Origin of the sequence: Serratia sp. CY27727 (assembly GCF_052169275.1) — a bacterium.
In the GTDB taxonomy this organism is placed as follows: Bacteria; Pseudomonadota; Gammaproteobacteria; order Enterobacterales; family Enterobacteriaceae; genus Serratia; species Serratia sarumanii.
Genome location: NZ_JBJNLB010000001.1, coordinates 442,667 through 557,171, shown reverse-complemented (window position 1 = coordinate 557,171; position 114,505 = coordinate 442,667). Strand labels below are relative to the sequence as shown.

Here is a 114,505-nt window from a genome sequence, read left to right as displayed (position 1 = left end):
GCCGACCCAGCTCAGCTGCTGGCGCCAGTTTTCTGCGGACAGGTCACGCAGCTCGACGCCGTTGACGGTCAGCGATCCGCGATAGGGCAGGAAGCCGAGCAGCAGATTGAGCAGTGAACTTTTGCCGGCGCCGCTCAGCCCAACCAGCGCCACGCGCTGCTGCGGTTGCAGGGTGAAACTCAGTGGCCCGGCCAACAGCACGCCGTTCGGCGACAGGATTTCCAACGCGTTAGCCTGCAGCGTCAGCGGTTGATCGGCGGCCAGTTGCCGCGTGCCGTTGCCCATCTGCTCGCCTTCGGCGCTGAGGAAGGTTTCCAGCGCTTCCGCCGCGCCGACCGCCTGCGCCTTGGCATGGTAGAAGGTGCCGAGATCGCGCAGCGGTTGGAAAAACTCCGGCGCCAGAATCAGCACCAGAAAACCGGAAAACAGCGTTACGCCGAGGCCGTAGCTGCCGAAGTTGAGTTCGCCGAGGTAGGAAAAGCCGAAGTACACCGCCACCACGGCGATGGAGATCGAAGCGAAAAACTCCAGCACGCCGGAAGAGAGGAAGGCCATGCGCAGCACTTCCATGGTGCGGCTGCGGAAGTCTTCGGAAGATTTGGCGATCTGCGCGGTTTCGGCCTGCGCGCGGTCAAACAGCCGCAGGGTGTCCAGGCCGCGCAGGCGGTCGAGGAAGTTGCCGCTCAATCGCGCCAGCGCCACGAAGTTGCGGCGGTTGGCGTCGGCGGCCCCCATGCCGACCAGCACCATGAACAGCGGGATCAGCGGCGCGGTCGCCAGCAGAATGATGCCTGCGGCCCAATTGATCGGGAAGACGGCGATCAGGATCAGCAGCGGGATGAAGACCGCCAGATACATCTGCGGCAGATAGCGCGAGTAATAGTCCTGCATATCCTCGATCTGCTCGACGATGATGCTGGCCCAGCTGCCCGCCGGTTTGCCCTGGATCCAGGCTGGCCCGAGTTGCTGCAGCTTATCCAGCACCTGTTGGCGCATGCGCTGGCGGATCACCTGGCCACACCGGAAACCGACCCGTTCCCGCAGCCAGCTCAACAGCGCCCGCAGCGCGAACGCGGCGGCCAGCCAGATAAACGAAGGGATCAGCTGTTCGCGAGGGGTATGCTCGATGATCAGGGCGTGCAGCAGGCTGGCCAACAGCCACGCCTGCGCCACGATCAGCAGGCCGCTGAACAGCCCCAACAACATGGAAAGGCGCAACCAACGCTGCGCTAACGAACTCTGGGTTTTAAGCCAACGGGTTAACTGTTGCTGTCTGGTTTTTTTCATCAGATATGCGTCTGCGTCGCCGGCGCCCGTTTGTTACGGGCTGGGTTAACGTACTGTTAAATAATAGTGTTTGGCGCAATCGGCGGCAAACAAGCGAGGCCCCATGTTACCTCGTCACCCGGCAGACTGAAAATAATAAAGCGGCCAAATGTGGCTATAACAGACGCGAGAAGGGGAGTGCGGAGGGGGGAAACAAAAAAAGCGGCTCGAGAGCCGCTTTTTGCTGATGAAGAGAACGTTTTAGCAGACTTCTGCGCCGGCGATGCCGTCCAGGTAACGCTCCGCGTCCAGCGCCGCCATACAGCCGGTGCCGGCGGAGGTGATCGCCTGGCGGTAGATGTGATCCATCACGTCGCCCGCGGCGAACACGCCGGGGATGGTGGTTTGGGTCGCATTGCCGTGAATGCCGGACTGCACTTTGATGTAGCCGTTTTCCAGCTCCAGCTGGCCGCCGAAGATGCCGGTGTTCGGGCTGTGGCCGATGGCGATGAACACGCCGGCCAGTTCCAGTTCACGGGTTTCGTTTTCCGCTTTGGTGCTGCGGATACGCACGCCGGTCACGCCCATTTCATCGCCCAGCACTTCGTCCAGCGTATGGTCGGTGTGCAGCACGATGTTGCCGCTTTTCACTTTTTCCATCAGCCGGTCGATCAGGATCTTCTCCGAGCGGAAGCTGTCGCGGCGGTGGATCAGGTGAACCTCGGCGGCGATGTTGGACAGGTACAGCGCTTCTTCAACGGCGGTGTTGCCGCCGCCGACCACTGCGACTTTCTGGTTGCGGTAGAAGAAGCCGTCGCAGGTCGCACAGGCGGAAACGCCTTTGCCCTTGAAGGCCTCTTCGGAAGGCAGGCCAAGATAGCGGGCGGAGGCGCCGGTCGCGATGATCAGCGCGTCGCAGCTGTATTCGCCGCTGTCGCCGAACAGGCGGAACGGACGCTGCTGCAGATCGACGCTGTTGATGTGATCGAAGACGATTTCGGTCTGGAACTTCTCCGCATGCTCGCGCATGCGCTCCATCAGCGCCGGACCGGTCAGGCCTTCGGCGTCGCCCGGCCAGTTTTCCACTTCAGTGGTGGTGGTCAGCTGGCCGCCTTGTTCCATACCGGTGATCAGCACCGGGCTCAGGTTGGCGCGCGCCGCGTAAACGGCGGCAGTGTAACCGGCCGGGCCGGAGCCCAGAATCAGTAATTTGCTATGTTTAGCCGTGCCCATGAATAACCTCTTTATTCCACAATGGCGGACAATGAAGCCGATTGTAGGGAAAATGACGCAGTAAAAAAAGCGCCGGGCGACGTTGTTAACGATTTGTATGATAGTTGTCGCCTATTAATGCACCCGCTGTCGGCAAATCGTACGCCGAACGCAGAAATTTACCTTATCAAAGCCGCATTAGGCCGCTGAATCGCCAAGCGCGCAAAAACGGCGCATTCTGCGACTTAGGCCGCTCCCTGCCGGGGTTTATCTGCCAGCGATTCATAACTAAAAATGGGATGCAGACTTTTCGTGACGGTACGTTGTTCTGATTTTGCTTCTTTTACTTTGACAATCCGCTGCGCATTTGCGAAAACATCATAGGAAGAAGAAATTATCCCCGTAACACCAGCAAATCGTACGTATTTGCGCCGCGAGGCGGCAATGCGCGGTGGATGTGCGGAGCAGGGCGCGCAAGCGTTTGCTGATTTTTTCTCGACCTTAACGTCGTTACCGGCGCCGCGCGGGGTTGGACAGACAGGCTGCGCGGCGTGGAATGATGGTAGTGAAGAAGCATATGACAGGCATCGGGTCTTCGCTTGGAACGAACCCTTACACATTGACGTTGGCTAGGGTGTGGCAAGTGCACGGAAGAAAATAAGAGAGACAATAATAATGGCAGACAACAAGAAACGCCCGGGTAAAGATCTTGACCGTATCGACCGCAACATCCTGAATGAGCTGCAGAAGGATGGGCGTATTTCGAACGTCGAGCTTTCGAAGCGCGTGGGGTTATCCCCGACACCATGTTTGGAACGCGTGCGCCGTCTCGAGCGCCAGGGTTTCATTCATGGCTATACCGCATTGCTTAACCCGCATTATCTGGATGCGTCCCTGCTGGTTTTCGTGGAGATCACGCTGAACCGCGGCGCGCCGGATGTGTTTGAGCAATTCAACTCGGCAGTGCAGAAGCTTGAAGAGATTCAGGAGTGTCATCTGGTTTCCGGTGATTTCGACTACCTGTTGAAAACCCGCGTACCGGACATGTCGGCTTACCGTAAACTGCTGGGCGAAACCTTGCTGCGTTTGCCGGGGGTCAACGACACCCGTACCTACGTAGTGATGGAAGAAGTGAAACAGAGTAACCGTCTGGTTATCAAAACACGGTAAGGTGCAGGTGCAAAACCTGATTAAATTGGTTACACTCCTGTTTATTCATACAGTTTCGGCGCCGGGGAAGCTTCTCGGCGCTGTTGCTATGTCAGCTAACAGGAACCTGGAGAGCCTTTCTTGAGCCAGGAATATACAGAAGATAAAGAAGTTACCCTGAAAAGACTCAGCAGTGGCCGGCGTTTGCTGGAGGCTGTGCTTATCGTGGTAGCGATTTTTGCCGTTTACCTCATGGCTGCGCTGGTCAGTTTCAACCCGTCTGACCCAAGCTGGTCGCAGACCGCGTGGCATGAGCCGATTCACAACTTGGGCGGCGGTGTTGGGGCCTGGTTGGCCGACACGCTGTTCTTCACCTTCGGGGTGCTCGCCTACGCGATACCGCCGATCATGCTGGTTCTGTGCTGGGCGGCCTATCGCCAACGGGCCAACAGAGACTACGTCGACTATTTCGCGCTCTCCCTGCGCCTGATCGGCACCCTGGCGTTAGTGCTCACCTCCTGTGGGCTGGCGGCGCTGAACGTTGACGATCTCTATTACTTCGCTTCCGGCGGCGTGATCGGCAGCCTGCTGAGCAACGCCATGTTGCCATGGTTCAACGGCATCGGCGCCACGCTGGCGCTGCTGTGCGTGTGGGCGGCGGGGCTGACGCTGTTTACCGGCTGGTCCTGGCTGGTGATCGCCGAGAAGATCGGCGGGGCGGTGCTGGGCGTCGCGACCTTCATGACCAACCGTTCGCGTCGCGAAGCGCGTTATTTCGAGGATGACGAGCGTTACGTTGACGACGAGCCTGAGCAGGCAGGGAAGGGCGCCGCCGCAGCGGTTGCCGCCGCCGGAGCCGCGGCCGCCGATGACGACGTGTTGTTCTCCGCGCCTTCGGTCACCGAAAGCGCCAAAGAGGCGGCGGAAGACGCCGCCGATCCGTTGCTCAGTGGCCTGCGAGCCGACGATGGTGAGGTTGAAGCCGACGCCGCGCCAATCGCGCCGGCGGCTTCGCCTGCACCGGCGGTGAAGGCAGAGATCCACGAGCCCGTTGCAGCGCCGATCGCCGCTCAGGCGCCGTCGGTAACGGTGGCGCCGGCCGCGCCAGCTTCGGTCAATCAGCACCCGGTGAGCGCCCCGGCGCAAGACGCCACGCCGCCGCTATACTCCTTCGAAATTCCGGAAGAAACGCCTGCACCTAAGGCGACGCGTCCTGTCGATCCTTATCAGGATGACGATGAGCCGCGTCTCGGCAATTGGCAAGAGCCGGCTGCGCCCCAGCCGCCGGCGCGCTCTCCCTTTGATTTTACCGCCGCGCAGCGCAACAGCGCCGACGTCAGCGGAGCGGGTGGTTTCAGCGCTACCGGCGCCAAACCACAGCTGGATACGGCAGCCGCTGCCGCTGCGGGCGCCGCAGCGGCGACCTTTATGCCGGCCTTCACGGCCACCAGCGACGGCAATCCGCAGGTTAAGCAGGGCATCGGCCCTGAGCTGCCGCGGCCGAACCCGGTGCGCATCCCGACCCGTCGCGAGCTGGCTTCTTACGGCATCAAGCTGCCTTCGCAGCGTGCGGCCGAGCAGGAACAGCGCCAGGCGGATCCTCAGCAGCCGACGGCGGTGAGCCCGCAGGAAGAAGAGGCGCTGCAGGAAGCCGCGCTGCGTCAGGCGTTTGCCGAGCAGCAAAGCCAACGCTACGGCGAAAGCTACGCGCCGGAGCAACAAGATGACGAGAGCGCCCTGCAGGAAGCCGAGCTGAGCAAGGCGTTTGCCGAGCAGCAGAACCAACGCTACGGCGAAGGCTATCAACAGGACGACGAAGAGGCGCTGCAAGAGGCCGCGCTGCGCCAGGCGTTCGCCGAGCAGCAGCAGGCGCGCTACGGCCAGCAAGCGGCTGCTCCGCAAGCGCCGGCCGCCAGCCCGGTCGATACCCGCAATGCTTTCAGCTTCTCGCCGATGGCGGATCTGGTGGATGATGGCCCGAGCGAGCCGATGTTCACGCTGTCTCCGCAGCTTGAAGAGCGCATTGAACAGCAAAGCGAGCAACAGGACGACGTGCCGTTCGGCCAGTTTGAGCCTGCGGCGCCGGTTGCCCAACCTCAGCAACCGCACTCGCAGCCTCAGCAATACCAGCAGCCGCAGCAACAGCAGTATCAACAGCCGTCGCAGCCATATCAGCAGCCACAGCAACCGGTGCAGCAGCAGCCTCAGCAAACTCAGGCCGAGCAGCATCCGGCGATGGACAGCTTGATTCACCCGTTCCTGATGCGCAACGATCAGCCGCTGCAGAAGCCGACCACGCCGCTGCCGACGCTGGATCTGCTGACCGAGGCCCCGAAAGAGGTAGAACCGGTCGACTCCTTCGCGCTGGAACAGAAGGCGCGTCTGGTGGAGGCCAGTCTGGCCGATTACCGCGTGAAAGCCGACGTGGTGGACATCCTGCCGGGGCCGGTCATCACCCGCTTCGAGCTGGATCTGGCGCCGGGCGTTAAAGCGGCGCGCATTTCCAACCTGTCACGCGATCTGGCGCGCTCGCTGTCGACGTCGGCGGTGCGCGTGGTAGAAGTGATCCCTGGCAAGCCTTACGTCGGTCTGGAGCTGCCGAACGCCAAGCGGCAAACGGTGTATCTGCGCGAAGTGCTGGATTGCCCGGCCTTCCGTGACAACCCGTCGCCGCTGTCCATCGTATTGGGTAAGGACATCTCCGGCGAGCCGGTGGTGGCCGATCTGGGCAAAATGCCGCACTTGCTGGTTGCCGGTACCACCGGTTCCGGTAAGTCGGTCGGGGTCAACGCCATGATCCTGAGCATCCTGTATAAAGCCACGCCGAAAGAAGTGCGCTTTATCATGATCGACCCGAAAATGCTGGAGCTGTCGGTTTACGAAGGCATTCCTCACCTGTTGACCGATGTGGTCACCGACATGAAAGACGCCGCCAACGCGCTGCGTTGGTGCGTGGGGGAAATGGAACGCCGCTACAAGCTGATGTCTGCCCTGGGTGTGCGTAACCTGGCCGGCTACAACGAGCGCGTCGATCAGGCCGAAGCGATGGGGCGTCCGATCCCGGATCCGTTCTGGAAGCCGACCGACAGCATGGACATCACGCCGCCGGTGTTGGAGAAAGAGCCGTACATCGTGGTGATGGTCGACGAATTCGCCGATCTGATCATGACGGTCGGCAAGAAGGTCGAAGAGTTGATCGCTCGCCTGGCGCAGAAAGCGCGTGCGGCGGGTATCCATCTGGTGCTGGCGACCCAGCGTCCGTCGGTGGATGTGATCACGGGTCTTATCAAGGCCAACATCCCGACGCGTATCGCCTTTACCGTGTCGAGCAAGATCGACTCCCGCACCATCCTCGATCAGGGGGGCGCCGAGTCCTTGCTGGGTATGGGCGACATGCTCTATCTGGCGCCGAACTCCTCGATTCCGGTGCGCGTGCATGGCGCATTCGTGCGCGATCAGGAAGTGCACGCGGTGGTCAAGGATTGGAAAGCGCGCGAGCGGCCCCAATATAAAGAGGGCATTCTCAGCGGCGGCGAAGACGGCGAGGGCGGTGCCGGCGGCGGTATGGACGGCGACGAAGAGCTGGATCCGCTGTTTGACCAGGCGGTGGATTTCGTGGTGGATAAACGCCGCGCCTCCATCTCCGGCGTGCAGCGCCAGTTCCGTATCGGCTATAACCGCGCGGCGCGCATCATCGAACAGATGGAAGCGCAGGGCATCGTCAGCGAGCAGGGGCACAACGGCAACCGCGAGGTGCTGGCGCCGCCGCGGCACGATTGATGGTCGTTTAGCCATTGCAATTCAATAAGAAAGGGCCGCTTAAGCGGCCCTTGTGCAAAGAAGCGTAAACCCGTTTCTTCTCGGAACATTGGCCTACCGGCCGATCGCCGGCTTCGGGTAAAGTAACGGGGTAAAGGGTTGATTTGACCCGCACGGCGTCGCCCTGCGGTTAACGCATTTCATAAGGTATCTGGAATAATGAAAAAACTGTTAGTTGCCTGCTGTCTGCTTTCGGGATTCGCTTCTACCTCCGTGCTGGCCGACGCCGCACAGGATCTGCAAAGTCGCCTGGCGAAGGTGAACAGTTTCCACGCCAGCTTCTCGCAAACCGTGACCAGCGCCGACGGTGCCGCGGTGCAACAGGGGGAAGGCGAGCTGTGGGTGAAGCGGCCGAACCTGTTCAACTGGCACATGACGTCACCCGATGAGAGCGTGCTGGTCTCCGATGGCCAAACCCTGTGGTTCTATAACCCGTTCGTCGAGCAGGTGACGGCGACCTGGCTGAAGAACGCCACCGGCAATACGCCGTTTATGCTGATCACCCGCAATAATGCCAGCGACTGGAAACAGTACAACGTGAAGCAAAAGGGCGATGATTTCGAGCTGACGCCGAAGTCCGCCAGCGGCAACCTGAAGCAGTTCGCCATCAGCGTGACCAACAGCGGCACCATCCGCAGCTTCGCCGCGGTGGAGCAGGACGGCCAGCGCAGTTCCTACACGCTGAAAAGCCAGCAGAACGTCGCCGCCGATCCGGCCAAATTCAAATTTACCCCGCCGAAGGGGGTGACGCTGGACGACCAGCGCCAGTGAGGTGCAAGTGAGTAATAATCTGTCGCTCGATTTTTCCCAGAACGAGTTCCAGCCGTTGGCCGCGCGTATGCGGCCGACCACGCTGGCGCAGTATATCGGCCAGCAGCACCTGCTGGCCGCCGGCAAGCCGCTGCCGCGCGCCATTGAGGCCGGGCAACTGCACTCGATGATTTTATGGGGGCCGCCGGGCACCGGGAAGACGACGCTGGCAGAACTGATCGGCCGTTACGGCCAGGCGGATGTCGAACGGATCTCCGCCGTGACCTCCGGTATCAAGGAAATCCGCGAGGCAATCGAGCGGGCGCGGCAAAATCGCGACGCCGGCCGCCGCACCATCCTGTTCGTCGACGAAGTGCACCGCTTCAATAAGAGCCAGCAGGACGCTTTCCTGCCGCACATCGAAGACGGCACCATCACCTTTATCGGCGCCACCACCGAAAACCCGTCGTTCGAACTGAACTCGGCGCTGTTGTCCCGCGCCCGCGTTTACCTGCTGAAGGCGCTGACCGCCGAAGATATCGGCCAGGTGCTGGATCAGGCGATGGGCGACAAGGCGCGCGGCTTTGGCGGCCAGAATATCGAGCTGCCGGCGGAAACGCGCCGCCTGCTGTCGGAGCTGGTGGGCGGCGACGCACGCCGGGCGCTGAACAGCCTGGAAATGATGGCGGACATGGCGGAGTTGGACGCCAAAGGCGTGCGGGTGCTGACGCCGGAGCTGCTGAAAGAAGTGTCGGGCGAGCGCAGCGCGCGCTTCGACAATAAGGGCGACCGTTATTACGATCTGATTTCCGCGCTGCATAAATCGGTGCGCGGCTCGGCGCCGGACGCCGCGCTGTATTGGTATGCGCGCATCATTACCGCCGGCGGCGATCCGCTCTACGTGGCGCGCCGTCTGTTGGCGATTGCCTCTGAAGACGTGGGCAACGCCGATCCGCGCGGCATGCAGGTGGCGATCGCCGCCTGGGATTGCTTCACCCGCGTGGGGCCGGCGGAGGGCGAGCGCGCCATCGCGCAGGCGATCGTCTACCTGGCCTGCGCGCCGAAGAGCAATGCGGTCTACACCGCGTTCAAGGCCGCCATGCGCGACGCCAAAGAGCAGGCCGATTATGACGTGCCGGAGCACCTGCGCAACGCGCCGACCAAGCTGATGAAGGAAATGGGGCTGGGGGCGGAGTACCGCTACGCCCACGACGAACCCAACGCCTACGCCGCCGGCGAGAACTATTTCCCGCCCGAAATGGCCCATACGCGCTACTATCAACCGACCTCGCGCGGGCTGGAAGGGAAAATCGGCGAAAAGTTGGCATGGCTGGCTGAGCAGGATCAAAATAGCCCGACAAAACGCTACCGCTAGCGAGGCCGTTGCGGTAAGGTTAGCGGGTATCACTCTTCTTTTATGCGGCTATAAATCAGCCGCATAGAACAACAACACTTCTTTCAATAACAACAAGCACAGGATTAGCATGCTCGATCCCAATCTGCTGCGTAATGAGCTAGACGCAGTCGCCGTCAAACTGGCTCGCCGAGGCTTTAAACTCGATCTGGATCTGCTGCGTTCGCAGGAAGAACGCCGCAAAGTTCTGCAGGTAGAAACTGAAACGCTGCAAGCGGAACGCAACTCCCGATCGAAATCCATCGGCGCGGCCAAAGCGCGTGGGGAAGACATCGAGCCGCTGCGTCGCGAAGTGAACGAGCTGGGTGACAAGCTGGATGCCGCCAAGGCGGCGCTGGATGCGTTGCAGAGCGAGATCCGCGATTACGCCCTGACGCTGCCTAACCTGCCGGACGACGCCGTGCCGGATGGTAAAGACGACAGCGAAAACCTGGAAGTTGCCCGCTGGGGCGAACCGCGCCAGTACGACTTCGCGGTGCGCGATCACGTCGATCTGGGCGAAATGGCCGGCGGGCTGGATTTTGCCGCCGCGGTTAAGCTGACCGGTTCGCGCTTCGTGGTGATGAAAGGGCAAATCGCCCGCATGCACCGCGCGCTGTCCCAGTTCATGCTGGATCTGCACACCGAGCAGCACGGCTACCTGGAGGCCTACGTGCCTTACCTGGTTAACCACGCCACGCTGTACGGTACCGGCCAGCTGCCGAAGTTCGGCGAAGACCTGTTCCATACCCGTCCGCTGGAAGAAGAAGCCGACAGCAGCAACTACGCGCTGATCCCAACGGCGGAAGTGCCGCTGACCAACCTGGTGCGCGACGAGATCGTGGAAGAGGAAACTCTGCCGCTGAAAATGACCGCACACACGCCATGCTTCCGCGCGGAAGCCGGTTCTTACGGCCGCGACACCCGCGGTTTGATCCGCATGCACCAGTTCGACAAGGTCGAGATGGTGCAGATCGTTCGTCCGGAAGATTCGATGGATGCCCTGGAAGAGCTGACCGGCCACGCGGAAAAAGTGCTGCAGCTGCTGAACCTGCCTTACCGCAAGGTGCTGCTGTGCACCGGCGACATGGGCTTCGGCGCGTGCAAAACCTACGATCTGGAAGTGTGGCTGCCGGCGCAGGATACCTACCGCGAGATCTCGTCCTGTTCCAACATGTGGGACTTCCAGGCGCGTCGCATGCAGGCGCGCTGCCGCAGCAAAGCCGACAAGAAACCGCGTCTGGTTCACACCCTGAACGGCTCCGGCCTGGCGGTTGGCCGTACGCTGGTGGCGGTGCTGGAAAACTACCAGCAGGCCGACGGCCGTATTCAGGTGCCTGAAGTGCTGCGTCCTTATATGGGCGGCCTGGAATATATCGGCTAAACGGCAAACCACGAAAAAAGCGCCTGCGGGCGCTTTTTTATGTCGAGAATTCAGTCTGTCGCCAGCGTATAAGCCTGTTGAAGGTAGTCCGCCAGATGCTTGCTCTTCACCTCGGCAGGCGAGTGGAGCTTGATGTGTCGCCGATACTGGCCGCTGCCTTCGAGCTGGTGATAACGATCTTCCAATCGGTAGCCGTGGCCGAACTCCACCGTGACGTGGTGGCGATAGGCGAAAACGCCGCAGAAAAATTGGCTATGCGAGAACATGATGCCGCCGTATTTGACCGATTCGGTGACGCCGTTGCCGCTCGCCGCAGCGATTCGCCGCACCTGCTGCACAATGGCCAGCAGGTCACCTTGCGTGCTGCCGATGTCCGCCAGCAGGGCCTCTACCGCCGCATCATTTGCCTGACTCATCTTGCCTCTCCATCGTCAAATTCGCTCTGCGCTGAGCATAGCGCTTTTTCAGCCGGTTAGCCGGAAACAAATCGTGCGGTGCAATGATAAGAGGCGATTGACTTTTTTATCGCCAGTGGCATGATGCGCGCACTCTCATTGCGCGTTCGGTCACAATTTCACTATGTCCGCATACTCCCGCCCAGTGCTCTTATTGCTCTGCGGCCTTTTGCTGCTCACGGTATCCATTGCCGTTTTGAATACGTTAGTGCCCCTTTGGTTAACCCATGCTCAGCTGTCGACCTGGCAGGTGGGAATGGTCAGCTCTTCTTACTTCAGCGGCAACCTGTTGGGCACGCTGGTGGCGGGCAAACTGATCCAGCGCGTCGGTTTTACCCGCAGCTATCATCTTTCTTGTCTGGTGTTCGCCGCCGCGACTGCCGGCATGGTGCTGTCGATCGATTTTTGGAGTTGGCTGGGCTGGCGCTTCTTCGCCGGCGTCGGTTGCGCCTGGATCTGGGTGATCGTGGAGAGCGCGCTGTTGCGCAGCGGCAACCTGAGCAACCGCGGCCAGCTGCTGGCGGCCTATATGATCGTTTATTACCTTGGTACGGTGACCGGCCAATTGCTGTTGAGCATGACCTCGACCGAGTTGCTGCACGTGGTGCCGTGGGTGACCGCCATTGTGATCAGCGCCATGCTGCCGATGCTGTTCGCGCGGGTCAACCGCCATGAAGACGAGCCGCAGCAGGCGGCGGTATGGACCATGCTGAGACGCCGCAGCGCGCGCCTCGGCATCAACGGTTGCATCATTTCCGGCATTGTGCTCGGTTCGCTATACGGCCTGATGCCGTTGTACCTCTCCCATCAGGGCATGAGCGACGCCAACGTCGGTTACTGGATGGCGCTGCTGGTCAGCTCCGGCATCGTCGGCCAATGGCCGGTCGGGCGCCTGGCCGATCGTTACGGGCGCCTGCTGGTGCTGCGCATTCAGGTGTTCGTGGTGATCCTCGCCAGCGTGGCGATGCTCGGCAACTACGCCATGGCGCCTTCGCTGTTCATCCTCGGCTGCGCCGGCTTTACCCTGTATCCGGTGGCGATGTCCTGGGCCTGCGAGAAGGCGCTGCCGCACGAGTTGGTGGCGATGAACCAGGCGCTGTTGATGAGTTACACCATCGGCAGCCTGCTGGGGCCGTCGATGACGGCGTTGCTGATGCAAAACTATTCCGACCGCGTGCTGTTCGTGATGATCGCCGCCGTGGCGCTGGTTTACCTGCTGATGCTGCTGAGGAAACAGAAGCCGGATCACCATCACACGCCGTTCGCCACCGCCTGAGCATGAAAAAACCGGCCATGAGCCGGTTTTTTCTTTTGGCGTGCGCCAATCAGTAAATCACTTTGTGGCCGTAGCTTTCCAGGATGCCTTTGACGCGATCCATGGTCTCGGCTTTAGGCGGGTGCACGCCGTCCAGCTTGTACTCTTCCCCCATCGCTATCCATTTGTGCTTGCCCAGCTCGTGGTAGGGCAGCAGCTCGATTTTCTCGATGTTGGTCATGTCTTTGGTGAACTCGCCCAGCAGGTGCGCCGACTTATCGTCGTCTGACCAGCCCGGCACCACCACGTAGCGGATCCAGGTGCGCTGGTTGCGTTTCGCCAGGTAGCGGGCGAATTCCAGCGTACGGTGATTGGAGACGCCGACCAGGTTCTGGTGGATCTCGTCGTTCATCTGTTTCAGATCCAGCATCACCAGATCGGTGGTGTCCAGCAGCTCGTCGATCACCGGATCGTAGCGGCGCACGAAGCCATTGGTGTCCAGGCAGGTATTGATGCCTTCGGCGTGGCAGGCGCGGAACCAGTCGCGCACGAATTCAGCCTGCAGGATCGCCTCGCCGCCGGACGCGGTTACGCCGCCGCCGGAGGCGTTCATGAAGTGGCGGTAGGCCACCGCGTCTTTCATCAGCTCTTCGACGGTCACTTCCTTGCCGCCGTGGGTGTCCCAGGTGTCGCGGTTATGGCAATAGAGGCAGCGCATCAGGCAGCCCTGGAAGAAGACGATAAAGCGGATCCCGGGCCCATCGACGGTGCCGCAGGATTCGAAGGAGTGGATGCGACCAATTGCTGACATTGCGGGGTTTTCTCCAATATTGACTGTCAAACGCAGTCTAAAAATAGGCGCGTGGCCGCCGGCCAGGTATCTGCGATGCAGCAGCGGGTGGAACCGCCACCGGGGTAATGATGCCTGTCGGCCGGTCAGTTGCCGGATAACTGTTTTGCCGGCTATCCATTCAGTATAGATGTCCGGCAAAACAGACTCGTACAGAGTCAGGGGAGAGCGGTGGGAGAAAAGGGCCGGCAAAACCGGCCCCTGCGTTGGTGCCGAGCGGTTTCCCGCCCGGCCGGCGTATTACATCGTTTGAGTGAAGGTACGAGTAATCACGTCCTGCTGTTGCTCTTTGGTCAGCGAGTTGAAGCGCACGGCGTAACCGGAAACGCGGATGGTCAGCTGAGGGTATTTCTCAGGGTTTTCCATCGCGTCCAGCAGCATTTCGCGGTTCATCACGTTGACGTTCAGGTGCTGGCCGCCTTCGATGGAGGCTTCATGGTGGAAGTAACCATCCATCAGGCCCGCCAGGTTGGCTTTACGCACGTCGTCGTCTTTACCCAGCGCGTTAGGCACGATGGAGAAGGTGTAGGAGATCCCGTCTTTCGCGTAGGCAAACGGCAGTTTGGCTACCGAGGTCAGGGAGGCTACTGCGCCTTTCTGGTCGCGGCCATGCATCGGGTTGGCGCCAGGGCCGAACGGTGCGCCTGCGCGGCGGCCATCCGGGGTGTTACCGGTTTTCTTACCGTACACCACGTTGGAGGTGATGGTCAGTACGGACTGGGTCGGTACCGCGTTGCGGTAGGTGCGCAGTTTCTGAATTTTCTTCATGAAACGTTCCACCAGGTCGCAGGCGATATCATCGACGCGGGCGTCGTTGTTACCGAACTGCGGATACTCGCCTTCCACTTTGAAGTCGATGGCCAGGCCGTCTTCGTCGCGAATGGTGGTGACTTTCGCGTACTTGATGGCAGACAGGGAGTCGGCCGCCACGGACAGACCGGCGATGCCGCAAGCCATGGTGCGATAAACGTCACGGTCATGCAGCGCCATCAGTGCAGCTTCGTAGCTGTACTTGTCGTGCATGTAGTGAATGATGTTCAGTGCGGTCACGTACTGCTTGGCCAGCCAATCCATAAAGTGGTCCATGCGCGCCATGACTTTGTCATAGTCCAGCACTTCGTCCATCATCGGCGCTTCTTTAGGGCCGACCTGCATTTTCAGTTTTTCGTCAACGCCGCCGTTGATGGCGTACAGCATGGTTTTCGCCAGGTTGGCGCGGGCGCCGAAGAACTGCATTTGTTTGCCGACGATCATCGGGCTGACGCAGCAAGCGATGGCGTAGTCATCGTTGTTGAAGTCAGGGCGCATCAGGTCGTCGTTTTCGTACTGAACGGAAGAGGTGTCGATGGACACTTTCGCTGCGAATTTCTTGAAGTTCAGCGGCAGCTTCTCAGACCACAGGATGGTCATGTTTGGCTCCGGAGACGGCCCCATGGTGTACAGGGTGTTCAGGAAGCGGAAGCTGTTTTTGGTGACCAGGGTGCGGCCGTCAACGCCCATACCGGCCAGGGATTCTGTCGCCCAGATTGGGTCGCCGGAGAACAGCTCATCGTACTCAGGGGTACGCAGGAAGCGCACCATACGCAGTTTCATCACCAGGTGGTCGATCAGTTCCTGCGCTTGTTCTTCGGTCAGTTTGCCCGCCTTGATGTCGCGCTCGATGAACACATCGAGGAAGGTGGACACGCGGCCGAAGGACATGGCGGCGCCGTTCTGGGATTTCACCGCGGCCAGGTAGCCGAAGTAGGTCCACTGCACCGCTTCTTGCGCGCTGGTGGCCGGGCCGGAGATGTCGTAGCCGTATTTGGCGGCCATCTCTTTGATCTGAGCCAGAGCGCGGTGCTGTTCAGCAATCTCTTCGCGCAGCTGGATGGTCATTTCCAGATCTTCGCCGTTTTCCAGTTTTTCCTGCAGCGATTTGAACTGGTTCAGCTTGTCGGCCATCAGGAAGTCGATGCCGTACAGCGCCACGCGGCGGTAGTCGCCGATGATGCGGCCGCGGCCGTAGGCGTCCGGCAGGCCGGTCAGCACGCCGGATTTACGGCAGTTCAGGATGTCTTTGGTGTAAACGTCGAATACGCCCTGGTTGTGGGTTTTACGGTATTCGGTGAACACTTTTTTCAGCTGCGGATCCAGCTCGCGGCCGTACACTTTGCACGAACCTTCGACCATTTTGATGCCGCCGAACGGGATCAGCGCGCGTTTCAGAGGGGCGTCGGTCTGCAGACCTACGATGGTTTCCAGCTCTTTGGCGATGTAACCCGCGTCGTGAGAAACGATGGTTGAAGCAACGTTGGTGTCGAAATCAACCGGCGCGTGAGTGCGGTTTTCCAGTTTGATCCCTTCCATAACCTTGTCCCACAAGGTGGTGGTGGCCTGAGTTGCCCCAGCCAGGAAGGACTCGTCACCTTCATAAGGCGTGTAGTTTTTCTGGATGAAGTCACGAACGTTGACTTCATTCTGCCAGTCACCCTTGCTGAAACCTTCCCAAGCGTTGGCTAATTTCTCGTTAAGTTCGGTCATTGTACACCTACCTTTGATTGTGGATTTCTAACTCTGCGCGCGGTAACTCACAGCTTAGTGCTGTTCGCGACCCCCGCGCAGATAAATTACCCAGTAAGTCAACCCAACCAGCAGACCGCCACCGATGATGTTGCCGATGGTGACCGGAATCAGGTTGTCGATGATGAAGTTGCTTACTGTCAGATGAGCGAATTGCTCAGGTACCGCCCCTACGGCTTGCCAGAATTCCGGCGTGGCGAAGTGTTTGACCACGATGCCCATAGGGATCATAAACATGTTGGCGATGCTGTGCTCGAAGCCGCTGGCGACAAACATCCCGACCGGCAGCACCATGGCGAGCATCTTGTCGGTCAGGGTGCGGCCGGAGTAGCTCATCCAGACCGCCAGGCAGACCATCAGGTTAGCCAGAATGCCGAGGCACACGGCTTCGATAAAGGTGTGATGCAGCTTGTGGTCTGCGGTTTGCAGGACATTCAGCCCCCACTGGCCGTTGGCGACCATATACTCGCCGGAGAACCAGATCAGCGCCACGAAGAACAGCGCGCCGACCAGATTGCCGAGATAAACGTTCAGCCAGTTGGCGCCCAGCTGGCCCCAGCTGATGCGGCCGCTGGCCTTGGCGATGACGATGAGCACGGTAGAGGTGAACAGGTCGGCGCCCGACACCACCACCAGCATTAACCCGAGAGAGAAGCAGATGCCGCCGACCAGTTTCGCCAGCCCGAAAGGCACGCCGGCGGTGCCGGTGGTCGCCGTGATGTAGAAGACGAAGGCGATGGAAATGAAGACACCAGCAGTGATCGCCAAATAAAACGTTTTCAGCGGATGTTTGGTGGCTTTATACACGCCGGCATCTTCAGCGATTTTCGCCGTTGCCGCAGGTAAAATCAGATCGAAGGGGCTGTCAGTTTTCAAACTAACTCTCGCTCTTAAGGGTTAAAACAACGCAATGAGATACTAGCAAAGCAGTATAGGGGAAAATTTGATTTGGATCATAAGGCGGGGAAGTAGAGCGGCAAAATGACGTGTTTTTTGTGTGGTTTTTGTGGTTAATTTATTGATTTTTAAGGTAAAACAATTTTTTAATGTTTGCAAATTTTTTTGAATGTGCAGGGTGGGCCGCAGGCGCTAAAGTTAAATTTTTAGGCGTTTTGTCGCTTCGCAGCGCTGAAAGTTTAATTATCGGTTAATTATTATTTCACCGTCCGGCAACAATTGACGGTTTATTTATTTTTATGGTCGTTTAACCGCCTATTTTCCGGCGAAAAAATAAAACCGCATGCGTTGAAATAAACCGCAAAAATGAAAACGCCGCAACTGAGTGCGGCGTTTGGCAACAGGGGTACTCCCAAAGTGGCAGTACCCCTGATGACGCTTAGGCTTTGGCCCAGTGGCGGCGTTTGGCCGCCTGCAGCTTCTCGTAGGCCGCCAGCAGCGCCTGATGGGCCAGTAGCGCCTTCAGATCGGCATCGACGGCGAACAGCCCGTTGAAGCGTTCTTCACCGCTGATGGCGGCGGAGGCGGCGTCGACCGCTTCCTGACCATACATCTTCACGAACGCGGTATAGTATTGCGCCGCTTCGCGTTCAGGCTCCTGCGCCAGCAGCAGCAGCGTTTGCAGGCAGCGGTAGTAGTTGCTGCGCGCTGGGCTCAGCACCGAGGCGTTGAAGTCCTGCGTCCATTCGGTCCAGATCAGTGCCTGATCCAGATCGCCGCCCGCCAGCGCCAGCATCGCCTTCAGCTCGCCCACGCGCAGGGTATGCCAGGCGTTGTCTTTGCCGCTGGCAATGCCCAGCAGTTCGCGTACGCGGGTGAAATCGTCCAGCCCTTCGTCGTCCAACTGCTCGATCAGCGCCAGGTACTCTTCCGGTTCCCACTCGCTGCCCGGCAGCGCCAGCAGCGTGTCGCGCAGGTGCGCGCCCATGCTGTTGTTGGCCAGCAGCAGGTCTTCCGCCGGATAAATGTCGGACATGCCCGGCACGATGATGCGGCAAGCGTAGACGCCCAGGTGCTCGTAGTCGGCGATGTACACTTCCGCGTCTTCCTTGGCGAAGATGCTCATCAGGGTGGCGAACTCTTCCTGCGTGCTGCCGCTGAAGTTCCAGTCAACGAACGGGTAATCGGCGTCCTGTTTGAACAGATCCCAGGAGATCAGGCCGCTGGAGTCGATGAAGTGCGTTTCCAGGTTGGTGTGTTCCGCCACTTCTTCGTCATCGAAGGTCGGCGCGGTGAACACGTCGAGATCTTTCAGGCTGCGGCCTTGCAGCAGTTCGGTCACCGTGCGCTCCAGCGCCACGCCGAAGTCCGGGTGTGCGCCGAACGAGGCGAAGCAGGTGCCGTTGGTCGGGTTGAACAGCACCACGCAGATCACCGGGTAGTTGCCGCCCAGCGAGGCGTCATAGGAGAGGATCGGGAAACCTTCCTCTTCCAGTTTGGCGATGGCTTCCACCACGCCCGGGTAGCGGTTCAGCACTTCGTCCGGGATCGCCGGCAGGCTGATGGATTCGGCGATGATGCGGTTTTTCACATAGCGCTCGAACACTTCCGACAGGCCCTGCACGCGCGCTTCGTTGGCGGTGTTGCCGGCGGACATGCCGTTGGAAACATACAGGTTGCCGATGATGTTCATCGGGATGTACACGGTTTGCTGGTCGGACTGACGGGTAAACGGCAGCGCGCACACGCCGCGATCGGCGTTGCCGGATTGCAGATCGACCAGATCGCTAGCGCTCAGCTCTTGCTGCGGATCGTAGAAGGCGTGCAGGCGTTCGTCGAGGATGCCGGCCGGCAGCGCGTCGTCTTCAGGGATCGGGAACCATTTCTCATTCGGGTAGTGCACGAAGTCGCCTTCGGCGATCTGCCGGCCCAGATAGAAATCGGCGAAGAAGTAGTTGGTGGACAGGCGCTCGAAATATTCACCCAGCGCGGAGGCCAGCGCGGCTTTTTTGCTGGCGCCTTTGCCGTTGGTGAAGCACAGCGGGCAATCGCGATCGCGAATGTGTACTGACCATACGTGCGGGACCGGGTTCAGCCAGGAGGCTTCTTCGATGTTGAAACCGAGATCGCTCAGTTTCTGCTGGAAACGGGCGATGGAGTCTTCCAGGGCGGCGTCTTTACCGGGGATAAAAGTTTGCGTCATTGTCTTCATTTCATGTTTTCATGTTGACAGGTGTTTTTGTTTTACCTTTAATTTTCAAATTGTTGATTGAAAATTCGGCTGTATATTGTTCCGGTGTTTTTTGACGTTTTCTCATTCTTGCAGCAAAACGCGGGGTACGTGGTGGGGCCGAACTGAACACCAAAACAGCCTGCCATGAAGATGGCGTTACCCTGAGGGTTACCTCAACCTTGAGGGATATCTTCTCACACGTGAGAGAAAAAAGGGTAGGTTCAGTCGGTTCAGTCGGTTCAATATTTATATATAAATGATTTATATGGCTATCCTCTGTTTTTGAACCGACCTCACAGCAACGAGATGCAGAAACATCAAGCGAGAGGCTGCGCATCGTCTTGGTGGCGTGACACCATGAATCCATAGGTTAAAAGCTCTTGACATTCACTGTAAAAATGAGAATGATAATCAAACTCATTTGCCTGGGTTGTAAAACTGCCGCTCCCTCAGAACCATAAATATAGCTTTAGTCATGGGCGAATGGGAAATACAGATTAAATGATTTGCATTTTTAGTTTTCTCATTAATTATCATGGTTAGGGGAGATGACAGTTATAGAGGTATAAAATGAAATTTTCATTAGATAGTGCTTTTTATAAACGATGGTTAAGAAATTCGTTATATATATTTTCAATATTCAGTGTTGTAAATTATATTAGTGAAGGTGTTCATGATGGAAGTTATTTCTTTATCGTGATTTTTGGTATTTGTTTTATTGTGGGCTTTGTTTTTTCATTGTTTAACTTAAATTTACAGGAACGTAAAGATGAAAGAACTTAATTTGAGTGAAATTAATCTAGTTACAGGTGCGGGCGGTGAACAAATAGCTCAACTGGCCGGCACTGATGCCGGTACTTGGCTCGGTGGCGGTAATCCCTATGCTGGGGCCCTCGGCGGGTATGCGGCCGGAGAAATTTACAATGGAATTCAGAACGGCTATCAAACGGCTCCAAATATAGATGTTGGTATCGGATCTTACAATGCTAACTTTAATTCTGACTTAGGCACTAGCGGTAGTTTTTCTGTTGCAGATGTGCAAGCCATGGGGTGGTGTAATTTTAATATGACTTATTTCTCTAGCTCTAGCGGTTGTTAAATGTCAATCGTTATGCAGGCATTTTTCAATGCCTGTAATTCTATTTTTCGATTGATAATATTTTTGTGTGTTCTGGTTGACTAACGTATAGCAATTAAATCAATCCACTCTACAATTTCTTATTCAGCGATTGAGGGTAGAACTCAGTGTATACCTGCCAAAGCAGATTCAAGTTGCGATGGCCGGTGGTCTGGGCGACACCTTCTCAATGCTAAACCCCGCCTCAAATAGCCTGCTGCCCGCATCACGGCACAGATACGGGGGTTTTGCGTCATTCCTAAAGCGCGGCAAAGTCACAGTTTTTTTATGGATAGGCGCCATAATTCAGCGAGTTATCTGTCACGGAGAAATCTAATGAAATCAGTGAAACTCAGCGCGTTAACCCTCTTGTTGACCGGCGTCAGCGCCTCGGCGCTGGCGCTGCCCAACATCACCCTGCTGGCGACCGGCGGCACTATCGCCGGCGGCGGTGAGTCGGCGACGAAATCCAACTATACCGCGGGCAAGCTGGGCGTCGAGGCGCTGGTCGATGCGGTGCCGGAGCTGAAGAACGTCGCCAACGTGCAGGGGGAGCAGGTGGTGAACATCGGCTCGCAGGACATGAACGATCAGGTCTGGCTGACGCTGGCGAAGAAAATTGACGCCGACTGCGGCAAGACCGACGGCTTCGTCATCACCCACGGCACCGATACGCTGGAGGAGACGGCCTATTTCCTCGATTTGACGGTGAAATGCGACAAGCCGGTGGTGCTGGTGGGGGCGATGCGGCCGGCGACGGCGATGAGCGCCGACGGCCCGTTCAATCTATACAACGCGGTGGTGACAGCGGCGGATCCGCAATCGGCCAACCGCGGGGTGCTGGTGGCGATGAACGACACCGTGCTGGATGCGCGCGACGTCACCAAGACCAACACCACCGCCGTGCAGACCTTCCAGTCGCCGAACTTCGGCCCGCTGGGGTATATCCACAACGGCAAGATCGATTACCAGCGCTCGCCGCAGCGTAAGCATACCCGGGATACGCCGTTCGACGTCAGCAAGCTGAACGAATTGCCGAAGGTCGGCATCATCTACAACTACGCCAATGCTTCCGATGCGCCGGCCAAGGCGCTGATCGCCGAAGGGTACCAGGGCATCGTCAGCGCCGGGGTCGGCAACGGCAACCTGTATAAAACCGTGTTCGACACCCTGGCGACGGCGGCGCACAATGGTGTGGCGGTGGTGCGCTCATCGCGCGTGCCGACCGGCGCCACCACCGAAGATGCGGAAGTGGACGACGCCAAGTACGGCTTTGTGGCCGCCGGCACGCTGAATCCGCAAAAAGCGCGCATACTGCTGCAGCTGGCGCTGATGCAAACCAAAGACGCGAAGCAGATCCAGCAGATGTTCAATCAGTACTGATCGTTTTCTCTCCTGCGGGGGCCGGCCGGGCTCTCGCAGCCATCTTGGCTGAATACAGCATAAAACACCGCGTTAACCCGCTGAATTTCCCCATGTCACAGGGTTTTATCGTCCAAACAATCGCGACGGCCGCAGAGCCTGTCATCACCCGGCGCGGCCGTTTGCCGCCGACGGGCGAATAAGCGTTGCAGCCATGGGGCGTGAGTGATAAAACCGATGGGTTGGTTAACGCGAGCGTTAACTTCGGGCGTCTTTTCGACAGGTCGCTTTTCTGCGGCGAACAGTGAATGTGGTGAGGGGAAATGACTCAGGTTTATAATTTTAGCTCTGGCCCGGCGATGCTGCCGGTGGAAGTGTTGCGTCGTGCGGAACAGGAACTGTGCAACTGGCATGGGCTGGGCACGTCAGTGATGGAGATCAGTCACCGCAGCAAAGAATTCATCGCCGTTGCCGAGCAGGCGGAACAGGATCTGCGCGATCTGCTGAAAGTCCCCTCCAACTATAAAGTGCTGTTTTGCCACGGCGGCGCCCGCGCGCAGTTCGCGGCGCTGCCGCTGAACCTGCTGGGCGACAAGGCCACCGCCGACTATATCGACGGCGGCTATTGGGCGCACAGCGCCATCAAGGAAGCGGAAAAGTATTGCGCCCCGAACGTCATCGACGTGAAAACCCGCATCGACGGCCTGAGCGGCATCAAGCCGATGAAAGAGTGGCAGCTCAGCGACGACGCGGCTTACGTGCACTATTGCCCGAATGAGACCATCGACGGCGTGGCCATCGATGAAACGCCGGACTTCGGCGACAAGGTGGTGATCGGCGATTACTCCTCGACCATCCTGTCCCGCCCGCTCGACGTCAGCCGTTTCGGCGTGATTTACGCCGGCGCGCAGAAAAACATCGGCCCGGCCGGCCTGACGCTGGTGATCGTGCGCGACGATCTGCTGGGCAAGGCGCGCAAAGAAGTGCCGTCGATCCTCGATTACACCGTGCTGGCCGAGAACGACTCGATGTTCAACACCCCGCCGACCTTCGCCTGGTACCTGTCCGGGCTGGTGTTCAAATGGCTGAAAGAGCAGGGCGGCCTGGTGGAGATGCAAAAACGCAATCAGGCCAAGGCCGAGCTGCTGTACGCGACCATCGATAAATCCGACTTCTACCGCAGCCAGGTGGCGATCGCCAACCGTTCGTGGATGAACGTGCCGTTCCAACTGGTCGATGCGGCGCTGGACAAGGTGTTCCTCAGCGAAGCCGAGGCCATCGGCCTGCAGGCGCTGAAAGGCCACCGGGTAGTTGGCGGCATGCGCGCTTCTATTTACAATGCCATGCCACTGGCCGGCGTGCAGGCGCTGACCGATTTCATGGCCGACTTCGAACGTCGTCACGGTTGATTCCGTCAGCCCGCCAGGCGCGGGCTGCCTCAGGCTGTTGTCCTTTTGCATTAAAGCGGCTCCGGCATTATTCCGGAGCCGTTTCGTTTATCAGAATTGGAGAGTTTTGTTCACATGGTGGATTCCCTGACGTTACAACCGGTCGCCCTGGTCAATGGCACCGTCAACTTACCCGGCTCGAAGAGCGTTTCTAACCGCGCTCTGCTGCTGGCGGCGCTGGCGAAAGGCACGACCCGGCTGACCAACCTGCTGGACAGCGACGACGTGCGTCATATGCTGAACGCGCTGCAGGCGTTGGGCGTGAACTACCAGCTTTCCGCCGATCGCACCCTGTGCGAAGTGACCGGCGTGGCCGGCCCGTTGGTGGCCGAACGGCCGCTGGAACTGTTCCTCGGCAATGCCGGGACGGCGATGCGCCCATTGGCGGCGGCGCTGTGCCTCGGCGAAGGCGACGTGGTGCTGACCGGCGAACCGCGCATGAAAGAGCGCCCGATCGGCCATCTGGTGGACGCGCTGCGCCAGGGCGGGGCGCAGATTGATTACCTCGAGCAGACCGATTACCCGCCGATCCGCCTGCGTGGCGGCTTCCAGGGCGGCGACGTCACCGTTGACGGCAGCGTCTCCAGCCAGTTCCTGACCGCGTTGCTGATGACTGCGCCGCTGGCGCCGCAGGATACGCAGATCCACATCAAGGGCGAGCTGGTTTCCAAGCCGTACATCGACATCACGCTGCATCTGATGCGCACCTTCGGCGTATCGGTGAGCCACGACAACTATCGGGTGTTCCATATCCAAGGGCGCCAGACGTATATCGCGCCGGGCGATTACCTGGTTGAGGGCGACGCGTCTTCCGCTTCTTACTTCCTGGCGGCGGCGGCTATCAAGGGCGGCACCGTGCGCGTGACCGGCATCGGCCGCAAAAGCGTGCAGGGCGACACCAGGTTTGCCGACGTGCTGGAGAAAATGGGCGCGCGTATTACCTGGGGCGACGATTTCATCGAGTGCAGCCGCGGTGAACTGCGCGGCATCGACATGGACATGAACCACATTCCGGACGCGGCGATGACCATCGCCACCGCGGCGCTGTTCGCCGAGGGGCCGACCACCATCCGCAATATCTACAACTGGCGGGTGAAGGAGACCGACCGTTTGGCGGCGATGGCCACCGAGCTGCGTAAAGTGGGGGCGGAAGTGGACGAAGGGGAAGACTACATTCACGTCGTGCCGCCGGCCAAACTGCAGTTCGCCGAGATCGGCACCTACAACGATCACCGCATGGCGATGTGTTTCTCGCTGGTGGCGCTGTCGGATACACCGGTTACCATTCTCGATCCGAAATGCACCGCGAAAACCTTCCCGGACTATTTCGAACAGTTGGCCCGCATCAGCCAGCCGGCGTAACCCGTCAAATCGTTTATTTTAAGGCCCCTTTGTGGGCCTTTATCGTTTTTAACCTTTGGCGGCCGGCATTTCTTCTATACTTTTTCGCGGTTGTGCGCTTATTTTCAACAACCGGACAGTTCCAGGGTAACAGATCGCCGTAGGGCAGCGTATAATACGCCACCGTATTTGCCCCTGATTGGGCAGGTGACAGAGCGCACGGGCTTCGAGTCGAAGCACGCCGTGTCTCTGTGAAGTTTTCTACCTGAAGGAGAGAGAAATGACGGCTACAGCCCCGGTGATAACCGTTGATGGACCAAGTGGCGCAGGCAAAGGCACGCTGTGTAAAGCGTTGGCCGAGTCTCTGGGTTGGCGTTTGCTGGACTCCGGCGCGATCTATCGCGTGCTGGCGCTGGCAGCGTTGCATCATCAGGTGGATATCACTTCTGAGGAAGCGCTGGTTCCGCTGGCCGCACATCTCGATGTTCGCTTCGTTGCCCAGGACGGCAAGCTGCAGGTGATTTTGGAAGGTGAGGACGTCAGCAATGAGATCCGCACCGAAACCGTCGGCAACACCGCGTCGCAAGCAGCGGCGTTTCCGCGCGTGCGCGAGGCGCTGCTGCGCCGCCAGCGCGCATTCCGCGAGGCGCCCGGCCTGATTGCCGATGGCCGCGACATGGGCACGGTGGTGTTTCCGGACGCGCCGGTCAAGATTTTCCTCGACGCCAGCTCGGAGGAGCGCGCGCACCGCCGCATGCTGCAGTTGCAGGAGAAGGGCTTTAATGTTAACTTTGAACGTCTTTTAGCCGAGATAAAGGAACGGGACGACCGTGACCGTAATCGGCCTATCGCGCCTCTGGTGCCCGCTTCTGACGCCCTCGTGCTGGATTCTACCAGCATGTCGATCGAAGAAGTGATCAGGCAGGCGTTGACGTATGCACAGAAAGTGTTGGCGTTGCCGCAGCAATAAGCGCGGCGGCGCTATTGGCTTTTTGTCATATTTGTCATAGCGGTATCGCAATATATCGGGTAAAATTTTACCCCTGTAACCTTAAACCCTGTCGGCATGGAGCCAATGGCGGGGTATGTGAAACAACCCCATTCGGCGGGACGCTAAATGGACGTTAAACTAAAGAACCCTGAAGATTAACAACATGACTGAATCTTTCGCTCAACTCTTTGAAGAATCCTTAAAAGAAATCGAAACCCGCCCGGGTTCCATCGTTCGTGGCGTCGTTGTTGCTATCGACAAAGATATCGTACTGGTTGACGCCGGTCTGAAATCTGAGTCTGCCATCCCGGCTGAGCAATTCAAAAACGCCCAGGGCGAGCTGGAAATCCAGGTTGGTGACGAAGTTGACGTTGCTCTGGATGCTGTTGAAGACGGCTTCGGTGAAACCCTGCTGTCCCGTGAGAAAGCTAAGCGTCACGAAGCTTGGATCACGCTGGAAAAAGCTTACGAAGAAGCTGAGACTGTAACCGGTGTTATCAACGGCAAAGTGAAGGGTGGCTTCACCGTCGAGCTGAACGGCATCCGCGCGTTCCTGCCAGGTTCCCTGGTTGACGTGCGTCCGGTACGTGACACTCTGCACCTGGAAGGCAAAGAGCTTGAGTTCAAAGTCATCAAGCTGGATCAGAAGCGCAACAACGTTGTCGTTTCTCGCCGTGCGGTTATCGAATCCGAGAACAGCGCTGAGCGCGATCAGCTGCTGGAAAACCTGCAGGAAGGCATGGAAGTTAAAGGTATCGTTAAGAACCTCACTGACTACGGTGCATTCGTTGATCTGGGCGGCGTAGACGGCCTGCTGCACATCACTGACATGGCTTGGAAACGCGTTAAGCACCCAAGCGAAATCGTCAACGTTGGCGATGAAATCACTGTTAAAGTGCTGAAGTTCGACCGCGAGCGTACTCGTGTATCCCTGGGCCTGAAACAGCTGGGCGAAGATCCATGGGTTGCTATCGCGAAACGTTACCCAGAAGGCACCAAGCTGACTGGTCGTGTAACCAACCTGACTGATTACGGCTGCTTCGTAGAAATCGAAGAAGGCGTTGAAGGTCTGGTACACGTTTCTGAAATGGATTGGACCAACAAAAACATCCATCCGTCCAAAGTTGTTAACGTGGGCGACGTAGTGGAAGTGATGGTTCTGGACATCGATGAAGAACGTCGTCGTATCTCCCTGGGCCTGAAGCAGTGCAAATCCAACCCATGGCAGCAGTTCGCAGAAACCCACAACAAGGGCGACCGCGTTGAAGGTAAAATCAAGTCTATCACTGACTTCGGTATCTTCATCGGCCTGGACGGCGGCATCGACGGCCTGGTTCACCTGTCTGACATCTCCTGGAACGTTGCAGGCGAAGAAGCAGTTCGTGAATACAAGAAAGGCGACGAAATCGCAGCGGTTGTTCTGCAAGTTGACGCAGAGCGCGAGCGTATCTCCCTGGGCGTGAAGCAGCTGGCTGAAGACCCGTTCAATAACTACCTGTCTATGAACAAGAAAGGTGCTATTGTTACTGGTAAAGTCACTGCAGTTGACGCCAAAGGTGCTACAGTTGAATTGGCAGGCGGCGTAGAAGGTTACCTGCGTGCATCTGAAGCCTCTCGCGACCGCATTGAAGATGCAACTCTGGTTCTGAACGTAGGTGACGAAGTTGAAGCCAAATTCACCGGCGTTGACCGTAAGAACCGCGTTGTAAGCCTGTCCGTACGTGCTAAGGACGAAGCTGACGAGAAAGACGCCATCGCAACTGTTAACAACAAACAGGAAGAAGGCAACTTCTCTAACGCAATGGCTGAAGCTTTCAAAGCGGCTAAAGGCGAGTAATGACGGGGGGCGGTCTCTGACCGCCCCGATACGGTAGTTTAGCTGCAAAGCTTGGAGGTACTATGACCAAGTCTGAACTTATTGAAAGACTTGCTGGCCAGCAATCTCATATTCCGGCGAAGGCCGTTGAGGATGCAGTGAAAGAGATGCTTGAGCACATGGCCGCAACGCTGGCCGAGGGCGAACGCATTGAGATCCGCGGATTCGGCAGTTTTTCTCTTCACTACCGTGCCCCGCGTGTAGGCCGCAACCCTAAAACCGGCGACAAAGTCGAGCTGGACGGCAAGTACGTTCCTCACTTCAAACCAGGCAAAGAGTTGCGTGACCGCGCCAATATCTATGGCTAGTCGCTGACTGCCCATAGCGTTGTTGCTTGTAAAGAATATAAAACGGTGCCTTTAAGGCGCCGTTTTTTTTTCGCCTGCAATTCCCCGAGCTCTGCTTGTGAATTGCGTACCGTGCCGCATTTGCGGTGTGGCTGCTGCATATGCCTCTCTTATCCTGCCGTGCTCGCCGCATCCTCACTAAAGCCCGCTGGCGGCGACATGTCGCTTGAATAATCCTGCTTGCTCTTCGTGACGCGTTTTTGCTCATGGTGAAGCCGATGGGAGAAGAGCGATCAAAATTTCGCTGGATCTGGCGATATTCGCCGTTATCTGCGGCATCTTGCCGCTGCTGCTTTTACCGCAGTTGCCAGAGCAATGGTTGCTGTGGCCGATGCTGCTGGTCGCCGGTTTACTGCTGCGCACCCGTTGGCCGTTCTGCCGTTATTTGGCCTGTCTGTGTTTGGGATTCATATGGGCGGTTTTCAACGCAGGAAGCCTGCTCGGGCAAATGGAGCGCTTAAGCCGCATACCGGACGTGACGGCGGTGGTACAGGTGAGCAGCGTCGCACTGGAGCCTGCCGCCAGTAAGCAGACCCTGATGCGCATCGAGCGGGTCAACGGCCATTGGTTGGTGCCTGCACTGGCGTTTACCACGACATGGGCTCCGAAAGAGCAACGGCTGTGTGCCGGGCAGCGTTGGCAATTGAAACTGCGCATGCGGCCGGTGCATGGCAAGCTCAATGAAGGAGGCTTCGACAGCCAACGTTGGGCGATCGCACAGCGCCAGCCGTTGACCGCTCAGGTCAGGCAGGCGCGCTTGCTGGAGGGGAATTGCGGCCTGCGCCAGCGCATTATCAGCCATGCTGAAGCCAACATTGGTGAATTGCGTTACAAGGCGGTGTTGCTGGCGTTGGCGTTTGGGGAAAGAACCGCGCTCGAACAGGCTTTGCGCACGCTGATGTTGAAAACCGGTATCGCTCATCTGATGGCCATATCGGGGTTACATGTTGCGATGGTCGCCATTTTGTTCTGGGCAGTGCTGCGCGCGCTGCAGTTTTTCCTCCCCGCCCATCTGATTGGTTATCGCTTTCCGTTGATCGCGGGCTGGGTGGCGACGCTGATCTATGTTTGGTTGGTGGGCGCCCAGCCGCCGGCGGTGCGTACCGCGTTGGCGATGACGCTGTGGATGCTGCTGCGTTTGCGCGGCGTGCATTGCTCTTCATGGCAAGTGTGGCTGTGGTGCATCGGGCTTATTTTGCTGTGCGATCCGTTGGCGGTCTTGTCAGACAGTTTCTGGTTGTCGGTACTGGCGGTGGGGTGCCTGATTTTTTGGTTCGAGTGGGCACCGCTCGGCGAGCGATTTCGTTCGGCGTGGTATTGGGCTCCGGTGCGCTGGCTGCATATTCAGCTAGGCATGACGTTGCTGCTGGTGCCGATGCAGGCCGCGCTGTTTCTGGGCCTGACGTTGACCTCGCTGCCGGCCAATCTCTGGGCGGTGCCCATCGTCTCATTGGTGACGGTGCCGTTGATTTTGCTGGCGTTGATTTGCGGCATCTTCCCCTCGCTAAGTTACGGGCTTTGGTGGTTGGCGGATTTCACGTTGGGATGGGTGTTTGTGCCGTTAAATTATCTGCAGCGCGGTTGGGTGGATTTGGGGGCCGCCTCGTTGCTTGCCAGCGCGTCGGGATGGCTTCTCGTTATCTGTTGGCGCTTTCATTGGTGGTGGCGCTATGCGCCTGGACTGGCAGCGATAGCCATATGCTGCGTGTTATGGCGAGGTAAAGCACCGGATTACCATTGGCGCGTCGACATGCTCGATGTCGGGCACGGCCTGGCAGTGGTGATCGAGCAAAACGGCAAGGGGATACTGTACGACACCGGCGATCGTTGGGCGACAGGCAGTGCCGCAGAACGGCATATATTGCCGATGCTGAACTGGCGGGGCATTGAGCTGGAGCAGATCATTATCAGCCATATTCATCTCGATCATATCGGCGGGCTCCCGACGATGCGGCGAGCGTTCCCGCAAGCTACCGTGCGGAGCCCGATACGCGGGGAAGGGCATTTACCCTGCATCGCCGGCGAGCGTTGGCGCTGGCAGTCGTTGCAATTCGAGGTGCTGTGGCCGCCGAAAATGCTCAAAAGGCCGGTTAATGACGACTCTTGTGTGATCCGTATCGACGACGGGAAATACAGTCTGCTGCTCACCGGCGATGCGGAAAAGAGGGCGGAGGCGCAGCTGCTCCGATTGCGGCGCGACCGCTTAACGGCCACGGTATTGCAGGTGGGGCACCATGGCAGCAAAACTTCCTCAACACCGCCTTTTTTGCGCGCGGTTAATCCCGAAGCTGCGCTGGCGTCCGCATCTCGTTACGGTAAATGGCGTTTGCCGGCGCGTAAAGTGGTCGCCCGATATCGGGCAAATGGCATTACATGGCACGATACGACGCGCTCCGGCCAGTTGTCGGTGCTTTTTTTCGACAACGATTGGCAAATTAAAGGCTTTCGCGAACAATTAATGCCCCGTTGGTACCATCAGCGGTTTGGCGTAGAGGGCGATAATGAGTAAAATAGGCCGCTATTTCTTCCGATGCTGGTATTTGCATGATGAATGATAAAGATCTCTCGACCTGGCAGACGTTCCGTCGACTCTGGCCGATGATCACTCCTTTTAAGACCGGGCTGATTGTGGCCGCCATTGCGTTGATTATGAACGCAGCGGGGGACACGCTGATGCTGTCTCTGCTTAAACCGTTATTGGACGATGGGTTTGGAAAAACCGACAGCAGCGTGCTGGTGTGGATGCCGCTGGCGGTGATTGCGCTGATGCTGATGCGCGGCGTGACCAGCTTTGTTTCAAGCTACTGCATTTCCTGGGTTTCCGGCATGGTGGTGATGCAGATGCGCCGCCGCCTGTTTGGCCACATGATGAGAATGCCGGTGGCCTTCTTCGATCAGCAATCCACCGGGACGTTGCTGTCGCGCATTACCTATGATTCCGAGCAGGTGGCGTCTTCTTCTTCCAGCGCGCTGGTGACCGTGGTGCGCGAAGGGGCCTCGATCATTGGCCTGTTCATCATGATGTTCTACTACAGCTGGCAGCTGTCGGTGATCCTGATCGTGCTAGCGCCGATCGTCTCCATCGCCATTCGCCTGGTGTCCAAGCGTTTTCGCAACATCAGCAAGAACATGCAGAACACCATGGGGCAGGTGACCACCAGCGCCGAACAGATGCTGAAAGGCCATAAAGAAGTGCTGATCTTCGGTGGCCAGCAGGTGGAAACCGAGCGCTTTAACTCGGTGAGCAACCGCATGCGTCAACAGGGCATGAAACTGGTCTCTGCGTCTTCCATTTCCGATCCGATCATTCAGCTGATCGCTTCGCTGGCCCTGGCGTTCGTGCTGTTTGCCGCCAGCTTCCCGAGCGTGATGGAAACACTGACCGCCGGCACCATTACCGTGGTGTTCTCGTCAATGATCGCGCTGATGCGTCCGCTGAAGTCGCTGACCAACGTCAATGCCCAGTTCCAGCGTGGGATGGCGGCCTGCCAGACGCTGTTCTCCATCTTGGATATGGAACAGGAAAAAGACACCGGCACCCGCGAAGTGAAGCGCGCGAAAGGCGACATCGAATTCCGCAACGTCACCTTCTACTATCCGGCTAAAGAAACGCCGGCGCTACGTGATATCAACCTGAAAATCGCCGAAGGCAAGACTGTGGCGTTGGTGGGCCGCTCGGGTTCGGGTAAATCCACCATCGCCAACCTGCTGACGCGCTTCTACGATATTCAGGAAGGCGAAATCCTGATGGATGGCCACGATCTGCGTGAATATACCCTGGCCTCACTGCGTAATCAGGTGGCTCTGGTCTCGCAAAACGTGCACCTATTCAACGATACCATCGCCAACAACATCGCCTATGCGCGCGAGAGCGAATACAGCCGCGAGCAGATTGAGAAAGCGGCCGAAATGGCGTACGCGATGGACTTCATCAACAAGATGGAAAACGGCCTGGATACGGTGATCGGTGAAAACGGCGTGATGCTGTCCGGCGGCCAACGTCAGCGCATCGCCATCGCGCGTGCTTTGCTGCGCGATTGCCCGATCCTGATCCTGGATGAGGCGACTTCTGCGCTGGATACCGAATCCGAGCGTGCCATTCAGGCCGCACTGGACGAGCTGCAGAAAGACCGTACTTCGCTGGTGATCGCACACCGTCTGTCGACGATTGAGAAGGCGGACGAGATCCTGGTGGTGGAGGACGGTCGCATCGTCGAACGCGGCGAGCACGCCGAGTTGCTTGAACGGCAGGGCGCCTATGCACAACTGCACCGCATGCAGTTTGGTCAATAATGATTGAGCGCATTTGGTCCGGCGGTTCGCTGCTTTATCTGGCGCTGTTGCCGCTCTCCTGGCTGTATGGCCTGTTCAGCTGGCTGATCCGCCTCAGCTACCGCTGTGGCCTGCGCAAAAGCTGGCGTTCGCCGGTGCCGGTGGTGGTGGTGGGCAACCTCACCGCCGGCGGCAACGGCAAAACGCCGATGGTGATCTGGCTGGTGGAACACCTGCAGCAGCGGGGCTATCGCGTTGGTGTGGTGTCACGCGGTTACGGCGGTAAGTCGGCGGTCTATCCCCTGGTGCTCAATCAGAATACCTCGACCCGCGAGGCGGGCGATGAGCCGGTGCTGATTTATCAGCGGACCGGTGCGCCTGTGGCGATCGCGCCCAAGCGAGCAGAGGCGGTGCAGGCCTTGCTGCAACAACAGCCGCTGGATGCGATCGTCACCGACGATGGCTTGCAGCACTATGCTTTACAGCGTGACTTCGAGCTGGTGGTCATCGACGGCGTGCGTCGCTTCGGCAACGGCTGGTGGTTGCCGGCCGGGCCGATGCGCGAGCGTGCTGCGCGGCTTGGCAGTGTCAATGCGCGCGTCGCCAATGGCGGCGTGGCGCAGGTCGGGGAAATTGCCATGCGCCTGCAGGCGCGTGATGCGGTGAACCTGCTGAGCGGTGAACGCCGCCCGGCGGCCGAGCTGCCGCGCGTGGTAGCGATGGCGGGCATCGGCCATCCGCCGCGTTTCTTCGCGACGTTGGAAAAACTGAACGTCGAGGTGGTGCAGGAAGTGGCGTTTGCCGATCATCAGGAATATCAGCAGGCGCAGCTGGCGGCGCTGGTTGCTGCCGATCAAACGCTGTTGATGACGGAGAAGGACGCGGTGAAATGTCTCGCCTTTGCCCAGCCCAATTGGTGGTATTTGCCGGTTGATGCGGTGCTACCGTCCGCTCAGGCTGAGCAATTGCTGCAGGATATCGAATCTCTGCTGACCAAGTAACCTCAGGATGTCAGCGTGGCAAGCCCCAGGGCTTGCGCGCAGGCTTCCAGCGAACGCTGCTGGGTTTGCTGATACAGCGCCAGCTCGTCGATCACCTCACTGCCCAACGCTTGTTCAAACGCTGCCCGGCTGGAAGCGGCGTTGTACTGCGCGTGGCGGCTGTCCCCCAGATTCGACTGGAAAATCCCCGCGGCGCTGACCGGCAGAAAATCTTCATACACCAGCGGCTGGAAGCGAACGTGTTCTTTCTCGATCAGTTGCTCCAGAGTGCTGTGCTTATCCAGCGACTCTTTGGCCGCCAGGCCGCATTCGGTCGGGAAATAGCGGAACCAGGCCAGCTGTTGCTCGCGCAGCGTGGCGTAATCATCCGGAAACGCCCGGAAGTTTTCCTCCAGCAGTTGATAGTAGCGCTCGGCATTTTTCTCGCTCGGCGGCCCCTGCAGCGCATCGTTGGTGGCCTGCAGCAGACGGTCGTAGAGTTCTCGTCCTTTCGTCGTCAGCGCAACACCGCGCTGTTCGATCTCGCCGAAGCGCGCGGTATGGTGGCCGGCGACGGCACGGCCGTCATGCTCAACGAAATCGACGCGTTCTTCCAACGCCTTGAAGCTGGTTTGGCGCAGCAGGATCGCGCGACGACGGCGCGGCGGGCCCTCGATGACCGCCTTGGGCGTAATGCCGCGGCCGGGCATCGCCTGCTGAACGCGATCGATATCCAGCGTGCGCGGTGTCAGATGGTTGATATGCGGCCCTTTAAACGCCACCACGTCGGCGATCAGGCGATGCTGATCGTGCAGCTGCCGGTATTCTTCGGCGCTGACCGTCGCCTGGTTGTGCCAGCGGAAGGTTTCCAGCGCTTGTTCGACAAATTCTTGCGCCTGCACTTCATTCAGCCCGCCTTGCGCTTCCTGCAGCGCGATCAGCTCCAGCGCGCGATCGGTAAAGATGCGGCGGCGCGCCAGCAAGCGCTCGGCCAGTGCACGCAGCGCGGGATCTTCTATCAGTTCCAGGCGCAGCAGGGAGGTGAATACGCGGAAAGGGCTGATCTGCAGCGCGTCTTCGTGTACGGCGCGAAAAGCGGTGGAGTGCACCGGAACGCCCGCCACCGACAGGTCATAGTAACCGACCGGCGCCATGCCCATCACCCGGAACAGGCGGCGCAGGGTGGCCAGCTCGTCCGCGGTGCCGACCCGGATGGCGCCGTGGCGCTCCATCGCCAGGCGTTCTATCTCGCCGGTAATTTGCAGTTGATGAGCCAGTGCGGCATCTTCGCGCAGAACCTGTCGGTTGGTTTCCGCCACCAGCTCCAGCAGATCGCCGTACAGCGGCACCTCCTTTTGATACATGTCCGACATCGCGTGAGAGAATCTGGCGCGGATTTCATTAGGTGAAACGAACTGCTGGGCGGTCATGCGCATAGCTCCTTGATTCAGCATAATCTGAAAAATCGTGTTTTTAGCGGCAAAAGTGCTGGCGAAAAAGCCGTCTGCCTTGTTTTCCCCTCAAGTTTAGCTATCTGGTTTGGGATTTGTTATAGACGTGGCAAGCATATTAGAGTTTTATGCGTCAGCTCTCATTTGCAGCGCACAGACGGGCAAAAGATGCCCTGGCGAGCGGAGAGACGCGGTGGTTCGGCCGCGGCGACCATTAAATTAAGTCATGCATATTCAGGGAGATAAAAATAAATTCGGCTTATTTATGAATTTAAGGCAATAAACCTCTTGTGCATTCACCAGTTTTATGAGTAAATGCAAGTCGGCCTGTAATCCAGACCTATTTATGTTCGAGTTTAGAGTTAAGCAGTTCCTCCAAAAACGTTATCATCCGATTCCGCTTCAAAGACGAACCTTCTAAGTACCTCCCATAAGTAATGTTTCTGAAACGGCCCCAATTGCCTCTTATGGCAGGTTTTGTAAATATATTTAAAGGTAAATGTAATGTCTAAGAAGACTGGTCAGGTTAAGTGGTTCAACGAAAGCAAAGGTTTTGGTTTCATTGAGCAGAACGACGGCGGCAAAGATGTATTCGTACACTTCTCCGCAATCATGACCGACGGTTTCAAGACCCTGGCTGAAGGCCAGCGCGTCGAGTACACCATTCAGGACAGCCCGCGCGGGCCGGCTGCCGCCAACGTAGTTGCTCTGTAAGAATACAGGGAACGCGTATAAGAGATCTTAATACACCCATGGTGATGCGTCAGCGCTGAGTCATGCGGAAGATATTAAGTTCAACAAGCCCGCCTTAGTGCGGGTTTTTTATTTTTTGCTCACGAGAGGTTTGTTACGAAAAACTTTAGGATGGGCTGGTAGCGTCCAGACAATATAAAAAATGACGTTGTCAAGGATGCTCAAGTAAAAGGATATAAGTTATGTTTAAAAATACTGTGTTAAAAATGGGCCGCGTGAAATGGTTTAATCAGGCCGAAGGCTATGGTTTTATTTCACCGGTAGATGGCAGCGACGAAATCTATGTCAATCGCAACGCTATCGCCAACACCAAAAATAAGTCGTTGAACGAAGGTCAGAACGTCGAGTTCTCGATCTATCGCAGCTCACATGGGCTGTCCGCGGCAGACGTTATCGCGTTCTGATCGCATCCACCTTCCTCGCCAGTGCCGGTGTCGCCACCCGCATGCACTGGCGAAGATAAATCCCTCGATATCCACTATTATCAGGCCATTGCCTACTTGCCACGGATATCAGGATGACCACCCCGATAATTTCCCTTACCGCCGCTCGCGCGCTGCACCTTGCCGCCCAGGGGCTGCTTTCTCCGCTTAAACGCCAGGCTCGGCCCGACGACGTCGTGAACGCGATCCAGCGCATGGGGCTGTTACAAATCGATACCATTAGCGTCGTCGCCCGCAGCCCGTATCTGGTGCTGTTCAGCCGTTTGGGGGCCTATCAACCGGAATGGCTGGAGCAGGCGCTCGCCGGCCGCAAGCTGTTCGAGTATTGGGCGCACGAAGCCTGTTTCCTGCCGATCGAGGATTTTGGTCTGCTGCGGCATCGCATGCTGGCGCCGCATGATATGGGCTGGAAATATTCCGCCGACTGGGTGCAGCAGCACCAGGCGGCGATGGACAACCTGCTGCGGCACATCGAACAACAGGGGCCGGTGCGCTCCGCCGATTTCAGCGCCGAGAAGAAAGGCAACAGCGGATGGTGGGACTGGAAACCGGAGAAACGGCATCTGGAGATCCTGTTTACCGCCGGCAAGCTGATGGTGGCCGAGCGTCGCAACTTCCACCGGGTTTACGATCTGACCGAAAGGCTGCTGCCGGCCTGGGACGATGCGCGTCATGCGCTGCCTGCGGAGCGGGCGCGCCGGCAAATGTTGCATCGCACCTGCCGCTATCTGGGCATTTTCCGCGCCGAATGGTTGGCGGATTACTATCGGCTGAAACGCGTGGCGCCAAAAACTTTGCTGGCAGAGCTGCAGGATCAGGGGGAGATTTCGCCGGTGCGGGTAGAGGGGCTGGAAGGGCAGTTCTATGTGCATGGCTCACTGACGGAACTGCTGCCGCTGGCGGAACAGGGCAAGCTGAAATCGACGGTCACCAGCCTGCTGTCGCCGTTTGATCCGGTGGTTTGGGATCGCCGCCGGGCGCTCGAGCTGTTCAACTTTGACTATCGGCTGGAGTGCTATACGCCGAAAGAAAAACGCCGCTATGGCTACTTCACCTTGCCGGTGCTGCATCGGGGTGAACTGGTGGGGCGCATTGACGCCAAGGCGCACCGCCGCCAGGGGGTGTTCGAGATCATCAGCTTTCATGCGGAGCCGCGGGTGCGCTTCGGCAAACGGCGGGCCCAGGATATTCGGCAGGCCATCGCGCGTACGGCCAAATGGCACGGTGCGCAACGCGTCGCGCTGGGCGACATTCCGGCGGCGTTGGCCGCTGAATGGGGTACCGGCTGGGAAGTGGGATAACGAGCGACGCCGTCGGTGGGGTAAAACGAAGTTCAGCGCCGCTCGTTATAAAGGGGCTCAGTGGCTGAAGTTAGCGAACAGAGCGATGATTTTATGCAGACGTTTGATCACGTATCACGGCCTTTTTGTGATTTGTATCACAAAATTCTACGCCGGGATGCGCCGCAGTTCAAGCTGTTGCGCCGGCGCGCTGAGGAAATATCGGTGGGTTGGCGCCGCCGGTGATTAACCTGAGGCCGGGCGTTATGCTATCCTCACTGCCTTTCCCAGATGACCAATCCCCTAGCGGAGGATGCATGGACCACCGTTTACTCGAAATCGTTGCCTGCCCGGTATGCAACGGCAAACTCTATTTCAATAAAGAAAACCAGGAACTGGTGTGCAAAGCGGACGGGTTGGCTTACCCGCTGCGCGACGGCATTCCGGTGCTGTTGGAAAATGAAGCGCGTGCGCTGTCGCTGGATGAGAAGCACGCATGAGTTTTATCGCTATTATTCCCGCCCGCTACGCCTCAACCCGTTTGCCGGGCAAACCGCTGGCCGATATTCACGGCAAGCCGATGGTGGTGCACGTGATGGAGCGCGCCCGCGAGTCCGGCGCCAGCCGCGTCATCGTGGCGACCGATCACCCTGAAGTCGCCAAAGCGGTGGAAGCCGCCGGCGGCGAAGTGTGCATGACCAGCCCGGATCACCATTCTGGCACCGAGCGTCTGGCGGAAGTGATCGCGCACTACGGCTTTGCCGACGATCAGATCATCGTTAACGTGCAGGGCGACGAACCGCTGATCCCGCCGGTGATCGTGCGTCAGGTGGCGGAGAACCTGGCGGGCAGCCAGGCCGGCATGGCGACGCTGGCAGTGCCGATCGAGAGCGCCGAAGAGGCTTTCAACCCCAACGCGGTGAAGGTCGTGATGGACGCGCAGGGCTACGCGCTCTATTTCTCTCGCGCCACCATTCCGTGGGATCGCGAGCGTTTCGCCGCGTCGAAAGAGAGCATCGGCGACAGCCTGCTGCGTCATATCGGCATCTACGCCTATCGCGCCGGCTTCGTGCGCCGCTACGTCAGCTGGGCGCCGAGCCAACTGGAGCAGATCGAGCTGTTGGAACAGCTGCGGGTGCTGTGGTACGGTGAAAAAATCCACGTGGCGGTCGCGAAAGCGATCCCGAGCGTGGGGGTCGATACGCCGGAAGATCTCCAGCGCGTGCGCGACAGCATTCAACCCTGAGCCTGAGTTCGTCGGCGCGGCGCGCAACGCGCCGACGATGTAATACCCTCCATTATTGATCCCCGTTTTGTTGATCTGCGTTGAAGAATTTTTCCGCTCACCGTTCGATGATGTTACGCATTCCCCCTATTAGCCTGAGGTGAATGCCTTATGGAGCAGTTACGCGCCGAACTGAGCATTGTGCTGGGTGAGTCCATCAGCCGGCTGGAGCGGGTGAGCGAGCAGCCTTATGCGCATATGTATTCGCTGTACGATCGGCAGGGCAACGCGATCCCGCTGATGGCGAAAAGCTTTATCTGTCAGGGTATCGCCCAGCAGGAGGCGTACAAGCTGTCAATGCTGGCGCGCGACGGGGATATTCGCCTGCCTACGGTGTACGGCGTGGTGTGTACCCACCAGGCGCCGTACAAGGAAATCCTGCTGATCGAGCGCCTGCGCGGCGTGTCGGCTGAAGCGCCGACGCGTTCGCCGGATCGCTGGAATATGCTGATGGAGCAGATCGTTGACGGGATATTGGCCTGGCACCGCATCGACAGCCACGGCAGCGTCGGCAGCGTTGACAGCACGCAGGATAACGACTGGTTTTGCTGGTATCAACAGCGGGTCGAAGTGCTGTGGGCGACGGTGGTCAATCTCACCACCCCGCAGCTGACCATGGCGGATCGCCGTTTGCTGTACCGCACGCGCGAAGCGCTGACCCATTTTTTCGTCGGCTTCGACGATCCTTGCGTTCTGGTGCACGGCAACCTGTCGCTGCGCAGCATGCTGAAAGATCCCAAAAGCGATCAACTGCTGGCGATGCTCAATCCCGGCGTGGTGCTGTGGGCGCCACGCGAATACGATCTTTTCCGCCTGTGCGAGGCGGGTATGCCCAGCCAACTGCTGTTCAGCTATCTGCGGCGGGCGCCGGTCGCCGACGCTTTTCTGGCGCGGCGCTGGCTGTACGTGGTGTGGGAAGCGGTGGGGCGTTTGATCCATACCGGCAAGCTGGAGCGGCGGCCGTTCGACTATGCGTCGCAACAGCTGCTGCCCTGGCTGGCCGGTTGAACGGGCCTTACTCGGCGCCAGCGCGGTCCGCGCCTTTCAGCCATTGCCACAGGCTGCCCAGCGTTTCATACCAGGCGCGCTCGGTATGGCCGAGGAACATTGACGACGGCGTGGCGCGATCCCAGATATTCAGCGGCGAGTCGATCGCCAACTGGTTGGCCGGCGCCGGGATCGGGTGCAGGCCCTTGGCCTTGAAGAAACGCATGGCGCGCGGCAGATGGTTGGCGGAGGTGACCAGAATGAAGGGTTGCTTGCCGACCAACTTGGCGACCTGAGCGGCCTCTTGCTCGGTATCGCGCGGTTCCCCCAGGATCACCATATCACTGCGTGGCACGCCCAGGCTTTCGGCCACCAGCGCCGCCGTGGCGGCGTTGCTTTGCATGCGTCCGGCGGACGCGCCGGTAAACACCATCCTGGCACCGGGATGCGCAAGATAAAGCCGCACGCCTTCCGTCACGCGCGGCAGACTGTTGCCGAGCAGGTTCGAGCTGGGCGCCCAATCGGGATTGTAGGTATAGCCCCCGCCCAATACCACGATATAGCTGACCGGATCGTTGCCGCGATAAGTCTGGTATTCGGCTTCGATCGGCCGCAGCAGCCGGTCGGCCACCGGTTGCAGGCTGAAAAGCAGTAAAAACAGCCAGCTCAGCGTGAAAATCGTCTTACCGCTTTTTTGCCAGCGGGTGAACCACAGCAGCAGCAGCGCCAGCCCCATCAGCAGCATCAACAGCGGCAGCGGCATCAGCAGGGCGCCAAAGAACTTTTTCAGGTTGAACAGCATCGAAAATCAGATCCTTTTGGGTGAAAAAGCGGCATCCAGGCATAAACGGGCCGCAAGAAGATACATTCTAAGCCAGTCTGTGCCAAAATAGCAGGTTTGAATGGGCGTGCGCTTTGCCGCCGACAAGAATGAGATCAGCGGAGCCGTTGTCCATGCAGGATCGCAATTTTGACGATATTGCTGAAAAATTTGCGCGTAATATTTACGGCACCACGAAAGGAAAAATCCGCCAGGCGGTGGTTTGGCAGGATCTGACCGGGCTGCTGGCGCAGTTGCCGCAGCGGCCGCTGCGCATCCTCGACGCCGGGGGCGGTGAAGGCCATATGGCCTGCCAGCTGGCAGAATTAGGACATCAGGTGTTGTTGTGCGATCTTTCTGGTGAGATGATCCAGCGCGCCGCGCAGCTGGCGGAGCAGAAAGGTGTGAGCCAGAACATGCAATTCGTACAAAGTTCTGCGCAGGATATCGCTCAACATTTGGAACAGCCGGTTGATCTGATATTGTTTCATGCAGTGCTTGAATGGATCGCCGAGCCCGAAGCGGCGCTGCAGGCGTTGTATGACTGCCTGACGCCGGGCGGCGCGCTGTCGCTGATGTTCTTCAACGCCAACGGCCTCTTGATGCGCAACGTGGTGTTGGGTAATTTCCAACTGGTGGATCCCGAGGTCAGGCGGCGCCGCAAGCGTTCGCTGTCGCCGCAATATCCGCACGATCCGCTATTGGTCTACGGTTGGCTGGAACAGCTGGGCATGCGCATCAGCGGCAAAACCGGGGTGCGGGTGTTCCACGACTATCTGCAGAGCAGACAGCTGCAAACACAAAAATTTGAAGAGTTACTGGCGCTTGAACAGCACTATTGCCGGCAGGAGCCGTACGTGAGTTTGGGGCGCTATATTCACGTCATGGCGCATAAACCAAACCTGAAGGACGAACTATGAGTGAATTTTCCCAGACAGTACCCGAACTGGTCGCCTGGGCACGGAAAAATGATTTCTCTATTTCGCTCCCTACTGAGCGTCTCGCATTTTTGCTCGCCATCGCCACCCTGAACGGCGAACGGCTGGACGGCGAGATGAGCGAAGGTGAGCTGGTTGATGCATTTCGCCATGTCAGCAAGGGTTTTGAACAGACGCATGAAACGGTGGCGATGCGCGCCAACAATGCGATCAACGACATGGTGCGCCAGCGCCTGTTGAACCGCTTTACCAGCGAACTGGCGGACGGTAACGCGATTTACCGCCTCACGCCGCTGGGCATCGGCATTACCGATTACTATATTCGCCAACGCGAATTCTCCACGCTGCGTCTGTCGATGCAGCTGTCGATCGTGGCGCAGGAGCTCAAGCGTGCCGCCGACGCCGCCGAAGAGGGCGGTGACGATTTCCATTGGCACCGCAACGTGTTCGCGCCGTTGAAATATTCGGTGGCGGAAATCTTCGACAGCATCGACATGACCCAACGCGTGATGGACGAGCAGCAGCAGAGCGTGAAAAACGACATCGCGGCGCTGCTGAGCAAAGACTGGCGGGCGGCGATCTCCAGCTGCGAGATGCTGCTGTCGGAAACCTCGGGCACCCTGCGCGAGCTGCAGGATACGCTGGATGCGGCGGGCGACAAGCTGCAGGCCAACCTGCTGCGCATCCAGGACGCCACCCTCGGCAACGTGGAGCTGGGCTTCGTCGACAAGCTGGTGTTCGATCTGCAAAGCAAGCTGGATCGCATCATCAGCTGGGGCCAGCAGGCGATTGACCTGTGGATCGGCTACGATCGCCACGTGCATAAATTTATCCGTACCGCTATCGATATGGATAAAAACCGCGTGTTCGCCCAACGCCTGCGCCAGTCGGTGCAAACCTATTTCGACCACCCGTGGGCGCTGACCCATGCCAATGCCGATCGTCTGCTGGACATGCGCGACGAAGAACTGGCGCTGCGCAGCGAGGAAGTGACCGGGGAACTGCCGCCGGATCTGGAGTTCGAAGAGTTCAGCGAAATTCGCGAACAGCTGGCGGCGATGATCGAAGAGGCGCTGAAGGTGTATCAGGAACAGCAGATGCCGCTCAACCTTGCAGCGGTGATGCGCGATTATCTGGCGCAATATCCGCGTGCGCGTCATTTCGACGTGGCACGTTTAGTGGTCGACCAGGCAGTGCGCCTCGGTGTGGCTGAAGCAGATTTCTCAGGGTTGCCGGCGGAATGGCAGGCAATCAATGATTACGGAGCCAAGGTCCAGGCCCATGTCATCGACAAATATTGAACAAGTAATGCCAGTCAAGCTGGCCAAGGCACTGTCCAACTCGCTGTTCCCGGCGCTGGACAGCCAACTGCGCGCGGGTCGTCACATCGGTATCGATGAGCTGGACAACCATGCCTTTTTAATGGATTTCCAGGATGAGCTGGAAGAATTTTACACCCGTTACAGCGTCGAGCTGATTCGGGCGCCGGAAGGTTTCTTCTATTTGCGCCCGCGCTCTACCACGCTGATCCCGCGCTCGGTGCTGTCCGAGCTGGATATGATGGTGGGTAAGATCTTGTGCTACCTGTACCTCAGCCCCGAGCGCCTGGCGCACGAAGGCATTTTCAGCCATCAGGAGCTGTACGACGAGCTGCTGAGCCTGGCCGATGAGAACAAGCTGCTGAAGTTCGTCAATCAGCGCTCCACCGGTTCGGATCTCGATCGGCAGAAGCTGCACGAAAAGGTGCGCACCTCGCTGAACCGCCTGCGCCGCCTTGGCATGGTCTACTTCATGGGCAATGACAGCAGCAAGTTCCGCATTACCGAGGCGGTGTTCCGCTTCGGCGCCGACGTGCGCAGCGGCGACGATCCGCGTGAAGCGCAGCTGCGCATGATTCGCGACGGCGAGGCGATGCCGGTTGAAACCAGCCTGTCGCTGAACGATGAGAATGAGGCTGAGGATCAGCAGGTTGATAACGCTCCTGACGGTGCAGAGGATGAACAGGAATGATTGAACGCGGTAAATTTCGCTCGCTGACGCTGGTTAACTGGAACGGCTTCTTCGCCCGCACCTTTGATCTGGATGAGCTGGTGACCACGCTGTCCGGCGGTAACGGGGCAGGGAAATCCACCACCATGGCGGCTTTCGTCACCGCACTGATCCCCGATCTGACGCTGCTGCACTTCCGTAACACCACCGAAGCGGGCGCCACCAGCGGTTCGCGCGATAAAGGCCTGCACGGCAAGCTGCGCGCCGGCGTGTGCTACTCCACCCTCGACGTCGTCAACTCGCGCCACCAGCGCGTGGTGGTCGGCGTGCGTCTGCAGCAGGTGGCGGGGCGCGATCGCAAGGTCGACATCAAACCCTTCACCATCCAGGGCCTGCCGACCGCGGTACAGCCGACCGAGCTGCTGACCCAGACCGTGGGTGAGCGCCAGGCGCGCGTGCTGTCGCTGCAAGAGCTGAAAGATCGCGTGGAAGAGATGGAGGGCGTGCAGTTCAAGCAGTTCAACTCCATCACCGATTACCACTCGCTGATGTTCGATCTGGGCGTGATCCCGAAACGCCTGCGTTCGTCCGCCGATCGCAGCAAGTTCTACCGTCTGATTGAAGCGTCGCTGTACGGCGGTATCTCCAGCGCCATCACCCGCTCGTTGCGCGATTACCTGCTGCCGGAAAACAGCGGCGTGCGCAAGGCGTTCCAGGACATGGAGGCGGCGCTGCGCGAAAACCGCATGACGCTGGAGGCGATCCGCGTCACCCAGTCGGACCGCGACCTGTTCAAGCATTTGATCTCCGAGGCCACTTCCTATGTGGCGGCGGACTATATGCGCCACGCCAACGAACGCCGCATCCACCTGGACGGCGCGCTGGCGCTGCGCAGCGATCTGTTGGGCAGCCGCAAGCAGCTGGCTGCCGAACAGTATCGCCATGTGGAAATGGCGCGCGAGCTGAGCGAACAGAGCGGTGCCGAATCCGATCTGGAAACCGATTACCAGGCCGCCAGCGACCACCTGAATCTGGTGCAGACGGCGATGCGTCAGCAGGAGAAGATCGAACGCTATGAAGCCGATCTGGAAGAGCTGACCTACCGTCTGGAAGAGCAGAACGAAGTGGTGGCCGAGGCCAGCGAGCAACAGGCCGAAAACGAAGCGCGCGCCGAAGCGGCCGAGCTGGAAGTGGATGAGCTGAAGAGCCAACTGGCCGACTACCAGCAGGCGCTCGACGTGCAGCAGACCCGCGCCATTCAGTATCAGCAGGCGCTGCAGGCGCTGGAGCGCGCACGCGCGCTGTGCCAACTGCCGGATCTGACCGCAGACAACGCCGAACAGTGGCTGGATACCTTCCAGGCCCGCGAGCAGGAGGCGACCGAAGCGCTGCTGATGCTGGAACAGAAGCTGAGCGTGGCCGACGCCGCGCACGGCCAGTTCGAACAGGCCTATCAGTTGGTGGGTAAAATCGCCGGCCAGGTCAGCCGCAGCGAAGCCTGGCAGTGCGCGCGCGAATTGCTGCGCGACTGGCCTTCGCAGCAGCACCTCGCCGAGCGCGTTCAGCCGCTGCGCCTGCGCCTGAGCGAACTGGAACAGCGCCTGCGCTCGCAGCAGGACGCCGAGCGCCTGCTGCAAGAGTTTTGCAAACGCCATGGCCAAGAGTACCAGCCGGACGATCTTGACATGCTGCAGCAGGAGCTGGAAGAGCGCCTGGAAGCGCTGTCGCAGAACGTCAGCGAAGCCGGCGAGCGCCGCATGGAGATGCGCCAGGAGCTGGAGCAGATCCAGCAGCGCATCCGTGAGCTGACGGCGCGCGCGCCGGTGTGGCTGGCGGCGCAGGACGCTCTGAGCCAGCTCAGCGATCAGAGCGGAGAGCCGCTGGAAAACAGCCAGCAGGTGACCGAATACATGCAGCAGTTGCTGGAGCGCGAGCGTGAAACCACCGTCGAGCGCGACGAAGTGGCGGCCCGCAAACGTGAAGTGGAAGCGCAGATCGAACGTCTCAGCCAGCCGGGCGGCGCGGAAGATCAACGCCTGGTCACGCTGGCCGAACGTTTCGGCGGCGTGCTGCTGTCGGAAATTTACGATGACGTCACCATCGACGACGCGCCTTACTTCTCGGCGCTGTACGGCCCTTCGCGCCACGCCATCGTGGTGCCGGATCTGTCGCTGGTGCGCGAGATGCTGGAAGGGCTGGAAGATTGCCCGGAAGATCTTTACCTGATCGAAGGGGATCCGCAGTCGTTCGATGACAGCGTATTCGCCGTCGAAGAGCAGGAAAAAGCGGTGGTGGTGAAAATCGCCGATCGCCAGTGGCGTTATTCCCGCTACCCGGAAGTGCCGCTGTTCGGCCGCGCGGCGCGCGAAAACCGCCTGGAAGTGCTGCATGCCGAGCGTGAAACACTGGCGGAGCGCTATGCCACGCTGTCGTTCGACGTGCAGAAAACCCAGCGCTCGCACCAGGCTTTCAGCCGCTTTATCGGCACCCATCTGGCGGTGGCGTTCGACGCCGACCCGGAAGCGGAGATCCGCGGCCTGAACGCCCGCCGTGGCGAAATCGAACGCGCGCTGAACAATCACGAAGCGCAGAACCAGCAGCAGCGTCAGCAGTACGATCAGGCCAAAGAGGGTATTTCCGCGCTCAACCGCCTGATGCCGCTGGTGTCGTTGCTGAACGATGAAACGTTGCAGGACCGCGTCGACGAGATGCGCGAAGAGCTGGAAGAAGCGCAGGACGCCGCGCGTCATATTCAGCAGCACGGCGTGTCGCTGGCCAAGCTGGAGCCGCTGCTGTCGGTGCTGCAGAGCGATCCGCAGCAGCATGAACAGCTGCAGCAGGATTACGCGCAGGCGCAAAGCGTGCAGCGTCAGGCTAAACAGCAGGCGTTCGCGCTCACTGAAGTGGTGCAGCGTCGCGCGCACTTCAGCTATACCGACTCCGCCGGCATGCAGAACGCCAACAACGATCTGAACGACAAGCTGCGCCAGCGTCTGGAGCAGGCGGAAGCCGAACGCGCCCGCGCCCGTGAGCAACTGCGCCAGTATCAAACTCAGTTCACCCAGTACAGTCAGGTGCTGGCTTCGCTGAAAAGTTCGTACGACGCCAAGCGCGACATGCTGAAAGAGCTGAGCCAGGAGCTGGTGGACATCGGCGTGCAGGCCGACGCCAATGCCGAAGCGCGCGCCCGCGCGCGTCGCGACGAACTGCATGCGGCGCTGAGCAACAACCGCGCTCGCCGCAATCAGCTGGAGAAACAGCTGACCTTCTGCGAAGCCGAAATGGACGGCCTGCAGAAGAAACTGCGCAAGCTGGAACGCGATTATCACCAGTTGCGCGAGCAGGTGGTGACCGCCAAGGCGGGCTGGTGCGCGGTGATGCGCCTGGTGAAAGACAACGGCGTGGAACGCCGCCTGCACCGCCGCGAGCTGGCGTATATGGATGGCGACGAGCTGCGCTCGATGTCGGATAAGGCGCTCGGCGCGCTGCGTCTGGCGGTGGCGGATAACGAACACCTGCGCGACGTGCTGCGCCTGTCGGAAGATCCGAAGCGGCCGGAGCGTAAGATTCAGTTCTATATCGCGGTGTACCAGCACCTGCGCGAGCGCATCCGTCAGGACATCATCCGCACCGACGATCCGGTCGAAGCCATCGAACAGATGGAAATCGAGCTGGGCCGTCTGACCGAAGAGCTGACCGCGCGCGAGCAGAAGCTGGCGATCAGTTCGAAAAGCGTGGCCAACATCATTCGCAAAACCATTCAGCGCGAACAGAACCGCATTCGCATGCTGAACCAGGGGCTGCAGGCCGTTTCCTTCGGCCAGGTGAAGAGCGTGCGGCTGAACGTCAATGTGCGCGAAGCGCACGCCACTCTGTTGGACGTGCTCTCCGAGCAGCAGGAACAGCATCAGGATCTGTTCAACAGCAACCGCCTGACCTTCTCCGAAGCGTTGGCCAAACTGTATCAGCGCCTGAATCCGCAGATCGACATGGGGCAGCGCACGCCGCAGACCATCGGCGAGGAGTTGCTGGACTACCGCAACTACCTGGAGATGGAAGTGGAGGTATACCGTGGCTCCGACGGCTGGCTGCGTGCGGAAAGCGGCGCGTTGTCTACCGGTGAAGCCATCGGTACCGGGATGTCAATCCTGGTGATGGTGGTGCAGAGCTGGGAAGAAGAATCCCGTCGCCTGCGCGGCAAAGACATCTCGCCGTGCCGCCTGCTGTTCCTCGATGAAGCGGCGCGTCTGGATGCCAAGTCGATCGCTACGCTGTTCGAACTGTGCGACCGTCTGGAGATGCAGCTGATTATCGCAGCACCGGAAAACATCAGCCCGGAGAAGGGCACCACCTATAAACTGGTGCGTAAGGTGTTCCAGAACCACGAGCATGTGCACGTGGTGGGGCTGCGCGGTTTCGCCGGCGAGCCGCCGGCGCTGGGTGCTGCGCCGGTTGAAACGCCGTAACGCAGAAAAACGCCCTAAAAATCCGAAAATAGCCGCCGCAGGGTGGCTATTTTTTTGTGCGCGTGGATGATAGTCCTGCTTTTTTATCCGTTGAAAAGCGGTTAGTTTAATCACATAAACAGTTATTCGACGCCCGCAGGGCGAAACGGCCTTTCTGTTTGTATACTGAAACTATATGCAGTTTTTGACGTTTTTTTTGTGAGCATACAGGGGGCAAGGGATGTTGCTTAAAAAGGGAAACTCTCTACGACGTTTGGCGCTGAGTGGCGCTATCGCCTGTAGTCTTGTGTCGTCGTTTTCCGCATCGGCCACCGTCCCGGCGTTGCCGGTGGCATCAGCAGGCATGTCCGTTGCGCAGAGCCGTTCTGAACTGCTGGCCGCGTTGCCGCGCGGCATGGATTTGCACTACCTGTCCACGCTGGCGCCGCTGTATGCGGCGAATCACATGCAGCCGATGTGGCAGGATCGCGAAGCCGTTCAGCAGTTTCAGCAGCAGCTGGCCGAGCTGGCGATGTCCGGCGTGCAGCCGCAGTTCACCCAATGGGTGAAGATGTTGACCGATCCGGCGCTCAGTGAAGCGGGCCGCGATGCGGTGCTGTCCGATGCGATGCTGGGCTATTTGCAGTTCGTCTCCGCCATCGGTGCCAACGGCAACAACTGGCTGTACAGCAATATTCCCTACAAGCTTGGCTTGCCGCCCACCGCGGTGATCAACCAATGGCAGCTGGCGGTGCGCCAGGCGCGTACTCTGAGCTACGTGAATTCGCTCGCGCCGCAGCATCCGCAATACGCCAAGATGCATCAGGCGCTGCGCGACATGCTGGCGGATAATCGTCCCTGGCCGCAGGTGGGCAGCGGCCCGAGCCTGCGTCCAGGCCAAATGAGCAATGATATTCCGGCGCTGCGTGAGATCCTGACGCGCACCGGTATGCTCGCCGCCTCGGCGCCGGAAGCGGATCCGGAACCGGCGGTGGTCTCGGCGAAGATCAATGAGCCCGACGACGGCGGGCTGACGGTAGACGAAGAGAAAAGCCGCGTGACGGTCAGCCCATCGGCAGCGCCGGTGACGGAGCTGACCGCGGAACAGACGCCGCCGCAGATTGGCAGCGTGGTGAGCGATAACCTCTATACCGACGAACTGGTGGAGGGCGTCAAGCGCTTCCAGAAATGGCAAGGGCTGACGGCGGATGGCGTGATCGGCGTGCGCACCCGCGAGTGGCTCAACGTGTCACCGAAAACCCGCGCCGCGCTGCTGGCGCTGAATATCCAGCGCCTGCGGATCCTGCCGGGGCATGTCGGCACCGGCATCATGGTGAACATTCCCAACTACTCGCTGACCTACTACCAGAACGGCAATGAGGTGCTGTCTTCCCGCGTTATCGTCGGGCGGCCGAGCCGCAAGACGCCGCTGATGAGCAGCGCGTTGAACAACGTGGTGGTCAACCCGCCGTGGAACGTGCCGACTACCCTGGTGCGTGAGGACATCGTGCCGAAGGCGATGCGTGACGGTAACTACTTCCAGAAACACGGCTATACCGTGCTGTCGGGCTGGAGCAACGATGCGGAAGTGATCAACCCGGCGATGATCGACTGGAGCATGATCTCTGCGCGCAACTTCCCGTATCGCGTGCGTCAGGCGCCGGGCGCGACCAACTCGCTGGGGCGCTTCAAGTTCAATATGCCGAGCTCGGACGCCATCTACCTGCACGATACCCCGAACCACAGCCTGTTCCAGAAAGACATCCGCGCGCTCAGCTCCGGCTGCGTGCGGGTGAACAAGGCTTCCGATTTGGCGAATATGCTGCTGCAGGACGCCGGCTGGAACAACAGCCGCGTGTCTTCCACGCTGAAAGAAGGGAATACCACTTATGTGAATATTCGCCAGCGTATTCCCGTAAAACTGTATTATCTGACCGCCTGGGTTTCGGATGACGGCCAACCGCAATTCCGTACAGATATTTACAATTATGATAATACGGTGCGATCGGGCGCACAAATTTTGGCTCAGGCCAAAAAATTAATGCAGTAAATGCAGTAATTATAAATAAATAACGGTCAGAATGTTTGGCTATACCGCAGGCCCTCGTAGCCGGGGGCCTGTAAACCTAGGCGTATCGCGGGTTGACTCAGCATACGCAGGCGGTTATGGTTCGGACAGTGCGCTGCTTTGTGCATTTATTTTGACATTCTTGCCGGGTTTAACAGAGTCATGGACAAAATTGATCATCACCGCCGTAAATGGCTGGCGCTAGGTGGCGCCGCTATGGGCATAGCGCTGCTTCCTGGGCAGGCGTTTGCCAGTATTTCCACCGCTCGACCGCGTATTTTAGTGTTGAATAACCTGAATACCGGTGAATCTATTAAAGCCGAGTTCTTTGACGGCAAAGGTTACAATAAAGAAGAGTTGGTGCGGCTAAATCATCTGTTCCGCGATTATCGCGCCAACAAGGTTAAATCGATCGATCCCCGCTTGTTTGATCACCTTTATCGTCTGCAGGGGCTGCTGGGCACCAGCAAGCCGGTGCAGCTGATCTCTGGATACCGTTCCGTAGACACCAACAACGAACTGCGTGCGCATAGCCGCGGCGTGGCCAAGCACAGCTACCACACCAAAGGCCAGGCGATGGATTTCCACATTGAAGGTATCCAATTGAGCAATATCCGCAAAGCGGCGTTAAAAATGCGCGCCGGTGGTGTAGGATATTACCCACGTAGCAACTTCGTACACATCGATACCGGCCCGGTTCGGACCTGGTAATCGCTGTGCCGTCAGTGAATAACGCCGCCCCTTGCGGAAGCGGCGTTATTGTCGTTGGAGCCTTATGAAATACCATCTTATTCCCGTTACCGCCTTTAGCCAGAACTGCAGTCTGATTTGGTGTGAAAACACGCAGCAGGCGGCGTTGGTCGATCCCGGCGGTGAAGCGGAAAAAATCAAAGCGGAAGTCGCGCGGCAGGGGGTGACGATCACCCAGATTTTGCTGACGCACGGCCATTTGGATCACGTCGGCGCGGCGGCGGAGCTGGCGGGCCATTATCAGGTGCCAATCTATGGCCCGGATAAAGAAGACGCGTTTTGGCTGGACGGTTTGCCGGCGCAGAGCCGGATGTTTGGGCTGGAAGAGTGCGCGCCGCTGACGCCGACCCGCTGGCTGTCGGAAGGCGATGAGATGCAGGTGGGCGAGATGACGCTCAAGGTGTTGCATTGCCCTGGGCACACGCCGGGCCACATCGTCTTTATCAATGAGCAGGCGCGTTTGGCGCTGGTGGGCGACGTGCTGTTTAACGGCGGCGTGGGGCGCAGCGACTTCCCGCGCGGTGACCATCAGGCGCTGATCGCCTCTATTCGCACCAAACTGCTGCCGTTGGGCGACGACATGCGCTTTATTCCCGGCCACGGCCCGATGTCGACCTTCGGCCACGAGCGCCAGACCAACCCGTTCCTGCGCGAAGAGCCGGCGGTGTGGTAACGATTATTTCCCGGCAGAAATAATCAAGGGCGCATAGAGCGCCCTTTTTTACGATTTATGACCTGCGTCGATGCCTTTAGAGCACGGCGACGATGGCTTCACACAGCGGCGCCATGTTGTCCGGCGTCATGCCGGCCACGTTCACCCGGCCCGAGTTCACAGCGTAGACGCCGAACTCTTCGCGCAGACGCAGCACCTGTTCTTTGGTCAGGCCGCTGAACGAGAACATGCCGTTCTGCTGGATGATGAAGCTGAAGTCCTGCTGCGCGCCTTTCTCCTGCAGGGTGTTCACGAACAGCTGACGCATGCGGTGAATACGCTGGCGCATGTCGGTCAGCTCCTGCTCCCACATCGCGCGCAGCGCATCGTTGCCCAGAATGGTGGCGACAACCGCCGCGCCGTGTGACGGCGGGTTGGAGTAGTTGGCGCGAATGGCCGCTTTCACCTGGCTGAAGGCGCGATCGGCGGTTTCGGCATCGGCAGCCACAATGGTGCAAGCGCCGACGCGCTCATTGTACAGGCCGAAGTTTTTCGAGTAGGAGCTGGCAACGATCAGCTCTTGGTGTTTGGCGGCGAAAATACGCAGGCCCTGCGCATCTTCTTCCAGACCGTTGGCGAAGCCCTGGTAGGCGAAATCGAACAGCGGCAGCCAGCCATTGGCGACGGAAAGCTCAGCCAGCTGTGCCCACTGTTCCGCCGTTGGATCGATACCGGTCGGGTTATGGCAGCAGCCGTGGAACAGCACCACATCACCGGCCTGCGCCTGTTTCAGGCTGTTCAGCAGGCCGTCAAAGTCCAACGCGTGGTTGGCGGCGTCGTAGTAGGCGTACTCCAGCACTTCCAGGCCCACGGCGCTAAAGACGTTCTTGTGGTTTGGCCAGCTTGGGTTGCTGATCCAGATGCGCTTGGCGCTGGTCTGGTTGGCGATAAAGTCTGCCGCCACGCGCAGGCCGCCGGTGCCGCCGGGCGTCTGTGCGGTACGCGCGCGCCGCGCGGTAACGATCGGGCTCTCTTTGCCGAACAGCAGCTCTTGCGTGCAGCTGGCGAACGCCGGGATGCCTTCAATGCCGAGATAGTTTTTGGTGGTCTCGTTTTCCAGCAGATACTGTTCAGCTTTTTTTACGCTGGTCAGCACCGGCGTTTTGCCGGTTTCGTCTTTATAAACGCCAATCCCTAAATTGATTTTATTCGGGCGGGCGTCGGCGCGGAAAATGTCGGTCAGGCCCAGGATCGGGTCGGCGGGTGCGGCGGTGATTTTTTCAAACATGTCAGGTGCTTCCAAATCTCGGAGTTAAGCAGACAGAAGCATCAGGGTAGCGCCAGTTATCGGCTTTGCCAACCGTTTGCGATAAAAACACCGCGATCTTGTGAACGGGAAGGATTCGACAGAAAAAATGATGGGGAAGGGGAAATCTGCAGGATAAAACGTTACCGGGAGACACAAATAAAAACAGGGCCGAAGCCCTGTTTTTTAACTTAGCCGACGGTAAACCGCCGTTAAGCGAGACAACTTAGAACTGGTACACCAGACCAACGGCTACGATATCGTCGGTAGCGGTGCCGGTTGCTTTGGTGAACTCGTTGTCATCCAGCAGGTTGATTTTGTAATCAACGTAGGTGGACATGTTTTTGTTGAAGTAGTAAGTGGTACCAACAGAAACATATTTAACCAGATCGGCATCGCCGCCGGCGAAGCTTGAACCGTGAGCGGTACGGCCAGCCAGGTTTTTGCCTTTAGACTGCAGGTAAGACACTTCTGGACGCAGACCGAAGTCGAATTGGTACTGTGCGGTCACTTCAAAGTTCTGAGTTTTGTTCGCAATGCCGCTATCGAAATCGCCATACGGAGTCATGTTGCGGGTTTCTGCGTACATCGCTGCCAGGTAGACGTTGTTGGCGTCGTATTTCGCGCCTACGGTCCAAGCGTCAGCCTTGTCGCCGCCAGCGGTTGACTGACGGGTCTGGGCATCTGTGCGGTCAGAGGACGCGTATGCAGCACCGAAGCTTACGCCTTCGCCGATGTCATACGTTGAAGACAGGCCCCAACCGTCGCCGTTTTGTTTCTTCAGCGCGCGGCCATCGTTTTCGTTCTTGCCCTGGTACTGAACGGCGAAGTTCAGACCGTCAACCAGACCGAAGAAGTTGTTGTTACGATAGGTCGCAACGCCGTTGGTACGGCCGGTCATGAAGTTGTCGGAGTAGGTGTAGGTATCGCCACCGAACTCTGGCAGCATATCGGTCCAGCCTTCCACGTCGTACAGTACGCCGTAGTTACGGCCGTAGTCGAAGGAGCCGTAGTCAGCGAATTTCAGACCGGCGAAGCCCAGACGGGTTTTGGTGCCTTCGGTGCCCTGAGATTCGGCGTGGTTGGACTGAACGTTGTATTCCCACTGGCCGTAACCGGTCAGTTGGTCAGTAATCTGGGTTTCACCTTTGAAGCCGAAACGAACATAGGTCTGATCGCCGTCATTGCCTTCGTCGTCGGAGAAGTAGTGCAGACCGTCAACTTTGCCGTACAGATCCAGCTTGTTGCCGTCTTTGTTGTAGATTTCAGCTGCGTTTGCTGCACCAGCAGCCAACAGAGCCGGGATAACCACTGCAAGAATGTTGCGCTTCATCATTATTACCCTCATTGGTGTTATTCGGACACCTTTGCCACTGCCGCCAATAATTCTTTGGGAACTATTGTTGATAGATTGGTGTCGTCCTGTGTCTGAACGCAGTGTTCCATTCACAGGCGGGTTAATCTAGGACGAAAATGATACCAATGTCCCAATCAGGTTGCAAAAGGAAAGTATGTGTAACTAAATGTAATTTTTCGGGAACTTTGTGATGTGCGTCAATATTAAAAAATGCGAAAGGCCAGCGAGGCTGGCCTTTGTTTTGTAACGAAATCGTTTGAAAAACGTTTGATCGTATGAATTAGAAGCTTGCGTTACGTGGTGTGCGTGGGAACGGGATCACATCGCGCACGTTTTGCACGCCGGTGACATAGGCGATTAAACGTTCAAAACCCAGGCCGAAACCGGAATGCGGCACGGTGCCGTAGCGGCGCAGATCGCGATACCACCAGTAGTCTTCTTTATTCAGGCCCATCTCTTCCAGACGTTGATCGAGCATGTCGAGGCGTTCTTCACGCTGCGAACCGCCGATGATTTCACCGATGCCCGGCGCCAGCACGTCCATGGCCGCGACGGTTTTACCGTCTTCGTTCATGCGCATATAGAACGCTTTGATGTCTTTCGGGTAGTTCTTCACCACCACCGGCGCCTGGAAGTGTTTCTCCGCCAGATAACGCTCATGTTCGGAAGAGAGATCGATGCCCCAGGAAACCGGGTTTTCGAAGGTTTGGCCAGAGGCCAGCAGGATCTCAATGGCGTCGGTGTAGTCCACCTGGGCGAAATCGGAAGAGACGAAGCGCTCCAGACGAGAGATTGCGTCTTTATCCACGCGCTCGGCGAAGAATTTCAGATCGTCTGCTCGTTCATCCAGCACCGCCTGGAATACATACTTCAGCATGCTTTCGGCCAGGCCGGCGACATCGTCCAGCGTCGCGAAGGCCACTTCCGGTTCGATCATCCAGAACTCCGCCAGGTGGCGGCTGGTGTTGGAGTTTTCGGCGCGGAAGGTTGGGCCGAAGGTGTATACCTTGGACAGCGCACAGGCGTAGGTTTCGCCGTTCAGCTGGCCGGAAACGGTGAGGAAGGCTTCCTTACCGAAGAAGTCCTGGCTGAAATCGACGGCGCCCTTGTCGGTGCGCGGCAGGTTTTCCAGATCCAGCGTGGACACGCGGAACATTTCGCCGGCGCCTTCGGTGTCGGAGGCGGTGATCAGCGGGGTGGACACCCAGAAATAACCATTTTCATGGAAGAAGCGGTGGATCGCCTGCGCCAGGGTATGACGCACGCGCGCCACGGCGCCGATCAGATTGGTGCGCGGGCGCAGGTGGGCCACTTCGCGCAGGTATTCGATGCTGTGGCGTTTGGCCGCCATTGGGTAAGTATCCGGATCGTCGACCCAGCCGACCACGTTGATCGCGGTAGCCTGCAGCTCGAAGCTCTGGCCTTCGCCCGGTGAGGCGACGACCTTGCCGGTAACTTCAACTGAGCAACCGGTGGTCAGGTGCAGCACTTCATCCTGATAATTCGGCAGAGAATTATTAACGACGGCCTGTAACGGATCAAAGCAGGAACCGTCATAGACGGCCAGGAAGGAGATACCAGCTTTTGAATCTCTCCGGGTACGTACCCAGCCGCGTACGGTGACTTCACTGTCAACCGCAGCACGACCTTGCAGTACGTCGACTACAGGCACTACGCTCATAGATTTCTCTCTTTAATAATTTGGTTTAGAAATAGCTTACAACCCAAGAATATGGGGGTAATGGCTATGTTACTTGCCGCGGTGCAGAGCACAAGCAGAAATCATCGGATTGGCGCAACATTTATCGTGGCTGGCTGAAAAGAGGGCGGTCGAGATAAAAACAAAAAAGCCGGCGCCTGAACCGGGCCGGCTTTCTCTCTATATATAGAAGGCTCAGCTGGCTTTCTTCACCAGCGGCAGATCGAAGGCCTTGCGCAGGGCCCTGACGAACGCCTGATCCTGGCAAATGGTTTTGCCGGGGCTGTCGGAGAGCTTGGCCACCGGCTTGCCTTTGCACTCGACCAGCTTGATCACGATATTCAGCGGTTTGACGCCGGGAATATCGCAGGTCAGGCGCGTGCCGATGCCGAAGCCGAGATTGATGCGCTGGTAGAAATGGCGATAGAGCGCCAGCGCTTTTTCCAGATCCAGGTTGTCCGAGAACACCAGCGTTTTGCTCATCGGATCGATGCCCAGCTTTTGATAATGGGCAATGGCCTTTTCACCCCACTCGACGGGATCGCCCGAATCGTGGCGCAGCCCCTGATAACGTTCGGCGAACTGCGGGCCGAAGTCGCGCAGGAAGGCATCCATGGTGATACAGTCGGTGAGCGCGATGCCAAGCTGATCCGGGTATTCATCCAACCAGGCTTGCAAGGCGGCGCGCTGGCTGTTGGCCAGCACCGGGCTTATTTGCTGATGCGCCTGGAACCACTCATGCGCCTGAGTGCCGACCGGCGCCAGGCCGAGCTGATGCGCCAGATCGTAATTGCTGGTGCCCGACAGGTACGGGAATTCGGTCTGCAAGGTGCTGACGATGGCCTGTTGCACGCCCTGAGAGAAACGGCGACGGGTGCCGAAGTCCATCAGCTTGAAGCGCGAAAGATCCAGATCGCCCGCCAGCGTCTTGAACTGAGCCAGCTTGGTTTGCAGATGCGCCACCGCCTGTTCCGGCGTCGCCAGCGGAGAGCGCCGACGGTGCACCACTTCGCTGATCACCGCCAGCAACGGCACTTCCCACATGATCACTTCACGCCAAGGGCCGGCGATGCGGATTTGCAGCTTGCCGTCGCGGTTGTCTATGGTGACCTGCTGCGGATCGTAGCGGAACGTTCGCAGCCAGCTCAGGTAATCCTGACGGAAGAAGGGCAGGCCCGAAAGATAAGCGAATTCGGCGTCGGTCAGCGCCAGCCGGCTCATCAACGCCACCTGCGCGCGGATCTCGTCGGCATATTCGCCCAGCAGTTCGTCGCCGCGGCAGCGGAATTCCGCCGCCACGCTGATCGCGGGATAGCGATGGAACACTGCTTGCTGCATATGAAGCTTATAAGCATCGGTATCAAGCAGTGATGTCAAAATCGGGGAAGCGTATTGAGTCATAGCGCGTTACAGCATCCTCGTCAGGCGCGTGTCCAAATCCGGATAATCATAAAAGTGGGGGTGGAGTATACCCGGATTATCCTGTTATTGAAGCTGCATCACACCATAAATCACCAAAGCGGGTCGAGGATTAAACGTGCCTTTATGGCGGCCTGATAGCGGCGGGGAGGAAAAAAAGCCAGATATGCCTGTAAGGTGAATGACTTAGCCTAATTAGTCATAAAAATTATAATGTTAATTATTTTAAACAGCGAATCAGATATAGCCGGCCTGGGTATGCACGCTGACCCGATCCTTGCCGTTCTTTTTGCAAAAATAGAGCGCTTCGTCCGCCTGTTTGATCGCCGCCTGTAGCGCGGTGAATGCGTTGACCGGCGCAATGCCGCAGCTGGTGGTGAAACGCACTTGCCGTCCATCGGCCAGATTTAGCGTCAGGCGATGAGTGCGGGCGCGCAATTGCTCCATGATGTCCCGCGCGTTGTCCAACGAACAGTTGCCCAGCAGCACCGCGAACTCTTCGCCGCCGTAGCGGCAGAAGATGTCGCTGGCGCGGAACGCGCGTTGCAGCAGGTGGCCGAATGCCACCAGCGCCCGGTCGCCCACGTCGTGGCCATAGCTGTCGTTGAGCTGTTTGAAGTTGTCGATGTCGATCAGGCAAAAGGCCTGCGGGTAGCTGCCGTCGCCCAGCAGCTGACATTCAAGGAAGAATTTACGGCGGTTGTAAATATTGGTAAGCGGATCGAGGAAAGAAGAGGCCTCGAGCTCTTTAATCAGCAGTTGTTTCTCACTTTCCAGCGAGACCTTGTCCAACTGGTATTGCCTGAGCTGCTGAATGGCGTCGCTGATGGCGATCAATTCCTGGCTGTAGAAGGCGTCGTTGCGATCGATATTTATCTCGCCGCGCGACAGCCGCACGATATTGTTGTGGGTCTTGGTCAGCCAGCGGTTGATGCTGGTGCAGAACACCAGCGCCGGCAAAATGAACAGCAACACCACCAGGCCGGCGAGTGCGATCATGCCGTAAATGGTCGTCTGGCTGTCGTAAATCTTGTGGCGCGACGCGAGGGTTTCCAGTTCGAAGCTGCGTTGATACAGCGCCTGCGACAGCCCGCTCACATCGTCGACATAGCGCGAAATAAGCGCGGTGGGGTAGGGCTGATGGGTATCGATAGCGGTGTACAGCCCATGGGTAATCTGCTGGAGGCGCTCAGCGGACACCTGGGAGAGCAATGCATTGACGATGTTGGTGATTTGCCCATCGTCGTAGTTGATCTTCATGAAGATCAATCGGGTGCTCAGCGCGTTCAGCACGCCGGTCAGCTGAATGGACTTCAGGTAGGCGTCTTTGCGAACGAGCGGTCTGACGTTGACGTCGATAATCTGATCGCTCAATTCCGTCAGTGACATATTCAGCCGGTTATTAAGGCGGATGGCCTCGAGAAACATAAAAGAGTCGGTATCCACCATCCGGGTATCGTAGGTGTAGCGGTAATAGCTCTTGCTGGTTTGCGAGATGTAATAGGCGCTGTTGATGTTGAACAGATTGGCGTTGGTGTTATTGACCTGCGAAAGCTGCAGGTTGTCATTATCCAGCAGCTGTTCCATCAGGCTGATCATCGACAGCGCGGCGATTTTTTGCCGAACCCCGAGCTGTCTGGCAACCTCATCGTCCAGATGTTCGCGGATGCGGGTAATTCTTTCGCGCGCCGCCCGATCGGCGGCCAAACATTGCGCTCGGGTGATTTGCGGATCGATCAGGCTCAAGCGTTTGAGGCGGTGCGCCTGCAAGGCAGCCTGAAAGGCTTCGGAGATTTCTTTGGCGCGATCAATTTTGTACAGATTGAGTTGGTTATCGCGGTAGTCGGTATGGGCTTCGAGCAGCTCATCGACGATGAACAGAGAGAAGGAAGTCATCAGGCACAGGGTAAAAAAATAGATTGCGTATTTAATTTTCATAGTGCGAGTCATCCCTGGGCCTGATGCCGCAATTATACCACCATGGCGCCTGCGTCGCCTCAACTATGCCGGCGCCCTCCGGTGGCGGTTTTTTAGCATTAAATGCTGATTTTTATTTAGCCATTGGTCACCTGCGCTATCGCCTGGCGGGCGATTTATGATTTGCCTCTGATTTCTCTCTCGTGGTCGCCCGGCGGCTCTGGGCTTTTCGGCCAGCTGTGATACAGTTTATTCACAATTCAGGCCCACCGCGCGCCGCAGGGGAACACTCCGGCTGCGGTACGAAGCAGAAGAGCGGCCTGGCACCTATAACTCACCGAGACGTTTAAGGGTTTTTATGACACAACAGCCACAGGCAAAATACCGCCACGATTATCGCGCGCCCGATTACACCACGACCGATATCGATTTGGACTTCAGTCTGGACGCGGAAACCACGCGCGTGACCGCCGTCAGTAAAATCAAACGTCAGGGCGCGGCCGACGCACCGCTGGTGCTGGATGGCGAAGATCTGACGCTGGTGAGCATTCAGGTGGACGGCCAACCGTGGAGTGCCTACCGCCAGCAGGATAACCAGCTGATCATCGAAGCGTTGCCGGCACAATTCACTCTTACCATCGTCAACGACATTCACCCGGCGAAAAACACCGCGCTGGAAGGGCTGTACCTGTCCGGCGATGCGCTGTGCACGCAATGCGAAGCCGAAGGTTTCCACCACATTACCTATTATCAGGATCGCCCGGACGTGCTGGCGCGCTTTACCACCCGCATTGAGGCCGACAAGGCGCGCTATCCGTTCCTGCTGTCGAACGGCAACCGCATCGGCCAGGGCGAATTGGCCGATGGCCGCCACTGGGTGCAATGGCAGGATCCGTTCCCGAAACCTTGCTACCTGTTCGCGCTGGTGGCGGGAGACTTCGACGTGCTGCGCGACAGCTTCACCACCCGTTCCGGCCGTAAGGTCGCGCTGGAGCTGTTCGTCGATCGCGGCAACCTGGATCGCGCCGACTGGGCGATGACGTCGTTGAAGAACTCGATGAAGTGGGACGAGACCCGCTTCGGCCTGGAATACGATCTCGACATTTATATGATTGTGGCGGTCGATTTCTTCAATATGGGCGCGATGGAGAACAAAGGGTTAAACATCTTTAACTCCAAATACGTGCTGGCGAAGGCGGAAACCGCCACCGACAAGGATTACCTGAACATTGAAGCGGTGATCGGCCACGAATACTTCCACAACTGGACCGGTAACCGCGTAACCTGCCGCGACTGGTTCCAGCTCAGCCTGAAAGAGGGGCTGACGGTGTTCCGCGACCAGGAGTTCAGTTCCGATCTGGGATCGCGTTCGGTCAACCGCATCGACAACGTGCGCGTGATGCGCGGCGCGCAGTTCGCCGAAGACGCCAGCCCGATGGCACACGCCATCCGCCCGGACAAAGTGATCGAGATGAACAACTTCTACACCCTGACGGTGTATGAAAAGGGTTCCGAAGTGATCCGCATGATGCACACCTTGCTGGGGGAGGAGAACTTCCAGAAAGGGATGCAGCTCTATTTCGAACGCCACGACGGCAGCGCCGCCACCTGCGACGATTTCGTGCAGGCGATGGAGGACGCGTCCAACGTCGATCTGTCGCGCTTCCGCCGTTGGTATAGCCAGTCCGGCACGCCGCTGCTGACGGTTCGCGACGAGTACGACGCGGAAACCCAGCAGTATCGTCTGCATGTCAGCCAGCAAACCGCGCCGACCGCCGATCAGCCGGAGAAATTGCCGCTGCATATCCCGCTGGATATCGAACTGTACGACAGCGAAGGCAACGTCATTCCATTGCAAAAGGGCGGCCTGCCGGTCAATAACGTGCTGAACGTCACCGAAGCGGAGCAAACCTTCGTGTTCGACGGCGTGGCGCATAAGCCGGTGCCGTCGCTGCTGCGCGAATTCTCCGCGCCGGTGAAGCTGGACTATCCGTACAGCGATCAGCAGCTGACCTTCCTGATGCAGCACGCGCGCAATGAATTTGCGCGTTGGGATGCGGCACAGAGCCTGCTGGCGACCTATATCAAGCTGAACGTGGCGCGGCACCAGCAGAAGCAGCCGCTGTCGCTGCCGCTGCACGTGGCCGATGCGTTCCGCGCAGTGCTGCTGGACGAAAAACTGGATCCGGCGCTGGCGGCGCAGATCCTGACGTTGCCGTCGGAGAACGAAATCGCCGAGCTGTTCGCCACCATCGATCCGGAAGCGATCGCCGCGGTGCATGAAGCGATCGTTCGCTGCCTGGCGCGGGAGCTGGCCGATGAGTGGCTGGCGGTATATCACGCCAACAAGACCGACGGCTACCGCGTGGAGCACGCCGAGATCGCCAAGCGCGCCTTGCGTAATGTGTGCCTGGGCTATCTGGCGTTCGGCGAAGATGTGGCGCTGGCGGACCAACTGGTAAGCGAACAGTATCGCCAGGCAGACAACATGACCGACTCGCTGGCGGCGCTGTCTGCTGCGGTCGCGGCCCAGTTGCCGTGCCGCGATGCGCTGCTGGCGGCATTCGACGAGCGCTGGCATCAGGATGGCCTGGTGATGGATAAATGGTTCGTGCTGCAGGGCAGCAGCCCGGCGGCAGACGTGCTGAGCAAGGTGCGCGCGCTGCTGCAACACCGTTCGTTCAGCCTGAGCAACCCGAACCGCACCCGTTCGCTGATCGGCGGCTTCGCTTCCGGCAACCCGGCGGCGTTCCATGCCGCAGACGGCAGCGGCTATCAGTTCCTGGCGGATATCCTCAGCGATCTCAACCAGCGCAACCCGCAGATCGCCGCGCGCCTGATTGAACCGCTGATTCGCCTGAAGCGTTACGACGCGGGCCGCCAGGCGCTAATGCGCAAGGCGCTGGAACAGCTGAAAGGATTGGAAAACCTGTCCGGCGATCTGTACGAGAAGATCAGCAAGGCGCTCGACGCCTGATCTTTTCGCGCTGAATAGATCAAGGGACGGCCTGCGCCGTCCCTTTTTTCATCCTTTCAATTCGCCGCCCGACGGCCGCTGGCCGCTGTGGCCGGCGGTGATAACACCCGCTCCAGCACTTCGGCCTCCAGTTCCGCCAGCCGGGCGGAACCCTTGCGGCGCGGCCGCGGCAGATCGAGAGTCAGATCCAGCCCGATGCGCCCCTCTTCGATCAGGATCACCCGATCCGCCAGCGCGATGGCTTCGCTGACGTCGTGCGTGACCAGCAGTACGGTAAAACCGTGCTGTTGCCACAGCGTTTCTATCAGCCCCTGCATCTCGATGCGCGTCAGGGCATCCAACGCCCCGAGCGGTTCGTCCAGCAGCAGCAGGCGAGGGCGGTGGATCAGCGCGCGCGCCAGGGCGACCCGCTGCTTTTGCCCGCCGGACAGCGCCGCCGGCCAGTCGCGGGCGCGATCCGCCAAGCCGACCGCGTCCAGCGCCTGCAGCGCCGCATCGCGCCACTGGCCGCGCAGCCCCAGGCCCACGTTGTCGATCACCGTTTTCCACGGCAGCAGGCGCGCATCCTGAAACATCAGCCGGGTATCCTCTTTAGCGGCGGCAAGCGGCGCGTTGCCGCTGAGCAGCGCGCCGCTGCTGGGTTGTTCCAGGCCGGCCAACAGGCGAAGCAGGGTGCTCTTGCCGCAGCCGCTGCGGCCGACCACCGCCACGAACTGCCCGGCGGAAATGCGCAGCTGAATATTGTCCAGCACGGTGCGGTTGCCGTAACCTTTGCCGATGGACTCCAGCGTCACCGGCGTGCCTTGCGCAAGGCGAGCGGGAAGGGTCATAGCGCTTCTCCCTGTTTCAGTTGATAGGCCGGATGCCAGCGCAACCAGACGCGCTCCAGCAGTTGTGCGCCCACGTCCGCCAGCTTGCCGAGCAGGGCGTACAGCACGATAGCCACCACCACCACGTCGGTTTGCAGGAATTCACGCGCGTTCATCGCCAGGTAGCCGATGCCCGAATTGGCCGAAATGGTTTCGGCGACGATCAGCGTCAGCCACATGAAGCCGAGAGCGAAACGCACGCCGACCATAATCGACGGCAGCGCGCCCGGCAGCACCACCTGCGTAAACAGGCGGAAACCGCTTAGGCCGTAGCTGCGGGCCATCTCCAACAGGCCGCGATCGATGTTCTTGATACCGTGATAGGTATTGAGATAAATCGGGAATAGCGTACCGAGCGCCACCAGAAAGATCTTGGCGGATTCATCGATGCCGAACCACAGGATCACCAACGGGATCAGCGCCAGGTGCGGCACGTTGCGGATCATTTGCACCGAGCTGTCCAGCAGGCGTTCGCCCCAGCGCGACAGCCCGGTAATAAAGCCGAGGATCAGCCCGATGCTGCCGCCGATGGCAAAGCCGATCAACGCGCGCTGGCTGCTGATGCTCAGGTGCTGCCACAGTTCGCCGCTTTGGCTCAGGCTCCAGAAGGCGGCCAGCACTGCGCTCGGCGCCGGTAAAATGCGGTTGGACAGCCAGCCGGTTTCGACGGCGATCTGCCAGAGGATCACCAGCGCCAGCGGCAGTGCCCAGGGGGCTAGCCGATACAGGATGCGTTGCGCGTTCTTAGCCATCGGGGCCTCCTCAGCTCTGCGACACTTTTTGCGGAACATAGATGTTGGCCACCACTTCGCCCTGCGGACGCACCGGCTGAAGGCGCGCGGGCGTTTCTTCCTGTGCCAGATCGAGGTGAGGGAACAGCAGTTCACCGACGCGGTAGGCCTCTTCCAGATGCGGATAGCCGGAGAGAATAAAGGTGTCGATGCCCAGATCGGCATATTCCTGCATGCGTGCCGCGACCGTCGGGCCGTCGCCCACCAGCGCGGTGCCGGCGCCGCCGCGCACCAGGCCGATGCCGGCCCACAGGTTCGGGCTGATCTCCAGGTTGTCCTTCTTGCCGCCGTGCAGCGCCGCCATGCGCCGTTGGCCGACGGAGTCGAAGCGCGCAAAGGCCTGCTGCGCGTCGGCGATGGTTTCCTCATCGAGATGCGCGATCAGCCGATCGGCGGCGCGCCAGGCCTCTTCGGTGGTTTCCCGCACGATGACATGCAGGCGGATACCGAAGCGTACCTGGCGGCCTTTCGCCGCCGCTTTGGCGCGCACCTCTTCGATTTTCTCTTTAACCTGCGCCGGCGGCTCTCCCCAGGTGAGATACATTTCTACCTGTTCGGCGGCCAGATCCTGCGCGGCGGCGGAGGATCCGCCGAAATAGAGCGGCGGGCGCGGCTGCTGCACCGGCGGGAACAGCAGTTTGGCGCCTTTCACCTGAATGTGCTTGCCGTCGAAATCGACGGTTTCGCCTTCCAGCACCCGGCGCCAGATGTGGGTGAACTCAGTTGAGGCTTCGTAGCGCTCTTCATGGCTCAGGTGCAGCCCCTCGGCCGCCAGCTCTTCCGGATCGCCGCCGGTGACCAGATTGAACAGCGCACGCCCGTTGGACAGGCGATCCAGCGTCGCCGCCTGGCGCGCCGCCAGCGTAGGGGAGATGATGCCCGGCCGCAGCGCGACCAAAAACTTCAGCCGCTGGGTAACCGGGATCAGCGAGGCGGCCACCAGCCAGGAGTCTTCGCACGAGCGGCCGGTAGGGATCAATACGCCGCCGAATCCCAGCCGATCCGCCGCCTGGGCGATCTGCTGCAAATAACCGTGATCGACGCTGCGCGCCCCCTGTGCGCTGCCAAGATAGTGGCCGTCGCCGTGGGTGGGTAAAAACCAGAAAACGTTCAGGCTCATCGTCAATGTTCTCCCATGAGTTATTGCGCGCTTGGGCGCCAGATGCGTTGCGAGATGTCAACCTTCACCGGCACCAGCCGGTTGGCGTAAAACAGGTCGGCGGTTTGCTGCTGCGCGGCGATCGTATGCGCATCGAGCGGTGTGATGGCGGTCGGCGGGCGGTGATCCAGATAGCTGGCGATCACCGGTTCCGGCAGACCCATGGCATTGGCCAGCAGGGTCACGCTTTGCGCCCGGTCGCTGCGGGTGAGCGCATCGGCCTGGGTCAGCACCGTCAAGACCTGGCTGATAAAGGCGCCGTTGGCTTCGGCATAGGGGCGCGCCGCCAGATAGAAGGAACCGGTCTGGTTCAGATCGGTGCCGTCGCCGAGCACCCGTACGCCGCCCTGCAGCAGCGCGGCGGAATAATAAGGATCCCAGATGGCCCAGGCATCGACGTTGCCCTGCTGGAAGGCGGCGCGCGCATCGGCGGGGGTCAGATAGGCAGGCTGGATATCCGTAAATTTCAGGCCGGCCTTTTGCAGCGATCGCAGCAGCAGGTTGTGCGAGCTGGATCCTTTCTGGAAAGCGACCTTATGGCCTTTCAGATCGGCGACGGTTTTGATCGGGCTGTTTTCCGGCACCAGGATCACTTCCGCCTTTGGTTTGGGCGGCTCAACGCCGACATACAGCAGGTCCGCGCCAGCGGCCTGCGCGAAGATCGGCGGAATATCGCCGGTGCTGCCCAGATCGATGCTGCCGACGTTCAAGGCCTCGAGCATTTGCGGGCCGGCGGGAAACTCGATCCAGCTGATGCGGGTAGCGGGGAAACGTTCCTCCAGCAGCCGGTGGCTCTTCGCCAGCACCAGGCTGACCGATCCTTTTTGGTAGCCGATGCGGAACTGCGCCGGATCCTGCGCAGCGGCGGCAGTGGCCCAAACCAACGACAGCAGGCCGGTGAGGGTAGCGGCGCTCAGCCAGCGCCGTAAAACGATGCGTTTTTTCATTCAGGCTCTCCTTTTCCAGGCCTTTCAGGCAGTCTGTCGCGCCGCCAGCAGCGAGGCGACGCGCAGCGCGGGCGGTTTGCGGCGGCCAAGCGCCAGATAGAAACTGGTCAGCGCCTCTTCCAGCCGGGCGGCGACGGCGTCGGTGAGCGTGGCGCCTTCGCCGGCCAGTTGGATCTGGCTGTCGTCGGCGAACACGCCGTGCAGCACCTCTTGCGCTTTCAGCGCCGCCAGCACCGGTTTCAGCGCGTAGTCCACCGCCAGCATGTGGCCGATCGAACCGCCGGTCGCCAGCGGCAGCACCACCTTATGATCCAGCGCGCGTTCCGGCAGCAGATCCAGCAGGGTTTTCAGCGCGCCGGAGAACGACGCTTTATAAACCGGCGTGGAAATCAGCAGGCCGTCGGCCTGCGCCAGCTGCTCGGCAAACGCCTTGATCGCCGGGCTGTTGAAGTTGGCGTACAGCAGGTCTTCGGCATCGAAGTCGTGCAAGGTATAAGCCGTCACTTCCACCCCTTGCTGCCGCAGCCAGTTCTGACTCAGCGCGAGCAGCGCGGCGGAACGTGATGGGATGCGTGGGCTGCCGGCCAGTGATATAACGCGCATTGTCACTCCTTATAACTAAAAGTTAGGTTTAATTAGAAAATCAAAAGGAAGTGTTTTAAACCTACCAGCAACCGGGCGCGTTTTTTAAATCTCATTTTTTGATTTCGATATGCGCAAAAGCGGATTGGCGCCGATTTGGCGGTGAAGAGAGGAAACGATTGCGTAAAAACGGCTTTTTTTGCCTTTAATCAATTCCAATTGGGCGGGGGATACCGGATAATACGCCCCCGGTTTGCAACCGGGAAATCAGGAGAGTCCATGTACTACCCCCTCATCAGGAAAGCGTTGTTCCAGCTCGATCCCGAGCGCGCGCACGAAGTGACCTTTCGTCAGCTCAGCCGTATTGCCGGCACCCCATTAGCGTTTCTTGTCCGTCAGTCCGTGCCGACCAAACCGGTCAGCTGCATGGGGCTGTCGTTCAAAAACCCGCTGGGATTGGCCGCCGGTCTGGATAAAAACGGCGAATGCATCGATGCGTTCGGCGCGATGGGCTTCGGCCATGTGGAAGTCGGCACCGTGACGCCACGCCCGCAACCGGGCAACGACAAGCCGCGCTTGTTCCGCGTGGTTGAGGCGGAAGGCCTGATCAACCGCATGGGGTTCAATAACCATGGCGTGGACAATCTGGTTGAAAACGTTAAGAAATCCCATTTCGGCGGCATTCTTGGGATCAATATCGGCAAGAATAAAGACACCCCGGTCGAACAGGGTAAAGACGATTATTTGATCTGCATGGATAAAGTTTATCCGTATGCCGGTTATATCGCGATTAACATCTCTTCACCGAATACCCCGGGGTTACGATCCTTACAGTATGGCGAAGCGCTGGACGATCTTTTAGCTGCGATTAAAAATAAGCAGCAGGAATTACATGCGCGCCATCACAAATATGTGCCTGTGGCGGTAAAGATCGCGCCGGATCTTTCAGAAGAAGAATTGATCCAAATTGCCGATAGCCTGGTGCGGCATAATATCGATGGCGTGATCGCCACCAATACCACCTTGGATCGAAAATTGATCCAGGGGTTAAATTACTGCGAACAAGCGGGCGGGTTAAGTGGGCGTCCGTTGCAATCACGCAGCACGGAAGTTATCCGTCGTCTTTCCACCGAACTTCAAGGGCGCCTGCCGATTATCGGCGTGGGCGGCATCGATTCGCTGACGGCGGCGCGCGAAAAAATGGAGGCCGGCGCGAGCCTGCTGCAAATTTATTCCGGATTTATCTATCACGGCCCGCGTTTGATTAAAGATATCGTTACCCATATCTAATATTTTTCCTCTCATTTTATTCCGGGGGTTTATTTCTGCCCCCGGCTCGTCTATATTTTGTTCGTTAGCATAAATATCGTTCGCGGAATTATCCGATGTTTAAGCTATTTTATCGGTGATAAAATCGCCTTTTAGGGTGAGTGCGGCGTTGGCATAGGCAGCGAGAAGGATACGAAATGAAGATAAAACCTGACGATAATTGGCGTTGGTATTTTGATGCCGAACACGATCGGCTAATGCTGGATTTAGCTAATGGTATGATCTTCCGTTCACGTTTCCCGGCCAAAATGTTAACGCCGGACGCCTTCGCTGAATGCGCTTTTTGCGTGGATGACGCCGCCCTTTATTTCACCTATGAAGAACAGTGCAAGCAGATCAAACTCAGCCATGAGCAGCGCGCCGAGCTGGTGTTGAATGCGCTGGTCGCCTACCGCTTCCTGAAACCGCTGATGCCGAAGAGCTGGCATTTCTCGCAGCAGCATTACCCGCTGCAGCCGAAAAACGGCGAGCTGGCGGCGGTGAAGGTAATGGAAAGCGGCGTGGAAGCGCGCTTGCTGGTGGTAGAGGCCGGGGATAACGCCAGCCTGTGCCTGCTGGCGCAAAATCAACTGACGGTCGCCGGCCGCACCATGGTATTGGGCGACGCCATCAAGGTGATGCACGATCGGCTGAAACCCTGCGCGCAGGATGAAAGCGCCGCCCCGGCTTACGACAGGGCGGTATAAGGCGGATTACGCCAACGTCAAATCACTTTTTGGGATACAGCTGCAGCACAGGATGGTGCCGTTGTCGCCCAGCGCGCTTTTCTTCAGCGGCGCGACCTCACCGCTCAACAACGTAATGCGGCAGCTGCCGCAAATCCCGGCGCGGCAGGAGTAAGGCACGCGAATGCCTTGCTGTTCCAGCTGTTCGAGCAAGATCTGCTGGTTGTTGCCGGTAAACACCTTTCCTTCATATTCGATAGTGACGCTGTGCTCGCTGTCTTGCGGCGCCTGCACGCTCTCCACCACTTTGCCGGCGCCATAAGGGCGCGGCGGCTTGGTCGACAGCACTTCCACCGTATCGCCCACGCGGATGATGCCGCTGCTGCGCGCGATCATGTTCTGGCCGAAATCGATATCGCCGTTGTCGGCGGAGCGGAATTTTTGCAGCGTACTCAGCGGTTCGCCGCTCGGGTGCTTGCGGCCGCGCTCGGTGCTGACGGTGGTGAGCACGCAGCGGCTGCAGGGTTTCACCAGATCGAACATCACATCGCCAACGCGGATCACCTGCCAACCGTCTTCAGCCCAGGCGGCTGCGCCGCTCACCACCAGATTGGGGCGGAACTGTTCCAGCTTGATGCTGCCGGGGCAACGCCGCTGCAGATCGTTGAACGAAGCCTGGTTAATCAGCAGATAAGGATAGCCATCGGCAAACGTCAGCGGGATCTCGGGGTGTTTCTTCACCCGGCGGGTCAACTCAGGCCCCAGCCAGCGCAGCTGCACGTCACGCTGGAAATAGCCGCTCAGCCAGCGGTTGATCTCATCCGGCGCGATCAGTGCGGTGAAATGATTGCCCCACACCTCGGTCGGCTGCGGCGCGGCGGCGAAGTCGCTGAAGCGAATGGCGGCGCTTTCGCCGTCCGGCGCGCTCAGGAACAGCCCGTCCGGCAGCAGCGCCGGCGTGAACAGCACCATCTGTGGGTATTGGCGCGCGGTAATAAAGGTGCCATCCGGCTCGGTGATCATAAAGTTGCGGTCGAAGGCCAGACCGCTGCTGCCGACCTGGGCGTAAGAAAGCTGCAGACCGCGCAGTGATTTAACCGGATGGACGTAGAGTCTGGAAAGCGTGATCACCCTTATCTCCGTGCGATTATTAAATAGAAGGGAGCAACTTTATGACAAGCGGTGCGGATTAGCTATAATGCGCAACAATTTTCTTTTTGGTGATAAGCACGATATGAACTCTCTGTTTGCCAGCACGGCGCGTGGATTGGAAGAACTGTTAAAAAGCGAGCTGGAAGCGCTTGGCGCTCACGACTGCAAAGTGGTGCAGGGTGGGGTACATTTTCAGGGTGACGATCGTCTTCTGTACCAAAGCCTGCTGTGGAGCCGCCTGGCTTCGCGCATTCTGTTGCCGCTGAACGAATTCCGCGTGCACAGCGATCTGGATCTGTACCTCGGGGTGCAGGCGATCGACTGGCCGAGCATTTTTGGCGTGGATAAAACCTTTGCCGTGCATTTCAGCGGCGTGAACGAAGAGATCCGCAACAGCCAGTATGGCGCGCTGAAGGTGAAAGACGCCATCGTCGACAGCTTCACCCGCAAACTCGACCAACGCCCGACGGTCGCCAAGCAGCAGCCGGATATTCGCGTTAACGTCTTCCTGCAACGCGATATGGCCAGCGTGGCCCTCGATCTGAGCGGTGAAGGCCTGCATCAGCGCGGTTACCGCGATCTCACCGGCCAGGCGCCGCTGAAGGAAAACCTGGCGGCCGCCATCGTGCTGCGTTCCGGCTGGCAGCCGGGCACGCCGATGCTCGATCCGATGTGCGGCTCCGGCACGCTGTTGATCGAAGCGGCGATGATCGCCGCCGATCGCGCGCCTGGCCTGCACCGCCAGCACTGGGGCTTCAGCGCCTGGAATGGCCACAACGCCGAACTGTGGCGTGAAGTCACCGCCGAAGCGCAGGTGCGCGCGCGCCGGGGCCTGCAGGAAACCGCCTCTCGCTTTTTCGGTTCCGATATCGATCGCCGGGTGATTGAGATGGCGCGCGGCAACGCCCGCCGCGCCGGCGTCGCCGAGCTGATCACTTTCAACGTCGGCGACGTGGCGCGGTTGACCAACCCGCTGCCGGAAGGCCCGCACGGCACCGTGATCAGCAATCCGCCGTACGGTGAGCGTCTGGAAAGCGAACCGGCGCTGATCGCGCTGCACAACATGCTGGGCCGCGTGATGAAAAGCGCCTTCGGCGGTTGGCAACTGTCGCTGTTCAGCGCCTCGCCGGAGCTGTTGAGCTGCCTGCAGCTGCGCGCCGAGCGCCAGTTCAAGGCGAAGAACGGCCCGCTGGAGTGCGTGCAGAAAAACTATCAGCTGGCGGCGAACCCGGCCGGCGCCACTGCCGGCGGCGTGCAGGTGGCGGAGGATTTCGCCAACCGTCTGCGCAAAAACTTGAAGAAGCTCGACAAGTGGGCGAAACAGCAGGGCATTGAATGCTACCGCCTGTACGATGCCGATCTGCCAGAATACAACGTCGCGGTGGATCGTTACGGCAGCAAGGTGGTGGTGCAGGAGTATGCGCCGCCGAAAACCGTCGATGCGCAGAAAGCGCGTCAGCGCCTGTTCGATGTGATCAACGCGACGCTGGCGGTGCTGGAATTGCCATCGAATCAGCTGATCCTGAAAACTCGCGAGCGGCAGAAGGGCAAGAATCAGTACGAGAAGCTGGCGCAGAAGGGCGAGTTCCTGCTGGTGGAAGAGTATAACGCCAAGCTGTGGGTTAACCTGACCGACTATCTCGATACCGGCCTGTTCCTCGATCACCGCATCGCGCGCCGCATGCTGGGCGAGATGAGCGGCGGCAAGGACTTCCTCAACCTGTTTGCCTATACCGGCACCGCCAGCGTGCACGCCGGGCTGGGCGGCGCGCGCAGCACCACCACGGTGGACATGTCGCGCACCTACCTGGAATGGGCGGAGAAGAACCTGCGCGCCAACGGCCTGACCGGCCGTCAGCATCGGCTGATCCAGGCCGACTGCCTGTCGTGGCTGAGCAACGCCAACGAACAGTTCGACGTGATCTTCATCGATCCGCCGACGTTCTCCAACTCCAAGCGGATGGAGAACACTTTTGACGTGCAGCGCGATCATCTGGCGCTGATGAAAGATTTGAAACGGTTGCTGCGCCGCAACGGGACCATCATGTTCTCGAACAACAAGCGCGGTTTCCAAATGGATATGGCAGGGCTGAGCGCGCTGGGCCTGGAGGCGAAAGAGATCACCGCCAAGACGCTGTCGCAGGACTTTGCCCGTAACCGTCAGATCCACAACTGCTGGCTGGTGACTCACGCCGGCGAAGGAAAATAATTACTATGTCGTTAATCAGCATGTCCGGCGCCTGGCTCTCTTTCAGCGATGCGCCGCTTTTAGACAACACCGAAATTCATATCGAAGACAACGAGCGCGTGTGTCTGGTCGGGCGCAACGGCGCCGGCAAATCCACGCTGCTGAAGATCCTCGGCAAAGAGATCCCGCTGGACGACGGCCGGGTGATCTACGAGCAGGATCTGATCGTGGCGCGCCTGCAACAGGACCCGCCGCGCAATATCGGCGGCAGCGTGTTCGACTTCGTGGCCGAAGGCGTCGCGGAGCAGGCGGAACACCTGAAGGCGTACCATGCGATTTCCCATCTGGTGGAGAGCGACCCGAGCGAGAAAAATCTGGCGCGCATGGCGCAAATCATGGAGATCCTCGATCACCAGGGGTTGTGGCAACTCGACAGCCGCATCAGCGAAGTGCTGCTGCAGCTGGGGCTGAACGGCGACGCCGAGCTTTCCTCGCTGTCGGGCGGCTGGCTGCGTAAAGCGGCGCTGGGCCGCGCGCTGGTGAGCTCGCCGCGCGTGCTGTTGCTCGACGAACCGACCAACCACCTGGATATCGAAACCATCGACTGGCTGGAAGGCTTCCTGAAAGAGTTCGACGGCAGCATCGTCTTCATCTCGCACGACCGTTCGTTTATCCGCAACATGGCGACGCGCATCGTCGATCTGGATCGCGGCAAGCTGGTTTCCTGGCCGGGCAACTACGATCTGTATCTGCAGAGCAAAGAAGAAGCGCTGCGGGTGGAAGAGCTGCAAAACGCCGAGTTCGATCGCAAGCTGGCGCAGGAAGAGGTCTGGATCCGTCAGGGCATCAAGGCGCGCCGTACCCGTAACGAGGGCCGCGTGCGTGCGCTGAAGGCGCTGCGCGTCGAGCGTTCAGAGCGCCGCGAAGTGATGGGCACCGCCAAGATGCAGGTGGAAGAGGCGACCCGCTCCGGCAAAATCGTGTTCGAGCTGGAAGACGTCAATTATCAGGTGGGCGAAAAAGTGCTGGTGCGCGGTTTCTCCGCTCAGGTACAGCGCGGCGATAAGATTGCGTTGGTGGGGCCGAACGGCTGTGGCAAAACCACGCTGCTGAAACTGATGCTCGGTCAGCTGAAAGCCGACAGCGGCCGCGTGCACTGCGGCACCAAGCTGGAAGTGGCCTATTTCGATCAGCACCGCGCGGATCTCGATCCGGAGCGCACGGTGATGGACAACCTGGCGGAAGGCAAACAGGAAGTGGTGGTCAACGGCCGTCCTCGTCACGTATTGGGCTACCTGCAGGACTTCCTGTTCCACCCGAAACGCGCGATGACGCCGGTGAAGGCGCTGTCGGGCGGTGAGCGTAACCGCCTGCTGTTGGCTAAGCTGTTTCTGAAACCGAGCAATCTGCTAATCCTCGATGAACCAACCAACGATCTCGACGTCGAAACGCTGGAGCTGCTGGAAGAGCTGATCGACGGCTATCAGGGCACCGTGCTGCTGGTCAGCCACGATCGTCAGTTCGTCGACAACTCGGTGACCGAGTGTTGGATCTTTGAAGGCAACGGCGTGATCAACGCCTTCGTCGGCGGTTACTACGATGCGCATCATCAGCGCGCCACGGCGAAACCGATTCGTCAGGCGGCACCGAGCGCGAGCAAACCGGCGGCGGAGAAAAAGGCCGAACAGCCGAAGAAAGCGGCGGCCAAGCTGAGTTACAACCTGCTGCGCGAACTGGAACAGTTGCCGCAGCGGCTCGAACAGCTGGAGGCGGAGATCGAAGCGCTGCAGGCGCAGATGAGCGACGCCGACTTCTTCACGCGGCCGCACAGCGAAACGCAACAAGTGCTGACGGCGCTGGCTAACGCCGAGCAGGCGCTCGAGCAGGCCTTCGCCCGCTGGGAAGAGCTGGAAGCGATGAAAAACGGCTGACCGTTGCGATACCGCCCGCGCGCTGCTGCGGGCGGTATCGACGTGCCGGTGAGCAACGTTATTTAGGAGGAATATGGTGTGTTCCCACAACAATCATCAGCAGCATAGTCATTCCGCACCTTCGGCGGAGCACCAGGATAACCTGATGCTGTGCCCGCAGTGCGACATGCTGGTGGCGCTGCCGCCGCTGGCCTATGGCAGCAAAGCGGTATGCCCGCGCTGCAAAACCACGCTCAGCGCCCGCTGGGACGAGCCGCGCAAGCGGCCGATCGGTTACGCCCTCAGCGCCCTGTTCATGCTGGTGCTGGCCAACATTTTCCCGTTTATCAATATGCGCGTCGCTGGCATCGGCAATGAAATCCGGCTGATTCAAATTCCGGAAGTCATGGTGGCGGAAGACTACGCCAGCATGGCCACGCTGTTTATGGTGTTCGTGCAGCTGATCCCGGCGTTTTGCATGGTGGCGATCATTCTGCTGTGTGCCAAAGTGCGTTTGCCGCTGGGGCTGAAAGAGTGGATGGCCCGGGTGCTGTTCCAGTTCAAGACCTGGTGCATGGTGGAAATTTTCCTCGCCGGGGTGCTGGTCAGCTTCGTCAAGCTGATGGCCTACGGCGATATCGGCATCGGCAGCAGCTTCGTGCCTTATTGCCTGTTCTGCCTGCTGCAGGTGCGCGCCTTCCAGTGCGTGGATCGGCGCTGGCTGTGGCAGGACATCGAACCGGCGCCGCGTCTCGATCGCCCGCTGACGGTGGGGCGCACCGGTATGCGGCAGGGCGTGCGCTCTTGCGCCTGCTGCACGGCGATCCTGCCGGCCAATCAGGTGCGCTGCCCGCGCTGCCACACCAACGGCTACGTGCGTCGCCGCCACAGCCTGCAGTGGACGCTGGCGCTGCTGGTGACCTCCGTCATGCTGTACATTCCGGCCAACCTGATGCCGATCATGGTGACCGAGGCGCTGGGCAACAAAATGAACTCCACCATCATGGCGGGGGTGATCCTGCTGTGGGGCGACGGCTCTTATCCGGTGGCGCTGGTGATTTTCATCGCCAGTATCATGGTGCCGTCGCTGAAAATGCTGGCGATCGGCTGGCTGTGCTGGGATGCGAACGGCAGGAAGAAACCGCGCGCCGACAGCGAGCGCATGCATCTGATTTATGAAGTGGTCGAATTCGTTGGCCGCTGGTCAATGATCGACGTGTTTGTGATCGCCGTATTGTCGGCGCTGGTGCGAATGGGGCAGTTGATGAGCATTTACCCCGCGACGGGCGCCGTGCTGTTCGCGCTGGTGGTGATCCTCACCATGTTCGCCGCCATGACATTTGATCCCCGGCTGACCTGGGATCGCGCAAGTGAAACAATCAACAAGGAGCCGCAAGGTGACGGAAAATAATCATAGCGTCGCGGACGTCGAGAAGATCAAGCGCTGGTCGCCGGTGTGGATCATTCCCATCGTGACCGCGCTGATCGGCGCCTGGATCCTGTTTTACCACTTCAGCCATCAGGGGCCGGTAGTGACGCTGGTTACCACGACGGCGGAAGGGCTGGAAGCGGGTAAAACCAAAATCAAAAGCCGCAGCGTGGACGTCGGCGTGGTGGAAACCGTCACGCTGAGCGAGGATCTGAGCAAGGTGATGGTGCAGGCGCGCCTTAATTCCGGCATGGAGAAATTACTGCGCCAGGACTCCGCCTTCTGGGTGGTGAAACCGCAGATCGGCCGTGAAGGCGTCTCCGGGCTGGGCACGCTGCTCTCCGGCGCCTATATCGAACTGCAGCCGGGCAACAAGGGCAAAGACGGCAAAGACAACTATCAGCTGCTCGACGCGCCGCCGCTGGCCTCTCCGGATGCCAAAGGGCTGCGCATCGTGCTGGACAGCGAAAAATCGGGCCAGCTCAACGCCGGTGATCCGGTGCTGTTCCGCGGCTACCGCGTCGGCTCGGTGGAAACCAGCTATTTCGATCCTAAAACGCGCGCCATGCGCTATCAGCTGTTCATTACCGCGCCTTACGATCAGTTGGTCACCACCAACGTGCGCTTCTGGAAAGACAGCGGCGTGGCGTTCGACATGTCGGCGCAGGGCATGCGGGTGGAGATGGGGTCGCTGACCACCCTGTTCAGCGGCGGCGTCAGTTTTGACGTGCCGGAGGGCTGGGATCGCGGCGAACAGGCGAAAGAGAAGGCGGAGTACCAGCTGTTCGACAACCAGCGCAGCACGCAGGATTCGCTGTATACCGTGCATAAGGACTACCTGCTGTTCTTTTCCGATTCGGTGCGCGGCCTGCAGCCGGGCGCCCCGGTCGAGTTCCGCGGCATTCGTTTGGGCACGGTGGCGCAGGTGCCGTTCTACAAAGAGGGCATGGCGCAGCGCCTGGACAACGATTACCGCATTCCGGTGTTGATCCGCATCGAGCCGGATCGCTTCCAGAAAGAGCTGGGCGGCAATTTCGATATCGAAGGGCATTTGAAAGACGCCGAGTCCCGCGGCATGCGCGCCTCGATGAAGTCCGCCAACCTGCTGACCGGTTCGCTGTACATCGATCTCGACTTCTATCCGCAGGAGAAACCGTGGAAAGGGCCGCGCGAGCTGTTCGGTTATCGGCTGATGCCGACCACCAGCGGCGGGCTGGCGCAGATCCAGCAGAAACTGATGCAGACGTTGGATAAGATTAATTCGATGCCGATCAATCCGATGATCAACGAAGCGACCAAGACGCTGGCGGAAAGTCAGAAAACCATGAAATCGACGCAGCAGACCATGAAGTCGCTGAACGACATCATCGCCAGCAAAGAGATGCAGGCGCTGCCGCAGGACATGCAGAAAACGCTGCTGGAGCTGAACCGCAGCATGAAAGGGTTCCAGCCTGGTTCGCCGGCTTACAACAAGATGGTGGGCGATATGCAGCGCCTCGACCAGGTGTTGCGTGAGCTGCAACCGGTGCTGCGCACCCTGAATGAGAAGAGCAACGCGCTGGTGTTTGAAGCCGCCGGCAGCACTGACCCTCAGCCGAAGAAGGCCACGAAATGATGAAATGGATCCCGGTAGCCCTGGCGCTGTTGCTCAGCGCCTGCAGCAGTTCGCCACAGAAGACCTACTATCAGTTGCCGGCGCTGGGTGCGCCGGCCGCGGCCGGCAGCAGCGGCGCCTCCACGCGCCAGCTGTGGCTGGAGCACGTGAGCGTGGCGGATTATCTGGCGCAGAGCGGCGTGGTGTATCAGACCAACGACGTGCAGTATGTGATAGCGCAGAACAATCTGTGGGCCAGCCCGCTCGACCAGCAGCTGCAGCAAACGCTGGTCACCAACCTGAGCAGTGCGCTGCCGGGCTGGGTGGTCTCTTCGCAGCCGATGAGCAGCGATCAGGATGTGCTCAACGTCACCGTCAGCGGCTTCCACGGCCGTTTTGACGGCAAGGCGATCGTTCGCGGCGAGTGGGTGCTGAACCGCCAGGGGCGTTTGATCAAACGGCCTTTCAGCCTGGAATTGAAACAGGGCGAGGACGGCTATGATGCCCTGGTGCGCACCCTGGCGCAGGGCTGGCAGCAGGAAGCTCAGGCTATCGCAGCACAGATGGGCGGCATTTAGTCATAATTTGGTCTAAAATCGTCTAATCCCTGTCAGCGTGAAAATTCGTTTTTTTTCGCTGGCAGGGATTTCTATTTAATTTCAAAAAGTTAAACCCTTCCCCGGCAGATCAGCCACTTAGCACTTTCCTCGGGCGTAGCTCACAAATATGACATTGGCGTGAATTTTGCGCATTGATCTTCTCTTCTTTTAGCGCTATTGATTACTCGTGGCTGCGCAAAAAGCAGCCATTGTTTTCTTTCCACCAGACCAAAATGAGGGAAACGAGGCATGAAGAGACAGAAACGCGATCGTCTGGAAAGGGCGCATTCGAGAGGGTATCAGGCAGGTATTTTAGGGCGTTCCAGGGAACATTGTCCCTACCAATCATCGGTGGACGCCCGGTCTCAATGGCTGGGAGGTTGGCGAGAAGCCATGGAAGACAGGGCTGTGACCGCTTAAGCGGCTCCCTGTCAAATAAAAGGAATAACCTCCGCCCTTGGCGGAGGTTTTTGTTTGTGCCGTTTATTCGTCCTGCCAACGTTTCAGTAAAATACTCGCATTCACGCCGCCAAAGCCAAAGCCGTTTGATAAGGCGTAGGTCATGTCCATCGATTCAGCCCGTTTCGCGACCAGATGCAAGCCTGCCGCCGCCGGATCGGGATTGTCCAGATTCAGCGTTGCAGGAGCTATCTGATCGCGCAGAGCCAGGGCGGTAAAGATGGTTTCCAGCCCGCCGGCGGCGCCGAGCAGGTGCCCGGTCGCTGATTTCGTCGAGGTCACGGCGACAGTCCCGGCGGTGCCAAACAGGTGCTTGATGGCATTGATTTCGCCTAAATCGCCTACGGGTGTCGAAGTCGCGTGTGCGTTTAAATGCTGAACCTCTTCTGGGGCGACATTCGCCTGCTTCAACGCGATTTTCATCGCCCGATAGGCGCCGTTGCCATCTTCAGCGCCGGAGGTCATGTGGTAGGCGTCGGCGCTGGTGCCATAGCCGACGATTTCCGCGAGCGGCGTAGCGCCGCGCGCCCACGCATGCTCCAGCGTTTCAATCACCAGCATGCCGGCGCCTTCCCCCATGACAAAACCGTCCCGGGCGCTGTCGAAAGGCCGGGAGGCCTGTCGCGCCAACTCGGCCGGTGCGGTGGACATGGCGCGCGCGGCGGCGAATCCGCCCAGGCTTACGGTGTCGATAGCCGCTTCGGTACCGCCGCACAGGGCGATATCGGCCTCATCATTGCGGATCATACGCACCGCGTCGCCAATGGCCTGCACGCCGGCCGCACAGGCGGTGACCGGCGCCCCAATCGGGCCTTTGAAGTGATGCTTGATGGAAACGTGACCGGCCGCCAGATTGACCAGGAAAGAGGGGATGGTGAATGGCGACAGGCGCTTGGCGCCGCGGCTGTCCGTAGTGCGCACCGCCTGGGCAATGGCCGGGAAGCCGCCAATGCCCGAGGCGATGACGGTGGCGGTTCGCTCTTGTTTTTCCTCCGTATCGGCTATCCAGCCGGCCTGACGAACGGCTTCATCCGCCGCCGCCATGGCAAACAGAATAAAGCGATCCATTTTCTTTTGGTCCTTGGGGGCGACAGACGCGTCGGGGTTGAATCCCGCCTCGGCATCTTGCGCCAGTTCGGGGACTTGCCCCCCGACCTTGACCGGCAAATCTGCAACGATCTCGTCAGGCAAAGCCCGAATGCCGGACTCTCCTTTTAATAAACGTTGCCAGATGGTCTCCACGCCGCACCCTAACGGTGAAACGGCGCCCATGCCGGTAATAACGATACGACGATTGCTCATGACTGCTCCTTGGTGAGTTCGGATAAATCGGCGAGGCGCCGCTGCCGCATCAGTTCGGCGCGTTGACGTATGCCGTCATTTGCCGCAGGCCCCGGTGCCAACGTAATAAACTGCGGCGGCACCTGCTGTTGGGTCTCGACGTTGATCAACTGGACCTGGATCGGCCGATCGGTGCGGCCGTCGACTAACAAGGCGCTAATGTCACCGTCGATCAAATGGCGATTGCCCCATTGTGAGAGAGCGGCCAGTACGGGAAGAAAATCGTTGCCGCGTTCGGTGAGCAGATATTGATAGCGAACCGGCCGCGTTTGATAACGTTGCTTATGCAGAATGCCGTGGGCCACCAAATCCTTCAGGCGTCGGGCCAGGAGAGTGGGTGAGATCCCCAGACTTTGTTGGAATTCGTCGAACTTGGACAACCCCTGAAAGGCATCACGCAGGATCAGGATGCTCCACCATTCTCCGACGCGATCTAACGAACGTGCGACGGGGCAAGGTGTATCGCTAAAGCGGGTTTTTTGCATATCGCCTCTTTGTGGATACATTTATTGTAGTTACATGATGGCTATACTAGGCGATTTTGAGGGGCAAGAAAATGACCGGATGCAAAAAACCGCTATCGCGTCGGTGCGGGCTGCAGGGAGGGGCCTCGCTCAACTGGCCTGCGTTCGGGTAGGAATAGGGTGGAGACAGGGGGGGAGAAAAACGTTTCGGCAGCGGGCAATTAAAGGAGGTGAGTAGTCTTTAAACGAGAAGAGAAAGAAATGCCATCACGCTGGGCGTGATGGCATGCGAAGAGGATTAGAAAACAAGACGATGACCGCCTTCTCCTCAGCGTGATCAGAACGCCGTGGTGTCCTTGAACAGGCCCACTTTCAGATCGGTGGCGGTATAGATCACTTCGCCGTCAACCAGCACTTCGCCATCGGCGACGCCCATGATCAGCTTGCGGGTGATGACGCGTTTGAAGTTAATGCGGTAGGTCACTTTCTTCGCGGTTGGCAGCACTTGGCCGGTAAACTTGACTTCACCGACGCCCAGCGCGCGGCCTTTGCCTTCGCCACCCAGCCAACCGAGGTAGAAACCGACCAGCTGCCACATCGCATCCAGGCCCAGGCAGCCTGGCATGACCGGATCGCCGATAAAGTGGCAACCGAAGAACCATAGGTCCGGATTAATATCCAGCTCCGCTTCCACATAACCTTTGTTGTGAGTTCCGCCGTCTTCGGTCATCTTGACCACGCGGTCCATCATCAACATGTTACCTGCCGGCAACGGTGGGCCACCGGCGCCGAACAGCTCGCCACGGCCGGATGCTTCGAGGTCTTCTTTCGTATAGGAATCGCGTTTATCTACCATGTTCTCAGTAAGCCTTATTTTAATGAAGGACGCAGGTTAGCTAACACGTGTACGCTGAACAAGTCCGATCAGCCGTGGTTGAACCAGTTGAGCCAGCGCAGCGGCCACGGACGACGGCGTTCCTGCAGGCTCACCTGCGCAATCCGTTCCTGAATGGCCGCCAACAAGTTCGGCTGTTGTTCGTCAGAGTAGAGGCAACCTGTGAGCAAAGGCAAGGCTTCCGCCGCGCTCTCTACCGCCCACAGATGGAATTGCCCTTCGCGTACCGCGTCGACGACATCCTGGCGCAGGCACAGGTGGCGCACGTTGGTCGCGGGCAATACGACGCCCTGTTTACCCGTCAGGCCGCGGCGCAAACAAACCTCGAAGAAACCTTCGATCTTTTCGTTAACGCCACCTATCGGCTGTACGTTGCCGAATTGGTCGACGGAGCCGGTGACGGCGATCTGCTGGGTGATCGGTTGCTGTGACAGGGCGCTGATCAACGCGCACAGTTCAGCCAGCGAGGCGCTGTCGCCGTCTACTTCACCGTAAGATTGCTCAAAGACGATGGAAGCGGAGAAGGGTAACTGCTGATCCAGATCCAGCTCGGCGATCAAAAACGCCTGCATGATCATCATGCCTTTAGCGTGCAGGTTGCCGCCCAGTTCGGCTTTGCGCTCGACGTCGGTGAACTCGCCATCGCCGAGGTGCACAACGCAACTGATGCGCGATGGTTCGCCAAAACTGCGTGGATGGCCCGGATAATCTAGGACTGACAGGCCGTTGATTTGCCCTATCACTTCACCCTCGGTCTCAATCAGAATCTGGCCCAGCTCGATTTCATCCTGCATACGTTCGGCCAGATAGCTTTCACGCCATTCGCGGGCATTTAACGCCGCTTCGAACGCTTTGGCCGTAATGCGATCTTCTTCGGCATACAGTGCGGCTTCGGACAGCTGCTGGCCAAGCCAAACCGGCGAGAGTGGCAGGATGCCCTGGTCGCCACTGTAACGCACGGCCTGAACGATCAGCGGCGCCCAGGCGTCGCTCGCCAGCATCGGCAACTGCTGGTCGGCAATCACGCCGTTGACGTAGCCGCACCACTGCGCCATATCATCAACTTCAGTCAGCTGCAGATCGTCTTCGAATTCACCGTAGACCGCTTGTTCACTCAGTTCTGGCTCGATATCGTGAAAATCGGCCAGGCCGTGGCGATCGCCGACCACAATCAGCCGCAGCTCCAGCGGCATTGGCGGAATGGCTACCGGCAGCGGGCGGGTTTCGTCTGGCGAAACCCAATGGAACTGACGTTGGCCGATCATTTGCTTCAGCCGCAGCCATAGCAACGGCTGAGCCAACAGGGCGCGGGCCGACAGAATCAAAATGCCGCCGTTGGCCTGGTGCACCAGACCCGGCTGCAGGGTGATGTCGCCATTGTGGATCCGTACGCAGCCAAACAGTTGCTCCGGCTCAACCCACTCCTGGAACAGGCAAGCGCCGCCGGCGGCAAAAGGTTCATCGCCACGGCTGGCCGGCTCTACGCTGACTTTGCCATCCTGAATGACATAGTGGCTGCCGCGGCATGCCGTGTTTTTCGGCAGCAGTGGCGTGACGGCGTGAGCGATCAGTTCCAGATACTCTCGTGTTTCTTGCGCCTTCAACAGCATGAAACGCGGTGGCGATTGGGGGTGGCAAAATAGCGTCAGGGCATTTTCCAGCCGAGGCTGAATGGCGGAAAAGGGCACGGGTGCCAACTGAGCGGCGGTATCAAATATCGCCTGATAAGGCGTTACGTCCGGCAATAAAGATTGCCATTCAAGTCGGTTATTGGTCAAAGTGTTAGATGCAATCGTTAAAAAGGGAAAGGGCGATTATACAAGAATAACGGCGGCTTGATACATGCGGAGTGCCAGTTGGCATCAGGGAGTTTGACATCGCGCGGTGACTGTGCAAAAAACAGTCTAAAAGACGGCTTAATTGCCGGGGAAATTTGGCGCAAAGCTGTTATGCTTATTTGAAGTTACGCGGTCACTGAAGAGCTCAAGATGAAATATCAGCAACTGGAAAATCTGGAGAGCGGTTGGAAATGGAAGTACCTGGTGAAGAAACATCGGGAAGGGGAACTCATTACCCGCTACATTGAAAACAGCGCTGCTCAGGAGGCGGTTAACGAGCTGCTGAAGCTGGAAAATGAGCCGGTAAAGGTACTTGCATGGATTGCCGCTCACATGAATCCGGAACTGGATAACCGGATGAAACAAACGATCCGCGCCCGCCGTAAACGTCATTTTAACGCAGAACATCAGCATACGCGTAAAAAATCTATCGATCTGGAGTTTTTGGTTTGGCAACGATTGGCTGCCCTGGCGCGCCGACGTGGCGTTACGCTGTCGGAAACCGTCGTGCAGCTTATCGAAGACGCTGAACGCAAAGAAAAGTATGCGAACCAGATGTCGTCGTTGAAAGAAGACTTGAAGGCGATTCTTGGCAAAGATCCCAAGTAAGTGCGTGAGCGCGCCTTTGTTGCGCTTGGTTTCAACAATAGGACGAAAAAAAACCCCGCTATGCGGGGTTTTTATTAGGCGAGTAAACTTAGCCCTGAGGCTGAGTTACAACGTCTTTGATACCTTTAACTTCGATCTCTACGCGACGATCTGGTGCCAGGCAAGCGATCTGAGCTTTGGTAGCGCGGCCAGATTTGTAGCCACAGGTGTTGCCAGTAACTGCATCTGCTTCACCCATACCACGTGCAGAGATTTTGTCTGACGGGATGCCTTTGGAGACCAGGTAGTCAACAACGCTCTGTGCACGTTGTTCGGACAGTTTCTGGTTGTACTGGTCAGAACCAACGGCGTCGGTGTAACCCAGAACAACTACGGAACCGTCTTTAGGATCCATGGAGCTCAGCTGGCTGTACAGCTGATCCAGAGCCTGTTGGCCTTCTGCTTTCAGAGTAGACTTGTTGAAGTTGAACAGCACGTCAGACTTCAGAGTGAAACGCTTGGTTTCAACAACTGGAGCTGGAGCCGGAGCTGGTGCTGGAGCAACTACGTCATCCTGACCGAAGCGGTAAGAAACGCCCAGGCTCAGCATGGTGTTGTCTGGACGCGCGCCAACGGTACCTGCGTCACCGATGTTGCTTACGAACTGGTAATCCAGGCGAGTAGCCCAGTTTTTGGTCAGTGCGTATTCAACACCAACAGCAGCCAGCGGAGAAACGCCGGTGTCGTGGTCGCTCAGACGCTGACCAGTACGGCCGTAGTTAGCTTTGGAATCTGCACGCCATACCATACCACCCAGACGAGTGTAGATGTCCAGATCGTCAGCAATTGGGTAGCTCAGTTTAGCGGCCAGTTGAACGCCCTGCGCTTTGAAAGCACCGTTGTTCACGCTGCCTTTGTAAGGCATGCGGCCGAGCCAGTCATAGCCCAGTTCGAAGCCCAGGTATTGGTTTGCCTGGTAACCCAGGAACGCGCCGGCACCCAGCTGATCTTTGTGGGTAGGGCCGTTGCCGATACCGTTCTGGTAACCGTTGCCGTAGAAACCAGTGTCATGGTACTGGGACCAGCCCAGTTTAGCACCGGTGTACCAAGTGTTATCTTTTGGAGCGGCTTGCGCTACGGTAGCGAAACCTGCCAGTGCCACTGCTAATGCGATAGCTGTCTTTTTCATTTTGCGCCTCGTTATCATCCAAATAGGCAATGAGCTTTAAAGCTGTTTTAAGCCCTTGGTTAAATTCCTTCGCCAAGGTTTAAGCCCTCGTTTGTTACTCGCCAGTTTTTCTGACGTTATAGAGCAACCTTGGCGATGTAAAGTCTACAACGTGGCGCGAAAGTTACAAGTGTGATGTGATAAGGCTCTAAAAAAAAACGCGGAATCGTACATATTTGCTAACATTCTTAGCCTAAAAAAACGGCGATTCCTTGGGCGTTTTTACTTGCCAAACCGCAGCCGGACTAGCTTTGTGCCTTCCACCGCAAAGGTTCCGCTTATGGGGTGCGAAAATGATGGGAAAAATCCTAAATTTACTTAATGATACAAAGAAGAGTGAATTTTTAGGGTGGAACAGTGTCCGTGAGTCGGGTTAATGTCACGTTGAGGGCGCATGATAAACCCATAGGCATTACCCAATTCTGCCGCACGTCTTAATCTTAGACGATCCTCCTCCGTTAGCTCGGGCAACCAGCCAAGAACCACGCTGTAATTTCCCGTTTGCAGCGCTTTTTCCATCGCCTCGACCGTATTCACCGGGCTGATTTGGCTCAATTGCACCATCTTATCTACAGGCAGGCCGGATTGCTGCAGCCATTGCTTGCTTAATTTTTGCTGCGGTGTCAGCCACAGAAGCCAGCGAGACTGCTTGCCCAGTTGCAGCAGCAGGGGCAACAGCAATTGAGCCACTGCGGGCTGGCGCTCGTTGTAAACAAGTTCACTGATCAAGCCATTCTCTTTGCCGACATCCGTGTTCTTCTCAACATTGCGCGCTGTAAAAGAGCCTTGGCTGAAATGAGGTTGGTAGAGTGATTGAGTACGCATAAAGTTCCCGCCCGTCGTGTTGCTGTATGTTTATACAGTATCCCTGATTTGGGATAAGATCAACCCAAATTTTCGTAGCGGCTCGCATAATTGCGATCATTTTTTGTACCGGTGTTTTTTGTGATTGGCATGCGGGTGGATAGTGCGTATTTTCCTAATTAGTTGTTCACGTTACTCTTTTCATTGATAAGAGAAATAATACGACCGGAACCTAAAAAGGAGAAACGCTATGAAAAGGATGTCGATACGAAGGATCGCACAGGCTAAAAATTGCTTCGCGGCGCTGGGCGCCATCACCACGCGGTCACAGTTTGGCGGCTACGGCCTGCTGGCCGAGGGGGTAATGTTTGCAGTGATAGCGGAAGGAGAGTTGTACCTGCGGGCTACGGCGAGCATGGAACCGGCTTTTCGCGCCAGAGGGATGGTCAATATGGTCTATTCCAAGCGCGGAGTGCCCATCACTTTGCGTTATTACTGGGTTGACGAGTCGCTGTGGCGGGAACGCAACGAGCTGGTGGGGCTGGCCTGGCAGGCCGTCAGGGAAGCGCGTCGAGAGCAGCGGCTTAAGGCCGGCGATCACGGTCGATTGAAGGCGTTGCCGAATATCGATGTCAACATGGAGCGCTTGCTATGGCGAGCGGGTATCCGCAACGCCTATGACCTGCGGCTGCAAGGCGCTAAACGCAGCTATCTCCGCCTGCTGCAACAGCAGACCAATCTGGGGCTGCGCGTGCTGCTGTCGCTGGGCGGCGCGATAGCCGGTTATCATCAGGCGGCGTTGCCGGCCGAATTGCGCAACGAACTGGTGCGCTGGTTCGATCATACGATGGCGATGCGCCGCCATGGGCATGAGCCAGTGGTTCAGGGCCCATCGAGCGAGCCCTGAATAATTAGATTGCCTTATTGATTTGGGCGTGGAGTGCGGTGAGCTCCGGCAGCAGTTCGAGCATCAACCCCACCTGTTGCAACACCAACTGCTCTTTGCTTTCAGGTTCCGGAACGGCTCTGCGAATGCGCTCCGCCAGCTGTTCCAGCGCTTGCGCAATGCGCTGGCTGTTCCGTTCTTCCTGATGCAAGGCGCCGTCCACGTAACACACGGCATCATTGAGCAGATCGAGGGTGACAGGGGTATTCAGCCGCTCGCGGTGCGCCCCCAACGCCGAGATATAACTCAGGAGAGTGTGGTTGAGGCAAAGCAGGCGGAAGGCGGCTTCCTGCAATTCCTTGTCGGCCTTGGGATCGGCGGACATGTTGGAGATGACCGAAGCCAGCTCGGCATCGCTGTTGTGGGCATCTCGCCGCGCAATGCGGTAGGCGAGGCCGTTATCCTTACCCTGGTGGTATTGCACCAGAATGGCGTCCAGATAACGGCAGTTGGCATTCAGGGTTTTATCCACCACCGCCGGCAGTTGGCGGAATTTCCAGTCCGGCCAGATAAAGCTGACTGCCGCCCAGGCGATGGCGCAGCCCAACAAGGTGTCGTAAACGCGCGGGGCGGCTACTTCGAATCCTTCACCCAACAGGTTAAAGCATAACAAGACCAGTAGCGTGATGAACATGGTGGCGTGGGCATACTGGACGGTGCGGAAAGCGAAAAATAGAACGCCGGTGATGACGATCAACACCAGCTGTCCTTCCAGTGAAGGCACGAAATAGAGGATCGGCAGGCCGATCAGGATACCGGCCAGGGTGCCGATGATGCGCAGCGCCAGGCGTCGGCGGGTAGCGTTGTAGTTCGGTTGACAGACGAACAGGCTGGTCAACAGGATCCAGTAACCGTGCTGCATGCCGGTGAACTGGATGAAAGCGTAACCCACGCACAGCACCACCGACATGCGGATCGCGTGGCGGAACAGGGCCGATTGCGGCGTCAAATGGCGGCTGATGCGCAGGCGGATGTCGCTCCAGCCGGTTAAGCGATCGTCGGCCAGGCTGTTCTCTTCCGCTTGCCCGCTTGCCAGCGTCTGCTCTGACTCAATATTGGCCAGCTGCGCATCGATCGCATGCAGGTTTTTCAGCAGGTGCGCCAGCGCCTTGGTTTGTTCTGAATTGCCCTGGGTTTCGGCGATGCGCGCCAAGGCCTCCTGAATGCGGCTGAAGGCCGGCTCAAAACGCGGGTTGTGCTGGTATTTTTGCCGCAGCAGGATCGATTGTGCCAGTTGGCGGCAGGCGCGCGCCTGCATGCTCAGCAAACGCTGGAAGCGGAATAAAATATCGCTGTGGCGAAATTGCCGGCTGAGCGCGTGATACTGAACGTGGGAAGAGCTGGCGCGTTCGTGGATATCCTGCGCGACAAAATAGTAGTGCAAGGTACGGCGGGTGCCGCGCTGGCCGCGATCGCCTTTCAGGCGCGTCAGCAGCGAGGCTTTGGTCTGGTTAAGCAACGCGACCAACGCGCTGTTGGCCATCGCAACATCCATCCATGGCAGGTCAGCGTCGCGTTCGGCGTCGGGATCGAACAGGTTGGCTTTGGCATCCAGATAGTTGGCCAGTTGATCGTAGCAGCGCGCCAGGTTCTCTTGCAGTGGCCGGATAGGGAACAGCAGGTGGCCCGCCAGCGTCAGCAGGTTGTACCACAGCGCACCGATCACCAGCAGCAGCGGTTGCTGATACCAGGCATCGTACATGGCGGTGCCGAGCATGGTGTAAACCGCGATCAGCAGTGCGCCGAAGGCGATGGTGGCGTAACGTTGCCCCAAGGCGCCCAGAAGGATAAAACCGCAGGTCGACGTGGTTAAGCCAAGGGCGAACAACCAGGGATAGGGGAACAGCAGCTCGATTGAAGCTGAGGCGACAAAGAAGCACACCAGCGTGATCAGCAGGTTGCGTAACCTGCCGGCCAGGCGGTCATCCAAGTCGGTCAGGGCCGCTGCCACCACGCCCAGCGTCAGCGGGATGGTCAGCTTGGGAATGCCCAGCCACCAGGGAACGGCGGTGGTGCCGATCAGCGCAATAAGGATGCGCAGGTGATACAGCAGATTGCTGTTATAGGTGTAACGACGTACTGCGGGTGCAAAAGAGCGCACGAAAAACTCCTCAAACGGAGAAAAAATTAACGCTGATGATAGTGGCGGCGAGCATTCTCAATACGCGCTTGCTGAGCCATTTCTACCGAGACGACGCGGCGCCCCACCGGCCACAGCGCGATGGCGGCAATTTTGAAATTGGCGATGCCGACCGGAATGCCGATGATCGAAACGCACTGCACGATACCGGCGGCGATGTGTGACAGGCACAGCCACCAGCCGAACAGCACCAGCCAGATAACGTTGAGCAGTGAGCCGCCGGCGGAGAGCAGCGCATTGCTTTTTTCCGGGTAGAGCTTATCGACGTGGATTGCCTCATTGCCGAACGGCACCAGCGACAGCTTGGTGATTTCCCAGCAGGAGCGGGTGAGCGGCAGCGTGATGACCAGCAGCACGCTGAACACCGTGGCGATGAGCCAACCCAGCGTGGTGAAGAAACCGCCCAACACAAAATTAAGAATATTCAGTACAGTACGCATAGACGTCATTCTGCTCTAATGTTGGCCAAACCGCGATGCGGGCGTATTCACGATAAAAACGCAAAATCTATTCTACCCTTTTTTTAGCGCTAGAGTGCCACTGCTTATCGCAGGTAAACTGGCAGATATCCGTTATTTAATCTCAACATAGTCATGGCGCGACGATATGGAACTTAAAGCGACATCGCTGGGGAAACACCTGGCTCAGCACCCTTATAACCGCGTGCGGTTGCTGCACGCCGGCGTTGAGGTGAGCGGGGAAAAACATGAATACCTGATCCCCTTCAATCAACTGATTCAGGTCAGGTGCAAGCGCGGCATCGTCTGGGGCGAGCTGGAATTTGAATTGCCGGACGAAAAAGTGGTGCGACTGCACGGCACCGAGTGGCAGGAAACGCAGCGTTTTTATCACTATCTGCAGCAGGCGTGGCAGCAGTGGAGCGCCGAAATGAGTGAGGTCAGTGCCGGCGTGTTGCAACAGCAGGTGGCACAGATTCAGCGCATTGAGCAGCAAGATAAATGGTTCAAAAAGTCTGAGCTGGGCAAGCTGCAGCAGCAAATCCGTGAAGCCTTCTCCGCGCTGCCAATGCCGGTGGCGCGCCTGGAGGAATTCGATAACTGCCGGGCCGATTACCATCTGTGTCTGCAATGGCTGCAGCAGGGGCAACGCAGTGTCGACCAACGCAACCGGCAGTGGACCGATCGCATGCTGGAGCAACATCACGACTTCTTCCAGACCGTCGAGAGTTCACCGCTCAATGACTCTCAGAGCCGTGCGGTGGTTAACGGCGAGGATTCCGTCCTGGTATTGGCGGGGGCCGGCAGCGGCAAGACGTCGGTGCTGGTGGCGCGCGCCGGCTGGCTGCTGCGCCGTCAGGAGGCGGAGCCGGGCCAAATCTTGCTGTTGGCGTTCGGCCGTCAGGCTGCGAGTGAGATGAATGATCGCATCAAAGAACGTTTGGGCGATGTCGGTATTCAGGCCAAAACATTCCATGCATTGGCGCTGCAGATCATTCAACAAGGCAGCCGCAAAGCCCCGGCCATCAGCCGGTTGGAAACCGATGCCAGCGCGCGCAAAGCGTTGCTGATTGCCCATTGGCGCGAGCAATGTGCAGAGAAAAAAGCCCAGGCGAAGGGGTGGCGTCAATGGTTGACCGAGGAGCTGGAATGGGACGTGCCGGAAGGCGACTTCTGGCAGGATAAACGCCTGGCGGACCGGCTGGCGGGCCGGTTGGAACGCTGGCTGGGGCTGATGCGCATGCACGGCGGCAGCCAGGCGGAAATGATTGAGCAGGCGGATGAAGAAATCCGCGATCTGTTTTCGAAACGCATTCGGCTGATGGCGCCACTGTTGAAAGCCTGGAAAAGCGCCTTGAAAGAGGAAGGAGCGGTGGACTTCTCCGGCCTTATTCATCAGGCGGTTAACATTCTCGACAAGGGGCGCTTCGTCAGCCCGTGGAAACATATTCTGGTCGATGAGTTTCAGGATATCTCGCCGCAGCGTGCGCTGTTGCTGGCGGCGCTGCGGCGGCAGAACAAGCAGACCTGCCTGTTTGCGGTGGGGGATGACTGGCAGGCGATTTATCGCTTCAGCGGCGCAGAGTTGACGTTAACCACGGCTTTTGCCACCCACTTCGGCGAAGGGGCGCAGTGCGCGCTGGACACCACTTATCGCTTCAACGAACGTATCGGTGAGGTGGCCAACCGGTTCGTGCAGCAGAACCCGCACCAGCTGAAAAAACCGCTCAACAGCCTGAGCAAGGGCAATAAAAAGTCGGTGGCGATCCTGCCGCACGAGCAGCTGGAGCCCTTGCTGGATAAACTGAGCGGCTACGCCAAGCCGGATGAGCGCATCCTGGTGCTGGCGCGCTACCATCATCTGAAACCGGAAGCGCTGGCGAAGGCGGCCACCCGCTGGCCCAAGCTGGATCTGGAATTTATGACCATCCACGCCAGCAAGGGGCAGCAGGCGGAATACGTCATCATCGTCGGTTTGCATGATGGGCGTGACGGCTTCCCCGCCGTGGCGCGCGAGTCGGTGTTGGAAGAGGTGCTGCTGCCGCAGCCGGAGGATTTCCCGGATGCCGAAGAGCGCCGTCTGCTGTATGTCGCGTTGACGCGCGCTAAACATCAGGTATGGCTGTTGCAGGATCGTGAACGTCATTCGGTGTTCGTTGAACACCTGCAAGATCTTGGCGTACCGGTGCAGAAAAAACCGTAAGCCTGGGCCTGGCGGCTGCCAGGCCGCGAGGACTATTTCAGGCGGTCTTGCAGGTAGCGCTGATAGTCGGGGATGGCGATCTCCACCTCGCTTTTGAACAGCGGAGAGTCGATCAGAAAGTCGGCGGTCGAGCGGTTGGTGGCCACCGGAATATTCCATACGGTCGCCAGCCGCAGCAGCGCCTTCACGTCCGGATCGTGCGGCACCGCGTTCAGCGGATCCCAGAAGAAGATCAGCATGTCTATCTTGCCTTCCGCAATCAGTGCGCCAACCTGCTGATCGCCGCCCATCGGGCCACTCAGCATGCTGGTGACGGGAATGCCGCTGGCGCGCTGGATCAGATTACCGGTAGTGCCGGTGGCGTACAGCTGGTGCTGCGCCAGAATGGTCTTGTGGCTTTCTACCCACTCCAGCAGGGCCTGTTTGCGGTGATCGTGCGCCACCAGCGCAATGTGTTTGCGCGCGGCGATAGTGCGGGTGGTCAATTCCATCTCGGTGTCCTTCGCTAATCGGGGAATGTGCGACAGATTACTGAAACTGTTTTTCACTGCCTAGCGTTTGCGCTTGAAAATGCGAAGAAAAGACGCCTTTACGGGGAAAGGCGCCGGGAGGGATCAGCGAATCGGTTGTTTATTGGCCCAGCGCAGAAAACGCTTCTGTGTTTCCTTGTCGGCCTGTTGAAACCAGTATTGCAGCATTTGTTCCGACACGTTTTCACCTTTCAACGTCACCGTCGGGGCGTTTATCGGCGCGCCGGCCAACGCGAGGGCTGAGGCATTGCCCGTGTTCGCCTGAACAAAGCTCGGAACGGAGGCCGGGCGGTTCTGGCGGTTGTAATCGGTCATCACCTTTTCCAAATCGGTATTGAAGGTGACGCTGTCGGGATGCAGCACATCATGCCGGAACGGTAGGGTGTTGCCGTCTTTATCGACCACCAGATAATTCAACGTTCTGTCAAAGCGTTGCGCATCACGATCGTTCTCGATGCGTGGCAGTTCGATCGCCACCTGGCTGATCTTTTGCGTATTGAAGGTGGCAACCAGCGGCAAGGAAGCATAGGCCTGCGTATGCTGGCCGGAACGTACGGTTTTGGTCACTTTAAACAGCAACTGGTGCTGCCCGCCATCCAGTTCAAGGCTGTCGGCGCCTTTTAACAACGAACCTGTCATTTTCTTGCCGTCGACCACTAGCAGGTCGATGTCCGGGGAGAGTTTCAGGGTCGTAGCCGCGGCAGGCATGCTGATGCTGAGCAACGCCGCAACCACCAGACCAAATTTCATCATTATCTCCTTATAAAGTGGCGTAACGCTAAGTGTTGAACACGGCATAGGTTGTGTCAAAATTTTTCAATCGGGTATTTTGTTTACATTTTTACATATTTTATCGCGATTAGACATGACCATGCGCAGCTGAACCGCGACAGCCTCTGACCATAAGATTGCGGTGAAGTTTCCCTTGCGTTGCGTTTAACCGAACGAATGCCGATCGGTTACACTCGAAATGGAAAGTGACGCAGTGATAAACGGGAGTTGAAGATGCAAGATCAAGAGATTGTTGAGCTGTTGCAACAGGTGAAAACTATCGCGCTGGTCGGTGCCAGCGATAACCCATCGCGGCCCAGCTATGGGGTGATGGCGTATCTGTTGGCGCAAGGGTATCAGGTGATCCCGGTCAGCCCAAAACTGGCGGGGCAGACGCTGCTGGGGCAGCAGGTTTACCCTACGCTGGCCGCTATCCCGCAGCCGGTGGATATGGTTGACGTGTTTCGCAATTCAGAAGCGGCTTACGGCGTGGCGCAAGAGGCGATAGCGATCGGCACCGGGGCGCTCTGGCTGCAGATAGGGGTGATTAACGAGCAGGCGGCAGCGCTGGCGCAACAGGCCGGGTTGCGTGTGGTGATGGATCGCTGTCCGAAAATCGAAATCCCGCGCTTAGGGTTGGAGCGCTAAATAAAAAGGGCCAGGCGCGATGCCGGGCCCTCTCGGGTTTCTCAGGTCTTGGCGCGGTCAATTGCGCAAGCGTGGCGCCTGTAGCTGGTGACGGATGGATTCCGCCAGTTCATCCAGCGATGGTTGCTCGGGGTGTGCCTCCTGGGCTTCGCTATCCAGCTGCGCTTCCGCCAGATAGGTGTGTACCGGTTGGCCTTCCTCGTCTTCCATCACCACGTGGTACCAAGGGGCTGAACGCAGTTCATCGTTCGCCGCTATTTCGTCAGCTTTGGGTTGTTCCAAAGAATATTCCGGGTCGATATCGATCACGACGCCTAAATACCCCAGCAGTTTATGCCTAACCTGTTGTCCGATACCGAATTTGCTGGCAATCATGATGACCTCCTGAGAAACAATGCCTTGCTCATATATGGGGGCAGGGCAGCGCATTTCAAGTTACATCACCCGACAAGCGAATCCTTTCAGATACAGCCCCTCAGGGTATGTGGCGATCACCGGGTGATCGGCAGCCTGTCGGAACTGCTCTATAAATTGTACATCACGTCCGGCATCTACAGCGGCGTCGGCCAAAATTTTCTGGAACAGGTCGGTCGGCATCAGGCCGGAGCAGGAGAAGCTGAGCAGAATGCCGCCCGGATTCAGCAGCTGCAGCGCCAGCATGTTGATGTCTTTGTAGCCGCGGCAGGCGCTGGCCAACTGATTCTTGTTCTCGACGAATTTCGGCGGATCCATGATGATCAGATCGAATTTTTCGCCTTGAGTGCGGTAGTTGCGCAGCAGCTGGAACACGTCATCGCGAACGAACTCCGCTTTGTTCAGATCCAGCTTATTGAGCTCGACGTTCTGTTTGGCGATATCCAGCGCCGCCTGCGAGGTATCCACGCTGATCACCTGCGCGCAACCGCCCATCAAAGCGGAAACGGCGAAGGCGCCGGTGTAGGAGAAGCAGTTCAGCACCCGACGGCCGGCGGAGTAATTGCGCGCCGCCAGGCGGCTGTCGCGCTGGTCGAGGTAGAAACCAGTTTTGTGCCCCTGCTGAATGTCCACCAGCAGCTTCATGCCGTGTTCGGTGATCGGCAGCAGTTCCGGCGGCAGATCGCCAAATACCGGGCCCTGTGCCAGCGGCAGGCCTTCTTTTTTACGTACCGCAACGTCGGAGCGATCGTAGATCGAGCATTCCGGGTAGCAATGCTGCAGGGCGGAAAGCAGGGCCGGGCGCTGGTATTCGGCACCGGCGGACAGCAGCTGCAGCACCAGGAAATTCTGGAAGCGATCGATAGTGATGCCCGGCAGGCCGTCGGACTCGCCGGCGATCAGGCGGTATCCGTCCAGACCGTCGCGCTGTGCGACCCAATCGCGCCAGCTTTGCGCTTGCTGCAGGCGGCGAATGAAGAAATCGATGTTAATCTCTTCATCTTGCTGGAAGGTCCAGACGCGTGCGCGGATCTGCGACTCGGGCGAATAGGCGCCGCGTGCCAGCCACTTACCCTGGCTGTCGAGGATATCGATGGTTTCACCGGAGTGGGCTTTGCCCTCAACGCGTTGAACGGCGCCGGAGAACACCCAAGGGTGGCGACGGAGTAAGGACTTTTCACGTCCTTTGGCGAGAAATAAGCGCATTTTAAAACTACTTTATTATCAATAGGTTGAACGACTGAGGTCATTATTAGTCGAAATAAGTTCATAATCATATCTGAATATCATCCCATTCACTACCGCGCGAGTCCTGGTAACGGGCTGTCATTTCCGCCGATTTGTGGCCGAGAAGATGCTGCGCAAACTCGCCGCCGCGCACGTCAGTATGCAGGCGTGCCGACAAACTCCGGATCTCATGGAATGATGGCGGCTCTTTGTCGGCGTCCCACGATAGCGGCGTGAGCCGGCGAGATTTCGTGAAGTAGTCCGTCATTGTCCGCTGCGCGATTTTCTCCCCTTTACGGCTCACCAAAATATACTCGCAGCCAGCGGACAGCTGCCAACATTCTTCGAGCAGGTTTTCCAGCGACAGATCGATGATCGATAGTTCAACCGGGATCGTTATTCTTGCGCCGGTTTTTTCCTGCACAACGCGTAGACGGAAATCAACAATGTCGGCCCAGCGCATGTTACATATATCGCTAATACGCTGACCGGTCACCAAGGCTATGTCCATCGCGATGCGGAACCAGTGCGGAAAGTTCACCGCCTGCGCCCGGATCGTTAAAAATTCATCCAGCAGCAGCCGCGCGCGCTTCACTTCCACTTTCGGGTTGCGCGAAGCCTCGACAGGGTTGTGCTGAATGATGCCGTCGGCAACCGCCTCGCGGAATACATCCAGTAGCGCGCCGCGCATCAGCTTGGCGCTGGCCGCTTTGCCGGCCTCAACGTAGCCATTCAGGAAGTCGGCAATATCCCGCGTTGTAAAATCGCACATTGCTTTATCCGGCAGGGTGCTGCGAAAGGCTTTCATTCTGCTGCGGTGGTTGGCCATTGTCTTTTCCTTCAGCTCGCGGCGCAGCACTATCTCTTCGTATCGATCGAGCCAGGCGTGCAGCGTGACATTGTTTTCATCCTGCAGGCGTTGCGCCAGCGGCTTAATTTCTTCACTACCAAAAAACGCCATGTTGGCGGCTATCGCCTCGGTCACCGCCAGACGCTTATCGCGTCCGAGCCCGTATTCTTTACCGGTGCGCGGGTCTCGGTAGCAGTAATAGCCGCCATTACGGACGTAGAGGTTTGGCGGGAGATCGCGCCTTGCGTGGTTTCTGGTTCTTGCCATTGGTGATTCTCTGCAGTAGCTCGCTTGTTGGGCTGCACGGCGTATCGATCCGCACGGCCTGCTCATCAAAAAGATATTCCCGGCCATCCAGCACCGGCGCAGGGTAGATTTTCCCGGCGCGGATCCAGCGGCGTACGGTTTCATGGCTGCGCGGGCGCGGGAGCCGTTTATTCCACTCCCCCAGGGTCAGTTTGTTGGACATGGTCTTTCCTCGGTTTCAGCAATTGGGCGATTGCGTCGTCGGTCACACGACACGCCCGGGTGATATCGTCATCGCTCAGCGTCGCTTTTCTGACGCTGGCAGACAGCCGGCCGATCTTGATGTCGAAATCAGAGAGTAGGCGGGCGCCTGGTTGCCATGGTTGCATTGCTGTTCCCCGTTGTGTGGTTTCCAACAATGCAAACATGGCGGTAGTGGTTATTTCTGATTTGGCGTAATCGGTTTTTTAAACGCCTGTTTCTCGCGCTTAAACCGCTCGGTGTTGGGGAAGTCAAACACCAGCTCACTACGACTTTCGGCCCAGATGGTGCCGATAGTGCCGTCGGAGAACTGCACGCGCACGGCGTCGCCTTTTGCCAGGTACATTCTCAGCATGTGAGATCCTCAGTATTGGCCCCGTTGCCGGGGCCGGGTGATTACCGCACCTGCAGCGATGGTTCGCCGATTTCGATATGCGCGCCTTTGACTTCCACGCCGTTCTCGATTGCCTCCTTGATGGCTTTCTTGTCCGGCGCTACCACCGTTTGCACAGTCACCAGTTCATCCGGTAGCAGGTCGGCATTGTCGACTACCACGCTGGCAGATCCTTTGCGCGCTGTGAACGTATTTGCGGTGGTTTTAATGGAGCCCTGGCCGCTGGCCAGCAGGCACGCCAGCACGTACTTGCGGATCGACTTGGCGCAGTTCTCGAATGAATTTTTGCGGTCGGTCAGACGTTTGATTTCCGCCGCCAGCGTGTCGGATTGCCCCTCAAGATTGCGAACGTGAATAAATGCTGAATCAAGTTTGTCGCCGAGTTGTAGCTCTAAACCTTCCATTGTGTCGGCGATCATTTCTGGCGTTAGTTCCGAGCCATCATATTCAGAATCTTCAAGCAGAGACTGAAGCTTCGACATATCGGCAGAAATAGCTATGGCCGTGTTGCTGTGTATTCTGCTCATGATGCTTTCTCCTCGGTCAGTGCGGCAATACGTTCATCTTTCAAGGCGGTCAGTCGGCGCAGGCGGCCGGCCAGGTATTGGGCAAACTCTTTATCGCCTTTTCCGTCGGCGGCCTTGCGATGGGCTTCAATCTCACGGGCGACAGAACCGTGAACCTTGGTTGCTTCATTCGCCGTGACCGCGCCTTTTAGGGTCTCAGCCACTTTCGCCAGATGCTCGTCCAACTCTTCGCGCATGCGGGTTACACCCTCGGCTTTCTCGCTGGCGTTCTTGAGGGCGAACTCTGCATCGTTCTCTTGGCGGTAGGTCAGATCGTCGTACAGGCCGAGGAACACGTCGGCGGAGAAGCCGAGTTGTGACAGGGCTTTCTTGGTGGCGTCAGTGAGGGACTTTTTCGGCGCTTCACCGTCGCTAAAAAGCTTGCCACTGTTCATAGCGTAGATGTATGGGGTGCAGCCGTAAGAGGTCACTTCGCCAGTTTTACCGCCGTGCTTGTACCACAGACGGATTTTCACGGTGTGGTTTACCTCACACAGATAACCGCCTGCGCCGTTCGGGATGATCTCTTGAAAAAAACTTCCGTCCTGCTGCTTCACCGGTCGCATGATTGGAGCGCCATTGTCGAAACGCTCCTCTATGATTTCTACGCCCCAGTTAATGCCCTGCGGCCCGAATACTTTGGTGGCCTGCATCACCATGTAGGTGCCGTTAATCGATGTGCCGCCGCCGTTATTGCTGAATGCCTTGGTAAATTTAGCGTCGGTCTTATAAACGCGGTTCCAAATGCCGAGGTTGTCGCCATCCTCTGCCGATTGCTCAGCGATAACTTGCTCAACCTGCGCGGCGCGCTGCTGGAAATCGTCGGCTTTCAGCTGCTGCGCCAGTGCTTCTGCGCGGTCGGCGTTTTCTTCTGCCTGCTGCAGCTGCGGGGATTTCTCCGCTGGCGCGTTGGCGTAAACGCTATAGCCCATCTGATCCAGTTGCTGCTTGGCCTGCGCCGCCGCGGCATCGGTAACTTGCTGCTGCGCCACTTCCGTTTTTTCACCCTGATTTGAGGCGGCAGATTGCGCCGTGTCTGGATCCGCATGCTGCTGCTCACCGCTGCCGATCAGACCTTCGATAGAGAAGCGGCCGCCGCCAAGGTTGGCCACCTCGACCGGCCTCTCGTCGCCCTTGCCATAGTTCGCCAGTTCGGCACATGCAGGGTGACCAGCAAGACGGGATTTCACAAAGTGCAGGCGTTCTGTGTCGTCGCTGATCAGCTTGAGGTTTTTCAGGCCGTCGGAAATGATGCCGTGGCGCACGTCCGTTTCGACGTTGAGAATGCCGACGATCACACGCAGCGTTTTGTCCCACGCGCGCCAATCGTTATCGCGGTTTGCGATAATCTCTTTGGCGTTCTTCACGTCAGCCGCTTTCGCATCCGCAGGATTAACGCCCATGATCGACAGTGCGGTGTGCATGCTCAGGGTATTGTAGTCGGCCGCGCCGCCGGTATTGTCGGTGCTGGTGCTGGTGCTGGTGCTGGTGCTGGTGCTGGCTGGCGTCAGGTTTTCACGGTCGCGCGGATTATCCACCCAAGCCTGAGCAAACTCGACAACATCATCATGCGACGGCATATCATCCCCAAAGCTCTGAATGACAGCCTGCGCCAGCCGCAAAATCGCCTCGGGTGACATAGCTCCGACCGCTTTTACCGACTGCAGACCAGTGATCAGGTCGCGCATGCCGGTATCGTCCGGGGTTTCTTCATCGTTGATGAAATCCGCAGCCATCGACAACTGATGGTGATCGATCTCGGTATTGCAGTACATGACGACGGCGGCGATCCGAATATCTGCAGGCTGCGCCATCAAATCGACCGGGCCGGCCGGCACTTCCGGCTCTGGCTCTTTTGGCGTCCATGCGTTGCCGTCGAATACGTTCTCAGCGGCAAATTTTTCATCGAACTGACCGATGGCCGGACGAGGGTGCCCGGTCTGATCTTCCACGGTTTTCGCCCCGAAAAAGTTATCAACGCTTTCAGGGTATTTTTCGTACAGCTTGCCGATCGCGATACCCTCGGCCGCTTTCTTGTTCGGCGCGTCGAGCGCGATCACCAGCGCCACTGCGCCGTTAACCAGAGCCTTTTTCTTTGGCTCAAAAAGTGAAATGTAAATTGGCATGGTCTTTCCTCTGTTAAAAAACGGCGCTGGTCAGGCGCCGGGGTGGGTTAAAACTTCTCGCGCGCTACGGCTTTCACGTTGTCGCAATACCAGCTGTAAAGCTCACGCTGGCGCTGCTGCAGGGTGTCAGGCGTCGCCATCATTACGGCCATCAGTAGGCGGTCGCGGGTGTCGGCGGCGTTGCCGTCGATGTAGGTGAAAACCTCGATCGCCTCGTCGGAATAGCCGTGCGTCGCCGCGGCTTCGAACTGATCGCGCTGGCTTGCTGGATCGACTCCATACCACAGCACCAGCTCTGATTTCAGGTTATCCATTTCGATATCCATGGCCGCGCCCTCAGAATGGGATTTCGTCAGCGTCGATGTGGGTGTGATCGATGCAAAGCAGCTGCTGGATCTGGTCTTCAATGATGCGCTGTTGCTTCATCGACTCAGCGGCGATCTGCTCTTTCTTGGCGCGTAGGGCGTCAACCTGCTTGCCGATAATCTCGATCGGTTCCGGCACTGAAAACTCAAATGATGCATCGCGAGTTTCGAGTAGAACGTAATAGGTGGCGTGAAGGGATAAATCCGCAGTGCTTACGATGTATTTTTCACCGTAAGAGTTTGTGTTTAACAAGAAATACAGCTTTGCGGGTATCTGTAGTGCTTTCATAGCGACTCCTGATATAATCGGAGCTGATCAGTAGCTCCATGGGTTATTGGTCTTTCCTCGATACAGGGTTGGTCCCCTGTGTCATTCCCGGTTGCTTTGGTCGGCGCCGGGGTAAAAGAACCCGCTTCGGCGGGTTTTTTTACGTCTGGTGGTTGCCGGTCTTTCCCGGCTGTCAGGCTGGTCAGGCCGCTGGTCTTTCCTCAATTTGCTGGGTGAAAAAATTGCCCCGGCGCGCGGGGCGAAAGACTACACACAGCAATGTCTTTCGGGTTGTGGTGGCCGAGAACAACGCCCCGAAGTTACGACCACCACGTTTAAATCCTTTGCCGCGTATCGCCCGGCTGGCGGAACATTTCTGAACAACCGCTGCAGGGTTAGTGCGCTGTTGATGGAAAGTAATTTAGATAATTCTAACTTTGCGGTCAACATAAAATTAGATAAAACGAACAAAATGAGCAATAAAAAACCCAACGTCATGAAAACATTGGGTTAATTTTTATAGGGATTTTCTGGCTTGAAGCAGCTCTTCAAACAGCCGGTTCAGACCATCGACTTTTTCCCGAAGAGAGGCTAGGTGGGCTTCTTTCTCAGACTCTGGTAATGCCTTAAACAGATCCAGCAGTTCAGTCTCACGTTCATCGAGTTGACGCGGCAACTCAACCGGATCGCCTGGCTGCTGATTCTCATCTCCGTAAAGAATCCACGTAGGTGAGCATTGTAAAGCCTTGCTGAGGGCAAATAGATTTTTCCCTCCTGGCTCACTGTCACCCGTCTCCCATTGCGAGATTGTGACGTGGGCAACCTGCACGTTCTTTGCAAGAGCGCGCTGGGTGAGTTTCAGTTCTTTTCTTCGCGCACGAATGCGCTCGCCGGGTAATGTCATAGTTAGATTATTCTAAATTTTCTTGACTTCGTTATCCTGAACATCTAGTTTGTTAGACAAATCTAACAAGAGGTGTCCGTATGTATACCGCAGATGCAATCGCATTCTTCAAAACTAAAGCAGGGCTGGCTGCTGCGGCCGGCGTAAAAAAGCCAACTGTTTACGCATGGGGCGAGCTTGTTCCCGAAGGGCGTGCCGCTCGTCTTGAACGTATTACTAACGGTGCCCTGAAATACGATCCCGCGCTTTATCAAAACCGCGACGGTGTCAACAAGGGTGCAGCTTAACAACCAACCCCACCGAAATCCGATTAAGCAAAATTGGTTTTCGAGCGACAGGAGACGCGAAGTGGAAAACATCGAAAAACTGAAAAACGAGATCGTGAGCTGGGCGGCGGAGCAGGGGCAGGAACACGTTGCCATCGAGATCACGCGCGCATGGTTCCTGCTCGGCGCCGACGGTGGCCGGGTTCGGCTGTATCCGATCGAGGATGAAACCGGCGCCGCCGACTGGCGAGCGATCAACACCAACCGGCAGGCGATTTTCCGCCACATGCGCAGCGAGTCGAAAGCCGCGCGTGAGAAGGTGCAGGAGCTGGCCGACGCCATGCTCGCTGCGCTGCCGGCGGAACGGCGCGCCAGGCTGGCCGGCCCGACTCAACAGTATTTGCTTTCGGTGGCCATACGTGAATTTGCCGCCGCGATTATCGCAATCCTGCTTGGCGCCTGTGACACGCCGCAGCGCATTGCCGGCGCACTTGTCGCCCTGCAGGAAACCCAGCGCCTGACCAGCGCCGCGTAAAAACTTTGTACCGAGGAAAGACCAATGCAAGCCAACCACATCACATACCGGAACGGCTGGCGCCTGAATGGCATGCCCGCCGACGCCGCAGAAATCAGACCGATATTTGAAGATCGCCAGGCTGCCGCGCATGCCGTCTGGGAACAATACGAGCAGGGCAAGGCCGCGCTGCGTGAAGAAAACTTATCGCCGGAGCAGTACCAGGACGCGTGCCGCCAGCTTGCAGACTCTCTGGGGATCTGATCATGAGCATGGAACTGATGGTGCGGGCCATGAAAATCAAAGTTGGCAACCCGCTGCGCAAATTAGTGCTGCTGAAACTGGCCGACAATGCCAGCGATCAGGGTGAATGCTGGCCGTCGGTGCCTTACATCGCTGAGCAGTGCGAAATCTCCGAGCGCTCGGTGCAAAATCACATTCAGCAGCTGGTCAAAGATGGGCTGGTGCGCATCGAAAAACGCCTGGCTGAGAACGGACTTAATCGCTCAAATGTTTACCACATCACCTTATCTGGCAGTGGTGCAAATCCTGCACCCTATGGTGCAGCTCCTGCACCAGGGGGTGGTGCAGCTCCTGCACCCAGAATCAGTCAGTCTTTTGAACCAGTCAATGAATCACCCCCTAACCCCCTAGAGGGGGACGACGCTGGCGCGCCGGATAAGTCAAAAATTAAATATCAGGACGTGGCTGACGCCTACAACGAAATCCTTGGTGATCGGCTGCCGAAGGTGCAGGAACTGAACGACAAGCGAAAACGCCAAATCAAGCGCCTGCTGGGTGAGCTGCATGAACCGACCCTTGACGCGGTGAAAGCCTACCTTGAAACGTTCGCCGACACTGCCGGACCGTTTTACTTCGGCGACAACAACCGCGGCTGGCGCGCTGGGTTCGATTACCTGCTCCGCTCCGAAGTGCTGGTTAAAACCCGCGAGGGTTCGCTATGACGCCGCAGGAGATGGAAGCGACCGTGCTGAGCGGCCTGCTGGTTGGCGGTGCCACACCTGACGCGCTGGACGTAATTGCGACCATGCCCGAGGACGCTTTCAGCATCCGGTTTTACCGCGAGGCCTACCGGGAAATTAAAAAACAGGCGCTGACGCACGGTGTGATCGACGTGGTGCTGATCAGCGAGGCGCTCGGCGGCGATAGCCTGGCTTCGCTGGTGGAAGTCAGCCGCATGCCAGGCACGCTGGCCAACCTGAAAGGCTTCGCGACGCTGGCAACCAAGGGCTGGCGCAGCCGCCAAATGGCCACGCTGCTGCAAGATGGCGCCGATAGCATCCGCAACGCCAGAAACCAAGAGCAGCGCGACGCGGCGATCCAGTCGGCAGTAAGCAAGCTGATTGAAATGTCTGCCGATACCGGCGGCGTGGTGCCGGTGCACCTGGGCGAGCTGCTGGGCGGTTACATGGACTTGATGGATCGCCGCATGAATGGCGACGCTGAAATGCGCAACCTGCACAGCGGCATTGCTGAGCTGGACGCGATTACCGGCAGCTGGAACCCGCAAGATCTGATCGTTGTCGCCGGCCGCCCGGGTATGGGTAAAACCGAATTTGCGTTGAAGGTGATCGAGGGCGCTACGCGCGACGGCGGCGGGGCACTGATTTTCAGCATGGAAATGGCGGCGCTGCAGATGGTAGAGCGTTCAGTTGCCGGGGCCGGAAACCTGTCCGTGTCGAAGCTGCGCAAGCCGGAATCGCTCTGTGACGAGGACTGGGGGCGGATACACACGGCGCTCGAGGTGCTGAACAACCGCGACATCTGGATTGTTGACGCCACCGATCTCAACGTTGACCAGATCCGCGCTATAACCGAAACGCACAAACGCCGCTACCCGCACTTGGCGGTCGCCATGGTCGATTATCTGGGCCTGATCGCCAAGCCCAAAGCAGAGCGCAATGATCTGGCCATGGGCCATATTTCCCGCAGCCTGAAAACCATGGCCATGCGGAGCAAAACGCCGGTGCTGGCGCTGAGCCAGTTATCGCGGAAAGTCGATGATCGTCCGGTCACCGCCCGGCGGCCGACAATGTCCGACCTCAGCGAGTCCGGCAGGATTGAGCAGGACGCCGACAGCATCGTGTTGCTGTACCGTGACGGGGTTTATAACCCGGACGGACCGGCGGCGCGCTACGCAGAAATCATCGTTGGTAAAAACCGATTCGGCCCCTGTGGCACAGTTTACCAGGAGTTTAAAAACGGCCACTTCGTCGCCTGCGATCAGGTAGTGGCAGAGGAGGCAACCCGCATTCAGAAGGAGGCACAGCAACCCAAACCGAAAGAACGACGTTACGCGACAAAGCCATTTTAACCGGCGCCTGACCAGCGCTTGAACGACCAAAACGAGGAAAGACCATGAGCACTATCAACGAAATGATCCGCGATAAGCGGTTTGTGATGGATGACGGATGCGACCACGCGCCGGCGATTCTCGACCGCATCAACCAGGCAGCCCGCGCCCGTTCCCGCGCGCCGTACTGCCCACCACCAAAACCTCAGCGCGTCGCCCGGCCGGCAGCCGAATCCGGCCCGATCGTCAAAATCGGTGACCGTATCAGCTACGGCCGCCGGGTGATGACCGGTATCTACGAGCTGCAGCGCCTGGGGCGTTCCCCCGAGTGCATCGCGCTGATGCTCCGCATGCCCCTCGATCGTGTGCTGCACATCCTGAAGCCTCTAACGGCCGTACGCCGCGAGATACAGAAAAGCGTGGCAAGTGGGTTACCCCCACGTGAAAAAGACGTCATGCGCCGTCTGGCGGCCGAATCGAGGGCATAAACCATGGCCGGGCAATCGGACTATCTACCGCCCGGTCTGCCATTCAATCGAGGCGCCTGGACGCAGGAACAACGCGATTTAGAGCAGTTCGACCTGCGCGCCTGCGGCCTGGTACGCGATTTATTCGCGAGGAAGATCACCCGCAACACTGTGCTGGTGGCGATTGAAGAGGCGCCGGAGCAATACCGGGAACATTTCAGAGCACGCCTGAATTACTGGCGTGACCGCAGAGAGGGTAAGGGGCAATGACATATTTTAAGGGCTGGGTGATCAACAACCCATGGGCGACGATGTTCTGGGCATGCTCGATTTTCTGGGCAGTTATTGTGACGGCGGTGATCACCTGGGAGGTGCTGAAATGATACCAGCAAATGAACTGAGCCTCGACGGCAAAAGCATTCTGGATATGTGCTGTGGCTCCCGCATGTTCTGGTTCGACAAAGAAGACGAGCGCGCTGTGTTCAGCGACAAGCGGAGCGAGAGCCACACCCTGTGCGACGGCAGAAAGCTGGTTATCTCTCCTGACCTGATCGCCGACTTCACTGCGCTGCCGTTCGCAGACGGCAGTTTTCCTGTCGTCGTGTTCGATCCGCCGCACCTGGAGCGCGTCGGCCCCAACGGCTGGCAGGGCAAAAAGTACGGGAAGCTCGACCGCGAAACCTGGCGCGATGAACTGCGTACCGGGTTCGCTGAGGCCTTCCGCGTTCTGCGGCCACACGGCGTGCTGATCTTCAAATGGAACGAAACCCAGATACCCGTTAGCCAGATCATCGCCCTCACTGATGAAAATCCGGCTATCTGGCAGCGCACCGGCAAAAACGATAAGACGCATTGGATCATCTTCGTGAAGGGGGCCGAGGCCCAGGAGAAAGCATTATGAGCATGGCAAACGACACATACGAATGCTGCAGAAGGAAGTGCAAGCTGGTTCACCTGCACTCCGAGCGCGTCATGGTTGAAGGTAAGCCGATTGGTGGCGTGCCTGTTAAGGATTCAACCTGTCCACGCTGTGGCTGCAAAGAGTTCTATATCGTTAAGCGCGATGATGAGGATAGCGAGTGATGGACAATAAGCTGAACGAACTGAGCAAGCCGGTGGCGTGGACTTGGCATGCATACGGTCTGCAACATGCCACAACGGAAGAAGACGAACGTGATGAGCTTATCGCTGATGGAGTCGAAAATTCCCCACTCTACTCGCAAGAGTACGTCTCCGCCCTGCTGGCAGAGCTGGAAGCGAAGGATAAGCGCATCGCCGAGCTGGAAGCCAAGCTGGCTACGCCGGTGCGGTTGCCTGACATACGCCAATCATCTTCCGGCGACAGATATCAATGGTCTGATGGTGCACATAACTACCGCCTGGATGTTATCTCAATGCTTCTTGGTGCTGGTCTCACTGTAGCCGTAGATGGGGATGATGCATGACACTAACGACCGAGCAGTTGAGCGCTGTTGAAACAACCAAAGAGTTTCGAGCGCTACTGAAATACATGCGGGCAATAGCCAAGGCAGAACCAGAAAGCGCAAAGGAGAAATGCGAATTAGAGTCAGGCCTATGGCAGTACGCCAGCCAAAAGACTATCAAGGCCATCGTGGAGCATATCGACGCACTGGAATTTGCGGTGGCGGCTAACCGGGAGGCGCAGCCGGTGGCATGGGAAATGCGCTACTGGAACAGCGGCCACAACATGTGGGGAGACTGGGAGCGCATCACAGCAGAGCTACACGCAGAGATGAGCGTGCAACACGCGACGGACAACGATTACGAGTTTCGTGTGCTGTGCACCGCCCAGCCAGTGCGAACAGTGCCGGATGGTGGGGAGTAAAATTAAAGGTCGCGAAGGCGGCCTTTTTTAGTGCCTCGGCCTTTTGTTTGACGTACAGCACAAAAATAACTACTGTTTATATGTACAGTATTTTGGTGCAATATCATTGCGGTACACAATAAAGAGATAGTTAATTGATTGATATTGAAGAGTTGATTAAGTCATTGCCCAATACCGGGAGAGTAGTAATAACATGTGAAAAAGGCTCAATCACAGGCACTCGCATCGTTAAGGAAAACGAGCATATAGTATCATTTAACGCGTTGATTGATTTGGCAAAATCCGCAGGTTATTCAGTTGTGAGACCTGATGGAAACGCGCTATAATTAACGGGCTGGACTGAACACCCAGCCCGTTCGAATTCTGAGCAACTGCTGCGCCACCGGAGAAAGCCCATGGCGCAGTATTCGTTTGTAAAATCCGCAGGAAATTTGTTAGTGCCGGCCACCCCGGACGCGATCGAATTCCTGAAAACCAAAGTGAAGATCGGCGCCGTTCTGTATGCCGATTTTAGCCAGGCTCGCAACCCGGCATTTCACCGCAAGTATTTCTCCCTGCTGAATCTCGGCTTCCAGTATTGGGAACCGACCGGCGGTGCCATATCGCCGACCGACAAAGAGCTGATCACCGGTTACGTGAAATTCCTCGCGTATTACGCCGGGAACGAAAGCACGCTGCAGGCAGCCGCCGACGAATATCTGCAGGATGTGGCAGAAAAGCGCGCCGGGAATATCAGCGCCGCAAAATCGTTCGAGGCATTCCGCGCCTGGGTAACGATCCAATCCGGCCATTACACCGCATACCAGATGCCGGATGGCAGCGAGCGCAAAGAACCCCGCAGCGTATCGTTCGCAAAGATGGACGACATCGAGTTTGCCCAGCTCTACAAAGCCACCATCGATGTGCTCTGGAATTTCATTCTGTTCCGGGCGTTCCCAGATCAGCAGGCTGCAGAAAACGCCGCCTCCCAACTGCTCAGCTACACGGCATAGGGGGAACCATGGCGACCAAAGACGAAAAACAATGGTTATCCGACGTGGCAGAGCTTGGCTGCGTCGTCTGCCGCAACCTGGGTTACGGCCCATCCCCTGCAGAAATACACCATATCCGCACAGGACAGGGCACAGCACAGCGCGCCACCCATAAGCAAACTCTCCCATTATGCCCACCGCATCACCGCACTGGCGGCCACGGTGTAGCTGTACACGCAGGAAGGAAAACATGGGAGAAGAATTACGGCTCTGAGCTGGAATTGCTGGAACAAGTCACAAGGGAAGTGGAGGAATTGCGCGAATGCAGAATTTAATCCTATCCCTAAGAGCAGCAGGAAATAGCGAAAAGTCAGAGGGCGCCCAGCGGTGGAAAAGAACAAAATCCTGTTTGGCCCATCTTCTTGCAATGGCCGGCGGCGCGTTCACCCCTCTCTATGCTCGCGCACGCGCGCGTTTAGGGGGCTGATTATGCCTCTCGTCGCAACATTCCGCACCGACTGGTTTCGCGTGATTACCGATATCAACCGCACCCGCATGGCAACGCAGAGCATCGCGGAGGAATTGGGCGTATCGAAATCTGCCGTTCTCGGCTGGAAATCGGGATCTGAGCCGCGCCATGGAGACGGTGAGGCGCTGATCGCTCTCTGGTGCCAAGCGACAGGCTCAGACCGTGGCAGCCTGCCGACGGTGCTTTACCGGCAATGGTGGACATTCAAGCGCCCGGTAATTGGTCGGGAATCCGACCGCAAGCAGGGCAGACAATGACCGCTCATCAATCCACGGAGTAAACGCAATGGGACGACCACGTAAAGAAATCCAAACCCCTGGACAGGAAAATCAGCGGCCGGAAGAAAACGCCACTGACGCACTGCTGTTGAATTCTGTCGTGCAGCAGCCCGCAAATACGCCGGAACAGCTGAACTCCGCCACCGCTGGCGCCACGCTGATTACCGCAGGCGAGCCGGAACCTGCCGGCGATGACAAAACAGCGATTCTGCAGCAGCGTGTTGCGAAGCTGCTCGACGGCGCAACACTGGAGGAGCGTAACGTGATCCTTTCCGGCCTGAATGAACAGGGCGCAGCAATTATCGCTCGATTCGAAAGGCTGGAGTTCCTCGACGCTGACGATCACCGCCTGACCGATAACCTCGAATTCCTCACCCTGGTGAAGAAAGCCACCGATGTGGCAACCGGCGGCGCCGGACCGATGGTGACGAACGAAGAGGGCAAGAAGCAGCCAGCACCGGGCAAACCTGTTTTAACCGAACACGGCTGGCACGTACCAGGCTAAGGAAACCGTTATGTGTGGATCTACACCGAAAGTTGTGCAGACCGACCCGCAGGCAGAAGCCGACGCAGCAGCAGACGCCGCGGCTAAATCTGCAAACGCCGACGCCGCAAGCCGTAAAAAGCGCAAGAAAGGCTCCTCACTGCTGGCCAGCGGCGCAGAGGGGGCCGCAGATGCCGGTGATTCACTGCTCGCAAGTGGTGCTCAGGCGGCAGGCAACAAATCAACGCTGGGGGCGTGATTGATGGACGACACCGCCGCAAGGCTGATTAAACGCGTGAACACGCTCAAGGCTTCTCGCCAGATGCACGAAAGCGTCTGGCGGGAGTGCTACGACTACACGTACCCGCTGCGCGGCGCTGGTTTCTCGTCTGAGGTGCTGGACGCCCAGAGCGCAAAGCACAAGGTTGCCAAGCTACTGGACGGCACGGCGACCGATAGCTCGCGCATGCTCGCGTCTGCTCTCATGTCCGGCATGACGCCGGCTAACGCGCAGTGGCTGAATCTCGACAGCGAATCCCTGCCGGACGACGCCAAGGCGTGGCTTTCTACCTGCGCAACGCTGGTTTGGGAAAACATCCACGCGGCCAACTTCGACGCCGAGGGCTACGAGGCAAATCTCGATGTGGTATGTGCCGGCTGGTTTGTGCTGTACGTCGATGAAGACCGGGACGAGGGCGGCTATTCATTCCAGCAGTGGCCGCTGGCGCAGTGCTACGTTGCATCGACCCGCAAGGACGGCATTGTCGATACGATTTTCCGCTGCTACCAGCTGACCGCCGAGCAGGCGATCGCCGAGTTTGGCCAAGATGCGGTAAGCGAGAAGATCCGCGACGCTGCCAAGAAAAAGCCAGACGACAAGTTTGATTTTCTGCATGCGATCTTCCCGCGTACGAATTACATGGTTAACGCGCGCCTGGCTAAAAACCTTCGCTTCGCGTCGTACAACATCGACGTGACCGCCAAGAAGGTGGTGCGTGAATCCGGATATCACGAATTCCCATGCTGCGTGCCGCGCTGGATGAAAATCCCCGGCGGTTCGTACGGCATCGGCCCGGTTTATGACGCGCTGCCCGATTGCAAGGAGCTGAACGAAACCAAACGCATGGAGAAAGCTGCGCAGGATTTGGCGATTTCAGGCATGTGGATCGCCGAGGATGACGGCGTGCTTAATCCTCGCACCGTCAAGGTGGGGCCGCGCCGCATCATTGTGGCCAACAGCGTCGACAGCATGAAACCACTGCTGACCGGCTCCGATTTCAACGTCGCATTCACCGCTGAGGAACGTCTGCAGGCGTCAATCCGCAAGATCATGATGGCCGACCAGCTGCAGCCGCAAGACGGCCCGGCCATGACGGCCACCGAAGTGCATGTGCGCGTCGCACTGATCCGCCAGTTGCTGGGGCCGGTATACGGACGATTCCAGGCGGAATACCTGCAGCCGCTTGTCGAGCGCTGTTTCGGTATCGCGTTCCGCGCTGGCGTGTTCCCTGAGCCGCCGGAGAGCATGAACGCCGCAAACTTCAACGTGCGTTATATCTCGCCGCTGGCGCGCGCACAGAAGCTGGAGGACGTCACAGCGATTGAGCGTTACGCCCAGAACGTTATGCAGCTGGTGCAGGTTTACCCGGACATTATCGACAACATGGACAGCGACGAAGCAAGCCGCGTTGTCGGCGAGGCGCTGGGTGTACCGGCCAAGGTTATGCGCTCGTCGGCGGACGTGTCCACGCTGCGCGACCAGCGCGCTAAGGCGCAGCAGCAACAACAGCAACAGGCATTGCTGATGCAGGCCGGCCAGCAGGCGGCAGGCGCGGCAGGACAGAGCGCTGGTGAAGCAATTGGCCAACAACTGGCGGGGGGTTGATGGGCATCAAGAAAGTTTCACCACTGGATTACAAGCGGCTGTTTGAAGAGACGGCCGGCGGCGCCGAGGTGCTGGACGAATTAACCCGGCGTTTCGGTGGATCAATTTTTGTGAAGGGCGGCCCTGAGGGTGACCGCCAAACCTGTTTTAAGGCCGGGCAACGTGACGTGCTCGATTTCATTTTGCGCCAGCTTAATCTGGCAGACGGAGTAAACGACGATGTGGAAGCTTAAACACCTTTTCATGAACGCAGATGCAGGCGCTGACGCTGGGGGTAATGGCGATGCGGATAAACCAGATACTGGTGATGCTGGCGGCAATTCTCTGCTCAGCACCGGTGCCACTGACCAGGCGGCCGAGGGTGATTTTATTCCTGAGAAGTACCGCACCAGCGGCGCTGATGGAAAATTTAACCTGCAAGACTCGGCGCGCAAGCTGGCGGATGCTTATTCGCACCTCTCCAAGCGCTTCGGCAGCGGCGATGTTCCGCCGAAAACTGTCGAAGAATATTCCCCGAAGGTAGAGGCCGAGGGATTCAAATGGGACGAGTTCAAGGCCGACCCTGAGATGCAGGGATTCCTCAAGGCGGCGCACGCCAAGGGCATCACCAACGATCAGATGGGCTTCATCCTTGGCGAGTACATGAGCCGCGCACCGGTACTGGTGGGCGGTGCTGCCGAGTTGGATCAAGAGGCGGCGGCTACTGAGCTGCGCGGCACGTGGAAAACAGATGCGGAATTCCAGAAAAATATCGGGCTGGCACACCGCGCGTTTATGTCGCTGGCTGACCCTGCAGACCAAGGCAAGATGGACGAGATCGGCAACAACCCGATGGTTATCCGCATGCTGGCGAAAATCGGTGCGGAGATGGGCGAGGATACCACCGTTGGTAATGGCCAAATCAATCTCGAAGAGCAACAGAGCATCCGAGACCTGATGAAGTCCGAGGCTTACAGCAACCCGAAACACGCAGATCACGAACGTGTATCTGCCCAGGTGCGCGCGTTCTACCAGAAAACCTATGGCGACCAAACCGTCGCATAATCCGAGGAAAGACCAATGTCCGACAAAGAAATCGAGCAGGAAATCCAAGCCAAAGGCAAAACCGCGCCGCGCGTAACGCCTGACCATATCGAGAACGTTATCACCAGCGAACATTACTTCACTGGGTACGACGGCCGCATTGGCGCGTTGGCCAATAGGGAGGATATTCCCGCTGTAGAGCTTGATGACGCGAATCAGCTTCGCCTGCTAACGTTTTGCGTTCTGGTTTTAGAGAATGGCTTTACCGTCACCGGCGAAAGCGCCTGCGCCAGCCCTGAGAACTTCGACGCCGAGATCGGCCGCAAGATCGCCCGCGACAACGCTGTGCAAAAAATCTGGATGCTTGAGGGCTACCTGTTGAAACAGCGCATGCATGACGACGCACACCTGCGAGAACTGCTGCGCCAGAAAGAAGAGTAACAGCCTCCACACAACATCGAGCGCCAGCCTAACCGCTGGCGTTTTCATTTGGTCGGGATTCCGACCGCGCACACGCAACAAAATCACTCCAACAGCCCGGCGTGGTAGCCGGATACCTGATTCCCCGCTGACCGTATGCGCCAACCGGCCAGCGTTGAACCGAGCCGGGAAACCGATACCTCGCAGGCGATAATCTTTGGAGTGATAAAAATGGCTTTTGATCCGAACAAGAACATGATCACCGCCGCCTTTGTGCAGCAGTTCCATGATTCTTTCGAAATCGCATCGCAGCAGAAGGACTCGCGCCTGCAAGCTGCCGTACACGATCGCGGGATGATTACCGGCGCATCGTTCACCATCAACGATATGGGCACCATTGAGATGAACCCAATCACCGAGCGCTTCGGCGATACGGTTTGGGATCTGCCTGAAGCGGGTACCCGTAACGCGCTGATGGCGGACTACGGCGTGTTCGTGCCGGTGGAAAAACGCGATCTGCGCAAACTGATCGCCGACCCGCAGGGGCCATATCTGCAACTGACCCTGGCGGCCGCGAACCGCAAAAAGGACGACGTGATTTACCGCGCGTTGCTGGATACCGTTCTGCGCAAAACCTCGGACACTGGCGCCTATGCTCCTGTGGCGCTGCCGGCGTCTCAGAAGATTGTGGCCGGCGGTACCGGCATGACCAAGGCCAAGCTGATCGCCGCTAAGGCCATGTTCCGCCGCAACGAGTGTGACGAACAGAACGGCGAAGAGCTGTTCATCACGTACAACGCCGACATGCTGACGCAGATCCTGAGCGATACCACCCTGACCAGCGCCGATTACATGGCGGTGAAAATGCTGCAGGAAGGTGCGGTGTCCGGCAACTGGTTGGGCTTCAAGTGGTTGGCATACGAAAAACTGGACTCGGCCAGCTCCGGCGATCCGGCTGTCACCACCAAGACCGCCGCCGCCTGGTGCAAGTCCGCGGTGCATTTCGGTACCGGTGCAGAGTACAACACCGATATCGGCCCGCGCCGTGACAAGAACAACACCATTCAGATTTCTGTCGATGCGTCATATGGCGCCGGCCGCGCAGCCGAAAACAAGGTTGTCGCGATCGACTTCACCGCTTAATGCCAGCGCTCCTTTGCCGGGGATAACACCCCGGCCTTTTTCATGAGGTAACGCCATGGCTTCCAGTATTTCTATCTGCTCTAACGCACTGCTCGCGCTCGGCGCGCACCCGATCAACAGCTTTGACGAAAACACCGAACACGCCCGCCTGTGCTCAAATATCTACCCGACTGTGCGCAATGACCTGCTGCGCAAGCACCCATGGAATTGCGCGGTTAAACGCGTGGTGCTTTCACCCAGCAGCACGGCGCCGGCGTTTGGATTCGGTTTCCAGTTTCCGTTACCTGGTGACCTGATCCGCATCCTTTCCATCGGCGAAGATTGGGACGAAATCCCGTATCGCATCGAGGGCAAGAAGCTGCTGGCAAATCAGAACGTGATCCGCCTGCGCTACATCTTCCGCAACGAAGACGAATCGACCTGGGACTCGGCGCTGGTCAATCTGGCCGAAGCCACCATGGCGGCCAAGCTGGCCTATGCGGTAACGGCATCCGCCAGCCTGCGCGACAGCCTGACCCAGGAGGCTGCCTACCTGCTGCGCCAAGCCAAGGCTATTGACGGGCAGGAAGATCCGCCGGAAGAACTTGGCGGCTATCCAACTTACGATTCGAGGTTCTGACCGTGCGCGCCAACCTGATAAAAACCAACTTCACCGCCGGCGAGATTTCCCCGCGTCTCATGGGCCGCGTTGATATCGCGCGTTACGCCAACGGCGCCAAGCAGATCGAGAACGCTGTTTGTGTGGTACAGGGCGGGGTTATGCGTCGCCCCGGCACCCGTTACGCGGCTGCGGCCAAATATGGCGATCGCGGCGCCCGGCTGATCCCCTACGTTTTTAACCGCTCTCAGGCGTACGTTTTGGAGTTTGGCGACGGCTACATGCGGATTTTCCAGAACGGCGCGCAGCTGGTGAACGACGACAACACCCCGTATGAAATCGCTAGCCCTTACAGCTCCGCCATGCTGCCGGCCGTAAATTACGTTCAGGGCGCCGATACCATGTTTCTGGTACACCAGGGCGTTAAACCGCATCGACTGCAGCGACGCGGGCAACTTGATTGGGTGCTCGAGCCATGCCCGTTTATCGTTGAGCCGTTCGACGAAATTCGCGACACGCCGGAAAAATGGTGCAAGCCGTCAGTTAAGGAGTTTATAGGCTCAGAAATCACGCTGACGCTGAGCGACGACGAGCCACCGAAAGACAGCGAGGATCCGGCGCCATTCACCGGCCCCGGTTGGGTTGCCGAGGATGTTGGCTCATACGTCCGTATTAACAGCGGCCTGGTGCTGATCAAGAGCATCACCAGCGAGCAGATTGCCGTCGGCGTTATCCGCACTGACCTAACCGCCACACAGGCAGCGTCGCCGGGTGCGTGGACGCGCGAAGACACGGTATGGACTGACGAATACGGCTACCCTGGCGCCGTGACACTGCATCAACAGCGCCTCGTTCTGGCCGGCTCTGTCAGGTATCCGCAAACTATTTGGTTTAGTGAAACCGGCGTTTACCTGTCGTTTGAACTGGGTACCGACGACGATAAGGCGATCAGCTTTACGCTGTCTTCCGACCAGCTCAACCCGATTGTGCACCTGGCGCAAATGAACACGCTGATTGCGCTGACGTACGGCGGAGAGTTCACGATCACCGCCGGCAACGATGCGGCGATCACCCCGACAAATATCTCGGTGAAAAACCCCAGCCCCTACGGCTGCAACGGGATCCGCCCGGTGCGCGTCGGTACCGAAATCATGTTCGTGCAGCGTGCCGGCCGAAAGCTCTACGCCGTGGCCTATGATCCGGACAGTTTTGTTTCATATTCGGCCAACGATATGACGGTGCTGGCGGAACACATCACCGCCGGCGGCGTGATCGATATGGCGTACCAGCAACAGCCTGACGCCTTTATTTGGCTTGTACGCACCGACGGCGTAATGGTGACGATGGCAATCGACCGGGCTCAGGAGGTGATCGCCTGGTCTCGCCAGATCACCGCCGGCGGCTTTGAGTCCGTGGCGTCTATTCCGTCAGACAGCAACGACGTGGTTTACGCGCTGGTGCGCCGGGATTTCGGCGGTGAGCTAGTGCGCTATATCGAAGTGTTCGATTCGACGCTGTACACCGACGCCGCCGTAACCGGCAGCAGCGAGGCCGGGGCGACGACGTGGGCAGGGTTAAATCACCTCGAGGGGCAGACTGTCGATGTAGTGGCTGACGGTTCTGTGATGCCTGCGCAGGTGGTTTCCGGCGGGCAGATCACACTGACACGAAAAGCCAACCGCGTGGAAATCGGCCTGCATTTTGAATCCACCATCCAAACGCTAACGCCAGAAGTAGGCACCACCGAGGGGACAACGCAGAGCGCCAAGAAACGCACCAGCGAAGTGACGATGCGATTCCTCGAAACCACTGGCGCCGAGTGCAACGGCCAGGTGATCCCGTTCCGTACATTCGGCCCGAAAATCCTCAATCAGCCGGCGCCGCTGTTCACCGGCGATCACTTCTTCGGAAAGCTGGGCTGGGAAAAGGGCGAGGACACGCTGCTTATCCAGCAGCGCCAACCGCTGCCGTTCCACCTTCTGGCCATTATCACCACTTTCACCAGCAACGGGGGCTGACAATGATCCGCAACGCAACCGCCGGGGATATCCCGGCACTGATTGAGCTTGGCGCCCGCATGTACCTGGAATCGCGCTACGCGGAAACCTCGCCATTCGACGAGCA

108 protein-coding genes and 1 pseudogene (2 of these 109 cut by a window edge) are annotated in these 114,505 nt (G+C 58.3%); 66 read left to right on the top strand and 43 right to left on the bottom strand.

Annotated features, from left to right (window positions below):
* Positions 1-1,287 carry the 5' portion of a heme ABC transporter permease/ATP-binding protein CydD gene (gene cydD, locus ACJ8HB_RS02845; protein WP_047568355.1) on the bottom strand. The gene continues 480 nt to the left of window position 1, outside the view, so 1,287 of the gene's 1,767 nt are visible here — the first part of the coding sequence; its start codon is at positions 1,285-1,287; the stop codon falls past the left edge of the window.
* Between the two features lie 240 nt (positions 1,288-1,527).
* Entirely contained in the window at positions 1,528-2,499 is a 972-nt protein-coding gene (gene trxB, locus ACJ8HB_RS02840; protein WP_033637844.1) for a thioredoxin-disulfide reductase, read from the bottom strand.
* A gap of 654 nt (positions 2,500-3,153) precedes the next feature.
* Here trxB and lrp point away from each other — a divergent pair.
* From lrp to serS, 5 genes are all read left to right on the top strand, one after another.
* On the top strand, positions 3,154-3,648 hold the full coding sequence (gene lrp, locus ACJ8HB_RS02835) for a leucine-responsive transcriptional regulator Lrp (protein ID WP_004928318.1): 495 nt from the start codon (positions 3,154-3,156) through the stop codon (positions 3,646-3,648).
* A 120-nt stretch (positions 3,649-3,768) separates the two neighbouring features.
* Positions 3,769-7,407 carry a DNA translocase FtsK 4TM domain-containing protein gene (locus ACJ8HB_RS02830; RefSeq protein WP_047568349.1) on the top strand — a complete coding sequence of 1,213 codons (3,639 nt, stop codon included), beginning with the start codon at positions 3,769-3,771 and terminating at the stop codon, positions 7,405-7,407.
* Positions 7,408-7,605: 198 nt separating this feature from the next.
* Positions 7,606-8,217, top strand: coding sequence for an outer membrane lipoprotein chaperone LolA (gene lolA / locus ACJ8HB_RS02825; RefSeq protein ID WP_019454555.1), 612 nt, complete (start codon positions 7,606-7,608; stop codon positions 8,215-8,217).
* Between the two features lie 67 nt (positions 8,218-8,284).
* Positions 8,285-9,571 (top strand): replication-associated recombination protein A, encoded by a 1,287-nt coding sequence (locus ACJ8HB_RS02820; protein ID WP_048322053.1) that lies wholly within the window; start codon positions 8,285-8,287, stop codon positions 9,569-9,571.
* A gap of 109 nt (positions 9,572-9,680) precedes the next feature.
* Positions 9,681-10,973, top strand: coding sequence for a serine--tRNA ligase (gene serS, locus ACJ8HB_RS02815; RefSeq protein ID WP_033637847.1), 1,293 nt, complete (start codon positions 9,681-9,683; stop codon positions 10,971-10,973).
* 50 nt (positions 10,974-11,023) lie between these two features.
* Here serS and ACJ8HB_RS02810 read toward each other — a convergent pair whose 3' ends face one another.
* Positions 11,024-11,389, bottom strand: coding sequence for a DUF1801 domain-containing protein (locus ACJ8HB_RS02810; RefSeq protein ID WP_047568346.1), 366 nt, complete (start codon positions 11,387-11,389; stop codon positions 11,024-11,026).
* A gap of 163 nt (positions 11,390-11,552) precedes the next feature.
* On the opposite strand from ACJ8HB_RS02810, the gene ACJ8HB_RS02805 reads away from it, so the two are divergent.
* Positions 11,553-12,704, top strand: a complete 1,152-nt coding sequence (locus ACJ8HB_RS02805; protein WP_047568344.1) for an MFS transporter — start codon at positions 11,553-11,555, stop codon at positions 12,702-12,704.
* Between the two features lie 49 nt (positions 12,705-12,753).
* Here the strand turns inward: ACJ8HB_RS02805 and pflA are convergent, their stop codons facing one another.
* From pflA to ACJ8HB_RS02780, 5 genes are all read right to left on the bottom strand, one after another.
* Complete coding sequence (gene pflA, locus ACJ8HB_RS02800; RefSeq protein WP_033637850.1) at positions 12,754-13,494, bottom strand: pyruvate formate lyase 1-activating protein; 741 nt, start codon at positions 13,492-13,494, stop codon at positions 12,754-12,756.
* A gap of 279 nt (positions 13,495-13,773) precedes the next feature.
* Positions 13,774-16,056, bottom strand: a complete 2,283-nt coding sequence (pflB, locus tag ACJ8HB_RS02795; protein WP_004928286.1) for a formate C-acetyltransferase — start codon at positions 16,054-16,056, stop codon at positions 13,774-13,776.
* 54 nt (positions 16,057-16,110) lie between these two features.
* Positions 16,111-16,971, bottom strand: coding sequence for a formate transporter FocA (gene focA / locus ACJ8HB_RS02790; RefSeq protein ID WP_019454548.1), 861 nt, complete (start codon positions 16,969-16,971; stop codon positions 16,111-16,113).
* 460 nt (positions 16,972-17,431) lie between these two features.
* Positions 17,432-19,195: a 30S ribosomal protein S12 methylthiotransferase accessory factor YcaO gene (ycaO, locus tag ACJ8HB_RS02785; protein ID WP_047568339.1), complete on the bottom strand. Its 1,764-nt coding sequence runs from the start codon at positions 19,193-19,195 to the stop codon at positions 17,432-17,434.
* 10 nt (positions 19,196-19,205) lie between these two features.
* Positions 19,206-19,592 (bottom strand): hypothetical protein, encoded by a 387-nt coding sequence (locus ACJ8HB_RS02780; protein WP_141240897.1) that lies wholly within the window; start codon positions 19,590-19,592, stop codon positions 19,206-19,208.
* Between the two features lie 402 nt (positions 19,593-19,994).
* On the opposite strand from ACJ8HB_RS02780, the gene ACJ8HB_RS02775 reads away from it, so the two are divergent.
* Positions 19,995-20,324 (top strand): hypothetical protein, encoded by a 330-nt coding sequence (locus ACJ8HB_RS02775; protein ID WP_072021570.1) that lies wholly within the window; start codon positions 19,995-19,997, stop codon positions 20,322-20,324.
* A gap of 109 nt (positions 20,325-20,433) precedes the next feature.
* Here the strand turns inward: ACJ8HB_RS02775 and ACJ8HB_RS02770 are convergent.
* Positions 20,434-20,579 (bottom strand): annotated as a pseudogene (locus ACJ8HB_RS02770) (site-specific integrase); the annotation flags it as partial.
* Between the two features lie 99 nt (positions 20,580-20,678).
* Between ACJ8HB_RS02770 and ansB the strand changes: the two are divergent.
* The 9 genes from ansB (at position 20,679) to lpxK (ending at position 32,980) form a co-directional block, all read left to right on the top strand.
* Entirely contained in the window at positions 20,679-21,725 is a 1,047-nt protein-coding gene (gene ansB, locus ACJ8HB_RS02765; protein ID WP_047568337.1) for an L-asparaginase 2, read from the top strand.
* 302 nt (positions 21,726-22,027) lie between these two features.
* Positions 22,028-23,113 (top strand): 3-phosphoserine/phosphohydroxythreonine transaminase, encoded by a 1,086-nt coding sequence (serC, locus tag ACJ8HB_RS02760; protein ID WP_047568334.1) that lies wholly within the window; start codon positions 22,028-22,030, stop codon positions 23,111-23,113.
* Positions 23,114-23,227: 114 nt separating this feature from the next.
* A complete protein-coding gene (gene aroA, locus ACJ8HB_RS02755) occupies positions 23,228-24,514 on the top strand; it encodes a 3-phosphoshikimate 1-carboxyvinyltransferase (protein ID WP_033637854.1) in 1,287 nt (428 codons plus the stop codon).
* 259 nt (positions 24,515-24,773) lie between these two features.
* The gene (cmk, locus tag ACJ8HB_RS02750) at positions 24,774-25,463 is read left to right on the top strand and encodes a (d)CMP kinase (RefSeq protein ID WP_004928270.1); all 690 of its coding nucleotides are present in this window, start codon (positions 24,774-24,776) and stop codon (positions 25,461-25,463) included.
* Positions 25,464-25,647: 184 nt separating this feature from the next.
* Positions 25,648-27,321 (top strand): 30S ribosomal protein S1, encoded by a 1,674-nt coding sequence (gene rpsA, locus ACJ8HB_RS02745; RefSeq protein WP_004928267.1) that lies wholly within the window; start codon positions 25,648-25,650, stop codon positions 27,319-27,321.
* 62 nt (positions 27,322-27,383) lie between these two features.
* Positions 27,384-27,668 (top strand): integration host factor subunit beta, encoded by a 285-nt coding sequence (ihfB, locus tag ACJ8HB_RS02740; protein WP_004928264.1) that lies wholly within the window; start codon positions 27,384-27,386, stop codon positions 27,666-27,668.
* A 277-nt stretch (positions 27,669-27,945) separates the two neighbouring features.
* On the top strand, positions 27,946-30,216 hold the full coding sequence (locus ACJ8HB_RS02735) for a ComEC family protein (RefSeq protein WP_080298838.1): 2,271 nt from the start codon (positions 27,946-27,948) through the stop codon (positions 30,214-30,216).
* 35 nt (positions 30,217-30,251) lie between these two features.
* Positions 30,252-32,000, top strand: a complete 1,749-nt coding sequence (gene msbA / locus ACJ8HB_RS02730; RefSeq protein WP_021504329.1) for a lipid A ABC transporter ATP-binding protein/permease MsbA — start codon at positions 30,252-30,254, stop codon at positions 31,998-32,000.
* Positions 32,000-32,980 (top strand): tetraacyldisaccharide 4'-kinase, encoded by a 981-nt coding sequence (gene lpxK, locus ACJ8HB_RS02725; protein ID WP_047568329.1) that lies wholly within the window; start codon positions 32,000-32,002, stop codon positions 32,978-32,980. Before msbA ends, lpxK begins: the two co-directional genes overlap by 1 nt.
* A 2-nt stretch (positions 32,981-32,982) precedes the next feature.
* On the opposite strand, the gene hglS is transcribed toward lpxK, so the two are convergent.
* Complete coding sequence (hglS, locus tag ACJ8HB_RS02720; protein WP_033637856.1) at positions 32,983-34,389, bottom strand: 2-oxoadipate dioxygenase/decarboxylase HglS; 1,407 nt, start codon at positions 34,387-34,389, stop codon at positions 32,983-32,985.
* 525 nt (positions 34,390-34,914) lie between these two features.
* Here hglS and cspE point away from each other — a divergent pair.
* The 6 genes from cspE (at position 34,915) to ACJ8HB_RS02690 (ending at position 39,179) form a co-directional block, all read left to right on the top strand.
* Positions 34,915-35,124: a transcription antiterminator/RNA stability regulator CspE gene (gene cspE, locus ACJ8HB_RS02715; protein ID WP_019454537.1), complete on the top strand. Its 210-nt coding sequence runs from the start codon at positions 34,915-34,917 to the stop codon at positions 35,122-35,124.
* Between the two features lie 221 nt (positions 35,125-35,345).
* Complete coding sequence (locus ACJ8HB_RS02710; RefSeq protein WP_004928241.1) at positions 35,346-35,567, top strand: cold-shock protein; 222 nt, start codon at positions 35,346-35,348, stop codon at positions 35,565-35,567.
* Positions 35,568-35,680: 113 nt separating this feature from the next.
* Positions 35,681-36,907: a winged helix-turn-helix domain-containing protein gene (locus ACJ8HB_RS02705; protein WP_047568326.1), complete on the top strand. Its 1,227-nt coding sequence runs from the start codon at positions 35,681-35,683 to the stop codon at positions 36,905-36,907.
* Between the two features lie 296 nt (positions 36,908-37,203).
* Positions 37,204-37,386 carry a Trm112 family protein gene (locus ACJ8HB_RS02700; protein ID WP_004928237.1) on the top strand — a complete coding sequence of 61 codons (183 nt, stop codon included), beginning with the start codon at positions 37,204-37,206 and terminating at the stop codon, positions 37,384-37,386.
* Positions 37,383-38,132, top strand: a complete 750-nt coding sequence (gene kdsB / locus ACJ8HB_RS02695; RefSeq protein ID WP_004928235.1) for a 3-deoxy-manno-octulosonate cytidylyltransferase — start codon at positions 37,383-37,385, stop codon at positions 38,130-38,132. Before ACJ8HB_RS02700 ends, kdsB begins: the two co-directional genes overlap by 4 nt.
* Positions 38,133-38,282: 150 nt before the next feature.
* Positions 38,283-39,179, top strand: coding sequence for a YcbJ family phosphotransferase (locus ACJ8HB_RS02690; RefSeq protein WP_047568325.1), 897 nt, complete (start codon positions 38,283-38,285; stop codon positions 39,177-39,179).
* A gap of 7 nt (positions 39,180-39,186) precedes the next feature.
* Here ACJ8HB_RS02690 and elyC read toward each other — a convergent pair whose 3' ends face one another.
* Positions 39,187-39,960 carry an envelope biogenesis factor ElyC gene (gene elyC, locus ACJ8HB_RS02685; RefSeq protein ID WP_047568323.1) on the bottom strand — a complete coding sequence of 258 codons (774 nt, stop codon included), beginning with the start codon at positions 39,958-39,960 and terminating at the stop codon, positions 39,187-39,189.
* A gap of 152 nt (positions 39,961-40,112) precedes the next feature.
* Between elyC and cmoM the strand changes: the two genes are divergently transcribed.
* The 7 genes from cmoM (at position 40,113) to ACJ8HB_RS02650 (ending at position 50,841) form a co-directional block, all read left to right on the top strand.
* Positions 40,113-40,898 carry a tRNA uridine 5-oxyacetic acid(34) methyltransferase CmoM gene (gene cmoM, locus ACJ8HB_RS02680; RefSeq protein ID WP_047568321.1) on the top strand — a complete coding sequence of 262 codons (786 nt, stop codon included), beginning with the start codon at positions 40,113-40,115 and terminating at the stop codon, positions 40,896-40,898.
* Positions 40,895-42,217, top strand: coding sequence for a chromosome partition protein MukF (mukF, locus tag ACJ8HB_RS02675; RefSeq protein ID WP_047568318.1), 1,323 nt, complete (start codon positions 40,895-40,897; stop codon positions 42,215-42,217). Before cmoM ends, mukF begins: the two co-directional genes overlap by 4 nt.
* Positions 42,198-42,926, top strand: coding sequence for a chromosome partition protein MukE (mukE, locus tag ACJ8HB_RS02670; RefSeq protein WP_033637863.1), 729 nt, complete (start codon positions 42,198-42,200; stop codon positions 42,924-42,926). Before mukF ends, mukE begins: the two co-directional genes overlap by 20 nt.
* Complete coding sequence (gene mukB, locus ACJ8HB_RS02665) at positions 42,923-47,371, top strand: chromosome partition protein MukB (RefSeq protein WP_033637864.1); 4,449 nt, start codon at positions 42,923-42,925, stop codon at positions 47,369-47,371. The genes mukE and mukB overlap by 4 nt, the downstream gene beginning before the upstream one ends.
* Positions 47,372-47,591: 220 nt before the next feature.
* Positions 47,592-49,400 carry a L,D-transpeptidase gene (ldtD, locus tag ACJ8HB_RS02660; protein ID WP_072008419.1) on the top strand — a complete coding sequence of 603 codons (1,809 nt, stop codon included), beginning with the start codon at positions 47,592-47,594 and terminating at the stop codon, positions 49,398-49,400.
* Positions 49,401-49,580: 180 nt separating this feature from the next.
* The gene (locus ACJ8HB_RS02655; protein WP_033637866.1) at positions 49,581-50,129 is read left to right on the top strand and encodes a YcbK family protein; all 549 of its coding nucleotides are present in this window, start codon (positions 49,581-49,583) and stop codon (positions 50,127-50,129) included.
* 64 nt (positions 50,130-50,193) lie between these two features.
* Complete coding sequence (locus ACJ8HB_RS02650; RefSeq protein ID WP_047568316.1) at positions 50,194-50,841, top strand: MBL fold metallo-hydrolase; 648 nt, start codon at positions 50,194-50,196, stop codon at positions 50,839-50,841.
* A gap of 76 nt (positions 50,842-50,917) precedes the next feature.
* Here the strand turns inward: ACJ8HB_RS02650 and ACJ8HB_RS02645 are convergent, their stop codons facing one another.
* From ACJ8HB_RS02645 to ACJ8HB_RS02625, 5 genes are all read right to left on the bottom strand, one after another.
* On the bottom strand, positions 50,918-52,108 hold the full coding sequence (locus tag ACJ8HB_RS02645; protein WP_033637868.1) for an amino acid aminotransferase: 1,191 nt from the start codon (positions 52,106-52,108) through the stop codon (positions 50,918-50,920).
* A 244-nt stretch (positions 52,109-52,352) separates the two neighbouring features.
* A complete protein-coding gene (ompC, locus tag ACJ8HB_RS02640; protein ID WP_047568313.1) occupies positions 52,353-53,462 on the bottom strand; it encodes a porin OmpC in 1,110 nt (369 codons plus the stop codon).
* A gap of 301 nt (positions 53,463-53,763) precedes the next feature.
* A complete protein-coding gene (gene asnS, locus ACJ8HB_RS02635; RefSeq protein WP_033637870.1) occupies positions 53,764-55,164 on the bottom strand; it encodes an asparagine--tRNA ligase in 1,401 nt (466 codons plus the stop codon).
* A 213-nt stretch (positions 55,165-55,377) separates the two neighbouring features.
* Positions 55,378-56,583 (bottom strand): nicotinate phosphoribosyltransferase, encoded by a 1,206-nt coding sequence (gene pncB, locus ACJ8HB_RS02630; protein ID WP_033646591.1) that lies wholly within the window; start codon positions 56,581-56,583, stop codon positions 55,378-55,380.
* Positions 56,584-56,838: 255 nt separating this feature from the next.
* Positions 56,839-58,539, bottom strand: a complete 1,701-nt coding sequence (locus tag ACJ8HB_RS02625) for a GGDEF domain-containing protein (RefSeq protein WP_047568309.1) — start codon at positions 58,537-58,539, stop codon at positions 56,839-56,841.
* Positions 58,540-58,876: 337 nt separating this feature from the next.
* On the opposite strand from ACJ8HB_RS02625, the gene pepN reads away from it, so the two are divergent.
* On the top strand, positions 58,877-61,495 hold the full coding sequence (gene pepN / locus ACJ8HB_RS02620) for an aminopeptidase N (protein WP_047568307.1): 2,619 nt from the start codon (positions 58,877-58,879) through the stop codon (positions 61,493-61,495).
* A gap of 56 nt (positions 61,496-61,551) precedes the next feature.
* On the opposite strand, the gene ssuB is transcribed toward pepN, so the two are convergent.
* From ssuB to ssuE, 5 genes are read right to left on the bottom strand one after another with little or no spacing between them, the layout of a single operon-like run.
* Positions 61,552-62,325, bottom strand: a complete 774-nt coding sequence (ssuB, locus tag ACJ8HB_RS02615; RefSeq protein WP_033637874.1) for an aliphatic sulfonates ABC transporter ATP-binding protein — start codon at positions 62,323-62,325, stop codon at positions 61,552-61,554.
* Complete coding sequence (gene ssuC, locus ACJ8HB_RS02610) at positions 62,322-63,116, bottom strand: aliphatic sulfonate ABC transporter permease SsuC (protein WP_033646585.1); 795 nt, start codon at positions 63,114-63,116, stop codon at positions 62,322-62,324. The genes ssuB and ssuC overlap by 4 nt, the downstream gene beginning before the upstream one ends.
* A gap of 10 nt (positions 63,117-63,126) precedes the next feature.
* Complete coding sequence (gene ssuD / locus ACJ8HB_RS02605; RefSeq protein WP_047568304.1) at positions 63,127-64,275, bottom strand: FMNH2-dependent alkanesulfonate monooxygenase; 1,149 nt, start codon at positions 64,273-64,275, stop codon at positions 63,127-63,129.
* 20 nt (positions 64,276-64,295) lie between these two features.
* Positions 64,296-65,261 carry a sulfonate ABC transporter substrate-binding protein gene (locus tag ACJ8HB_RS02600; protein WP_047568302.1) on the bottom strand — a complete coding sequence of 322 codons (966 nt, stop codon included), beginning with the start codon at positions 65,259-65,261 and terminating at the stop codon, positions 64,296-64,298.
* Positions 65,262-65,285: 24 nt separating this feature from the next.
* Entirely contained in the window at positions 65,286-65,864 is a 579-nt protein-coding gene (gene ssuE, locus ACJ8HB_RS02595) for an NADPH-dependent FMN reductase (protein WP_047568300.1), read from the bottom strand.
* 258 nt (positions 65,865-66,122) lie between these two features.
* Between ssuE and pyrD the strand changes: the two genes are divergently transcribed.
* Positions 66,123-67,133, top strand: a complete 1,011-nt coding sequence (pyrD, locus tag ACJ8HB_RS02590; RefSeq protein ID WP_047568298.1) for a quinone-dependent dihydroorotate dehydrogenase — start codon at positions 66,123-66,125, stop codon at positions 67,131-67,133.
* 176 nt (positions 67,134-67,309) lie between these two features.
* Complete coding sequence (locus tag ACJ8HB_RS02585) at positions 67,310-67,858, top strand: cell division protein ZapC (RefSeq protein ID WP_033654226.1); 549 nt, start codon at positions 67,310-67,312, stop codon at positions 67,856-67,858.
* Between the two features lie 6 nt (positions 67,859-67,864).
* Here the strand turns inward: ACJ8HB_RS02585 and ACJ8HB_RS02580 are convergent, their stop codons facing one another.
* A complete protein-coding gene (locus tag ACJ8HB_RS02580; RefSeq protein ID WP_047568296.1) occupies positions 67,865-68,968 on the bottom strand; it encodes a YcbX family protein in 1,104 nt (367 codons plus the stop codon).
* 103 nt (positions 68,969-69,071) lie between these two features.
* Between ACJ8HB_RS02580 and rlmKL the strand changes: the two genes are divergently transcribed.
* The 6 genes from rlmKL (at position 69,072) to rmf (ending at position 77,129) form a co-directional block, all read left to right on the top strand.
* A complete protein-coding gene (gene rlmKL, locus ACJ8HB_RS02575; protein WP_086581038.1) occupies positions 69,072-71,198 on the top strand; it encodes a bifunctional 23S rRNA (guanine(2069)-N(7))-methyltransferase RlmK/23S rRNA (guanine(2445)-N(2))-methyltransferase RlmL in 2,127 nt (708 codons plus the stop codon).
* Positions 71,199-71,203: 5 nt separating this feature from the next.
* Positions 71,204-73,108 carry an ABC transporter ATP-binding protein gene (locus ACJ8HB_RS02570; RefSeq protein WP_047568293.1) on the top strand — a complete coding sequence of 635 codons (1,905 nt, stop codon included), beginning with the start codon at positions 71,204-71,206 and terminating at the stop codon, positions 73,106-73,108.
* A gap of 73 nt (positions 73,109-73,181) precedes the next feature.
* Positions 73,182-74,498, top strand: coding sequence for a membrane integrity-associated transporter subunit PqiA (gene pqiA / locus ACJ8HB_RS02565; protein ID WP_071883795.1), 1,317 nt, complete (start codon positions 73,182-73,184; stop codon positions 74,496-74,498).
* Positions 74,485-76,131 (top strand): intermembrane transport protein PqiB, encoded by a 1,647-nt coding sequence (pqiB, locus tag ACJ8HB_RS02560; protein ID WP_047568289.1) that lies wholly within the window; start codon positions 74,485-74,487, stop codon positions 76,129-76,131. The genes pqiA and pqiB overlap by 14 nt, the downstream gene beginning before the upstream one ends.
* The gene (gene pqiC / locus ACJ8HB_RS02555) at positions 76,128-76,688 is read left to right on the top strand and encodes a membrane integrity-associated transporter subunit PqiC (protein ID WP_033654223.1); all 561 of its coding nucleotides are present in this window, start codon (positions 76,128-76,130) and stop codon (positions 76,686-76,688) included. Before pqiB ends, pqiC begins: the two co-directional genes overlap by 4 nt.
* A 270-nt stretch (positions 76,689-76,958) precedes the next feature.
* Positions 76,959-77,129 carry a ribosome modulation factor gene (gene rmf, locus ACJ8HB_RS02550; RefSeq protein WP_004928150.1) on the top strand — a complete coding sequence of 57 codons (171 nt, stop codon included), beginning with the start codon at positions 76,959-76,961 and terminating at the stop codon, positions 77,127-77,129.
* Positions 77,130-77,192: 63 nt separating this feature from the next.
* Here the strand turns inward: rmf and fabF are convergent, their stop codons facing one another.
* The 4 genes from fabF to ACJ8HB_RS02530 form a co-directional block, all read right to left on the bottom strand.
* Positions 77,193-78,470 (bottom strand): beta-ketoacyl-ACP synthase II, encoded by a 1,278-nt coding sequence (fabF, locus tag ACJ8HB_RS02545; protein ID WP_047568286.1) that lies wholly within the window; start codon positions 78,468-78,470, stop codon positions 77,193-77,195.
* Entirely contained in the window at positions 78,467-78,994 is a 528-nt protein-coding gene (locus tag ACJ8HB_RS02540) for a winged helix-turn-helix transcriptional regulator (RefSeq protein ID WP_033637890.1), read from the bottom strand. Before ACJ8HB_RS02540 ends, fabF begins: the two co-directional genes overlap by 4 nt.
* Before the next feature lie 316 nt (positions 78,995-79,310).
* On the bottom strand, positions 79,311-79,829 hold the full coding sequence (gene fabA / locus ACJ8HB_RS02535) for a bifunctional 3-hydroxydecanoyl-ACP dehydratase/trans-2-decenoyl-ACP isomerase (protein ID WP_004928144.1): 519 nt from the start codon (positions 79,827-79,829) through the stop codon (positions 79,311-79,313).
* Between the two features lie 68 nt (positions 79,830-79,897).
* Positions 79,898-81,646, bottom strand: a complete 1,749-nt coding sequence (locus ACJ8HB_RS02530; protein ID WP_033646573.1) for an AAA family ATPase — start codon at positions 81,644-81,646, stop codon at positions 79,898-79,900.
* Between the two features lie 210 nt (positions 81,647-81,856).
* On the opposite strand from ACJ8HB_RS02530, the gene matP reads away from it, so the two are divergent.
* Positions 81,857-82,315: a macrodomain Ter protein MatP gene (matP, locus tag ACJ8HB_RS02525; protein ID WP_004928138.1), complete on the top strand. Its 459-nt coding sequence runs from the start codon at positions 81,857-81,859 to the stop codon at positions 82,313-82,315.
* An 88-nt stretch (positions 82,316-82,403) separates the two neighbouring features.
* Here matP and ompA read toward each other — a convergent pair whose 3' ends face one another.
* Positions 82,404-83,483 (bottom strand): porin OmpA, encoded by a 1,080-nt coding sequence (gene ompA, locus ACJ8HB_RS02520; protein ID WP_047571655.1) that lies wholly within the window; start codon positions 83,481-83,483, stop codon positions 82,404-82,406.
* A 357-nt stretch (positions 83,484-83,840) separates the two neighbouring features.
* Positions 83,841-84,347, bottom strand: coding sequence for an SOS-induced cell division inhibitor SulA (sulA, locus tag ACJ8HB_RS02515; protein WP_047568282.1), 507 nt, complete (start codon positions 84,345-84,347; stop codon positions 83,841-83,843).
* 229 nt (positions 84,348-84,576) lie between these two features.
* Here sulA and ACJ8HB_RS02510 point away from each other — a divergent pair, with 229 nt between their 5' ends.
* The gene (locus tag ACJ8HB_RS02510) at positions 84,577-85,233 is read left to right on the top strand and encodes a TfoX/Sxy family DNA transformation protein (protein WP_033646570.1); all 657 of its coding nucleotides are present in this window, start codon (positions 84,577-84,579) and stop codon (positions 85,231-85,233) included.
* 4 nt (positions 85,234-85,237) lie between these two features.
* Here the strand turns inward: ACJ8HB_RS02510 and yccS are convergent, their stop codons facing one another.
* Positions 85,238-87,373 (bottom strand): YccS family putative transporter, encoded by a 2,136-nt coding sequence (gene yccS / locus ACJ8HB_RS02505; RefSeq protein ID WP_033646568.1) that lies wholly within the window; start codon positions 87,371-87,373, stop codon positions 85,238-85,240.
* 26 nt (positions 87,374-87,399) lie between these two features.
* Positions 87,400-87,852: a YccF domain-containing protein gene (locus ACJ8HB_RS02500; RefSeq protein WP_047568279.1), complete on the bottom strand. Its 453-nt coding sequence runs from the start codon at positions 87,850-87,852 to the stop codon at positions 87,400-87,402.
* A 166-nt stretch (positions 87,853-88,018) separates the two neighbouring features.
* Here ACJ8HB_RS02500 and helD point away from each other — a divergent pair, with 166 nt between their 5' ends.
* Positions 88,019-90,073 (top strand): DNA helicase IV, encoded by a 2,055-nt coding sequence (helD, locus tag ACJ8HB_RS02495; RefSeq protein ID WP_094887859.1) that lies wholly within the window; start codon positions 88,019-88,021, stop codon positions 90,071-90,073.
* A gap of 32 nt (positions 90,074-90,105) precedes the next feature.
* Here the strand turns inward: helD and ACJ8HB_RS02490 are convergent, their stop codons facing one another.
* Positions 90,106-90,564, bottom strand: a complete 459-nt coding sequence (locus ACJ8HB_RS02490) for a methylglyoxal synthase (RefSeq protein WP_015377363.1) — start codon at positions 90,562-90,564, stop codon at positions 90,106-90,108.
* 123 nt (positions 90,565-90,687) lie between these two features.
* Entirely contained in the window at positions 90,688-91,353 is a 666-nt protein-coding gene (locus ACJ8HB_RS02485) for a DUF2057 family protein (RefSeq protein ID WP_033654217.1), read from the bottom strand.
* Positions 91,354-91,608: 255 nt separating this feature from the next.
* Between ACJ8HB_RS02485 and ACJ8HB_RS02480 the strand changes: the two genes are divergently transcribed.
* Positions 91,609-92,022, top strand: coding sequence for a CoA-binding protein (locus tag ACJ8HB_RS02480; protein ID WP_047568277.1), 414 nt, complete (start codon positions 91,609-91,611; stop codon positions 92,020-92,022).
* Between the two features lie 57 nt (positions 92,023-92,079).
* On the opposite strand, the gene hspQ is transcribed toward ACJ8HB_RS02480, so the two are convergent.
* From hspQ to ACJ8HB_RS02430, 10 genes are all read right to left on the bottom strand, one after another.
* A complete protein-coding gene (gene hspQ, locus ACJ8HB_RS02475; RefSeq protein WP_033637900.1) occupies positions 92,080-92,397 on the bottom strand; it encodes a heat shock protein HspQ in 318 nt (105 codons plus the stop codon).
* Positions 92,398-92,457: 60 nt separating this feature from the next.
* Complete coding sequence (gene rlmI, locus ACJ8HB_RS02470) at positions 92,458-93,642, bottom strand: 23S rRNA (cytosine(1962)-C(5))-methyltransferase RlmI (RefSeq protein ID WP_041034466.1); 1,185 nt, start codon at positions 93,640-93,642, stop codon at positions 92,458-92,460.
* 67 nt (positions 93,643-93,709) lie between these two features.
* Positions 93,710-94,780 (bottom strand): site-specific integrase, encoded by a 1,071-nt coding sequence (locus ACJ8HB_RS02465; RefSeq protein ID WP_047568272.1) that lies wholly within the window; start codon positions 94,778-94,780, stop codon positions 93,710-93,712.
* On the bottom strand, positions 94,722-94,982 hold the full coding sequence (locus ACJ8HB_RS02460; protein ID WP_047568270.1) for an excisionase: 261 nt from the start codon (positions 94,980-94,982) through the stop codon (positions 94,722-94,724). Before ACJ8HB_RS02460 ends, ACJ8HB_RS02465 begins: the two co-directional genes overlap by 59 nt.
* Entirely contained in the window at positions 94,948-95,148 is a 201-nt protein-coding gene (locus ACJ8HB_RS02455; protein ID WP_047568267.1) for a hypothetical protein, read from the bottom strand. Before ACJ8HB_RS02455 ends, ACJ8HB_RS02460 begins: the two co-directional genes overlap by 35 nt.
* Positions 95,149-95,198: 50 nt before the next feature.
* Positions 95,199-95,375, bottom strand: coding sequence for a hypothetical protein (locus ACJ8HB_RS02450; RefSeq protein ID WP_170943472.1), 177 nt, complete (start codon positions 95,373-95,375; stop codon positions 95,199-95,201).
* A gap of 41 nt (positions 95,376-95,416) precedes the next feature.
* Positions 95,417-95,941 (bottom strand): siphovirus Gp157 family protein, encoded by a 525-nt coding sequence (locus ACJ8HB_RS02445; protein ID WP_047568264.1) that lies wholly within the window; start codon positions 95,939-95,941, stop codon positions 95,417-95,419.
* A complete protein-coding gene (locus ACJ8HB_RS02440) occupies positions 95,938-98,106 on the bottom strand; it encodes a hypothetical protein (protein WP_164146220.1) in 2,169 nt (722 codons plus the stop codon). Before ACJ8HB_RS02440 ends, ACJ8HB_RS02445 begins: the two co-directional genes overlap by 4 nt.
* Before the next feature lie 47 nt (positions 98,107-98,153).
* Positions 98,154-98,432, bottom strand: coding sequence for a hypothetical protein (locus ACJ8HB_RS02435; protein WP_047568258.1), 279 nt, complete (start codon positions 98,430-98,432; stop codon positions 98,154-98,156).
* Positions 98,433-98,442: 10 nt separating this feature from the next.
* Complete coding sequence (locus ACJ8HB_RS02430) at positions 98,443-98,760, bottom strand: hypothetical protein (RefSeq protein WP_047568257.1); 318 nt, start codon at positions 98,758-98,760, stop codon at positions 98,443-98,445.
* A 148-nt stretch (positions 98,761-98,908) separates the two neighbouring features.
* Between ACJ8HB_RS02430 and ACJ8HB_RS02425 the strand changes: the two genes are divergently transcribed.
* Positions 98,909-99,253, top strand: a complete 345-nt coding sequence (locus ACJ8HB_RS02425) for a hypothetical protein (protein WP_141240898.1) — start codon at positions 98,909-98,911, stop codon at positions 99,251-99,253.
* Positions 99,254-99,256: 3 nt separating this feature from the next.
* Here ACJ8HB_RS02425 and ACJ8HB_RS02420 read toward each other — a convergent pair whose 3' ends face one another.
* A complete protein-coding gene (locus ACJ8HB_RS02420) occupies positions 99,257-99,643 on the bottom strand; it encodes a helix-turn-helix domain-containing protein (RefSeq protein WP_047568254.1) in 387 nt (128 codons plus the stop codon).
* A gap of 80 nt (positions 99,644-99,723) precedes the next feature.
* Between ACJ8HB_RS02420 and ACJ8HB_RS02415 the strand changes: the two genes are divergently transcribed.
* The 23 genes from ACJ8HB_RS02415 to ACJ8HB_RS02305 all read left to right on the top strand — a co-directional run.
* Positions 99,724-99,930: a Cro/CI family transcriptional regulator gene (locus ACJ8HB_RS02415; RefSeq protein WP_047568252.1), complete on the top strand. Its 207-nt coding sequence runs from the start codon at positions 99,724-99,726 to the stop codon at positions 99,928-99,930.
* 61 nt (positions 99,931-99,991) lie between these two features.
* The gene (locus ACJ8HB_RS02410; RefSeq protein ID WP_047568249.1) at positions 99,992-100,444 is read left to right on the top strand and encodes a toxin YdaT family protein; all 453 of its coding nucleotides are present in this window, start codon (positions 99,992-99,994) and stop codon (positions 100,442-100,444) included.
* A 24-nt stretch (positions 100,445-100,468) separates the two neighbouring features.
* Positions 100,469-100,687, top strand: a complete 219-nt coding sequence (locus tag ACJ8HB_RS02405) for a hypothetical protein (protein WP_047568246.1) — start codon at positions 100,469-100,471, stop codon at positions 100,685-100,687.
* 2 nt (positions 100,688-100,689) lie between these two features.
* Positions 100,690-101,388, top strand: coding sequence for a helix-turn-helix domain-containing protein (locus ACJ8HB_RS02400; protein WP_094859722.1), 699 nt, complete (start codon positions 100,690-100,692; stop codon positions 101,386-101,388).
* A complete protein-coding gene (locus ACJ8HB_RS02395) occupies positions 101,385-102,758 on the top strand; it encodes a replicative DNA helicase (RefSeq protein WP_047568241.1) in 1,374 nt (457 codons plus the stop codon). Before ACJ8HB_RS02400 ends, ACJ8HB_RS02395 begins: the two co-directional genes overlap by 4 nt.
* Before the next feature lie 44 nt (positions 102,759-102,802).
* Positions 102,803-103,225, top strand: coding sequence for a hypothetical protein (locus ACJ8HB_RS02390; RefSeq protein ID WP_047568238.1), 423 nt, complete (start codon positions 102,803-102,805; stop codon positions 103,223-103,225).
* Positions 103,226-103,228: 3 nt separating this feature from the next.
* Positions 103,229-103,474, top strand: coding sequence for a hypothetical protein (locus tag ACJ8HB_RS02385; RefSeq protein WP_047568234.1), 246 nt, complete (start codon positions 103,229-103,231; stop codon positions 103,472-103,474).
* Positions 103,475-103,583: 109 nt separating this feature from the next.
* Positions 103,584-104,105 carry a class I SAM-dependent methyltransferase gene (locus tag ACJ8HB_RS02380; protein ID WP_094859808.1) on the top strand — a complete coding sequence of 174 codons (522 nt, stop codon included), beginning with the start codon at positions 103,584-103,586 and terminating at the stop codon, positions 104,103-104,105.
* A 181-nt stretch (positions 104,106-104,286) separates the two neighbouring features.
* On the top strand, positions 104,287-104,649 hold the full coding sequence (locus tag ACJ8HB_RS02375; protein WP_094859724.1) for a hypothetical protein: 363 nt from the start codon (positions 104,287-104,289) through the stop codon (positions 104,647-104,649).
* A complete protein-coding gene (locus ACJ8HB_RS02370; RefSeq protein WP_094859725.1) occupies positions 104,646-105,050 on the top strand; it encodes a hypothetical protein in 405 nt (134 codons plus the stop codon). Before ACJ8HB_RS02375 ends, ACJ8HB_RS02370 begins: the two co-directional genes overlap by 4 nt.
* 395 nt (positions 105,051-105,445) lie before the next feature.
* The gene (locus ACJ8HB_RS02365; RefSeq protein WP_047568227.1) at positions 105,446-106,042 is read left to right on the top strand and encodes a DUF1367 family protein; all 597 of its coding nucleotides are present in this window, start codon (positions 105,446-105,448) and stop codon (positions 106,040-106,042) included.
* Positions 106,043-106,050: 8 nt separating this feature from the next.
* Entirely contained in the window at positions 106,051-106,356 is a 306-nt protein-coding gene (locus tag ACJ8HB_RS02360) for a Ref family recombination enhancement nuclease (protein ID WP_094859727.1), read from the top strand.
* 154 nt (positions 106,357-106,510) lie between these two features.
* Positions 106,511-106,807, top strand: a complete 297-nt coding sequence (locus ACJ8HB_RS02355) for a hypothetical protein (RefSeq protein ID WP_060433296.1) — start codon at positions 106,511-106,513, stop codon at positions 106,805-106,807.
* A 28-nt stretch (positions 106,808-106,835) separates the two neighbouring features.
* Positions 106,836-107,333: a hypothetical protein gene (locus ACJ8HB_RS02350; protein ID WP_094859728.1), complete on the top strand. Its 498-nt coding sequence runs from the start codon at positions 106,836-106,838 to the stop codon at positions 107,331-107,333.
* 10 nt (positions 107,334-107,343) lie between these two features.
* A complete protein-coding gene (locus ACJ8HB_RS02345; protein ID WP_094859729.1) occupies positions 107,344-107,571 on the top strand; it encodes a hypothetical protein in 228 nt (75 codons plus the stop codon).
* A gap of 3 nt (positions 107,572-107,574) precedes the next feature.
* A complete protein-coding gene (locus tag ACJ8HB_RS02340; RefSeq protein WP_047568217.1) occupies positions 107,575-109,197 on the top strand; it encodes a portal protein in 1,623 nt (540 codons plus the stop codon).
* Positions 109,197-109,430, top strand: a complete 234-nt coding sequence (locus ACJ8HB_RS02335) for a Bbp19 family protein (protein WP_047568214.1) — start codon at positions 109,197-109,199, stop codon at positions 109,428-109,430. Before ACJ8HB_RS02340 ends, ACJ8HB_RS02335 begins: the two co-directional genes overlap by 1 nt.
* The gene (locus ACJ8HB_RS02330; protein WP_094859730.1) at positions 109,417-110,241 is read left to right on the top strand and encodes a hypothetical protein; all 825 of its coding nucleotides are present in this window, start codon (positions 109,417-109,419) and stop codon (positions 110,239-110,241) included. Before ACJ8HB_RS02335 ends, ACJ8HB_RS02330 begins: the two co-directional genes overlap by 14 nt.
* Positions 110,242-110,256: 15 nt before the next feature.
* Positions 110,257-110,661: a Gp49 family protein gene (locus ACJ8HB_RS02325; RefSeq protein ID WP_047568208.1), complete on the top strand. Its 405-nt coding sequence runs from the start codon at positions 110,257-110,259 to the stop codon at positions 110,659-110,661.
* A gap of 210 nt (positions 110,662-110,871) precedes the next feature.
* Positions 110,872-111,783: a phage capsid protein gene (locus ACJ8HB_RS02320; RefSeq protein ID WP_047571653.1), complete on the top strand. Its 912-nt coding sequence runs from the start codon at positions 110,872-110,874 to the stop codon at positions 111,781-111,783.
* 55 nt (positions 111,784-111,838) lie between these two features.
* Positions 111,839-112,402: a hypothetical protein gene (locus ACJ8HB_RS02315; protein WP_047568204.1), complete on the top strand. Its 564-nt coding sequence runs from the start codon at positions 111,839-111,841 to the stop codon at positions 112,400-112,402.
* A 2-nt stretch (positions 112,403-112,404) separates the two neighbouring features.
* Positions 112,405-114,399, top strand: coding sequence for a hypothetical protein (locus ACJ8HB_RS02310; RefSeq protein ID WP_094859731.1), 1,995 nt, complete (start codon positions 112,405-112,407; stop codon positions 114,397-114,399).
* A 2-nt stretch (positions 114,400-114,401) separates the two neighbouring features.
* Positions 114,402-114,505, top strand: partial view of a GNAT family N-acetyltransferase gene (locus tag ACJ8HB_RS02305; RefSeq protein ID WP_094859732.1) — the beginning only. The gene runs 346 nt beyond the window's last position; only the first 104 of its 450 coding nucleotides appear in the window; it begins with the start codon at positions 114,402-114,404; its stop codon lies off the right edge, out of view.

Coding starts and splice junctions, on each gene's coding strand:
- ACJ8HB_RS02510 (WP_033646570.1), top strand. CDS start 84,577: ATGAAAAGGATGTCGATACGAAGGATCGCACAGGCTAAAAATTGCTTC.
- pqiA (WP_071883795.1), top strand. CDS start 73,182: ATGGTGTGTTCCCACAACAATCATCAGCAGCATAGTCATTCCGCACCT.
- ACJ8HB_RS02380 (WP_094859808.1), top strand. CDS start 103,584: ATGATACCAGCAAATGAACTGAGCCTCGACGGCAAAAGCATTCTGGAT.
- mukB (WP_033637864.1), top strand. CDS start 42,923: ATGATTGAACGCGGTAAATTTCGCTCGCTGACGCTGGTTAACTGGAAC.
- asnS (WP_033637870.1), bottom strand. CDS start 55,164: ATGAGCGTAGTGCCTGTAGTCGACGTACTGCAAGGTCGTGCTGCGGTT.
- ACJ8HB_RS02395 (WP_047568241.1), top strand. CDS start 101,385: ATGACGCCGCAGGAGATGGAAGCGACCGTGCTGAGCGGCCTGCTGGTT.
- ACJ8HB_RS02375 (WP_094859724.1), top strand. CDS start 104,287: ATGGACAATAAGCTGAACGAACTGAGCAAGCCGGTGGCGTGGACTTGG.
- pflA (WP_033637850.1), bottom strand. CDS start 13,494: ATGTCAGCAATTGGTCGCATCCACTCCTTCGAATCCTGCGGCACCGTC.
- ACJ8HB_RS02455 (WP_047568267.1), bottom strand. CDS start 95,148: ATGCAACCATGGCAACCAGGCGCCCGCCTACTCTCTGATTTCGACATC.
- ACJ8HB_RS02690 (WP_047568325.1), top strand. CDS start 38,283: ATGGAGCAGTTACGCGCCGAACTGAGCATTGTGCTGGGTGAGTCCATC.
- ihfB (WP_004928264.1), top strand. CDS start 27,384: ATGACCAAGTCTGAACTTATTGAAAGACTTGCTGGCCAGCAATCTCAT.
- mukF (WP_047568318.1), top strand. CDS start 40,895: ATGAGTGAATTTTCCCAGACAGTACCCGAACTGGTCGCCTGGGCACGG.
- ACJ8HB_RS02645 (WP_033637868.1), bottom strand. CDS start 52,108: ATGTTTGAAAAAATCACCGCCGCACCCGCCGACCCGATCCTGGGCCTG.
- ACJ8HB_RS02625 (WP_047568309.1), bottom strand. CDS start 58,539: ATGAAAATTAAATACGCAATCTATTTTTTTACCCTGTGCCTGATGACT.
- ACJ8HB_RS02430 (WP_047568257.1), bottom strand. CDS start 98,760: ATGAAAGCACTACAGATACCCGCAAAGCTGTATTTCTTGTTAAACACA.
- elyC (WP_047568323.1), bottom strand. CDS start 39,960: ATGCTGTTCAACCTGAAAAAGTTCTTTGGCGCCCTGCTGATGCCGCTG.
- ACJ8HB_RS02335 (WP_047568214.1), top strand. CDS start 109,197: ATGGGCATCAAGAAAGTTTCACCACTGGATTACAAGCGGCTGTTTGAA.
- ACJ8HB_RS02650 (WP_047568316.1), top strand. CDS start 50,194: ATGAAATACCATCTTATTCCCGTTACCGCCTTTAGCCAGAACTGCAGT.
- ACJ8HB_RS02820 (WP_048322053.1), top strand. CDS start 8,285: ATGCGGCCGACCACGCTGGCGCAGTATATCGGCCAGCAGCACCTGCTG.
- rmf (WP_004928150.1), top strand. CDS start 76,959: ATGAAGAGACAGAAACGCGATCGTCTGGAAAGGGCGCATTCGAGAGGG.
- ACJ8HB_RS02540 (WP_033637890.1), bottom strand. CDS start 78,994: ATGCAAAAAACCCGCTTTAGCGATACACCTTGCCCCGTCGCACGTTCG.
- ACJ8HB_RS02500 (WP_047568279.1), bottom strand. CDS start 87,852: ATGCGTACTGTACTGAATATTCTTAATTTTGTGTTGGGCGGTTTCTTC.
- ACJ8HB_RS02405 (WP_047568246.1), top strand. CDS start 100,469: ATGCAAGCCAACCACATCACATACCGGAACGGCTGGCGCCTGAATGGC.
- sulA (WP_047568282.1), bottom strand. CDS start 84,347: ATGCGTACTCAATCACTCTACCAACCTCATTTCAGCCAAGGCTCTTTT.
- pncB (WP_033646591.1), bottom strand. CDS start 56,583: ATGACTCAATACGCTTCCCCGATTTTGACATCACTGCTTGATACCGAT.
- ACJ8HB_RS02320 (WP_047571653.1), top strand. CDS start 110,872: ATGGCTTTTGATCCGAACAAGAACATGATCACCGCCGCCTTTGTGCAG.
- cmk (WP_004928270.1), top strand. CDS start 24,774: ATGACGGCTACAGCCCCGGTGATAACCGTTGATGGACCAAGTGGCGCA.
- mukE (WP_033637863.1), top strand. CDS start 42,198: ATGTCATCGACAAATATTGAACAAGTAATGCCAGTCAAGCTGGCCAAG.
- ACJ8HB_RS02490 (WP_015377363.1), bottom strand. CDS start 90,564: ATGGAATTGACCACCCGCACTATCGCCGCGCGCAAACACATTGCGCTG.
- ACJ8HB_RS02600 (WP_047568302.1), bottom strand. CDS start 65,261: ATGAAAAAACGCATCGTTTTACGGCGCTGGCTGAGCGCCGCTACCCTC.
- hspQ (WP_033637900.1), bottom strand. CDS start 92,397: ATGATTGCCAGCAAATTCGGTATCGGACAACAGGTTAGGCATAAACTG.
- ACJ8HB_RS02360 (WP_094859727.1), top strand. CDS start 106,051: ATGGCGACCAAAGACGAAAAACAATGGTTATCCGACGTGGCAGAGCTT.
- ssuC (WP_033646585.1), bottom strand. CDS start 63,116: ATGGCTAAGAACGCGCAACGCATCCTGTATCGGCTAGCCCCCTGGGCA.
- cspE (WP_019454537.1), top strand. CDS start 34,915: ATGTCTAAGAAGACTGGTCAGGTTAAGTGGTTCAACGAAAGCAAAGGT.
- ACJ8HB_RS02480 (WP_047568277.1), top strand. CDS start 91,609: ATGCAAGATCAAGAGATTGTTGAGCTGTTGCAACAGGTGAAAACTATC.
- ssuE (WP_047568300.1), bottom strand. CDS start 65,864: ATGCGCGTTATATCACTGGCCGGCAGCCCACGCATCCCATCACGTTCC.
- ACJ8HB_RS02315 (WP_047568204.1), top strand. CDS start 111,839: ATGGCTTCCAGTATTTCTATCTGCTCTAACGCACTGCTCGCGCTCGGC.
- ACJ8HB_RS02385 (WP_047568234.1), top strand. CDS start 103,229: ATGGCCGGGCAATCGGACTATCTACCGCCCGGTCTGCCATTCAATCGA.
- pepN (WP_047568307.1), top strand. CDS start 58,877: ATGACACAACAGCCACAGGCAAAATACCGCCACGATTATCGCGCGCCC.
- ACJ8HB_RS02700 (WP_004928237.1), top strand. CDS start 37,204: ATGGACCACCGTTTACTCGAAATCGTTGCCTGCCCGGTATGCAACGGC.
- rlmI (WP_041034466.1), bottom strand. CDS start 93,642: ATGCGCTTATTTCTCGCCAAAGGACGTGAAAAGTCCTTACTCCGTCGC.
- ycaO (WP_047568339.1), bottom strand. CDS start 19,195: ATGACGCAAACTTTTATCCCCGGTAAAGACGCCGCCCTGGAAGACTCC.
- pqiC (WP_033654223.1), top strand. CDS start 76,128: ATGATGAAATGGATCCCGGTAGCCCTGGCGCTGTTGCTCAGCGCCTGC.
- trxB (WP_033637844.1), bottom strand. CDS start 2,499: ATGGGCACGGCTAAACATAGCAAATTACTGATTCTGGGCTCCGGCCCG.
- ACJ8HB_RS02445 (WP_047568264.1), bottom strand. CDS start 95,941: ATGAGCAGAATACACAGCAACACGGCCATAGCTATTTCTGCCGATATG.
- rpsA (WP_004928267.1), top strand. CDS start 25,648: ATGACTGAATCTTTCGCTCAACTCTTTGAAGAATCCTTAAAAGAAATC.
- msbA (WP_021504329.1), top strand. CDS start 30,252: ATGATGAATGATAAAGATCTCTCGACCTGGCAGACGTTCCGTCGACTC.
- kdsB (WP_004928235.1), top strand. CDS start 37,383: ATGAGTTTTATCGCTATTATTCCCGCCCGCTACGCCTCAACCCGTTTG.
- ACJ8HB_RS02390 (WP_047568238.1), top strand. CDS start 102,803: ATGAGCACTATCAACGAAATGATCCGCGATAAGCGGTTTGTGATGGAT.
- ACJ8HB_RS02460 (WP_047568270.1), bottom strand. CDS start 94,982: ATGTCCAACAAACTGACCCTGGGGGAGTGGAATAAACGGCTCCCGCGC.
- serC (WP_047568334.1), top strand. CDS start 22,028: ATGACTCAGGTTTATAATTTTAGCTCTGGCCCGGCGATGCTGCCGGTG.
- ACJ8HB_RS02345 (WP_094859729.1), top strand. CDS start 107,344: ATGTGTGGATCTACACCGAAAGTTGTGCAGACCGACCCGCAGGCAGAA.
- ACJ8HB_RS02810 (WP_047568346.1), bottom strand. CDS start 11,389: ATGAGTCAGGCAAATGATGCGGCGGTAGAGGCCCTGCTGGCGGACATC.
- ACJ8HB_RS02330 (WP_094859730.1), top strand. CDS start 109,417: ATGTGGAAGCTTAAACACCTTTTCATGAACGCAGATGCAGGCGCTGAC.
- aroA (WP_033637854.1), top strand. CDS start 23,228: ATGGTGGATTCCCTGACGTTACAACCGGTCGCCCTGGTCAATGGCACC.
- rlmKL (WP_086581038.1), top strand. CDS start 69,072: ATGAACTCTCTGTTTGCCAGCACGGCGCGTGGATTGGAAGAACTGTTA.
- hglS (WP_033637856.1), bottom strand. CDS start 34,389: ATGACCGCCCAGCAGTTCGTTTCACCTAATGAAATCCGCGCCAGATTC.
- fabA (WP_004928144.1), bottom strand. CDS start 79,829: ATGGTAGATAAACGCGATTCCTATACGAAAGAAGACCTCGAAGCATCC.
- ACJ8HB_RS02340 (WP_047568217.1), top strand. CDS start 107,575: ATGGACGACACCGCCGCAAGGCTGATTAAACGCGTGAACACGCTCAAG.
- ssuD (WP_047568304.1), bottom strand. CDS start 64,275: ATGAGCCTGAACGTTTTCTGGTTTTTACCCACCCACGGCGACGGCCAC.
- ACJ8HB_RS02585 (WP_033654226.1), top strand. CDS start 67,310: ATGAAGATAAAACCTGACGATAATTGGCGTTGGTATTTTGATGCCGAA.
- ldtD (WP_072008419.1), top strand. CDS start 47,592: ATGTTGCTTAAAAAGGGAAACTCTCTACGACGTTTGGCGCTGAGTGGC.
- ACJ8HB_RS02805 (WP_047568344.1), top strand. CDS start 11,553: ATGTCCGCATACTCCCGCCCAGTGCTCTTATTGCTCTGCGGCCTTTTG.
- ACJ8HB_RS02325 (WP_047568208.1), top strand. CDS start 110,257: ATGTCCGACAAAGAAATCGAGCAGGAAATCCAAGCCAAAGGCAAAACC.
- lpxK (WP_047568329.1), top strand. CDS start 32,000: ATGATTGAGCGCATTTGGTCCGGCGGTTCGCTGCTTTATCTGGCGCTG.
- ACJ8HB_RS02420 (WP_047568254.1), bottom strand. CDS start 99,643: ATGACATTACCCGGCGAGCGCATTCGTGCGCGAAGAAAAGAACTGAAA.
- ssuB (WP_033637874.1), bottom strand. CDS start 62,325: ATGACCCTTCCCGCTCGCCTTGCGCAAGGCACGCCGGTGACGCTGGAG.
- ACJ8HB_RS02775 (WP_072021570.1), top strand. CDS start 19,995: ATGAAAGAACTTAATTTGAGTGAAATTAATCTAGTTACAGGTGCGGGC.
- ACJ8HB_RS02350 (WP_094859728.1), top strand. CDS start 106,836: ATGGGACGACCACGTAAAGAAATCCAAACCCCTGGACAGGAAAATCAG.
- ACJ8HB_RS02365 (WP_047568227.1), top strand. CDS start 105,446: ATGGCGCAGTATTCGTTTGTAAAATCCGCAGGAAATTTGTTAGTGCCG.
- serS (WP_033637847.1), top strand. CDS start 9,681: ATGCTCGATCCCAATCTGCTGCGTAATGAGCTAGACGCAGTCGCCGTC.
- ompC (WP_047568313.1), bottom strand. CDS start 53,462: ATGATGAAGCGCAACATTCTTGCAGTGGTTATCCCGGCTCTGTTGGCT.
- ansB (WP_047568337.1), top strand. CDS start 20,679: ATGAAATCAGTGAAACTCAGCGCGTTAACCCTCTTGTTGACCGGCGTC.
- ACJ8HB_RS02400 (WP_094859722.1), top strand. CDS start 100,690: ATGAGCATGGAACTGATGGTGCGGGCCATGAAAATCAAAGTTGGCAAC.
- lrp (WP_004928318.1), top strand. CDS start 3,154: ATGGCAGACAACAAGAAACGCCCGGGTAAAGATCTTGACCGTATCGAC.
- ACJ8HB_RS02710 (WP_004928241.1), top strand. CDS start 35,346: ATGTTTAAAAATACTGTGTTAAAAATGGGCCGCGTGAAATGGTTTAAT.
- lolA (WP_019454555.1), top strand. CDS start 7,606: ATGAAAAAACTGTTAGTTGCCTGCTGTCTGCTTTCGGGATTCGCTTCT.
- ACJ8HB_RS02570 (WP_047568293.1), top strand. CDS start 71,204: ATGTCGTTAATCAGCATGTCCGGCGCCTGGCTCTCTTTCAGCGATGCG.
- pflB (WP_004928286.1), bottom strand. CDS start 16,056: ATGACCGAACTTAACGAGAAATTAGCCAACGCTTGGGAAGGTTTCAGC.
- ACJ8HB_RS02440 (WP_164146220.1), bottom strand. CDS start 98,106: ATGCCAATTTACATTTCACTTTTTGAGCCAAAGAAAAAGGCTCTGGTT.
- ACJ8HB_RS02370 (WP_094859725.1), top strand. CDS start 104,646: ATGACACTAACGACCGAGCAGTTGAGCGCTGTTGAAACAACCAAAGAG.
- ACJ8HB_RS02450 (WP_170943472.1), bottom strand. CDS start 95,375: ATGCTGAGAATGTACCTGGCAAAAGGCGACGCCGTGCGCGTGCAGTTC.
- helD (WP_094887859.1), top strand. CDS start 88,019: ATGGAACTTAAAGCGACATCGCTGGGGAAACACCTGGCTCAGCACCCT.
- ACJ8HB_RS02465 (WP_047568272.1), bottom strand. CDS start 94,780: ATGGCAAGAACCAGAAACCACGCAAGGCGCGATCTCCCGCCAAACCTC.
- pyrD (WP_047568298.1), top strand. CDS start 66,123: ATGTACTACCCCCTCATCAGGAAAGCGTTGTTCCAGCTCGATCCCGAG.
- ompA (WP_047571655.1), bottom strand. CDS start 83,483: ATGAAAAAGACAGCTATCGCATTAGCAGTGGCACTGGCAGGTTTCGCT.
- ACJ8HB_RS02355 (WP_060433296.1), top strand. CDS start 106,511: ATGCCTCTCGTCGCAACATTCCGCACCGACTGGTTTCGCGTGATTACC.
- fabF (WP_047568286.1), bottom strand. CDS start 78,470: ATGAGCAATCGTCGTATCGTTATTACCGGCATGGGCGCCGTTTCACCG.
- ACJ8HB_RS02415 (WP_047568252.1), top strand. CDS start 99,724: ATGTATACCGCAGATGCAATCGCATTCTTCAAAACTAAAGCAGGGCTG.
- ACJ8HB_RS02485 (WP_033654217.1), bottom strand. CDS start 91,353: ATGAAATTTGGTCTGGTGGTTGCGGCGTTGCTCAGCATCAGCATGCCT.
- cmoM (WP_047568321.1), top strand. CDS start 40,113: ATGCAGGATCGCAATTTTGACGATATTGCTGAAAAATTTGCGCGTAAT.
- ACJ8HB_RS02705 (WP_047568326.1), top strand. CDS start 35,681: ATGACCACCCCGATAATTTCCCTTACCGCCGCTCGCGCGCTGCACCTT.
- ACJ8HB_RS02655 (WP_033637866.1), top strand. CDS start 49,581: ATGGACAAAATTGATCATCACCGCCGTAAATGGCTGGCGCTAGGTGGC.
- ACJ8HB_RS02435 (WP_047568258.1), bottom strand. CDS start 98,432: ATGGATATCGAAATGGATAACCTGAAATCAGAGCTGGTGCTGTGGTAT.
- matP (WP_004928138.1), top strand. CDS start 81,857: ATGAAATATCAGCAACTGGAAAATCTGGAGAGCGGTTGGAAATGGAAG.
- ACJ8HB_RS02780 (WP_141240897.1), bottom strand. CDS start 19,592: ATGGATTCATGGTGTCACGCCACCAAGACGATGCGCAGCCTCTCGCTT.